Source organism: Spirosoma utsteinense (genome assembly GCF_014282275.1).
In the GTDB taxonomy this organism is placed as follows: domain Bacteria; phylum Bacteroidota; class Bacteroidia; order Cytophagales; family Spirosomataceae; genus Spirosoma; species Spirosoma utsteinense.
In genome coordinates, this window is sequence record NZ_VFIA01000008.1 from 57,672 (window position 1) to 173,014 (window position 115,343).

Annotated in this window: 99 protein-coding genes and 1 tRNA gene (1 of these 100 only partly in view); 35 read left to right on the top strand and 65 right to left on the bottom strand. The window is 53.5% G+C overall.

Annotated features, from left to right (window positions below):
- Positions 1-19: 19 nt before the first annotated feature.
- The gene (locus FH603_RS08140) at positions 20-1,159 is read right to left on the bottom strand and encodes a cystathionine gamma-synthase (protein WP_186736976.1); all 1,140 of its coding nucleotides are present in this window, start codon (positions 1,157-1,159) and stop codon (positions 20-22) included.
- A gap of 88 nt (positions 1,160-1,247) precedes the next feature.
- On the opposite strand from FH603_RS08140, the gene FH603_RS08145 reads away from it, so the two are divergent.
- A complete protein-coding gene (locus tag FH603_RS08145; protein ID WP_186736977.1) occupies positions 1,248-1,928 on the top strand; it encodes a TVP38/TMEM64 family protein in 681 nt (226 codons plus the stop codon).
- 28 nt (positions 1,929-1,956) lie between these two features.
- Here FH603_RS08145 and FH603_RS08150 read toward each other — a convergent pair whose 3' ends face one another.
- Positions 1,957-2,796, bottom strand: a complete 840-nt coding sequence (locus FH603_RS08150; protein WP_235985316.1) for an alpha/beta fold hydrolase — start codon at positions 2,794-2,796, stop codon at positions 1,957-1,959.
- Between FH603_RS08150 and FH603_RS08155 the strand changes: the two genes are divergently transcribed.
- From FH603_RS08155 to FH603_RS08165, 3 genes are all read left to right on the top strand, one after another.
- Entirely contained in the window at positions 2,795-3,295 is a 501-nt protein-coding gene (locus tag FH603_RS08155; RefSeq protein WP_186736978.1) for a MaoC family dehydratase, read from the top strand. The two genes, FH603_RS08150 and FH603_RS08155, sit on opposite strands and share 2 nt — an antisense overlap.
- A gap of 199 nt (positions 3,296-3,494) precedes the next feature.
- On the top strand, positions 3,495-4,634 hold the full coding sequence (locus FH603_RS08160; protein ID WP_186737086.1) for an acyl-CoA dehydrogenase: 1,140 nt from the start codon (positions 3,495-3,497) through the stop codon (positions 4,632-4,634).
- Positions 4,635-4,805: 171 nt separating this feature from the next.
- Complete coding sequence (locus tag FH603_RS08165; RefSeq protein ID WP_186736979.1) at positions 4,806-5,732, top strand: AraC family transcriptional regulator; 927 nt, start codon at positions 4,806-4,808, stop codon at positions 5,730-5,732.
- 109 nt (positions 5,733-5,841) lie between these two features.
- Here FH603_RS08165 and FH603_RS08170 read toward each other — a convergent pair whose 3' ends face one another.
- The 5 genes from FH603_RS08170 to FH603_RS08190 form a co-directional block, all read right to left on the bottom strand.
- Positions 5,842-6,279, bottom strand: a complete 438-nt coding sequence (locus FH603_RS08170) for an energy transducer TonB (protein WP_186736980.1) — start codon at positions 6,277-6,279, stop codon at positions 5,842-5,844.
- A gap of 3 nt (positions 6,280-6,282) precedes the next feature.
- Positions 6,283-6,981, bottom strand: a complete 699-nt coding sequence (locus FH603_RS08175; protein WP_394366366.1) for a phosphoglycerol geranylgeranyltransferase — start codon at positions 6,979-6,981, stop codon at positions 6,283-6,285.
- Positions 6,982-7,009: 28 nt separating this feature from the next.
- Positions 7,010-7,540 carry a hypothetical protein gene (locus FH603_RS08180; protein ID WP_186736982.1) on the bottom strand — a complete coding sequence of 177 codons (531 nt, stop codon included), beginning with the start codon at positions 7,538-7,540 and terminating at the stop codon, positions 7,010-7,012.
- Between the two features lie 58 nt (positions 7,541-7,598).
- A complete protein-coding gene (locus FH603_RS08185; protein WP_186736983.1) occupies positions 7,599-8,051 on the bottom strand; it encodes a phage holin family protein in 453 nt (150 codons plus the stop codon).
- A 434-nt stretch (positions 8,052-8,485) separates the two neighbouring features.
- Positions 8,486-8,872, bottom strand: coding sequence for a TraR/DksA family transcriptional regulator (locus FH603_RS08190; RefSeq protein WP_186736984.1), 387 nt, complete (start codon positions 8,870-8,872; stop codon positions 8,486-8,488).
- Positions 8,873-9,197: 325 nt separating this feature from the next.
- Between FH603_RS08190 and FH603_RS08195 the strand changes: the two genes are divergently transcribed.
- Complete coding sequence (locus FH603_RS08195; RefSeq protein ID WP_186737087.1) at positions 9,198-10,472, top strand: Glu/Leu/Phe/Val family dehydrogenase; 1,275 nt, start codon at positions 9,198-9,200, stop codon at positions 10,470-10,472.
- A gap of 101 nt (positions 10,473-10,573) precedes the next feature.
- Positions 10,574-11,236 carry a phosphatidylserine decarboxylase family protein gene (locus FH603_RS08200; protein WP_186736985.1) on the top strand — a complete coding sequence of 221 codons (663 nt, stop codon included), beginning with the start codon at positions 10,574-10,576 and terminating at the stop codon, positions 11,234-11,236.
- A gap of 29 nt (positions 11,237-11,265) precedes the next feature.
- Here the strand turns inward: FH603_RS08200 and FH603_RS08205 are convergent, their stop codons facing one another.
- Complete coding sequence (locus FH603_RS08205; protein ID WP_186736986.1) at positions 11,266-12,075, bottom strand: SMP-30/gluconolactonase/LRE family protein; 810 nt, start codon at positions 12,073-12,075, stop codon at positions 11,266-11,268.
- A 337-nt stretch (positions 12,076-12,412) separates the two neighbouring features.
- On the opposite strand from FH603_RS08205, the gene FH603_RS08210 reads away from it, so the two are divergent.
- Positions 12,413-14,071, top strand: coding sequence for a GMC family oxidoreductase (locus FH603_RS08210; protein WP_186736987.1), 1,659 nt, complete (start codon positions 12,413-12,415; stop codon positions 14,069-14,071).
- A 12-nt stretch (positions 14,072-14,083) separates the two neighbouring features.
- Here the strand turns inward: FH603_RS08210 and FH603_RS08215 are convergent, their stop codons facing one another.
- Both FH603_RS08215 and FH603_RS08220 read right to left on the bottom strand, forming a co-directional pair.
- Positions 14,084-15,265 (bottom strand): alginate O-acetyltransferase AlgX-related protein, encoded by a 1,182-nt coding sequence (locus FH603_RS08215; protein ID WP_186736988.1) that lies wholly within the window; start codon positions 15,263-15,265, stop codon positions 14,084-14,086.
- A gap of 11 nt (positions 15,266-15,276) precedes the next feature.
- Positions 15,277-16,722 carry an MBOAT family O-acyltransferase gene (locus tag FH603_RS08220; RefSeq protein ID WP_186736989.1) on the bottom strand — a complete coding sequence of 482 codons (1,446 nt, stop codon included), beginning with the start codon at positions 16,720-16,722 and terminating at the stop codon, positions 15,277-15,279.
- A 77-nt stretch (positions 16,723-16,799) separates the two neighbouring features.
- Here FH603_RS08220 and FH603_RS08225 point away from each other — a divergent pair, with 77 nt between their 5' ends.
- Positions 16,800-18,002 (top strand): GDSL-type esterase/lipase family protein, encoded by a 1,203-nt coding sequence (locus FH603_RS08225; protein WP_235985314.1) that lies wholly within the window; start codon positions 16,800-16,802, stop codon positions 18,000-18,002.
- A 153-nt stretch (positions 18,003-18,155) separates the two neighbouring features.
- On the opposite strand, the gene FH603_RS08230 is transcribed toward FH603_RS08225, so the two are convergent.
- A complete protein-coding gene (locus tag FH603_RS08230) occupies positions 18,156-18,770 on the bottom strand; it encodes a hypothetical protein (RefSeq protein WP_186736990.1) in 615 nt (204 codons plus the stop codon).
- Between the two features lie 123 nt (positions 18,771-18,893).
- The gene (locus FH603_RS08235) at positions 18,894-19,523 is read right to left on the bottom strand and encodes an MgtC/SapB family protein (protein ID WP_186736991.1); all 630 of its coding nucleotides are present in this window, start codon (positions 19,521-19,523) and stop codon (positions 18,894-18,896) included.
- Positions 19,524-19,636: 113 nt separating this feature from the next.
- Between FH603_RS08235 and uvrA the strand changes: the two genes are divergently transcribed.
- From uvrA to FH603_RS08260, 5 genes are all read left to right on the top strand, one after another.
- Positions 19,637-22,597 (top strand): excinuclease ABC subunit UvrA, encoded by a 2,961-nt coding sequence (gene uvrA / locus FH603_RS08240; RefSeq protein ID WP_186736992.1) that lies wholly within the window; start codon positions 19,637-19,639, stop codon positions 22,595-22,597.
- Between the two features lie 178 nt (positions 22,598-22,775).
- On the top strand, positions 22,776-25,157 hold the full coding sequence (locus FH603_RS08245; RefSeq protein WP_186736993.1) for a sialate O-acetylesterase: 2,382 nt from the start codon (positions 22,776-22,778) through the stop codon (positions 25,155-25,157).
- 179 nt (positions 25,158-25,336) lie between these two features.
- A complete protein-coding gene (locus tag FH603_RS08250; RefSeq protein ID WP_186736994.1) occupies positions 25,337-28,120 on the top strand; it encodes a DUF1553 domain-containing protein in 2,784 nt (927 codons plus the stop codon).
- Between the two features lie 3 nt (positions 28,121-28,123).
- Positions 28,124-29,629: a DUF1501 domain-containing protein gene (locus FH603_RS08255; RefSeq protein ID WP_186736995.1), complete on the top strand. Its 1,506-nt coding sequence runs from the start codon at positions 28,124-28,126 to the stop codon at positions 29,627-29,629.
- 31 nt (positions 29,630-29,660) lie between these two features.
- Positions 29,661-30,344 carry an alpha/beta fold hydrolase gene (locus FH603_RS08260; protein WP_186736996.1) on the top strand — a complete coding sequence of 228 codons (684 nt, stop codon included), beginning with the start codon at positions 29,661-29,663 and terminating at the stop codon, positions 30,342-30,344.
- Positions 30,345-30,425: 81 nt separating this feature from the next.
- Here FH603_RS08260 and gatC read toward each other — a convergent pair whose 3' ends face one another.
- From gatC to purH, 3 genes are read right to left on the bottom strand one after another with little or no spacing between them, the layout of a single operon-like run.
- Positions 30,426-30,713, bottom strand: coding sequence for an Asp-tRNA(Asn)/Glu-tRNA(Gln) amidotransferase subunit GatC (gatC, locus tag FH603_RS08265; RefSeq protein ID WP_186736997.1), 288 nt, complete (start codon positions 30,711-30,713; stop codon positions 30,426-30,428).
- 7 nt (positions 30,714-30,720) lie between these two features.
- On the bottom strand, positions 30,721-31,452 hold the full coding sequence (locus FH603_RS08270; RefSeq protein WP_186736998.1) for a lysophospholipid acyltransferase family protein: 732 nt from the start codon (positions 31,450-31,452) through the stop codon (positions 30,721-30,723).
- A gap of 29 nt (positions 31,453-31,481) precedes the next feature.
- Positions 31,482-33,047, bottom strand: a complete 1,566-nt coding sequence (gene purH, locus FH603_RS08275) for a bifunctional phosphoribosylaminoimidazolecarboxamide formyltransferase/IMP cyclohydrolase (RefSeq protein WP_186736999.1) — start codon at positions 33,045-33,047, stop codon at positions 31,482-31,484.
- Between the two features lie 270 nt (positions 33,048-33,317).
- Between purH and FH603_RS08280 the strand changes: the two genes are divergently transcribed.
- Together FH603_RS08280 and FH603_RS08285 are read left to right on the top strand one after the other, a co-directional pair.
- A complete protein-coding gene (locus FH603_RS08280) occupies positions 33,318-34,829 on the top strand; it encodes a polysaccharide biosynthesis C-terminal domain-containing protein (RefSeq protein WP_186737000.1) in 1,512 nt (503 codons plus the stop codon).
- A 160-nt stretch (positions 34,830-34,989) separates the two neighbouring features.
- Positions 34,990-38,586: a VCBS repeat-containing protein gene (locus FH603_RS08285; RefSeq protein ID WP_186737001.1), complete on the top strand. Its 3,597-nt coding sequence runs from the start codon at positions 34,990-34,992 to the stop codon at positions 38,584-38,586.
- Between the two features lie 401 nt (positions 38,587-38,987).
- On the opposite strand, the gene FH603_RS08290 is transcribed toward FH603_RS08285, so the two are convergent.
- The 4 genes from FH603_RS08290 to FH603_RS08305 form a co-directional block, all read right to left on the bottom strand.
- Positions 38,988-39,878, bottom strand: a complete 891-nt coding sequence (locus tag FH603_RS08290) for a DUF4249 domain-containing protein (protein WP_186737002.1) — start codon at positions 39,876-39,878, stop codon at positions 38,988-38,990.
- 81 nt (positions 39,879-39,959) lie between these two features.
- A complete protein-coding gene (locus tag FH603_RS08295) occupies positions 39,960-42,404 on the bottom strand; it encodes a TonB-dependent receptor (protein ID WP_186737003.1) in 2,445 nt (814 codons plus the stop codon).
- 170 nt (positions 42,405-42,574) lie between these two features.
- A complete protein-coding gene (locus FH603_RS08300; protein WP_186737004.1) occupies positions 42,575-43,450 on the bottom strand; it encodes a PPK2 family polyphosphate kinase in 876 nt (291 codons plus the stop codon).
- A gap of 55 nt (positions 43,451-43,505) precedes the next feature.
- Positions 43,506-44,387 carry a PPK2 family polyphosphate kinase gene (locus tag FH603_RS08305; RefSeq protein ID WP_186737005.1) on the bottom strand — a complete coding sequence of 294 codons (882 nt, stop codon included), beginning with the start codon at positions 44,385-44,387 and terminating at the stop codon, positions 43,506-43,508.
- A 181-nt stretch (positions 44,388-44,568) separates the two neighbouring features.
- On the opposite strand from FH603_RS08305, the gene msrA reads away from it, so the two are divergent.
- A complete protein-coding gene (gene msrA / locus FH603_RS08310) occupies positions 44,569-45,135 on the top strand; it encodes a peptide-methionine (S)-S-oxide reductase MsrA (protein ID WP_186737089.1) in 567 nt (188 codons plus the stop codon).
- 699 nt (positions 45,136-45,834) lie between these two features.
- On the opposite strand, the gene FH603_RS08315 is transcribed toward msrA, so the two are convergent.
- The 4 genes from FH603_RS08315 to FH603_RS08330 all read right to left on the bottom strand — a co-directional run bounded on the left by FH603_RS08315 (position 45,835) and on the right by FH603_RS08330 (position 49,637).
- The gene (locus tag FH603_RS08315; protein WP_244967996.1) at positions 45,835-46,023 is read right to left on the bottom strand and encodes a DUF2188 domain-containing protein; all 189 of its coding nucleotides are present in this window, start codon (positions 46,021-46,023) and stop codon (positions 45,835-45,837) included.
- An 88-nt stretch (positions 46,024-46,111) separates the two neighbouring features.
- A complete protein-coding gene (locus FH603_RS08320) occupies positions 46,112-48,238 on the bottom strand; it encodes an autotransporter outer membrane beta-barrel domain-containing protein (protein WP_186737006.1) in 2,127 nt (708 codons plus the stop codon).
- Positions 48,239-48,882: 644 nt separating this feature from the next.
- Complete coding sequence (locus FH603_RS08325; RefSeq protein WP_186737007.1) at positions 48,883-49,257, bottom strand: GerW family sporulation protein; 375 nt, start codon at positions 49,255-49,257, stop codon at positions 48,883-48,885.
- Between the two features lie 194 nt (positions 49,258-49,451).
- A complete protein-coding gene (locus tag FH603_RS08330) occupies positions 49,452-49,637 on the bottom strand; it encodes a hypothetical protein (RefSeq protein ID WP_186737008.1) in 186 nt (61 codons plus the stop codon).
- Positions 49,638-50,431: 794 nt separating this feature from the next.
- Between FH603_RS08330 and FH603_RS08335 the strand changes: the two genes are divergently transcribed.
- Positions 50,432-50,695: a hypothetical protein gene (locus FH603_RS08335; protein WP_186737009.1), complete on the top strand. Its 264-nt coding sequence runs from the start codon at positions 50,432-50,434 to the stop codon at positions 50,693-50,695.
- Between the two features lie 84 nt (positions 50,696-50,779).
- Here FH603_RS08335 and FH603_RS08340 read toward each other — a convergent pair whose 3' ends face one another.
- Together FH603_RS08340 and FH603_RS08345 are read right to left on the bottom strand one after the other, a co-directional pair.
- Positions 50,780-50,938, bottom strand: coding sequence for a hypothetical protein (locus tag FH603_RS08340; RefSeq protein ID WP_186737010.1), 159 nt, complete (start codon positions 50,936-50,938; stop codon positions 50,780-50,782).
- Between the two features lie 353 nt (positions 50,939-51,291).
- Positions 51,292-52,905, bottom strand: coding sequence for a sensor histidine kinase (locus FH603_RS08345; RefSeq protein WP_186737011.1), 1,614 nt, complete (start codon positions 52,903-52,905; stop codon positions 51,292-51,294).
- Between the two features lie 301 nt (positions 52,906-53,206).
- Here FH603_RS08345 and FH603_RS08350 point away from each other — a divergent pair, with 301 nt between their 5' ends.
- From FH603_RS08350 to FH603_RS08370, 5 genes are all read left to right on the top strand, one after another.
- Positions 53,207-53,728 carry a hypothetical protein gene (locus tag FH603_RS08350; RefSeq protein ID WP_186737012.1) on the top strand — a complete coding sequence of 174 codons (522 nt, stop codon included), beginning with the start codon at positions 53,207-53,209 and terminating at the stop codon, positions 53,726-53,728.
- 182 nt (positions 53,729-53,910) lie between these two features.
- Positions 53,911-54,603, top strand: a complete 693-nt coding sequence (locus FH603_RS08355; protein WP_186737013.1) for a LolA family protein — start codon at positions 53,911-53,913, stop codon at positions 54,601-54,603.
- A complete protein-coding gene (gene yidD, locus FH603_RS08360; protein WP_186737014.1) occupies positions 54,600-55,058 on the top strand; it encodes a membrane protein insertion efficiency factor YidD in 459 nt (152 codons plus the stop codon). Before FH603_RS08355 ends, yidD begins: the two co-directional genes overlap by 4 nt.
- A complete protein-coding gene (locus FH603_RS08365) occupies positions 55,055-55,927 on the top strand; it encodes a tetratricopeptide repeat protein (RefSeq protein ID WP_186737015.1) in 873 nt (290 codons plus the stop codon). The genes yidD and FH603_RS08365 overlap by 4 nt, the downstream gene beginning before the upstream one ends.
- Complete coding sequence (locus tag FH603_RS08370) at positions 55,869-56,693, top strand: hypothetical protein (protein ID WP_186737016.1); 825 nt, start codon at positions 55,869-55,871, stop codon at positions 56,691-56,693. The genes FH603_RS08365 and FH603_RS08370 overlap by 59 nt, the downstream gene beginning before the upstream one ends.
- 65 nt (positions 56,694-56,758) lie before the next feature.
- On the opposite strand, the gene FH603_RS08375 is transcribed toward FH603_RS08370, so the two are convergent.
- Positions 56,759-57,202, bottom strand: coding sequence for an NINE protein (locus FH603_RS08375; RefSeq protein ID WP_186737017.1), 444 nt, complete (start codon positions 57,200-57,202; stop codon positions 56,759-56,761).
- Between the two features lie 124 nt (positions 57,203-57,326).
- The gene (locus tag FH603_RS08380; RefSeq protein ID WP_186737091.1) at positions 57,327-59,432 is read right to left on the bottom strand and encodes a prolyl oligopeptidase family serine peptidase; all 2,106 of its coding nucleotides are present in this window, start codon (positions 59,430-59,432) and stop codon (positions 57,327-57,329) included.
- A gap of 239 nt (positions 59,433-59,671) precedes the next feature.
- Between FH603_RS08380 and FH603_RS08385 the strand changes: the two genes are divergently transcribed.
- Positions 59,672-62,908, top strand: a complete 3,237-nt coding sequence (locus tag FH603_RS08385; RefSeq protein ID WP_186737018.1) for a sensor histidine kinase — start codon at positions 59,672-59,674, stop codon at positions 62,906-62,908.
- Here FH603_RS08385 and FH603_RS08390 read toward each other — a convergent pair.
- From FH603_RS08390 to FH603_RS08400, 3 genes are all read right to left on the bottom strand, one after another.
- Complete coding sequence (locus FH603_RS08390; RefSeq protein ID WP_186737092.1) at positions 62,897-63,439, bottom strand: 3'-5' exonuclease; 543 nt, start codon at positions 63,437-63,439, stop codon at positions 62,897-62,899. The two genes, FH603_RS08385 and FH603_RS08390, sit on opposite strands and share 12 nt — an antisense overlap.
- A gap of 176 nt (positions 63,440-63,615) precedes the next feature.
- Positions 63,616-65,103, bottom strand: a complete 1,488-nt coding sequence (locus FH603_RS08395) for a S41 family peptidase (protein WP_186737019.1) — start codon at positions 65,101-65,103, stop codon at positions 63,616-63,618.
- 135 nt (positions 65,104-65,238) lie between these two features.
- The gene (locus FH603_RS08400) at positions 65,239-65,694 is read right to left on the bottom strand and encodes an ABA4-like family protein (RefSeq protein ID WP_186737020.1); all 456 of its coding nucleotides are present in this window, start codon (positions 65,692-65,694) and stop codon (positions 65,239-65,241) included.
- Between the two features lie 71 nt (positions 65,695-65,765).
- Between FH603_RS08400 and FH603_RS08405 the strand changes: the two genes are divergently transcribed.
- Positions 65,766-67,451, top strand: a complete 1,686-nt coding sequence (locus FH603_RS08405; RefSeq protein ID WP_186737021.1) for a cryptochrome/deoxyribodipyrimidine photo-lyase family protein — start codon at positions 65,766-65,768, stop codon at positions 67,449-67,451.
- A 19-nt stretch (positions 67,452-67,470) separates the two neighbouring features.
- On the opposite strand, the gene FH603_RS08410 is transcribed toward FH603_RS08405, so the two are convergent.
- The 6 genes from FH603_RS08410 to FH603_RS08435 are packed head-to-tail and all read right to left on the bottom strand — an operon-like array spanning position 67,471 to position 72,215.
- Positions 67,471-68,562, bottom strand: coding sequence for a serine hydrolase (locus FH603_RS08410; RefSeq protein WP_186737022.1), 1,092 nt, complete (start codon positions 68,560-68,562; stop codon positions 67,471-67,473).
- Between the two features lie 23 nt (positions 68,563-68,585).
- Positions 68,586-69,248 carry a hypothetical protein gene (locus FH603_RS08415; protein WP_186737023.1) on the bottom strand — a complete coding sequence of 221 codons (663 nt, stop codon included), beginning with the start codon at positions 69,246-69,248 and terminating at the stop codon, positions 68,586-68,588.
- Between the two features lie 29 nt (positions 69,249-69,277).
- A complete protein-coding gene (locus FH603_RS08420; protein ID WP_186737024.1) occupies positions 69,278-70,045 on the bottom strand; it encodes a hypothetical protein in 768 nt (255 codons plus the stop codon).
- 27 nt (positions 70,046-70,072) lie between these two features.
- On the bottom strand, positions 70,073-71,035 hold the full coding sequence (locus FH603_RS08425) for a DUF4097 family beta strand repeat-containing protein (RefSeq protein WP_186737025.1): 963 nt from the start codon (positions 71,033-71,035) through the stop codon (positions 70,073-70,075).
- On the bottom strand, positions 71,032-71,646 hold the full coding sequence (locus FH603_RS08430; protein ID WP_186737026.1) for a hypothetical protein: 615 nt from the start codon (positions 71,644-71,646) through the stop codon (positions 71,032-71,034). Before FH603_RS08430 ends, FH603_RS08425 begins: the two co-directional genes overlap by 4 nt.
- On the bottom strand, positions 71,643-72,215 hold the full coding sequence (locus tag FH603_RS08435) for an RNA polymerase sigma factor (protein WP_186737027.1): 573 nt from the start codon (positions 72,213-72,215) through the stop codon (positions 71,643-71,645). The genes FH603_RS08430 and FH603_RS08435 overlap by 4 nt, the downstream gene beginning before the upstream one ends.
- Before the next feature lie 227 nt (positions 72,216-72,442).
- On the opposite strand from FH603_RS08435, the gene FH603_RS08440 reads away from it, so the two are divergent.
- From FH603_RS08440 to FH603_RS08450, 3 genes are all read left to right on the top strand, one after another.
- A complete protein-coding gene (locus FH603_RS08440; RefSeq protein WP_186737028.1) occupies positions 72,443-73,795 on the top strand; it encodes a thioredoxin family protein in 1,353 nt (450 codons plus the stop codon).
- Positions 73,796-73,875: 80 nt separating this feature from the next.
- The gene (prmA, locus tag FH603_RS08445; protein WP_186737029.1) at positions 73,876-74,703 is read left to right on the top strand and encodes a 50S ribosomal protein L11 methyltransferase; all 828 of its coding nucleotides are present in this window, start codon (positions 73,876-73,878) and stop codon (positions 74,701-74,703) included.
- A 28-nt stretch (positions 74,704-74,731) separates the two neighbouring features.
- Positions 74,732-79,807 carry a hypothetical protein gene (locus FH603_RS08450; RefSeq protein ID WP_186737030.1) on the top strand — a complete coding sequence of 1,692 codons (5,076 nt, stop codon included), beginning with the start codon at positions 74,732-74,734 and terminating at the stop codon, positions 79,805-79,807.
- Between the two features lie 90 nt (positions 79,808-79,897).
- Here FH603_RS08450 and FH603_RS08455 read toward each other — a convergent pair whose 3' ends face one another.
- From FH603_RS08455 to FH603_RS08540, 20 genes are all read right to left on the bottom strand, one after another.
- The gene (locus FH603_RS08455; RefSeq protein WP_186737031.1) at positions 79,898-80,620 is read right to left on the bottom strand and encodes an SDR family oxidoreductase; all 723 of its coding nucleotides are present in this window, start codon (positions 80,618-80,620) and stop codon (positions 79,898-79,900) included.
- Positions 80,621-80,714: 94 nt separating this feature from the next.
- Entirely contained in the window at positions 80,715-81,611 is an 897-nt protein-coding gene (locus FH603_RS08460; RefSeq protein ID WP_208493002.1) for a helix-turn-helix domain-containing protein, read from the bottom strand.
- Between the two features lie 363 nt (positions 81,612-81,974).
- Positions 81,975-82,370, bottom strand: a complete 396-nt coding sequence (locus FH603_RS08465) for a nitrogen fixation protein (protein ID WP_186737032.1) — start codon at positions 82,368-82,370, stop codon at positions 81,975-81,977.
- A 49-nt stretch (positions 82,371-82,419) separates the two neighbouring features.
- Positions 82,420-82,659, bottom strand: coding sequence for a hypothetical protein (locus FH603_RS08470; protein ID WP_186737033.1), 240 nt, complete (start codon positions 82,657-82,659; stop codon positions 82,420-82,422).
- A gap of 136 nt (positions 82,660-82,795) precedes the next feature.
- Positions 82,796-84,283: a TolC family protein gene (locus FH603_RS08475; protein WP_186737034.1), complete on the bottom strand. Its 1,488-nt coding sequence runs from the start codon at positions 84,281-84,283 to the stop codon at positions 82,796-82,798.
- Complete coding sequence (locus FH603_RS08480) at positions 84,280-86,529, bottom strand: peptidase domain-containing ABC transporter (RefSeq protein WP_186737035.1); 2,250 nt, start codon at positions 86,527-86,529, stop codon at positions 84,280-84,282. The genes FH603_RS08475 and FH603_RS08480 overlap by 4 nt, the downstream gene beginning before the upstream one ends.
- A gap of 41 nt (positions 86,530-86,570) precedes the next feature.
- Positions 86,571-87,764: an HlyD family secretion protein gene (locus FH603_RS08485; protein ID WP_186737036.1), complete on the bottom strand. Its 1,194-nt coding sequence runs from the start codon at positions 87,762-87,764 to the stop codon at positions 86,571-86,573.
- 415 nt (positions 87,765-88,179) lie between these two features.
- Positions 88,180-88,317, bottom strand: coding sequence for a hypothetical protein (locus FH603_RS08490; RefSeq protein WP_186737037.1), 138 nt, complete (start codon positions 88,315-88,317; stop codon positions 88,180-88,182).
- A gap of 27 nt (positions 88,318-88,344) precedes the next feature.
- Positions 88,345-88,509, bottom strand: a complete 165-nt coding sequence (locus FH603_RS08495; RefSeq protein ID WP_186737038.1) for a hypothetical protein — start codon at positions 88,507-88,509, stop codon at positions 88,345-88,347.
- Positions 88,510-88,545: 36 nt separating this feature from the next.
- A complete protein-coding gene (locus tag FH603_RS08500; RefSeq protein WP_186737039.1) occupies positions 88,546-88,707 on the bottom strand; it encodes a hypothetical protein in 162 nt (53 codons plus the stop codon).
- Between the two features lie 280 nt (positions 88,708-88,987).
- Positions 88,988-89,122 (bottom strand): hypothetical protein, encoded by a 135-nt coding sequence (locus FH603_RS28925; RefSeq protein ID WP_262891303.1) that lies wholly within the window; start codon positions 89,120-89,122, stop codon positions 88,988-88,990.
- Between the two features lie 108 nt (positions 89,123-89,230).
- Entirely contained in the window at positions 89,231-89,383 is a 153-nt protein-coding gene (locus FH603_RS08505; RefSeq protein ID WP_186737040.1) for a hypothetical protein, read from the bottom strand.
- Positions 89,384-89,522: 139 nt separating this feature from the next.
- Positions 89,523-89,765: a hypothetical protein gene (locus tag FH603_RS08510; RefSeq protein WP_186737041.1), complete on the bottom strand. Its 243-nt coding sequence runs from the start codon at positions 89,763-89,765 to the stop codon at positions 89,523-89,525.
- A 457-nt stretch (positions 89,766-90,222) separates the two neighbouring features.
- Complete coding sequence (locus FH603_RS08515) at positions 90,223-90,420, bottom strand: hypothetical protein (RefSeq protein WP_186737042.1); 198 nt, start codon at positions 90,418-90,420, stop codon at positions 90,223-90,225.
- Between the two features lie 150 nt (positions 90,421-90,570).
- Positions 90,571-90,780, bottom strand: a complete 210-nt coding sequence (locus FH603_RS08520) for a hypothetical protein (RefSeq protein ID WP_186737043.1) — start codon at positions 90,778-90,780, stop codon at positions 90,571-90,573.
- 259 nt (positions 90,781-91,039) lie between these two features.
- Positions 91,040-94,168 (bottom strand): lantibiotic dehydratase, encoded by a 3,129-nt coding sequence (locus FH603_RS08525; RefSeq protein WP_186737044.1) that lies wholly within the window; start codon positions 94,166-94,168, stop codon positions 91,040-91,042.
- A 156-nt stretch (positions 94,169-94,324) separates the two neighbouring features.
- Positions 94,325-94,684, bottom strand: a complete 360-nt coding sequence (locus FH603_RS08530; protein WP_186737045.1) for a hypothetical protein — start codon at positions 94,682-94,684, stop codon at positions 94,325-94,327.
- A gap of 15 nt (positions 94,685-94,699) precedes the next feature.
- Positions 94,700-94,831, bottom strand: a complete 132-nt coding sequence (locus tag FH603_RS28930; RefSeq protein WP_262891302.1) for a hypothetical protein — start codon at positions 94,829-94,831, stop codon at positions 94,700-94,702.
- A gap of 153 nt (positions 94,832-94,984) precedes the next feature.
- Complete coding sequence (locus tag FH603_RS08535) at positions 94,985-96,184, bottom strand: sensor histidine kinase (RefSeq protein ID WP_186737046.1); 1,200 nt, start codon at positions 96,182-96,184, stop codon at positions 94,985-94,987.
- A 132-nt stretch (positions 96,185-96,316) separates the two neighbouring features.
- A complete protein-coding gene (locus tag FH603_RS08540) occupies positions 96,317-97,090 on the bottom strand; it encodes a LytR/AlgR family response regulator transcription factor (protein ID WP_186737047.1) in 774 nt (257 codons plus the stop codon).
- Between the two features lie 148 nt (positions 97,091-97,238).
- Here FH603_RS08540 and FH603_RS08545 point away from each other — a divergent pair, with 148 nt between their 5' ends.
- The 3 genes from FH603_RS08545 (at position 97,239) to FH603_RS08555 (ending at position 102,187) form a co-directional block, all read left to right on the top strand.
- Positions 97,239-97,481 carry a helix-turn-helix domain-containing protein gene (locus FH603_RS08545; protein ID WP_186737048.1) on the top strand — a complete coding sequence of 81 codons (243 nt, stop codon included), beginning with the start codon at positions 97,239-97,241 and terminating at the stop codon, positions 97,479-97,481.
- A gap of 81 nt (positions 97,482-97,562) precedes the next feature.
- Entirely contained in the window at positions 97,563-98,519 is a 957-nt protein-coding gene (locus FH603_RS08550; RefSeq protein WP_186737049.1) for an ABC transporter ATP-binding protein, read from the top strand.
- A gap of 38 nt (positions 98,520-98,557) precedes the next feature.
- Positions 98,558-102,187: an ABC transporter permease/M1 family aminopeptidase gene (locus FH603_RS08555; RefSeq protein WP_186737050.1), complete on the top strand. Its 3,630-nt coding sequence runs from the start codon at positions 98,558-98,560 to the stop codon at positions 102,185-102,187.
- 85 nt (positions 102,188-102,272) lie between these two features.
- On the opposite strand, the gene FH603_RS08560 is transcribed toward FH603_RS08555, so the two are convergent.
- Positions 102,273-103,190, bottom strand: a complete 918-nt coding sequence (locus FH603_RS08560; protein WP_186737051.1) for a PfkB family carbohydrate kinase — start codon at positions 103,188-103,190, stop codon at positions 102,273-102,275.
- 254 nt (positions 103,191-103,444) lie between these two features.
- Positions 103,445-104,644: a hypothetical protein gene (locus FH603_RS08565; protein ID WP_186737094.1), complete on the bottom strand. Its 1,200-nt coding sequence runs from the start codon at positions 104,642-104,644 to the stop codon at positions 103,445-103,447.
- 229 nt (positions 104,645-104,873) lie between these two features.
- Between FH603_RS08565 and cysS the strand changes: the two genes are divergently transcribed.
- The 3 genes from cysS (at position 104,874) to FH603_RS08580 (ending at position 107,914) form a co-directional block, all read left to right on the top strand.
- On the top strand, positions 104,874-106,364 hold the full coding sequence (gene cysS / locus FH603_RS08570) for a cysteine--tRNA ligase (RefSeq protein ID WP_186737052.1): 1,491 nt from the start codon (positions 104,874-104,876) through the stop codon (positions 106,362-106,364).
- Between the two features lie 90 nt (positions 106,365-106,454).
- On the top strand, positions 106,455-107,486 hold the full coding sequence (locus FH603_RS08575; protein ID WP_186737053.1) for a M28 family peptidase: 1,032 nt from the start codon (positions 106,455-106,457) through the stop codon (positions 107,484-107,486).
- A complete protein-coding gene (locus FH603_RS08580) occupies positions 107,483-107,914 on the top strand; it encodes a hypothetical protein (RefSeq protein ID WP_235985533.1) in 432 nt (143 codons plus the stop codon). Before FH603_RS08575 ends, FH603_RS08580 begins: the two co-directional genes overlap by 4 nt.
- Positions 107,915-107,919: 5 nt before the next feature.
- Here FH603_RS08580 and nadD read toward each other — a convergent pair whose 3' ends face one another.
- The 6 genes from nadD to FH603_RS08610 form a co-directional block, all read right to left on the bottom strand.
- Entirely contained in the window at positions 107,920-108,492 is a 573-nt protein-coding gene (gene nadD, locus FH603_RS08585) for a nicotinate (nicotinamide) nucleotide adenylyltransferase (protein WP_186737054.1), read from the bottom strand.
- 103 nt (positions 108,493-108,595) lie between these two features.
- The gene (gmk, locus tag FH603_RS08590) at positions 108,596-109,195 is read right to left on the bottom strand and encodes a guanylate kinase (protein WP_186737055.1); all 600 of its coding nucleotides are present in this window, start codon (positions 109,193-109,195) and stop codon (positions 108,596-108,598) included.
- 473 nt (positions 109,196-109,668) lie between these two features.
- Positions 109,669-110,331, bottom strand: a complete 663-nt coding sequence (locus FH603_RS08595) for a sigma-70 family RNA polymerase sigma factor (RefSeq protein ID WP_244967997.1) — start codon at positions 110,329-110,331, stop codon at positions 109,669-109,671.
- A gap of 277 nt (positions 110,332-110,608) precedes the next feature.
- Complete coding sequence (locus tag FH603_RS08600) at positions 110,609-111,106, bottom strand: hypothetical protein (RefSeq protein WP_186737057.1); 498 nt, start codon at positions 111,104-111,106, stop codon at positions 110,609-110,611.
- A gap of 75 nt (positions 111,107-111,181) precedes the next feature.
- The gene (locus tag FH603_RS08605; protein WP_186737058.1) at positions 111,182-111,982 is read right to left on the bottom strand and encodes a (Fe-S)-binding protein; all 801 of its coding nucleotides are present in this window, start codon (positions 111,980-111,982) and stop codon (positions 111,182-111,184) included.
- 102 nt (positions 111,983-112,084) lie between these two features.
- Positions 112,085-113,464 (bottom strand): 4Fe-4S dicluster domain-containing protein, encoded by a 1,380-nt coding sequence (locus FH603_RS08610; RefSeq protein ID WP_186737059.1) that lies wholly within the window; start codon positions 113,462-113,464, stop codon positions 112,085-112,087.
- Between the two features lie 124 nt (positions 113,465-113,588).
- Here FH603_RS08610 and FH603_RS08615 point away from each other — a divergent pair.
- Both FH603_RS08615 and FH603_RS08620 read left to right on the top strand, forming a co-directional pair.
- Positions 113,589-113,664, top strand: a tRNA-Phe gene (locus FH603_RS08615).
- Positions 113,665-113,922: 258 nt separating this feature from the next.
- Positions 113,923-114,846, top strand: coding sequence for a DUF2279 domain-containing protein (locus tag FH603_RS08620; protein WP_186737060.1), 924 nt, complete (start codon positions 113,923-113,925; stop codon positions 114,844-114,846).
- A 6-nt stretch (positions 114,847-114,852) separates the two neighbouring features.
- On the opposite strand, the gene FH603_RS08625 is transcribed toward FH603_RS08620, so the two are convergent.
- Positions 114,853-115,343, bottom strand: the end of a protein-coding gene (locus FH603_RS08625; RefSeq protein ID WP_186737061.1) for a MutS-related protein. 1,309 nt of this gene lie beyond the right edge of the window; only the last 491 of its 1,800 coding nucleotides appear in the window; the start codon falls outside the window, past its right edge — the gene reads right to left on this strand; the stop codon is at positions 114,853-114,855.

The window sequence follows — 115,343 nt, forward strand, 5'->3', positions numbered from 1 at the left end:
CTAACCCTTCCCGATACCCTCAACCAATTGCCTGTTTGAGATCCTCGATCAGATCTTCGACATCCTCGATCCCGACGCTGAGCCGGATAAGGGTGTCTTTGAGACCATTTTTTTCGCGTTCTTCTTTTGGGATACTGGCGTGGGTCATGCTGGCCGGATGCGTGCACAACGACTCGACGCCCCCCAGCGACTCAGCCAGTGAAAATACCTCGAAGCTTTCCATCACCCGAACTGCTTCCGGCATCGGATCGCCTTTCAGTTCAAACGAAAGCATACCCCCAAAACCGCGCATCTGCCGTTTCGCCAGTTCATGACCGGGATGCGACGCCAGACCCGGATAATGTACCTGGCTCACCTTTGGATGCTGCTGCAGGAACTGCGCTACGTTCAGCGCATTCTCGCAGTGCCGCTCCATCCGCACATGTAAGGTCTTGATGCCACGCAGCACCAGAAAACAGTCCTGAGGGCCTGGTACAGCGCCACAGGCGTTCTGGATAAAGGCCAGACGCTGGGCGGTTTCATCATCATTCAGAATAATGGCACCCATAACCGTATCGGAATGCCCACCGAGGTACTTCGTAACCGAATGCAGCACCATGTCAGCGCCAAGATCGAGCGGATTTTGCAGGTAGGGCGACGCAAACGTATTGTCTACCACAAGCTGAATACCACGCGGCCGGGTGATCGCCGAAATGGCCGAGATATCTACCAGCCGCAGCAGTGGATTGGTGGGTGTTTCAATCCAGACCATTTTAGTCGCTGGCGTAATGGCCGCTTCCAGCTGGGCCGGGTCCGATAAATTGACGAATGTAAAGGTCAGGCCAAACTCCTGAAAGACACGCACCATAATCCGGTAGGTACCTCCGTAGAGATCATTACTGGCAATGATTTCATCACCGGGACGGAACAGTTTCAGGATAGCGTCCGTTGCGCCTAGACCCGATGAGTAGCAAATGCCGTGTTTACCGTTCTCAAGGGCAGCCAGGTTATTTTGCAGTACCGTCCGCGTAGGATTCTGCGTCCGGGCATATTCATAGCCCTTATGCTTACCCGGCGATTCCTGCACGTAGGTCGACGTTTGATAGATAGGCGTCATGATAGCGCCCGTTGTGGGGTCCGGTTCGATACCGGCATGTATGGCTTTGGTTCCGAATTTCATATACGAAGGTAAGAATTGTCGTCTCGCCGTAACTGTCATGCCTGCAATTGTTACCGAACACAACGCCCATTTACCCGTTACGTAGGTAGTGAAACACCCCCTTCTCCAGAAAATCACCGGTCCGGCACTTGCGGGCGTTGTCCTGTCGGTCCTGCCGATCGTGTTCACGTCGGTGTTGACGTACTATGCGGTCATTCATGAGGATTTTATCCGGAGCCTGACGGGCTGGCAATGGGCAGCCCTTACCGTCTTGTTCTCCATCACATCGGCCGGCCTGACACCACCCACGATCCTGGCCCTTATTTTTGGCTATTTTCTGGGCTGGAACGCCATGCTGCCTATACTGGTCGTCAACTTTGGCGGGATTCTTTTCATCAATCTCATTGTCCGCTGGATCGATCACGAACGGTTTATGCGGTTCCTGCGAAAAAACCCCAAGGCGCAGGCGGTGCTGGATCGCATCCTGGACAAGGAGCTGGAGGTCATTTTTTTTGCCAAGCTCTCCCCTATCCTGCCTTTCGGGTTAACCAATCTGATGTTTGCGCTGTCGGGTGCCAAGCTCAGAAATATTCTGCTTGGTGGCTTTTTAGGTATGACCCCCCGAACGTTACTGGCTATCTGGTCGGGTCGGGAAGCCCGTGAGATCAGAACACTGCTCGACAATCCCAACCAGAGTATATGGGGGCAGGTAATTGTGGTCGCGCTCATTCTGGTCTCCATCGCCGGTCTTTGGCAGGTTCTCCGGCGGGCCCTTAAAAAACAGGATTGACCGGGTTACTGCACCCGAATTACATCGATCAACGGCTTAACCTCTCTGCCGTCAGCCCGATCAGATGATTATGACCCGTATTCAAAACAGTCAGTTCATAGTGTTTCAACCGATTGGTAAGCGGTAAAATAAAAGCACCGGGTATAATCCGGTCGAAGGCACCCATAAAAAACCGAGTCCGTACCGAGTGCTGGTTCAGCAAAGCGGCTACCTGATGTATATCCGGTTTCATGAGCCGAAACTGCGTCCATACCTCGTATACCAGTGCCCGTTGTGCCGGGGTGCTGAGTGATAGTTCAGCAAAGCGCATGACGGTCCGGTTGAGCAGGCCGATACGAACAAGGAAATGGCCCGCCTGCTCAAGCGTCGATAAATGATGTAAACCGTACTGAAACACCCCTCGACCGATACGTGTTGCCGTTGCCAGTTCATACCATTTGCTGCGCGTGATGCCATCGGGTGCAATCAGCAGCACTTGATCGATCCGGTCGGCAAATGCTTCGGCGGTAACCAGCGCAAACCGGCCACCCAGACTGAACCCCGTAACCGAAAACCGACCGATGCGCTTTATAGCAAGAAAAGCGTTGATTAACCTTTGCCAATCACTTTTAGTTACTAGGTGACCACTGGCATAGCGACTACTACCGTGAAAAAAAAGATCGATCGCCAGAATCGTAAATTGATGACCGATCATTTCATCGACCGGGCTGAAAATGTGGCCGTTCTGTCCGAAACCATGAAATGCCAGCAGAGTAACCGGGCCATGTCCGATTGTCCGATAAGCCAGCCGGTTCCCTTCGTAATCAAAAAATAAAAGGTCATCGGCTTCGGTCATGGCCGCAAAATTGCACAAAACCACAGTATTCATGCAAACCTTCGCTAATCTGGCCGACTTTTCGGCTCATGCCGGGCAGTCGCTTGGCGAAACCGAGTACATGACCATCACCCAGGAAATGGTCGATCTATTTGCGCAGGCTACCGGCGACAGCCAGTGGATCCACACCGATCCAGAACGGGCCACCCGTGAGTCGCCGTACAAGACAGCCATCGCACACGGTTTCCTGACACTCTCGCTGGCTCCGAAACTCCTGGCTGAAATATACCAGGTAGAATCGGTCAAACTGGGCGTTAATTACGGTGCCAACAAGATCCGCTTCACGAACGCCGTACCGGTGGGAAGCCGACTGCGCATGAAAGCCTGGCTTCATCATGCCGAACCAGACGGCCGAACGGCTCCCAATACCCCTGACGATGCGAATGAGCAGTCAGCCAGTTCGGTTCGTGCTATTGTCGAGTGTGTATTTGAGGTAGAAGGTGCCACTAAGCCTGCCTGTGTGGCCGAATTGATTACCTTGCTGTATGAGTAGGGTTATTTACCAGGTTTATACGGTGAGGCAGGCGTTTTATAGGGCCAGAGGCCTGTCTTTATGCTGAAACCCTGTCAAAACGGCCTAGACTAACGGTATGCATGCATACTATTAGTCCTATTTTTCCTTACCTTTACACTAGTATCAACAAACTTAACTATACAATCGGATGGCAACGGCAACGCTGGAGTTACAGGGATTGAATTTCAACTTATCGGAAGAACACCTTGCGGTTCAGGAAGCTGCTCGTGACTTTGCGCAGAATGAGTTGATGCCCGGCATTGTTGAGCGCGACAATGAAGCCCGCTTTCCGGCTGAGCAGGTGAAGCGAATGGGCGAATTGGGTTTTCTGGGCATGATGGTCTCACCTGACTATGGCGGTGGCGGCATGGATACCGTTTCCTACGTGCTGGCTATGGAAGAGATATCGAAGGTCGATGCCTCAGCTTCAGTCATTATGTCGGTCAACAATTCGCTTGTCTGCTATGGGCTCGAAGCATTCGGTACCGAAGAGCAAAAACAAACGTATCTGACTCGCCTGGCATCTGGTCAAACCATTGGCGCTTTCTGTCTGTCGGAGCCCGAAGCAGGGTCTGATGCGACCTCGCAGGCCACTACCGCCGACGATAAGGGCGATTATTATTTAGTGAACGGCACAAAGAACTGGATCACTAACGGTAATTCATCAGGTATCTGCTTAGTGATTGCCCAAACCGATCGGGAAAAGAAACATCGGGGCATCAACTGCCTTATTATCGAGAAAGGTTTACCGGGCTTCGTGGTCGGGAAGAAAGAAGATAAAATGGGGATTCGCTCGTCGGATACGCACTCATTGCTGTTTACCGACGTACAGGTACCCAAGGCCAACCGCATTGGCGAAGACGGCTTCGGCTTTAAATTCGCAATGTCGACCCTCAACGGAGGACGGATCGGTATTGCGGCTCAGGCGTTGGGTATCGCAGCGGGTGCTTATGAATTAGCGCTTAAATACAGCCAGGAGCGCAAAGCATTTGGCAAGCAATTGTTTGATCACCAAGCCATTCAATTCAAACTGGCCGAAATGGCCACCAAAATTGAAGCCGCTCGTTTGCTTGTCTACAAAGCAGCGCGTCTCAAAGACGAACACAAGGATTATGTGCAGGCAGCGGCCATGGCTAAGCTCTTTGCGTCGGATGTGGCGATGTGGGCAACAACCGAAGCTGTACAGGTTCATGGTGGCTACGGCTACGTAAAAGAGTTTCACGTTGAGCGTATGATGCGCGACGCCAAAATCACCCAGATTTATGAAGGTACGTCGGAAATACAAAAATTAGTGATCGCCCGTGAACTCATTCGATAAGTATATTCTTCGATAAATAGAATTTTTCTGAGGGTAGAGTGCGTGTTCCTAACGGATACGCACTCTTTTTTTTGTAAAAGGAAACTTTTATACTTGTATTAGTTTTGTACAAATTATTAGTTTTGTGCAACTTTAGGCGCAGATCCATTTTTCAGACATCCCCTTTCAGTTATGGAAGACTACAATAAAATCATCGAATCGCTGGGCGTCAAGTTCATCAAGGCTCGTAACATTCGGATTTTACAGCCGATTACGATCAAAAACTTTTACGATGTTGAGAACACCTTGCTTATTTTATATAACGGCGAGGTATCGATTGGCGACGAAAAAATAAAGGTCGATGTTGGCGACATGCTGTTCATTCCAGGTGGCAAACATGTGACGGTTACCTATGGCGACCCATCGAACGCCAAGGGTGTGTCGAACGAAGAGTTTATGACTCATCGGGAAACCTACTGGGAGGGTAACCATGACCCAAAGCTGATTAGCCATATGCCGAACTCATTCGGATATGTGTCGTTCGAAGCCAAGGTGTTCGATTCGGTCAACTTCTTCAACTCGCTCGATGTTCCGCCGTTTATTATCAAGCGGGAAGACCATCTGGCCAATACCATCGATCAGATTCTGGCCGAAGACATGACCGATCTGGCCGGGAAGGGACGTATCATAAAAATTAAAACCGAAGAGATCGTCATTGAAGTCGTTCGGTATATTCTGAAAAACCGGCTGTTTGTTGAGCAGTTAGTTACCAACAGTACGTACTTCAAGGACCCCCGCCTGATCGATATTTTCGCTTATATCAAGGAAAACCTGGGTGGCGATCTGTCGAACAAGGTACTGGCGAACGTAGCAAATGTGTCGGAGGATTATGTAGGTCAGTACTTCAAAATGCTGACCGGTATCAACCCGCAGGACTACATTGAATACCAACGTATGGAGGCAGCCGTTGGGTTGTTACGAACCAGCAAGAAAAGCATCCGGGCCATTGGTGCCGAAGTTGGGTATAAGGATACGGCCTACTTCTGCCGTCGGTTCAAGATGATGTTTGGTATTCCAGCCGGCAAAATGCGCCGTCGGGAGTCACTGATGAATGTGTAACAATAGTCTGTAAGTCCATAAGTCGAAGAGTCGGTAAGTGGCTGGCGCGTGAGTTTTGCTCGCGCCAGCCACTTACCGACTCTTCGACTTATGGACTTACAGACTATCGTTACTGCATATTTACTTCGATCGGTAGCGTATAAAAAACCGAAACAGATTGCCCGTTGACCTGTCCGGGACGCCAGGGAGGCATTTTCTCAATTGCCGCGATGATGGTCTTCATAAATTCCTGCATCCCTTTCTGCATGTCCTTTTTGATCGGTTTCGTCGTAACCCGAACGTCGCGTACCGTTCCTGCCTTGTCGATGATAAACTTGGCCGCTACCGGCCCCGTATTATAATTCTTCCGCATCAGCGCGCTGGGAAACCGAATATTGTTAGCCAGATATTGACTCAACGCGGCTTTTCCACCGGGGAATTCCGGTTCCTGTTCTACTACGGTAAAAATTGGTTCTGTTCGTGCCTGAGCGGTGGCCTTTGGCTGGCCAAGGAGGAGCGTAGTGGTCAGGCTTAGGAGCCATAACACCACCTTCGGAGTACGTTTCATAGATTATGCCTGAATTACGGATCGGTTGAATTCATGTATAACAGTCGACAGTTGTGGCAACAGATCAGGATCGCGCTCGATACCATTGCCAACGACTATCATATCGGCACCCGCCTTGAGGGCTTCATACGCTTTTTCACCCGTGTCTATGCCTCCGCCAACGACCAGCGGTGTGTCTACCACGTTACGAACTGAAGTAATCATGGCAGGCGATACCGGCCGACGGGCGCCACTACCAGCATCCAGGTACATGAGTTGTAGACCAAGCATTTCGCCAGCCATAGCCGTACAGGCTGCCACATCGGGCTTGTCGTGAGGCAGCGGCATGGTACCGCTAATGTAGGAAACTGTGGTTTGTGTGCCGCTATCGACCAGCATATAGCCAGTAGGCAGAATTTCCAGCCCACTGCTTTTAAGGAGCGGAGCAGCTATGACATGCTGGCCAATAAGAAACTCAGCATTTCGCCCGGAAATCAAGGAGAGGAACAGTACTGCATCGGCCGATGGCTCAATATGGAGCGGATTACCGGGGAAGAGCACGATGGGCGTTGTCGTGTGCCGACGAATGGTGGCAATAACTTCCTGGTGAACATACTGGGTAACTAAACTACCACCTACCAGGAAAAAGTCGACGGGGTATTCAACCGTTCGAGCCAGCAGGGTTATAAGCGCGTCTTGCCCGACCTTATCAGGATCGAGCAAGACGGCAAGCGATTTTTGACCAGTTTCTTTACGACTCCGTAGTGTAGTCAACAGACCGTGTTGGGGCCTTTTCGTGGTATTTTGTTGGATCGGCGGCTGGGTTGATGGCATTATTCTGACGGATACGGCTCAAAAATCCGGTTAGCTGTTGGCGGGCGATATTGGTCAGAATGGACGTTACCAAACCGCCAATCAGTCCACTGGCAGCGGCCGATTTTTGCGTTTCTTTTGCCTGTTTTTTAACAGCCCGATGGGTCGATGGTTGCGCAGGTGCATCCTCGTCATCCTCGTCATACTGACTGTCGAAATCGTCATCGTCCGGCTCACCGTATTTTTCGGCATACCGGTATTCATCGGACTTGGGCAGAATAGCATTGGCAACCAAATATACAGCTAAAGCGGCACCCGCTACAAATGCAGCGGTCTTACCAATTTCGCTGGCATCGCCTTTCATTGAATCTACGCTATCTGTGATCGATGATTTGAAGCGCTCGGTGGCAGCCATCAATTGAGCCCGTCGGGCGGTGGTATCAGCAAAAGGTACTTTAGGATCTTCCATACGAATGGTCTCTACGTAAATGTCGAATAAAAAAAGTTTGAGGGTACTGCATTGTTTATCAGCGACTTCTGGGCGAGGCAGGGTTTTGCTGCGGGTAGTCGCCCGGATTATTCATCGATGCTCTGGTTTGTGCCATCAGTTCCTGAACAGCGTCGGACTTATCTTCTACTTTCTTTTCCTGGCTCTTCTTCAGTGCACTGTAAGCAGCAACACGAATTTTTGATTTAAAGAAATCTTTTGCTGCAATCCAGATGATCGTCAGCAGCAGAAAGAAACCAGCCACAATCAAGAAACCGAGGTACCGGCTCTCTGTTACTTCATTCAAGTAAGCGGCCAGCAGGCTAAAAATGAAGATAGTCGTCATGGTTCCCAGCAAAGCCAGTACGATACCATGAATACCAACCACCACACCTTCTTCTAATTTACCACGTGTTTCGAGCGTAAAAAGCTCGATCCGTGCTTCGAGATAGCGGAATATATTTTCCCGAATTTCCTCCAAACGTTCTAGCATAATCGTGAGCATTTAGTTTCACTGCTCTGCCGTATCTACAAAAAAGCGTCCATTTTGTTCAAAAAACGTCGTCTATTCCCCTACACAGTAGGCACGCGGGCCTAATACCCCTACGTTGAGTCCAATCGCTCATACTTATGGGTAAACCTAAGCTATATAGTTTTGAGTAATTCTGGCAGTTGTTCTTTATCCTTACTCTCTGGTTGCCATTTGGGCACAGCTTTGTAGAAAAAACGCCCGGTTAGAGAACGGTTATGGGGTATGTCAGGACCCAAAAGGCCATAGCTAACCGGCATAGGTATAAAAAAGAAGCTCCGGTAGTTAAACTACCGGAGCTTCGTGATTTAGGAATAGTCGATAAAATGAGTCTCAGAAAGGTACGCTGTCCGTTAGTAAATCAACGACAGAGTGGATAAACGGGAAATAAACCCAGCTTAGTTCGATTGCCGAAGTTTGGCCTCAATCGTTTGCTGCGTGTGTGGAACAGCCCGAAGTCGTTCTTTTGGGATCAGCTTCCCGGTATCTTTGCAAATCCCGTAGGTACCGTTCTTGATGCGTACCATAGCGGCATCGAGCTGCTGGGTAAACTTTTGCAAACGGGCAGCCAATTGGCTCAGGTTTTCGCGCTCGCTGGTATCGGCACCATCTTCAAGGGCTTTTGAGTTCCCCGATGTATTGTCAGTACCGCTGTCGTTGCGTTTGCTGAGCGTTTCTTTGATGTAGTTCAACTCGCTGCGGGTAGCTTCGAGCTTCTGACTAATCAATTCCGCGAACTCCCGAAGGTCGTCTTCTGAATAACGTTTTTTTTCTTCCTGAACCATGACGGTTATCTATAGCAGGTGATAGGCTCAATACAGCTGCAAAATTAAATCATTTTAGAGTGATTTTCAATGTATCCTTCAGTAACTTAATACGCTATGTTTTTTTATTTAATTACAAATAATACAATTGACCAATTAAAATTCGGTATCGAAGCCATCGCCTGATCAGGAATTTTGCGCTTGTACTGGAATAGAAACGATTGTATGGAACGGCGTATTTATACTAATCTTAGAAAAAATAGACCTTTGAGGTTATCATCATTGTTTTATTAAGTTTGTAACACACTTCATCGCTATTTTTAGTTTATCTACGAAAGTTATGGCTATGGCATATATCGAACCAGCCCCAATAAAAGATAAAGAGAACCCGCTTGAGTCAATGATGTCACGTTTCGACGCGGCAGCCCGCATGCTGGGCATTTCAGACGAAATGTACGATATCCTGAAAGTACCGGCCCGGCAAGTAATTGTTGGTTTGCCTGTTACGATGGACAATGGAAGTATTCGGGTTTTTGAAGGGTACCGCGTTATTCACTCCAACATTTTGGGCCCATCTAAAGGCGGCATCCGGCTCGATCCGGGAGTTCACCTCGACGAAGTACGCGCGCTGGCAGCCTGGATGACCTGGAAATGCGCCGTTGTCGACATTCCCTACGGTGGTGCCAAGGGCGGTATCGCCTGTAACCCCCGCGAAATGTCGGCGGGTGAGATCGAGCGGCTTATTCGCCAGTATACGGTAGCCATGCTCGACGTATTTGGCCCTGACCGCGATATTCCGGCACCCGATATGGGCACTGGCCCCCGCGAAATGGCCTGGATCGTGGATGAGTACTCCAAAGCGAAAGGTATGACCGTCAACAACGTCGTAACGGGCAAACCATTGGTGTTGGGCGGCTCGCTTGGCCGTACCGAAGCTACGGGGCGGGGCGTTACGGTGGCCGCCCTGGCCGCTATGGACAAAATGCGTATGAACCCCTACCGGACCACAGCCGCTATTCAGGGCTTCGGAAACGTCGGGTCGTTTGCGGCCGAGCTGCTCCATGAGCGGGGTGTTACAGTGGTGGCCGTGAGTGATATCTCGGGTGGCTACTACAATGCATCCGGTATCGATATCACGGCGGCCGTTACGTACCGTAATGCCAACAAGGGTACGCTCGATGGCTTCAGCGGAGCCGAAAAGATCACGAACGAAGAGCTGCTGTCGCTAGCCGTAGACGTGCTGGTACCTGCTGCTAAAGAAGATGTTATTACCGACGACAATGCTGGTTCTATTCAGGCTAAGATGATCGTCGAAGGCGCGAATGGGCCAACGTCTGCTTCGGCCGATGAGATCATCAACAGCAAAGGTATTCTGGTGGTGCCCGATATCCTGGCTAATGCTGGCGGGGTAACGGTCTCTTACTTTGAGTGGGTGCAAAACAGGATCGGCTATAAATGGACACTGGACCGAATTAACCGCCGGGCCGACCGCGTAATGAAAGACGCTTTTGACCGGGTATTTGAGACCTCTCAGAAGTACCAGGTTCCTATGCGTTTAGCGGCTTATATCGTGGCTATCGATAAAGTTGCCAGTACCTACAAATTCCGTGGAGGCTACTGATTTACCCCTGAGTGTATGATGTGTACCGTATGATGTATAATTTTGCTCATACTTGATGCATTAAAAAATTCATCATTCAGTACACATCATACATTTCTATTATGCGCTTACACCGCGAAGGCAATACTATAATGCTCACCACCGGGCTGGTTCTGTTAACAGTAAACCTGCTCGCCGATATTTATTTATTCTCCGACAACACTACCGCCATTGCCCTGCTGGCCGTAGCCAGTGTTATCTTGTTTGTATTGGTCGTCCAGTTCTTTCGTATTCCCAATCGACTCCTTACAACCGGTGAAAATCAGGTGATTGCGCCCGCTGATGGTACTATCGTTGTTATCGAGGAAACCGAAGAAGGCGAATATTTCAAGGCCCGCCGACGGCAGATTTCTATCTTCATGTCGCCCCTCAACGTTCACGTCAACCGCAATCCAGTGTCAGGCATCGTGCGTTACTTCAAATACTATCCGGGGAAGTATCTGGTAGCGTGGCATCCCAAGTCAAGCACGGAGAACGAACGGACGACCGTCGTCATTGAGTCGGCTAGCGGAGTACAGGTTCTCATGCGTCAGATTGCCGGAGCCGTAGCCCGACGTATTATCTGGTACGTAAAAGAAGGTCAGCCCGTTGAGCAGGGTGACGAAATGGGGTTTATCAAATTTGGGTCACGCGTGGATATTTTCCTGCCCCTGGATTCCGACGTGCTGGTTAAAATCGGTGATCGCACCAAAGGGGGCGTTACTGTACTGGCTGACCTGAAATAGCGATAGACGGGCGCTCACTCACGGCCTTATCAGGACGAAGTGATACTCAATAATTCACCCCGTTCGCTCTCGGTAACGATCAGGCCCAACTCACCCGACAGGTCGAAGGTGCAGTTGGTTGGATTCTTGCCGGGTAACGCGATATCGCGGACCACTGCGCCATCGGGCGATAAAACACGAACGAGACCGGCCCCGAACAAAGTGACATACAGGTTTTTGTCGGGCCCGACTGCCATACCGTTGGGGCTAGGGAAAGGCAGATTTTTGGTGTTCTCACCTAGTTCCGACCAAACCCGAATAGTTTCCCAACTCAACCCGCTGCCATCCCAAAACCCTTGCCAGATTCGTTGCCTGTGTGTTTCGGCTAGTAACAGGGTCTGGTCAGTTGGGAAAAAGGCAAGCCCCTTCGGATACGACAGACCATCGGCAATTATTTCGGCCATGCCATTAGCGCTATAGACACCCATATAACCAGTGTCCTCTCTTTCCGACGGGCCGGGACAGGTGAAGATCAGATTACCCTGCTTATCGAAGAGTAGCTCGTTTGGCCCGTTGAGCGGTTGACCATAGAGGGTGTCGAATACGGTGTCAATCGCTTTGGTTTCTATATTCATCCGCCGGATTGCGTGCTGACCCGAATCGGAAAACCACAGGTAATCGTCGTGAATGACTGTTCCGCCTGGTCGGCCACCCGTATGCACCCGCATAGTACTGCCATCCCGATCGCGGCAGAATAACCCCTCGCCTTCCTGCTCTACGCACCATACACAACCCGTTTTGTCAACGGTGGGTCCTTCAGGAAACCTCAATCCATTTACCAGTACACGTACTTTATCCATACTCTACTACTGTCGACTTATGAGCAGCCTGTATGCACAGAATTGGGTTAGCAGTACGATCAGACAAAGCTGTTTTCTATGACTTATCCGGTACGACCTGATAAAGGTGATCAATGCCGTTGACTGTAGAAAGTGAACGGCATTGATCAAGTTCATGCGTTTATTCTGCTGACCCAATCCACTGTGATTCAGATAGAAGGCCCGGCGGGCAGTTTTGTTTAAAAATTTAGTCTGCGCACTCCGGCACGGATTGACTGCCTTTAAAACGACCCAAAAGCGTCCGGCATTATTCGTTGAATAATTTGTATCTTCACAACATTAATTAAATCGCTCTGTCATGACATTCGATTACATTATTGTGGGTGCCGGATCAGCGGGTTGTGTATTGGCCAACCGACTTTCAGCCGATGCCACCGTGTCGGTTTTGTTGGTAGAGGCAGGCGGGCCGGATACAAAGATGGAACTGCATATCCCGGCTGCTTATTCCAAGCTGAATGGCACGGCCGTAGACTGGGGTTTCTGGACAGAACCGCAAATGGCGCTCAATGGTCGTCGGATGTATCAGCCACGCGGCAAGACACTGGGCGGCTGTAGTTCAACGAACGCTATGGCCTATGTGCGCGGCAATCAGCACGACTACGACGACTGGGCCGCGCTCGGCAATGTCGGCTGGAGCTATGAGGATGTGCTCCCTTACTTTATCCGTTCGGAACACAACGAACAGATCCATCAACTCGACGCCCGCTACCACGGCCAGAACGGACCGCTGAATGTTACGTTCGCCACACGCTTTCGCACTCCGCTGGCCGATGCATTCGTTGAGTCATGTCAGCAAACCGGCATTCGGGCTAACCACGACTATAATGGCGCAGAACAGGAAGGGACAGGGTTCTTTCAGTTTACCATCAAGGACGGGAAACGACATAGTGCAGCCACTGCTTTTCTGAAACCTGCACTGAAGCGCGCGAATCTGACGGTTATTACCCGGGCGATGACTAAGCAGATCATCCTTAAAAACGACCGGGCTACAGGGATTGAATTCGTAACGGGCAAAAACCAGACGCAGGTTGCCACGGCCAGAAGGGAAGTGATTATATCGGCGGGTGCGTTTCAGTCGCCCCAGCTGCTGATGCTATCAGGCATTGGACCAGCCGATGAACTTCGGTCGGCGGGGGTTGCGGTAAAGAAGATGTTAGCGGGTGTAGGGCAGAATTTGCAGGACCACCTGTTTTCGGGCGTTAGCACGCTGTGTTCACAACGAGGTATTTCGTCTAATTTCCACCTGAAGCCCCTGAACCAGCTGAAAGCCCTTGGACAGTACCTGTTGTCGAAGAAAGGGCCTATGACCATTAGCCCGCTCGAAGCGGTAGCGTTCCTGAAAACAGATCCGACCAGAGACCGGGTCGACATGCAGTTTCATTTCGCACCGGTTCACATGGGTGACGATTACAAAGCGGATATGTATGATCTGGGCACCTGGCCAACATCTGACGGCTACATTATCCTCCCCACCTTGCTGAAGCCGAAAAGCGTGGGATATGTTGGGCTTCGCTCGGCGAACCCACTCGACGCGCCCGTCATTCAGCCCAATTACATGGAGCACGAAGACGATCGGCGGGTACTTATCAGCGGCATACGACAGGCGATCGAGGTTATGCGGGCCGATGCGTTCGGGCCTTACCGCAACCGAATTCAGACGCCCCCCGACAGTACCTCCGACGATGGCATCTGGCAGCATATTCTACAACAGCTCGAAACGGTCTACCACCCCGTCGGCACCTGCAAAATGGGCACTGCCGATGACGAGATGGCCGTTGTCGACAGTGACTTACGGGTTCGGGGGCTGGAGGGGCTGCGCGTGGTCGATGCGTCCATAATGCCCACCATCATCTCGGGCAACACCAACGCACCGGTATACATGATTGCCGAGAAAGCGGCCGACCTAATTCTGGGGAATCAGCGTGCGGGCAGCACCAGACAAAGCATCACGTATTGAGTATAGCCCCGGCTAAAGGGCCGTCAGCATATCGATATTCCGCTCTACGATCTCAATCACGAGTACGTCGGGCCGCTCCGTCTTCACCTGCCTGAGATCGAGCCGGGGGCTGCGTACCACATACATTTCGCGGAAATAACTCGGCACAAACTGGTTCATGGTATAGCTGAACGAATCGCCGAGCAGAAACAGCTTGGGCAGGTTTGTGTTGGCCGTTACGAATCGTTCGGTTGGAAGACTTGTCTCCGGATTGGGCGTGCTTTCCAGCTTTTTGATACGCAGGTTAGCCGGTGGCTCGATCTGGTAATTGACAGAGTCCTGGATCTCCCGGTTCAGGGCGAGCAGAAATACCAGGTCGCCAGGAGAACCGGCCTTGGGCCGAATGCTGTAGCCCGCCAGCTGAGGCATGGGCATCTGGGGGAAATCCTGCCGAACCCGTTCTGCTACGCCCATCGACGCAATCAGGGAGCCGAAGTCATTCCAGTGGGTATCGGTCTGGCAATACGTTACGTTGATGGATTTGGCCGCCCGCAGCTTATCCCGAACGTCGATAAAGGGAATGCTTGAGTGCTGAGCCAGGTGTTGCTTCAGCCGGTCGAAGTTCGATGCCGTCTTACGCGTTTTCAGATAGTCAGGTACGTTTTCAGGGTAGATCGTGTACGAGTCGGGGGCAACGAGCACATATAGCTGGGTGCCTTGTTTGGCCAGTTCCTGCTGGTAGTAGGTTAACCGCCGGGTAATGGAGTCGAGCGTAACAGTCGATATGGGTTGTAGGCCGCGGTACTGATTGACAACCATGTTGTGACTGTTGCCGGGGAAAAACCACCCATTTTTACCAAGGACCACTTTTTCGGGCAGGGGCGACACCCCCAGCACGCCAAACTTCCAGTGGCTATACTGGTAGAACAGCGCATTTCGCCAGCCAAAATTCTCCTTGTAATACACGCCAAACCGGTTGATGAAGGTGCGTACGTGTGGAAATTCGAACGTTGGGAAAGGAGCCAGAATGCGCTTTTCGGTACTTTTGAACCCCGCCGATAGCCCAAGCCACTGATCGAGCATAGGCAGCAGCAGCAAGGCGATAAACCCCGCGCCGGTGCAGAAAAAACGGATTCGCTTCGACAAAAAGCCCTGATCAGCACGAGGCCGGGTAGCAGCAGTCGGTTGACCTTGAGCATCGTTCGGTGACGGCATGAGCGTTGGTATTAGAATCGAAAGTAAATGAACGGGTTGTAGGTGTCGGCGGCCAGGTACATGACCGCCATGATGAATAACCCAAACAGGCCAATAGCATACAGCGAATCGAGCGTCGTTTTCAGGAAGCCGGAGGTCAGCCGCGACTGGACCCGATCCCAGCCGCGCTGGAACCAGTGATAGACGGGCATCGACAGGACCACTCCCAGAAGTAGTGCCGCGACGACCTCGGTATTCAGCAGGATTACCGGAGGAAAGGCCACATTTTCGCCCAGTGGCGGAGCGAGGCCAATCAGTTTACGCAGGTAAGCCAGCCCTTCGGTCAGGGTCTCGGCCCGAAAAAATACCCAGCCCGCCATGACCACCAGTAGCGTGTACACATGGGCTACCGGTGCCCAGATACGCTCCAGCCATTTGCCCAGTCCGGCGCGTTCGATGAGCAGAAAAATACCGTGGTAAAGACCCCAGACGATGAAACTCCAGCTGGCTCCGTGCCACAGGCCCGTTACCAGAAAAACGATCAGCAGGTTACGGTAGGTGCGCACGTTGCCGCCCCGGTTGCCGCCCAGCGGGATATAAACGTAATCGCGAAACCAGCTCGACAGCGAGATATGCCAGCGACGCCAGAAGTCCTGGATCGAGCGGGCGATATACGGGTAATTGAAATTTTCTTTGAAGTCGAACCCGACCATTTTTCCCAGGCCAATAGCCATATCGGAATAACCGGAAAAATCGAAGTAGATCTGGAGCGTATACGCGACAATACCCAGCCAGGCTGTAGCCATTGGATAGCTATCCGGGGGGGCGTTAAATACCGTATCGGCCAGTTCGGCAAAGGTGTTAGCCAGCAATATTTTCTTGGCAAGGCCGATAATAAACCGCTCGGCTCCCAACCCGAACTTCTCGAAGGTCGTTGTCCGGTCGGCCAGTTCGGGCGCGATATCGGCGTAGCGCACGATGGGCCCGGCTATCTGGTGGGGAAACATGGCCACATAGGTACCGTAGTCCAGAAAACTGCGGTTGGCCTTAATGCGGCCCCAGTAGATATCGAGCGTGTACGAAATTCCCTGAAAGGTATAGAAACTGATGCCGATCGGTAAGGCGATCTGAGACAGTGTCAGGTTGTCGGACGCGGGCAGGGCAAACGCTTCGGCAAACCCGCGAACCGAGTCGAACAGAAAGTTTGCATATTTGTAATAGAACAGCAGCGACAGACTGCCAACGAGCGAAAGCCAGAGGCCTGCCCGGCGACGGCCCCGCTCAATAAGCTGCCCCGCCACGTAGTTAATCAGGGCCGACCCCAGTAGTACCAGTACCACCGGACCCTCGCCCCAGGCATAAAATAACAGGCTGGCCGCAAACAGAAAGGCGTTATGCCAGTTCTTTGGCAATAAATAATAGACGAAAAGGAATAACGGCAGGTACAGGAATAAAAAGATTGCCGAACTGAATAGCATGTTATTTTTGTCGGGTATTTAGCGCAAAAGTACTTTTTTCAGTCAACAAACCCATTAGAGATCGTGGGCCGGTATGTATGAATTCAGCATTTGATTTTTTGTTCAACATCGATACTGACTGGCTACGGGTTTCTGCTCTTGCTTCCCGCTTACCCGCCGTCTCCCCCGGAAACACGTATGTGTTTGCGGCTGTACTCGTGCTTGTGCTTCTCCCTTTTCTGGAAAAGCGGGCCCGTCAGCGCTACCCATTTGCCCGGACCGGAATTCAGTATGGAGCGATGTGCCTGCTGGCGCTTTGTTTATGGCCCGTTGCCTGTGTTCAGATCGAGCCCGTCGACAAAACTACGGCGGGCCGGGAAGCCGCCGACCCTGGCTGCGATACGCCGGGTTGCGTACCTGCGACGGTCAAGCGTGCGTCCAGAACCATACCCGCCCCTACGCCACAAGGCTTGCCTGTTCCAACGTTCGCCCTACAGGAAGGTACCGTCGCCTTCGGCAGCCCGATCAAGCTATCGGTGTCGAGCCTTCCCGTTGGGGCAGTGATCGAGTATTCGTATGATAATGGAAAAACCTGGATACCGGGCGATCAGGTGCCGGTTTTGAGTACAGGGCCTATTTTGAGCCGTACCCGAATCAATGAACTGACCTCAGGCCCGTCGCAAGCCGCCTTTAAGCCCTACTACCAACGCATGATGGTCATAGGCAACAGCATTATGGACCACGCGCCATTGCCGGAGAAAGGCTGGTTCCTTTCCAATGGTATGGCGGCTTCGGCACCCGATAAAGATTTTGTGCACCTGCTGACAGCCAATTTAGCCGCACAATATCCCAAGGTAGCGGTTCGGCTGGTGTCGGCAGGAAATTTTGAGCGTCAGTTCAGCCGGTCGGAATACAGCATCGATGAGTTCAATGAACCCCTGCAACAGTTCAGGCCCGATCTGATCATTATCCGGATGGGCGAAAATATTGACGAGGGAGAAGTACAGAGTCCGCGCAGCTTCGAGTCACAGTTTCGGCTCCTGCTGGATCGGTTCACCACCTACCTCGGCCAACCCGTTAAGATCGTCTGCACTACCAGCGTGTGGAAACGGCCGCAGGCCGATGCCGTTATCCGCCGGGTATGCCTTGAAAAAGGTATTACACTGGCCGATCTGGGCACCATGGTCGGTCAGGATCAGTATTTTGCCTTTCGGGAATACAAGGATGCTTCTGTTGGCGCTCACCCGAATGATGCCGGGATGAGACGCATCGCCGATCTGATCTGGGCGAAATTACCCTGATAGGAACGAATGAAAGTTATAACCACTACCAGGGGCTTACAGCCCACTGGCAGGGTTATAACTCCGTCAAAAAGGCGACTCCTGTAGCGGGAGTCGCCTTTTTTCGATAAGAAACCTATCCGGAACAAATATTCCGGCAGCAATAAAAACCGATCAGAAGAATGACAGCCGCAATACAAAGGGGCTACCGTAGATAGTCCGTGCCAGCGCATTATCGCTGTAATTGAGATTATACAACGCTGTCAGGTTTACACCAAACCGGCGTGAAATGGGCTGCATGTAGGTTAGACCGATCAAGGGGGCGGTCAAGGATGCCTGCACATTGCCCAGACCATCTACTTTCTCCTGAATGGTGCTGTTTTCAATTTCTCCGTGTAGATACAGGTTCGATATCAGCGACGGAATAAACTCATACATGACGAATGCCCGCGCACCATACTGGTTGTAAGTTGTTGGCACATAATAGGGCTGCTTGTAGCGGGTATATGTATAACTTCCGCCAATTCCGACCAGCAACCGCTCGGTAGCCTGATACGCCACGACCGGCGACGCCCCCAGACTAAACGGATTACCAAACCGAAACCCGTTGATACCACCCCCAAAGCGCAGGCGCTGACCAAAGGGCAGGGGCCGGCCTTCGGGAGTTTGTGTACGCAGTGGGTCCTGACCCTGTCCCCGGCGATCATCGGGGTCTTCGGTAAGTTGACCGAAGGCTACGGTGCTGCTGAGCAGAGCCGCGATTACGACTATTTTGTGTATGTAATTCATGATAGATACGAAAGTGCCATTCAGCACGATTAGTAACGAAATCGGCCCGTTCAATAGTACGCAGGCAGGCCCGGCCTTGTTGCATTCTCTCAGAATGACTCTTTGCAGCGTCAAACCGTTCAGTCAGAACGTAAATTCTTTCACTTCGGGGTCATTGAGCAAGCGTTTAATGCACTTTTCGTGACTCTTCTCCGAACCTTGTACGCGCCACTGACCAATTATGTCGGTTCCGATACGCTGCTGCCGGTTACGCGTTGGCGACAGGCCGCATTCGGTAAAAAAATTTTCATACTGGTAGAGTGTCTTGTGCCGAAACGCCGTTACAATCCTGTAATCACGGGTCTGGTTGGCCCTACCAATCCGCTTCGACAAGCCTGTCAATAACAGTAACGCCCCCATAATTATACCAAAACCGATGAGGGCCAGGTCGTAAAGACCTCCCCCCAGACTCATACCCAGCGCCGACACGGCCCAAACGGTAGCGGCTGTTGTCAGGCCTTTTATGCGGTTCTCTTCCCGGAAAATGATACCCGCCCCCAGGAAGCCGATACCGTTGACAATATTGGCCGCTATCCGGTCGCCGGCCCCGCCAATCCGACCCGATACGATCGTGAACAGGGCCGATCCAACGCAGATCATGATCATGGTACGAAAACCGGCAGCTTTCCCATTGTATTCGCGCTCGGCCCCGATAAGCCCACCCATGAGCAAGGCTACTACCAGCCGAATACTATCTTCCTCTGCGAAAGCCATACACGTATGAATGAAATAAGATGTGCCAGATAGCCGACATCACACCTGGCTCAAGAACCTAACCGAACGTAAAACCGTTAAAACTTAGATAGAGTTTACCCTACTGACTCCGCATGACATCAACTACGGAAACCGAACGCCGGACCGCCGGAACGCTGCGTTCCGTTGACCATCTCGACCCCAAGCAATTTATTATTATCAAAGGGGCGAAAGTACATAATCTGAAAGGAATAGACGTTGCCATACCGCGCAACAAATTAGTGGTGCTGACGGGCCTGTCAGGATCCGGCAAGTCGTCACTGGCGTTTGACACGCTGTTTGCCGAGGGGCAACGCATGTATGTGGAGAGCCTGAGCAGCTACGCCCGCCAGTTTCTGGGCCGGATGGAGAAACCCGAGGTTGAATACATTAAAGGTGTTTCGCCTGCCATCGCCATCGAGCAGAAAGTGTCGACCCGCAATCCGCGCTCAACCGTTGGCACCTCAACCGAAATCTACGATTACCTGAAGTTGCTCTTTGGCCGGGTTGGCATTACCTACTCGCCCCTGTCGGGCCACGAGGTACGTAAAGACACAGTTACCGATGTTGTCAACTTCATGTACAGCTTTGAAGCCGGTCAGCGGATCATGATCATGGCACCGTTACAGATTCGGGAAGGGCGCACACTGGCGCAGGAGTTGAACATCCTGCTTCAGAAAGGCTATACCCGGATCGTAGCCGACGACCAGATGCTTCAAATTGAGGAAGTCCTGGAAGAGGAAGAGCAGAAAATAGCCGCCCGGCAGGAAAGCACCAGCCTGGCCGCCGTTTCGGCCAGGCTGGAAATTCTCGTCGACCGCGGTACCGTCCTGTACGATGACGCGGGCAACCCCGACGAAGATAACCAGTACCGCTTCTCCGACTCTGTCCAGACCGCTTTCAATGAGGGCGATGGCAGTTGCCGGGTCAACGTTGCAGGGCGCGCTGGCGAGGCTGGCGAATCCCGGGTCTTCTCGGACAAGTTCGAGCTGGACGGCATCATATTCGAAGAGCCAAGCGTAAACCTCTTTACGTTCAACAACCCGTACGGTGCCTGCCGTCGGTGCGATGGATTTGGCAAAGTGCTTGGCATCGATCCTGATCTGGTCATTCCCGACAAGAACCTGTCTGTATTTGAAGGTGCCATCATGCCGTGGCGAAGCGAGAAGATGAACCAGGAATTTCTGAAGCCTCTGCTTAAGAATGGCATCCGGTTCAACTTCCCTATTCACCGGCCCTATAAAGATCTGACCCACCAGGAACAGGAACTTCTCTGGACAGGCAATACCTACTTCGACGGGCTGAACGCTTTTTTTGCCTACGTCGAAAGTCAGACGTTCAAGGTACAGTACCGGGTAATGTTATCCCGGTATCGGGGCAAACGGTCTTGCCCCGAATGCCGAGGGTCACGACTGCGGAAAGACGCATCGTACGTAAAAGTAGCGGGCAAAAGCATTACCGATCTGGTATTGATGCCGCTGACGCAGGTGACCACTTTTTTCCGGGAGATCGAGCTGCCACCTCATCAGCAGCAGGTGGCAAACCGGATTCTGGTCGAAATTCGCAACCGGCTCGACTATATGGAGCGCGTTGGCCTGGGCTATCTCACGCTCAACCGGTTGACCAACACCCTGTCGGGTGGCGAATATCAGCGTATTAAGCTGGCTACCTCGCTGGGATCGGCGCTGGTGGGCTCGATGTACATTCTCGATGAACCCAGTATTGGCCTGCATCCGCGCGATACCCAGCGGCTGGTGAGCGTTCTCGAATCCCTGCGCGACATGGGAAACACGGTCATCGTTGTAGAACACGAAGAAGAAGTGATGCGGGCCGCCGACCAGCTCATCGATATCGGTCCCGACGCCGGTTCACTGGGTGGCCACCTCGTTTTTCAGGGAACCTGGAACGACGTAGCCCAGCTGATGAACGAAGAGCAGGGATCGGCTGATGGGTCAATGGATAATGATGGGGTATCGCTCAAGAGCCATACTCTCGACTTCCTGACCGGACGCGAGACGGTACCGGTGCCATCATTCCGGCGTAAATCGACCAATTTTATTGAGTTGAAAGGCGCGCGGGAAAATAACCTCAAGGATGTAGACGTGCGGTTTCCGCTCAATACGCTAACGGTTGTGACGGGCGTGTCGGGATCGGGCAAAAGTACGCTCATCCGCAAGGTACTCTACCCGGCACTGGCGCGTCAGAAAGGCGAATCGGCAGAGGAGTCCGGCAAATACGATTCGCTGACCGGTTCGCTGGACCGCGTGTCGGCCGTAGAGATGATCGACCAGAACCCCATCGGTAAGTCGAGCCGCTCCAACCCGGTCACTTATATCAAAGCCTACGATTACCTCCGGCAGGTCATGGCCGACCAGCCACTGTCCAAATCTCGGGCTTACAAACCGAGCCATTTCTCGTTTAACGTCGACGGGGGGCGGTGTGAGGTTTGCCAGGGCGAAGGTGAGGTAAAAATCGAGATGCAGTTCATGGCCGACATTTACCTCAAGTGCGAAGGCTGCGGGGGTAAGCGTTTCAAGCAGGAAGTACTGGAAGTGGCCCTGCATGACAAAAACGTGTCGGACATTCTGGATATGACTGTCGATGAAGCCATCGCCTTCTTCCGCCCGTTCGAACCCAAAATGGCCGATAAACTTCAGCCCTTGCAGGATGTGGGCTTAGGCTACATTGGTCTCGGTCAGTCGGCCAACACGCTATCAGGCGGTGAAGCGCAGCGGGTGAAACTGGCTTCATTCCTAGGCAAAGGAAATCCGAACAAAGGCAGCACCCTGTTCATCTTCGATGAACCAACGACGGGCCTGCATTTCCACGACATCCGCAAGTTGCTGAAAGCCATCAACGCCCTGGTCGATCAGGGTGATTCGGTGATTATCATCGAACACAATATGGAAGTCATCAAAAATGCCGACCATATCATCGACCTGGGTCCCGAGGGTGGCGACACCGGCGGTTACGTTACGTTTACGGGTACACCGGAAGAAATGGTAAAGCTCACTGACGGAAATTATACCGCCGAGTACCTGAAAGGAAAAGTTTAGCAGATCAATCGAAAATATAGAGAAAGTCGGATGAACACATCCGGCTTTTTTTGTTTGAAGAAACCCTATTGTGCTGCCAATCAGGCAGTATGTAGCCATTTCTACGCGAGCCTTTTACATGTATTCTCATATAGACCAACTTTTCTCCTATTTTCGTACAAGATTATCCTGCCAGTCAATGCCTTTATCCGTTAAGTGGGTCTTACTGTTTATTAGTTGGCCCGTGTTTGCCGTAGCCCAACTTCAGATTTCGTATCCCTTACAGCGCCTTGTGGTACAGCGTGGCGCCGACGGCAACGGGCGGCTTTATGTGTCAGGGCGGCTCACCGGAGCGGCCGACCGGGTAGAGGCCCAACTGACCCCCGCTTCGGCCGGGCAGGGTACTGCTACCGGATGGCAGACGGTACAGACGAATCCCACAAACAGCCTCTTTCTCGGCTTTGTCACGGGGGCAGGCGGCTGGTATGTACTCACCGTACGAACGCTTGTAAACAACGTCGAAACCGCACGGGCAACGGTTCAGCCGGTCGGGATTGGCGAGGTATTCATTACGGCCGGGCAGTCGAATTCGAGGGGGCTCGGCTCGGGCGACAACGACCTCGGAACAGCCACCGACCGGGTCAATGCCATCGACTCCATCAACCACTCCTACCCGCCGGGAGCTAAGGCACTCGTATCGTCCGGCGACCCTTCGCCGGTGCCGGTCTTTAAACCCCTGACAGCGGGCCGACGTGTTTTCCCCATGGCCGAGAGCTCGTGGGGATGGGGCGAGTTAGGCGACTACGTTGTTAACCGCTACAATGTGCCCGTGGCGTTTTATGTCGCTGGCTGGGACGGCTCCACCATCGAGAACTGGATCAACTCCGCCAACGGTATTCCTACCTGCAACCGCTATTACTGCGTAGAAAACTGGCCGAACCTCCAGCCTTATACCAATTTAAAAAACGTGTTGACCTATTATGCGTCGATGGCCGGTGTTCGGGCGGTGCTGTGGCATCAGGGCGAAGCCGAGTATGGCGACGCCGGTTCAGGCAGTATTCCCGATTACCGCAATCGACTGACGGCCCTTATCCAGAAAACGCGACAGGACTTCGGGGGGCGCAATCTGCCGTGGATGGTAGCGCGGGCGTCGTTCGATGGCACTACTTCCCGGTCCGACGTGATCAACGCCCAGCAGCAGGTTATCGACACCCCCGGTCTGAACGTGTTCCAGGGTCCCTACAACGATACGCTCATCAACCGGAATGCAGGCACTACCGACGTACACTTCCGTAATTCACAGCGTCCCTCACCCCACCCCCGCTACTACCTCAACCCGAACAGTATCCCCGTCGATATGGGCCTGTCGCGTTTTGCCCGAAACTGGAACAACAGCCTGAACAATGCCTTTTTCCAGAATGCGCAACCTATTACACCGACTCAGTTTGCGGTGACGGGTATACTGGCAGATTATGTGCGGCCCGGCGATAGCCTGCGCGTTTCCTTTTCAACGATTGGCACGCTGGCCGCTACGCAATGGCAGGTGCAGCTGCTCGACTCACTGGGCCAGTACAAGGCTATCCTGGGCAGCGGCCCCAGTAGCCCCGTGCGCGTAAAACTCCCGGCCGATTACCAAAGCGGCCGGTTTCAGGTACGGGTTGTCTCTGCATCCCTGAGCCTGGCCGCTGTTCCATCGAATCTCTTTCGTATCACCACCAACCCACCCACGGCCGATCTGAGCCTTGGCATGGGCGTTAGCCAGCGAACACCGGATGTGAATACCCCCGTTACCATTACCCTTTTCGTACGTAACGATGGGGTTAATACCGTAACCAACGTTGTGGTCCGGAATCGCCTGCCCACTAACGTAACCGTCGTTTCCACAAATGGACTCACTCTCAATGGCACGGTGCTTACGGGTACCATTGGTAGCCTGAGCGCTGGCGCAACAGCTACACTTAGTTTCGCAGCGCAACCAACCGCAGCGGCTACGTACCGCAATGCGGCCGAGATTATCCAGTCGTCGCTAACGGACCCCGACAGCCAGCCCAATTCAGGTACCGGCGACGGGCAGGACGATGCGGCTTCGCTGGATTTCCGCACGCGCGAGTCCAGTTCGGCCCTATTTGCCTCCCCTAATCCCGATCAGGTGCCTTTGCCCGCAGTTGCCAGCAATCAGCCTGTCCCAGACCCCGCCAAGGCCGACGTTAGCCTTGGCCTGTTGGTAAATAACCGGGCACCAGCCCTGAACAGCACTATTACCTACACCGTAACGCTCTCCAACCGGGGCGGACAAACGGCTACGGGCCTGACTGTTTCAGTGAACCTGCCCGCAGGGCAAACGTTTGTTCCGGGCGATGATTTTTCCTTCAGTAATGGTGTGCTGGTCGGGGGTCTCAGCAGTTTGGCGGTCAGCAGCAGCGGTACACTCCGCTTTCGTACCCAGGTTACCGCGCTGGGCCAGGGAAGCTGCACGGCTCAGGTAGCAGCCGCCAGCCAGCCCGATCCCGATTCGGTGCCGGGGAATGGGATCGACAATGGCGAAGACGATGCCGCGCGTATCGACGTGCGGGTTCGGTAGTACATACAAAATTCCTGCTCCGACCAGACCGTTACGTATTGGTAACGGTCTGGTTCTGGCTTGGTTTCGAACAGATTAGGCCTTATCTTGGTTAAAATTGCACCCACCCATGACGTTCTTAGTACAAAATCAGGTCTTCCTGCTTTTAGCAGGGAGATATAGTCTATTTGTACCCCTCTATGAAAACTCAGTGGATCGTTCTTAGTGCCATAATTGGGTCGATAGGGCTGGCTCTTTCGTCGTTTCTCGGCGTTTTCGAGAACCGGGTCGACTATAATACCCAGATAAAACCACTCCTCAACAAGAACTGCATTGCCTGCCACGGGGGTGTAAAAAAAGCATCGGGCTTCTCCCTGTTATTCAAGCACGAAGCCCTTGCCCCAGCCAAATCGGGCAAACCCGCCATTATTCCCGGTGATGCCGATGGCAGCGAGCTAATCCGGCGGCTTACCCTGACCGATCCCGAGGAACGGATGCCGCTCGATCACCCGCCCCTGACACCCGACGAAATTGACCTGCTGCGCAACTGGATCGATCAGGGCGCTGAATGGGGTGATCACTGGGCGTACCAACCCGTCGAGAAGCCTGAGCTTCCAAAAGTCGGCACCTTCTGGAGCCGGCTGGGCATTTCCATTCCGGGACTGGCCGATGACAAAGAGACCCAGTGGGTAAAGAATGAAATCGATCCGTTTATCCTCGACAAACTGAAGGAGAACGACATGAAGCCCTCGCCCGAAGCCGATCGGGCAACGCTCATCCGGCGGGTGTCGCTCGACTTGACCGGCCTGCCACCAACGGAAAAAGAAGTGGCTGATTTCGTTCGGGACGCGTCGCCTACGGCTTACGAAACGGTAGTTGACCGGCTGCTCAAATCCCCCGCCTATGGCGAACGCTGGACGGGCTGGTGGCTCGATCTGGCGCGCTACGCCGACACGAAGGGATATGAGCGCGACCCCGGCCGGAAAATGTGGCGTTATCGTGACTGGCTGATCAACGCCTTTAATAAAGACAAACCGTTCGACCAGTTTACCGTGGAGCAACTGGCGGGCGACTTACTGCCCAATGCCACCGACGATCAGCTGGTAGCCACGGCCTTCCACCGCAACACCATGAACAACGACGAAGGTGGTACGCAGGACGAAGAGTTTCGCGTGGCCGCTCTCCTCGACCGGGTGGGCACAACCTGGGACGTCTGGCAGGGAACGACATTCGCCTGTGTGCAGTGTCACAGCCATCCATACGACCCGTTTGTTCACGACGAATTTTATAAATACGCAGCTTTTTTCAATAACAGCCGCGACGAAGATGTCACGAGCGATACGCCCACGCTCCGGTTCTACAAACCCGCCGACTCCCTGAAACTGGTTGGTCTCACGCAGTTTATCACGTCGGCGATACCCAACCGGCAGGAGGCAACCCGACAGGTGGCTTCAGTGACCAAACTGGCCCGCACGATTGAGCCGAAGATCAATTCCCATGACTTTGATCAGCTGGTCAGCGCATCGCTGCTGGACGCTAAATATTTTGGCTTTCAGCACACCGGCTCGGCCCGCATCAAAAACGTAACCCTCACCAACCGCCCCCGGCTACTGATTGCCTGGGGAACCAAAGCGCCGGATGCCGTTGTCACCATTCGGCAGGATGGCCTGGCGGGGCCCGTGTTGGCCACAATACCCGTCCCCAAAACCGGTAGCCAGTGGAACGACACCATTCAGATGATTCCTCTGCCTCGTGTTCAGGGACGGCATAGCCTGTATTTATCGCTGAACAGCCCCAAATCGCCAAAAGACTGGGTGATGATCAAGTGGGTTTCGTTCCAGCCATCGTTGCCTGGCCAGCCTGCCGATGCGGTTGGCCCCCAGGATAAACTTTTGCTTGACGTGCTGAATGCCGATGCGGAGCAAGTGCCGATCATGCTCGACGGATCGGGCGATCTGGCCCGGGAAACCCACATTTTCGACCGGGGCAACTGGCTCGTGAAAGGCAAAAAAGTAACGCCCGATGTACCCAAAATTTTCCCTGCCATGGAGCCGGGGTTACCTAAAAACAGGCTGGGATTAGCCCGCTGGATGGTGAACCGAGATAATCCCTTAACGGCGCGCGTCGTTGTCAATCGGCTGTGGGAGCAGCTATTTGGCGCGGGTATCGTTGAAACGGTGGAGGACATGGGTACGCAGGGCATCCCGCCAACGCACCGCGAACTGCTGGATTATTTAGCCGTGGAGCTGATGGATACCGACCAGTGGAGCCTTAAAAAAATGCTCCGGCGTATGGTCCTGTCGGCTACTTACCGGCAGCAGTCCCGGGTGTCGCCCGATGTGCTGGCCAAAGATCCATTCAATAAAATGCTGGCGCGCGGTCCCCGTGTTCGGTTATCGGCCGAGCAGGTTCGCGATCAGGCCTTGGCGGTAAGCGGATTGCTGAGCCCCAAACTATTTGGTCCCAGCGTGATGCCAACCCAGCCCGACGGCATCTGGCAGTCGCCCTACGACGGCGAATCGTGGACGCAAAGCACCGGCGAGGATCTGCACCGGCGGGCGCTGTACACCTACTGGAAACGGACCGCTCCTTACCCTTCGATGGTCACGTTCGACAGTCCCAGCCGGGAGTTCTGTCAGTCACGCCGGATTCGGACAAACACCCCCCTCCAGGCGCTGGTAACGCTCAACGACCCGGTCTACATGGAGGCCGCGCAAACCCTGGCTACGTATATGGAAGGCTGCGGCCCCTTGCCCGAGAGCCAGCTTCAGGCCGGTTTCCGGCGCGTTATGCTCCGCAAGCTGTCTCCCCAAAAGCTGGCCGTGCTCATGCAACTGTACCGAAACACCGAACAGCATTACCGCCAGCAGCCCGAAGCCGCCAAAATACTCCTGGCGCGGGCTACGGCCACTCCCCGGCAGGCAGCGCTGACCGTAGCGGCTAATACGATGCTCAACCTGGACGAAGTGATAACAAAAGAGTAAGCCATGAACAAACTCCATAACGAACTTCGGCAGGCAGCCGCCGAACGCGAAACCCGGCGTCATTTCCTGCATACCTGCTCGACGGGACTGGGAGCCATGGCCCTTAGTTCGGTCCTGGGCAGCTGCGGCTTTTTTGGGAAGGATAACGCAGCATCCAACGTCGTCGGGTCGGCCCCCTCGACCGATGATCCGGCTACGGCCCCGCACCCGGCGCAATATCTGCCCAAAGCCAAACGGGTCATTTATATCCATATGGCGGGCTCACCAAGCCAGCTGGAACTGTTCGACTACAAGCCCGAGCTGGCCAAATACAACGGTAAAGACTGCCCGCAGGCGCTGCTGGAAGGCAAGAAGTTCGCCTTTATCCGGGGAGTCCCAAAGATGCTGGGACCGCAGGGGGTATTTGCGCAACACGGGCAGTCGGGTGCCTGGGTGTCTGATTATATGCCACACCTGCAGGGCGTCGTCGACGATATTTCGTTTCTGAAAGCCATGCATACCGACCAGTTCAACCATGCTCCCGCCCAACTGCTGATGCATACGGGCAGTGCGCGACTGGGCCGACCCAGCATGGGCTCGTGGGTGACCTACGGACTCGGGACCGAAAATGATAACCTGCCGGGCTTCATCGTGCTGGCATCGGGCGGCAAATCGCCCGACGCGGGCAAATCGGTTTGGGGAAGCGGTTTTCTCCCGTCGGTATATCAGGGCGTTCAGTGCCGTACCGATGGCGATCCGGTCCTTTATGCATCCGACCCGGCCGGGATGAGCCGCGATGTCCGAAAAAATACCATCGACGCCATCAACCAGATCAACCAACAACAATATGACGACGTCAAAGACCCTGAAATCCTGACCCGAATTGCGCAGTATGAACTCGCGTTTCGAATGCAGATGTCGGTGCCGGATGCGATGGATATCAAAAGCGAACCGCAGTATATTCTGGACAGCTACGGTGTAGACCCTAACAAGGGATCGTTTGCACGAAACTGCCTGCTGTCGCGTCGGCTGGTGGAGCGGGGGGTTCGGTTCGTGCAATTGTTCGACTGGGGCTGGGATACCCACGGCACCAGCAAAGATACGTCTGTCGATATTGGTCTTCAGGCCAAATGCCGGGAATCCGATCAGGCCGTTGCCGCACTCCTGACCGACCTGAAGCAGCGCGGGTTGTTAGAAGATACACTCGTGGTCTGGGGCGGGGAGTTTGGCCGGACGCCGATGCAGGAAAACCGCGACGGTCAGGTATTGCCGTTCTATGGTCGGGATCATCACCTCGATGCGTTCACCGTCTGGATGGCGGGCGGGGGCGTCAAAAAAGGATTTTCTTACGGGGAAACCGACGATATAGGGTATTATGGGGTGAAAGATCAGGTTCATGTCCACGACCTTCAGGCTACGATCCTGCACCTGCTCGGCTTCGATCATGCCAAGCTGACGTACCAGTTTCAGGGTCGTCCGTTTCGACTAACCGATGTTGCCGGAAAAATTGTAAAACCTATTATTGCTTAACTACCGTAGTCTGGCTGGACTACCGGAAACCATGCCCAACCGCATCTTTTTAATTCACGGTTACGTCGAAGACCCGACGATTTTTGACAAGCTCGTGCCGCTGCTGCCACCAGCCAACTATGTTCGAATCAACCTCGCCGACGAGTTTGGGCGCTGGCAACCAACCGGTTCAGTCAACGTTCAACGACTGGCTCAGTACCTGACAAGCCACTACACAATAACGAAAGACGATGTAGTGATCGGTCATTCAATGGGGGGCTGGACAGCCATTCATATCAAACAGCTAAGTGGGGCACGGGCTATTCAGCTGGCGTCGTGGACAGATCAGAAAAAAATCCGGTTTCCAACCGATAACCTTACAATCCTTAAACTCCTGCTCAACACGGGCATTACACAAAGCCGTACCCTGACTAATTTTTTCAAGAGACAGTACCCATTTGATGAATCCCGCGACCTGTACATCCAGTTACTGGAAGGGACATTACACATGACACGGCTCTACCTCTGGCAGCAGTTACAGACCCTGTTTGCCAAAGTCCCCACACTGACGGTTCAGCCGGACTTACGCATCCATTCACGCGCCGATAGTATTGTTGCGGCCCCTGATGAAGCGTTCAGGGATGTGCCGGGGGACCACTTCTCACTGGTTTTCTACCCTGAACTCGTAGCGGAACCCATCCGGTCACTGCTCAGCAAAACCCTGCCAGTGGCCTGAAAAGGCCCTGGTAGTGGTTAATTTATGCAGCTATTTCAACCACTACCAGGGCCTTTCAGGCCACTGGCAGGGTTAGGTTGTCTACTCCAACACCTTAGGCACTTCAAAAAACTGGTTGTCGTGCTGGGGCGCGTTGACAAACGCCTGCTCACGCGGCAGGTGATTACCAACGACGTCATCGCGCAGCACATTCGTCTCGTCCGATATATGCGTGAGCGGTTCGACGCCGGTTGTGTCGACTTCGTTCAACTGCTCCATCCAGGTCAGTACCCCGTTCAGGCTGCTCAGCAATTCGGTCTCTTCTTCGGGCCGAACTTCCAACTGGGCCAGGTGTGCTATTTTCTGTAAGGCTTCCTGATCTACTTTCATTTTTCCGTTAGGCTACTACTTTCTTGTGGCTCTTCAATTCGGTGTCGATAATCCGGTACGTTTCCTGTTTCAGCTGCTCCACATCATGCTGCGTCATACCAGCGGTATCGACCGGCGGGTGAACAACGGCCTGCATCGGGTACCACTGCATCCGGAAACGCCCATCGTCGGGCAGGATGCGGTAATTGGTAAGCAACGTTATGGGTACGATAGGTACCTGCTGCTGAATGGCCATGGTGAACGCACCATCTTTGAAAGGGGCCATCCGGGGAATAGGGTTGGCAACGATGCCGCCCTCCGGAAAAATCATGATGCTCCGGCCGGCCTGTAACGTCCTGATCGACTTCGCCAGTGAATAAGCCCGGCTATTGGCCACGTTCCGATCGACCTGTACGTGCAGTTTGGCAAACATGTAGCCCAGCAGCGGGATCGTTTTAACGTCACTTTTCCCGACAAAGGCGTAGTCGTTTTTTATGACCACCCCCATTACAGCAATGTCGATATACGAAAAATGGTTGGCGCAGAAAACGTATACCTGCTTCGGATCGGGCCGGTACCGGTACGTCACCCGTACCGGTATACCCACCAGCGCAAAAAATACATGCCCCCAGATAGCGTTGACCCGGTGGGCCATTGGTTTCCAGGCATCCCGCTGCAAAAACACGAACTGAATCGGGAACAGAATCAGGTACAGACCCACCAGGCAGATCGCGCACCAGATGGTGTAGAGTAGTCGCATAGAAGCAGAACCGGCCGCCTGAACCCGGCTTAGTGTTTGAAATGGCGTACGCCCGTCGTGACCATCGCAACCCCGTACTGGTTGCAGGTATCGATCGAATCCTGATCACGCACCGAGCCTCCGGGTTGTACGACGGCCGTAACCCCCGCCTGAGCCGCAATTTCAACGCAGTCGGGGAAGGGGAAAAACGCGTCGGAAGCCATGACCGCTCCGTTCAGATCGAATCCAAATGTACCCGCTTTTTCAATGGCTTGCCGCAGCGCATCCACGCGCGACGTCTGTCCTACCCCACTGGCCAGCAACCTTCCTTCTTTTGCCAGCACGATGGTATTGGACTTGGTATGCTTACACACCTTCAGGGCAAACTCCAGCGCCAGCAACTCGCTCCCGGTAGGCGCTTTCTGGGTAACCGTTTTAAACTGATCGGCGGTTTCGGTCTGGTTGTCTTTGTCCTGCTCCAGCACACCGTTCAGGATCGTTTTGAACATAATCGTTGGCAACGCCACCGGGTTACGTCTCAACAGAATCCGGTTCTTTTTCGATTTCAGCACGTCCAGCGCTTCGGGCGAATAGTCGGGCGCGATCAGGATTTCCATGAACAGCTTGTTCAGCTCTTCGGCCGTTTCACGATCGACGGGTACGTTGGTGATCAGTACTCCCCCAAACGCCGATACCGGATCGCAGGCCAGTGCATTCAGATAGGCTTCTTTACCCGTGGGAGCCGTAGCAATCCCGCAGGCGTTGGTGTGCTTGATGATCGCGAAAGCGGCTGGTGAACTGGCATCCGACGGAAACTCATCGATCAGGCTTACGCAGGCGTCAACGTCGACAAGGTTGTTGTACGACAATTCTTTACCGTGCAGTTTCTCGAACATAGCCTCCAGATCGCCATAGAACGTAGCCTGCTGGTGCGGATTTTCGCCGTAGCGCAGGTGATTGCCGGGCAGGGTCTTGAAATTGGTGAGGTTGCCCATCGATGCGTCGGCACTGGAAGACGTATCTTCCGCCAGATCACTCTCGAAATAGGTCCGGATGGCAGTGTCGTAATGCGACGTAACGGCAAAAGCCTCTTTCGCATACCGCCGACGGTCGGCCAGCTCGGGAGCCCCTTTCCGGTCGGTGAGCAGCGTCAGTACATCCGTGTACTGGCTGCGTGACGACACGATCAGGATATCGTTATAATTTTTGGCGGCTGCCCGAATCAGGGAAATACCACCGATATCGATTTTCTCGATAACGTCGTCATCCGAAGCGCCTGAGGCTACTGTTTCCTCGAAGGGATACAAATCCACGACGACCAGATCGATGGGCGGGATATTGTGCCGTTCGGCCTGGGCCAGGTCTTCGGCATTGTCGCGCCGGTAGAGAATACCCCCCATAACGGCGGGGTGCAGCGTTTTTACCCGACCCCCAAAAATAGATGGGTAACCAGTGAGGTCTTCAACGGCCGTCACGGGTATACCGAGTTGTTCGATGAACGACTGAGTGCCGCCCGTTGAATAAAGCGTTACGTGTTGTTCGTGCAGAAGCCGGACAATTGGTTCGAGGCCGTCTTTATAAAAGACAGAGATCAGCGCAGAAGTTATCTGTTTCATTCACGGATAATGTATCATGGAAATGACTGACGAATACTGACTAATGACCGGATCAAAACAGACCTGTTCGCTGTCTGGTAAGAGGCATGACACCCTGGTGTTTCCATCTCACCTGCCGGATTACTCAATCTACATCACTCATTCAAAAAACAAAGATAGCCAAAGGTCTTAACTTTGTCCTTCCGGAACGCGTAGTTCAGAGCGTGCAGTTCGGTATACGTCGTGGTATATCCTGCGTTCCGGCCCGCGTGTTTCTACACCCCCGCTTCGATGAGCACTTTCAAAAAACTGGCTGGTGACACAGCGCTTTACGGCATCAGTACCATACTAGGGCGAATGCTCAACTTTGTACTCGTTCCGCTACAGACCTACGTTTTTACCCAACCAAGCGAACTGGCTTCCAACGTCGAACTTTACAGTTGGGTCGCTATTCTGCTGGCCCTTTACACCCTTGGCCTGGAAACCGCCTTCTTCCGATTTGCCGCCCGGCAGCCGGAAAAGCGGAAAAAAGTATTCAATGAAACCCTGAGTATCGTAATCACGATCAGCGTGTTTTTTACGGCCCTGATCATCGTGCTGACCCCTCAGCTGGTTGTCTGGATGAATTACCCGGGTCAGGAAAAATTTGTGATCTGGGTGGCCCTGCTGGTAGCTATCGACGCGATCATGGCCATTCCGTTTGCGCGGTTGCGGGTCGAGAATAAAGCGCGTCGGTTCGTGCAGGCCAAAGTCATCAATATCGTGCTGGTGGTGGGCCTGAATCTGTTCTTTCTCATTTTCTGCCGCGATATCTACTATGGCAAGTACCTGACGGCGCTCAAACCCGTTATCGATCTTATCTATTACCCCAGCATTGGCCCCGGCTACATTATCCTGGCCAATCTGCTGGGCAACGCCACCTATTTTGTACTCCTGCGCGATGGTTTTCAGGGGTTCCGGTTTCAGCTCAACCCGCCCGACGTGCGGGTGTTGCTCGCCTACGCATTTCCGATCATGCTGACGAGTCTGGCCGGGCTGGTCAATTCCATGACCGACCGGCTGTTTCTGCAATACTGGTTGCCTGAGGGGTTTTATGCGGGGCTGACAAGCAAGGATGCGCTGGGCATCTATGGCAATTGCCTGAAATTATCGGTGTTTATGGCCCTGGCGATCCAGTCTTTCAAGTTTGCGGCCGATCCCTTTTTCTTTTCACAGGCCGAAGACAAAAACGCACCCGATCTGCTGGCGCGGGTTACCAAATGGTTTCTGATCGTATGCCTTTTTATATGGGTAGGGGTTAGTATCAATCTGGATATTATCGGGCTGCTGGTTTCGAAACGATACCGCAGCGGTCTGGACGTGGTGCCACTGCTGCTGCTGGCGAATCTCTTTCTGGGCGTTTATTATAACATTGCCTTCTGGTTCAAACTGAGCGACAAAACCAGCTTCGGCACGCTGATCACCGTAGTCGGGGCGGTGGTTACGGTAGTCGGGAACATTGTCCTGATCCCCATCCTGGGCTACATGGGCTGTGCGGTAGCGTTTCTGGTATCAAGTTTCGTCATGATGGCGATGTGCTATGTGCTGGGCGAAAAATATTATCCGGTTCCCTACGACCTGAAGTCGGCAGTGGGCTATGTGATGGTTGCCGGACTGCTGATCTACGCAACGCTGCGATTTCCCATACCTAACCTATGGCTGTCCGTTCCGGTCCATCTGATTCTGTTCGGGCTGTTTGCCGCTGTGGTCCTGTTTGTCGAACGCGATACACTGCGGCCAATGCTGGCCCGGTTCCGCCGGTAGTCAGCCCCGTTCGTTACGCTGCTTCACGGGTGAGGGCCAACCGGTAGGCATCGATAGCCTTCTTTTATGTCAGAAAAATACCCTGGTATTTCTACGGGGTATTTTTTATGGATAAATTTGAAGAATATTCATACACTCCCCGTAGCAGCCTGTTTTGCCAATGAAACTCGTTTCTAACTATTGCCTCTGGTTATGGTCAGCCAGCTTAGCCCTGCTGCTTACGGGCTGTAAAGAAAAACCCCTCTTCGAGCGGCTCGACTCGTCCGATACCGGCATCACTTTTTCCAATACCATTACCGACAACGATACGCTCAACATCCTCAACTACCAGTATATCTACAATGGGGGCGGTGTGGGCGTGGGCGACTTCAACGGAGATCAGAAACCCGATCTGTTCTTCGCCGGCAATCAGGTAGCCAACAGGCTTTATGTGAACAAAGGCGACATGGCCTTTCAGGACGCGACGCAATCAGCGGGTGTAGGCGGGGGCGGGCGCTGGTGTTCGGGCGTATCGGTTGTCGATGTCAATGCCGATGGCAGGCTGGACGTTTATGTATCGAATACGCTGCATAAATCGGCGGCCCGACGCGCCAATCTGCTCTACGTAAACCAGGGTAACGACGCCGATGGTATGCCCCGGTTCCGTGAAATGGCAACCGATTTTGGCATTGCCGACACAACCTATACGACGCACTCGGCCTTTTTCGACTACGACAATGACGGTGATCTGGATCTGTACGTACTGGTCGATCAGATCTTCGACGAGAAAACGACGACCAACCTGCGCCAGCAAGTCGACGATGGTAGCTCACCCAATGTCGACCGGCTGTACCGCAACGACTTCGATCCAAAACGGGGCCACGCCTATTTCACCGATGTATCCAAGCAGGCAGGTATACTGCACGAGGGGTTTGGACTGGGTATCAATATATGCGACATCAACCGGGATGGTTGGAAAGATATGTACATCACCAACGACTTTGCCAGCCGGGATCTGCTCTACATCAACAATAAAAACGGCACCTTCACCAACCGCCTTCAGGAGTCGTTCAGGCATACCAGTAACTCGGCTATGGGGAATGACGTAGCCGATATCAACGGCGACGGGCTGGCCGATATCGTGGCGATGGATATGCTGCCGGAAGATAACCTGCGCAAGAAAAGCCTGATGGGCGGTAGCAATTACTTTATCTATCAGGAATGGGACCGTCTGGGTTACGAGTACCAGTACGCCCGCAATACGCTCCAGATCAACCGCGGGGTACGGCCGTCCGGGGTCCGGCCATCCGGGGTACGTCTGGCTGGTGATACGGCTGGCGCTGATGTACCGGTTTTCAGTGAGACGAGCATGCTCTCAGGCGTGGCTGAAACCGAGTGGAGCTGGTCACCGTTGCTGGTCGATATCGATCATGATGGCTACCGCGACCTGCTGGTCACCAACGGCTTCCCGCGCGATGTTACCGACCGCGATTTCACCAACTACTACAGTAGCGTCAACAACCTGCTGACCGATGGCATGCGGAAAGAGCTGACCGAAAAAATGCCCCAGGTGAAAGTCAGTAATTACGCTTTTCGCAACAAAGGCGGTGGCCGGTCAGACACACCCTTGTTCGAGAACATAACCGACCGCTGGGGAATGACCGAACCGAGCTTTTCCAATGGGGCCGCCTATGCTGATTTCGATGGCGATGGCGACCTCGACTATGTGGTCAACAACATTGACGACGAAGCGTTTGTCTACCGGAATACGCTCATCGACCGTAAGCCCGAGAAAGCCCATTACCTCCGTATCCAGTTTGCGGGCGATGCGGCCAACCGAATGGGGCTGGGCGCTCTGGTCGAATATGACCTGCCCGACGGGCGAAAAGAGTTTTATGAGCATACGCCCTACCGGGGATTTCTGTCCAGCGTTGAGCCGGTGGCTCATCTGGGTTTGGGCGCTGTCAGGACCATCAAAAACCTGAAGGTGACCTGGCCCGGTGGCCGGGTACAGATCCTGCCCAGCGTCAACGCCGACCAGACAATTACCGTTAAAGCGACTGATGCGCGGCTGGTTCTGCCAACGCCCGTACAACCGCCCCAACGCCTGCTGCATGACATAACCGACTCGATTGGATTCGTGTATCAGCACAAAGACACGGACTTTATCGATTTCAATCAGCAAAAAACACTGCTTCATAAATTTTCCCAATACGGTCCGGCTCTGGCGGTAGGCGACGTCAACGGCGACGGCCTGGGCGATATGCTGGTAGGCGGCAGTGCGAAAAACACGACCGATGTGCTATTGCAACAGCCTGCAGGCCGGTTTGTACGAACATCGCTGCCCGCTAAAGTAGCGGAAGACGCCGGCTTGCTGCTGTTCGACGCTGACGCCGACGGTGACCTCGACCTCTATGCCGCCAGCGGCAGCACCGAGTTTGCACCGGATCAGCGGGACCGTGCGCTCACCCACCGGCTCTACGTTAATGATGGTAAGGGTCACTTTACCCTTTCCCCCCAGGCGCTGCCTCCTCTTCGTGTGAGCGGCTCCTGCGTGAAAGCCGCCGACATCGACAGCGACGGTGATCTCGACCTGTTTGTAGGCGGGCGGGTAGAACCCAACAAGTACCCAATGCCGGTGTCCAGTTATATCCTGCGGAACGATGGCGGGAAGGGAGGGGGGTCTCCCCGTTTCACGGATGTAACGGCGCAACTGGCCCCCACCCTCGCCAAAGGACTGACCTGCGACGCCCTCTGGACCGACTTCGACAACGATGGTGACGCCGATCTGATGCTGGCCAGCGAATGGGCACCCCTTACGATGCTCCGCAATGACAACGGTAAACTCACGCAACTCGACAAAAGCGGCCTGTCTGACAAACGGGGATTCTGGAACTCACTCACCCCCGGCGACTTCGATAACGACGGCGACACCGATTATATAGCCGGTAACCTCGGCCAGAACAGCCTCTTACGGGCCAGCCCCGAACGACCGGTTCGGATGTATGCGGGGGATTTCGATAACAACGGTTTCTACGATGCCTTCACATCCGTGTACTTCAAAAACCCCCAGGGCCAGTACGATGAGTATCCTTATTTTGGCTGGGACGATATGGTCCGGCAGATGATTGGCATCAAAAAACGCTATGTCAAGTACGCGGCATTCGGGCAGGTGACGATGAACGAAATACTGACTGAGGAGGAGCGCAGCCAGGCGCTGAAACTATCGGTAACCTACTGCCTGAGCAGCTATATCGAAAACAAAGGCAACGGAACGTTCGCCATGCGCCCCTTGCCTGTTGCCGCCCAGACAGCACCCGTTTTCGGCACACTCGCTCAGGACATCGACGGCGACGGAAATATGGACGTCGTCCTGGTGGGGAACGACTATGGCACCGATCTGGTAGCCGGGCGGATGGACGCCTTTGATGGGCTGGTACTCAAAGGCAACGGGAAGGGTGGATTTACCCCGCTGACGATGCAGCAAAGTGGGTTCTACGTGCCGGGCAACGCCAAAGCGCTCGTTAGCTGGCCCGACGGACGGGGCCGCTGCCGACTGGCGGTATCAGAAAACCGGGGTCCCTTGCGGGTATTTGCTGTTCAACAGCCGCAAACGTTCGCGCCGGTCGATAGCCGCACGATGGCAGTGGATGTCCGGCTGAAGAGTGGTCGAATCCGGCGGCAGGAAACGCCCTTCGGTACGTCGTTCTATTCTCAATCGGCGCGGGGGGTCTGGCTCTTACCGGGCGAAACGATCAGCAGGCGGCATGTATTTTGACCGGTCCCACGACTAATAGCCAACATCCTGTTCAGCATAGGTCGTTTTCTTCCTGGCTGACCGTATTTTCTGTATATAACCAATTATTTATCGGCGTTACACGAACAAAAAGTTACTAAATAGTGCCTGAAAATAAATAACTTGTGTGCTGTTGTACGTGATCCCTACGTTTGAATTGATTTGAGTATAATTACTACGTTTTAGATTCAAAAAAGCAGACAAACATGTTCCTCATTCTGTTCATAAGGGATTTAGGTAAGCTTCTTCTGTACACGGTAGCCGCGCTGGTTATGGCGACGGGGTTTGTCACGTTCGTTATCCCAACTGTCATTGTGCGTTATACACTGCACCTTTTAAGTACGGGTAGCCCGGCAGACGTTTCCTGCTGAGCCCAGCCCGCCTTACTGGCGCACATTTTCCGGTACTACCCGGGCCGTACGCGTCCGTATGGCGGTGGCCATAAAGAATCCTACGGCTGCCGGTCCGCCAGGACGCGTATTGGTAACATTCGTCGGCACGTTGGCGGGTGGTGTGGCAAAGAGACCCCCATTTGTGATTTGGGTGCGGAGTTCCTGCCAGAAATTGAACGCTTCGGGTGTCAGTGACATCAGGTCGACGCGAACCACATCATTGAGCGCATACAGACTGTCGGGGTTCGGCGACTGGCGGATAGGCCGGATGAACACCAGTCCATCGGTATCGGCACTACCCTGAAACGAGCCATCCTGCGACACGATAATGTCGCGGGGCTTATTTTGAAACACCTCATTGCGGTAGAACCGTATCCGGTAAAAATCGGTTGCCCCAGCCAGATCCCGGGCATAAAGCTCGGCCTGATAGCCCTCCGTGTCGGACAGCGGGTTTAACTTTTCCTTTCTGAAAATAAGCGAGTCGATGGCCGGAACCCGGTTCATTTTAGAGCTGGCCTGGTAAGTCTCTCCCTGATACGCAATGGTCAGGCTATAGGTCTGCCCGATGCGGCCCAGCGTGTCACCGGTTTTAGGTGTCCACACATAATACCCGTCGTTGTCAGGATCGGTGAACGCAAACGTCCGTCCCCCTTTATCAGACACCTGTACTGTAGCACCAGCAACCACTGGGGGTGGGCTACTGTCGAAATAGGCTGCGGTCTGGGTTAGCCGGATGGTTTGCGGGCCGGGCTGGTCGGTGAGTGTGGCTTCTACCGACAGTAGCGTTGGCCCTGTATCGAGCTTGGCGTCGATCACCGTTTCGCAGCTGTACAGCCCGAAAGAGCAAATGAGCAAAAAGGCTGAACTAAGTATTGATTTCATGATGGTGCTGGCTGGTTCCCTCCTCCTCTACTCTCCCCGGATGTAGTTTACTGTTACGGGGGCAGGGCCGGGGGACTTTTGTTAGAATTTGAAATTATACGTTACCGACGGGATGGCTGTTGCAAAAACAGAATAGCGGATGGCCTGGGTAACGACCGGATTGTCGGCGTTGGGCTGGAAAAATACCGAGAACGGGTTTTTACGGGCGTAGACGTTATAGACTGAGAAGACCCAGTTGTCGTCTTTCCGTTTGCCTGTCCGCTTGCGGCCCTGTAACGTGGCCGCCAGATCGAGCCGGTGGTAAGGGGGTATGCGGTAGTTATTGCGCCCGCCAACAACGGGGGTGGCAAAGTCTTCGTACTGGAACCGATTGGTGGGGAAAGTTGCGGGCGTTCCGCTGGCGAGCGTAAACGTAGCGGAGAAATTCCAGCGGCTGACCCGCCCCTCCCCCCGGGCGGGCGGATCGATCAGCAGCACGGTAGTAAGGTTATGCCGCCGGTCGAAGCGGGCTGCAAACCAGTCGCCGTTATTGATGCCTACTACCTGCCGCTCCGTGCGGGCCAGTGTGTAGCTGACCCAGCCGTTTACTACGCCCCGGTTACGTTTCAGGTAAAATTCGGCCCCGTAAGCACGGCCCTGTCCCGAAAGCAGGTCGCCTTCCAGGTATTTGTTCAGGATCAGGTTGGCCCCGTCGATGTAGTCGATCTGGTTTTGAAGCCATTTGTAATACATCTCCACCGACACTTCGAACTCACTACCCGAGCCGCTCACCGCCCCGAAGTTTTTGAAGTATCCCCCCGCAATCTGGTCGGCGATCTGCGGTTTGATGTTATTAGTCGAGGGTGTCCAGACATCGAGCGGAGTAGAAGCCGTTGTATTCGAGACGAGGTGAATATATTGCGCCAGCCGGTTATAGCTCAGTTTAAGCGAACTGTTGTCGCCCAGTTCATACTTGGCGGCAAAGCGTGGTTCAACATTACCGTAGGTCTTGATGGGCTCTCCCTTTGTATACGTCAGCGTATTGATGGGTGGCCGACGCTGCCCGGGTGGCACATCCTGCGCAAAATCATAAGCTTCGCCGGGGCCTATGTAGGTATAGAGCGAGTAGCGCAGCCCATACTGAAGTTGCAGCCTGCGCGACACCTGCTGTTCGTTGCCCAGGTACAAGGCGTTTTCCAGACCATATTTGCTACCAAGCCCGAACGTCCGGACCGTACCGGCACTGGCGGCTGTGGCCGTACCGGGCTGGAAATCATGCAGAATGCTCTGGCCACCAAACGTGATGGTGCTCTTACCCAGGAACAGGGTAAAATCCGGCTTTATGCTGTAGTCTACAATGCGCGAGTTAGTTCGGAAGTAATCGTCCGCATTCTCGGGCTTGCGCTTCAGGTCGGAGTCGAGCGAGTAGTCGTAGTTGCTATAGTAAGCCGTGGTGTTCAGAAATAATTTATCACTGAATACGTGGTTCCAGCGGGCCGAAGCCGTGGTATTGCCCCAGTTGAAGCCAAAGTCGGCCCCAAACACATCCCGACCGAAATAGCCCGACAGATACACCGTATTTTTATCGTTGATGCGGTAATTTGCTTTGGCCGTCAGGTCGTAGAAATAGAACTTCGAGCCTTTCAGGTCGGCATTCAGAAACGGCTGGGCCAGAATGTCGGCGTAGGACCGGCGAGCGGCCACGATGAAGGAGCCCCGCCCCTTAAACAGCGGACTTTCGAAGGAAAGCCGGCTGAATATCAACCCGATTCCGCCATTGACTTCAGGCTTCTTGGCGTTGCCTTCTTTCAGCCGCACGTCCAGGATCGACGCGATACGGCCCCCATAGTTGGCCGGGATACCGCCTTTGATGAGTTTCACATCTTTAACCGCATCCGGATTGAAGACCGAAAAGAACCCGAACAGGTGCGATGAGTTATAGACGGGTGCTTCGTCGAGCAGTACCAGGTTCTGATCGATACTGCCACCCCGGACATTGAAGCCGGTAGCCCCCTCGCCCACCGTCGACACGCCCGGCAGCAGTTGGATACTCCGCACCACGTCGACCTCACCGAGCAGCGCCGGAATGCGCTGGAGCGTTTTAACGTCGATGCGGTTAACGCTCATCTCGATATTTTTGACGTTATCGTCTTCGCGTTGGGTCGACACGACGACCTCTTGAAGCTGTTTACCCTCTTCCTTCAGTTCGAGATCAAGCCGTACATTCTTATCGGTCAGCTCAACCGTTCTTGTTTGCTTTTCATAGCCTACATACGAGATAACGAGGCTGTAGATGCCCGGGGGAACAGGCACGGCATAGAAGCCGTAGTTGTTTGTGACGGCTCCGGTGCCCGTTTCTTTGACGTAGACCGATACGCCAATCAGTTTCTCGCCGTTGGCTGCGTCTTTGATGTAACCGCTAACCGTGTAGTTGGCCTGGCTGGCCGGACGGGTAGCCGTATTTTGATCCGTCTGCGCCCGAGCGCCAGCCACAGCGGTCAGGGTAGCGAACAGCGCGACTGTCCAGCGAAGTAAGGTATGTTTCATTGTGTTGTCGATGGCGGTGGTGCCTGGTGGTAGGCCACCGCAGTTGTACTAAAATGACAACGCAAAAGTACATCCCTAAGGTTATGACTCAGTCAAAATTTAGATAAAGCCGTGATTTTTAAGGGTGAGCGGCCCAATTTCTAGGACAAAACCGATATAGAAAAAAAGCTTCATTTGTCCTGTTTCTCAATTTTACGGATAAGTGCCTTCGCTTCGCTCTCTTTCGTCGGCGGAAATGAGGTAGGCAACGACTCCAGTAAGTCGGCCAGAATATGGGCAATGATAAGTTGTTGATTGGGCCGGTCGTCGCTCGGGATCACATACCATGGGTTCTGCCGGGTAGCCGTAGCGTTGATGGTATCCTCATAAGCCTGCTGATACTCGGGCCAGAACTCGCGCTCTTCGAGGTCATTCTCGCTGAACTTCCATTGCTTCTCGGGATCGTTCAGGCGGGCGATCAGCCGTTTCCCCTGCTCCTGCTTCGCCACGTGCAGATACAGCTTTACAACCGGAAACCCATTGCGAAACAGGTAATCTTCAAAATGGACGATATCGCTAAACCGCTGTTTCCAAAGCGCCTGTTCATCCTTCGGCAGCAGATTTTCAGGGATATACTGCTGTTTCAACCGCTCAGGATGCACCCGCATAGCCAGCACCTCTTCGTAATAGGTCCGGTTAAACACACCGATGTAACCACGTTCGGGCAATTCCTGCCAGAACCGCCAGAGGAAATCATGCTTCTGATCCTCTTCACTCGGCTTCTTAAAGGCAGACATTTTGAACCGGGATGGGTTAATGCCCTTGAACACATGCCGGATACCGCTGTCTTTCCCGCCCGCATCCATGGCCTGAAACAACACCAGCAATCCGTAATGTTCATCGGCATGCATGCGGTTTTGCGCCTGATCGATCCGGGCAGCCAGCGCATCCAGCTGACGGGTATGATCGGCCGTGTCGGTATACAGCAACCCGGTCATTGTGGGTGTATCGGTAGCGAATTTCTTACGACCGTCGTACCGAAATTGATTGGTGTTGAGTGTTTTCATGAGGTCATACGACGGTGAAGCCGCGTTCGTTTCTGGGGCCTTTCGGCCACCCTGCTCATTGTCCTTCGATAACAGAAATCAGTTTTTGCAGTTCTGCAAAGCGCTCATCGTCCGGTTGGGGCTCGGTAATAGGCAGTTTTTTCAATTCATGGATTAGAATACGGCCCACCAGTAGCCGCATGTTCTTTTTGTCGTCGGCCGGTATCACGTACCAGGGTGCATTCTCTGTAGCGGTTTCGTTGACGGCGGCTTCGTAGGCATCCTGATAAGCATCCCAGTGTTCGCGTTCGTCTACGTCGCCTTCCTCAAACTTCCAGTTTTTCTCTTGGTCTTCGATACGGGAAATGAGCCGCTCGGCCTGTTCTTTTTTAGAGATGTGCAGGAAAAACTTGACCGTTGAGAAGCCATTTCGGTACAGGTATTTCTCCATATCCCGGATGGCGTCGTAGCGATGCTTGAAGAGTTTATCCAGATCGTCGGTTGCTTTCTCGGGCAACCGCTGGCTCTCGGTCAGGATTTCGGGATGAACTTTGGTTACCAGCACCTCTTCGTAGTAGGATCGGTTAAAGACGCCGATCATACCCCGCTCGGGCAGTTCGCGCCAGCTGCGCCAGAGGAAATCGTGTTCAAGCTCTTTTTCCGATGGCCGTTTGAACGAAGACACCCGTACACCCGTAGGGTTGGTCCCCGTAAATACAGCTTTGATGGTACCGTCTTTTCCGGCTGCGTCCAACGCTTGAAACACGGCTACCAACCCGTATCTATTTTGGGAAAACATCCGCTCCTGCCATGAATCGATCTCACTGGCCTGCTGGCGCAGCAGCGCTTCGTAATGCACATCGTCTTCGTAGAGGTCATCTACTTTAGTGGGTGCTTTCTTTATTTTGAATGAATTCTCTCCGTCATAGCGGAAGCGGTCGATGTCGAAATCTTTCACAGGGCAGGGGTGTAAACTTTACACAGATCAGTTACGTTCTCATTGTAATCAACAACCACAAACCCACTTAATGGTTGCGTCTATCCTTCGCCAGCAGGCATCGGCACTAGCCAAAGCGTTACTGTCGGCTGTTGGACTGACGAGCTCGACACGGCCGGTTGTTCAACAGAAACCAACGATTATGACCACGTATCAATCCGAGAACCTTGAGAAAGCTACCTTCGGCACTGGCTGCTTCTGGTGTACCGAAGCCCTTTATGAGTCACTGGACGGCGTTTTCGACGCCGTATCGGGCTACGAAGGCGGGCAGAAGGCTAACCCCACCTACAATGAAGTATGTACCGGTACCACTGGCCACGCCGAGTGTGTGGAGGTGCTTTACGACCCCAAAAAAATAACCTACCAGGAACTGCTGGAGGCCTTCTTCCGGAGTCACGATCCAACGACGCTGAACCGGCAGGGCGCCGACGTAGGCACACAGTATCGCTCGGTGATCTTTTACCACAACGACGAGCAGAAGCGCCTGGCCGAAACGGCTAAAACCGAACTGGACAAAGCCGAAGCATACAGCAGCCCCATCGTGACGGAGATCAGCCCGGCTGAGACGTTCTACACTGCCGAAGCGTATCATCAGAGTTATTTTGCCAAGAACCCGAACCAGGGATACTGCGCTTTCGTGATCGCCCCGAAACTGGACAAGTTTAAAAAAGTATTCAAAGAGAAATTGAAGTCCGTTGAGCAAGTGTAGACTATTACGTACAAATCATCACTGAGCCCCTGAAAAGGGGCTTTTTGTTTGTTAACCAATGGTGGTTTATAAGTGATGATGAGTGCGGTACCCTATTGTACGTAGGCTGGATCGACGGTCATGGCGCAGCGAGCAAATTTCTCCCCGTGATGCTACTGGAACGTTAGTCGACTAAACCTATTCACTACCAGTAAAGTACCACCGAAATAGGCTTCTGGGTTATCATGACGGTTGAACAGAGACCACGAAAACCATGAAAGCAGGCTTTTTTTATTCTGGAGAACGCGGGGCGGTGTCCTACAAACTCAAACGGCAGGTCGTAGCAGACTACCGGTTAGCGCTTGAGCAAGCTACCGGCCTAAATCGATCCTGGATTCGTTGGAAACGAAGTGTTGCGTTGGAAGTTCGGTACAATCAGCGGCTCTTTTCTGAACAACAACCCCACCATTCGTTAACGTGTAGATGATTAGACAACAAAAATAAAGGGCCTTTTGGGTATGAGCTATTGGTAACCACGGGCATTTCCTGTGCTAAGCGCGGTATTCCTTATCAGCGGTTCCGCTTTGCCCAAATATGGGTAAGCCGCAGTTGATACAGCCCTAAAGCATGTTAACGTACTGGACTCTGCGGCTGATTTCGACTATTTATCGATAAATCGAAAGGCTCAGAAGTTCGCGTTAATCTTACTACCAGACCTGTCTAATCAGTAGCACACGGTTTTTTGCTGAACAAATGATCGGTCGCTTCAGCATACTCCCGGCGCGCCTGGGTCCGGGCTTCCCGACTGCTATTGGCAATAGCAGTCTGTTTATCTTGCTCTCCCTGCCGCATCAGATCATTGGCAATTTCAATGGCTTTTGCCCGGGTTTGTGGGTTTAAAGAACGCATAGCCGCCGGAAAATGTGTTGTGTTCCAAATCATCGCTATCAAAATTTTTCGGTAACTACTACTACTGATCGCACGGGCGCAGACCTTATCACTGCGCTAAAATTCTGATTGTCCTGATCTGTTGCCGATCGGTAGTCGACCGCAGATCCAGCAGGAGCAGACCGTGCTCCGCTCCGACGGGCACGCTCACCCGGTCGGCGGCACCCGACAGGTGCATAGCCCGGCGATACAGCACCTGACCCCGCTGGCTGGTCAGCGAGAGTTGTGCCGACTGGCCTGTTTCTCCACTGACCTCCACCTCAATGGCTGTAGACTCGACCGGATTGCCCCATACGCGCATCTGCAAGAGACGGTCGGTTGGGCTGCCACCGGCTGCGCCCAGGCGGCCTCCAACGGGACACACCCCACGAATATTCCAGTCCAGGTTGGCCTCCCGGCCCCGCTGACGGGCCTGCAGGATGATGGGAGGTGCATCAGCTGCAGTGCGGATTTCACGGTCAACATATGCGTTGGGGTTAGTGGTCCAGTCGGTGATACCCGGCACGGCGCGGTACTCAACGGGGGAGCCGTCGCCCCCACGGACGTTGAAGCGAAAAGCCCCCGTTTGGCAGTCATAGGTGGGCAGCAGCAGGCTCAAAGCACCACCGGGAGACGAACAAGCTGCGGCCAGATCAAAAACAAAGGTGCTGGTATGGCCGGCTTGGGTTGCCCAAATAGTGATGGGTTTGGGGTCCGCCCGCAGTTCGGCCTCTACCGTACCGAACGCGTCCGTTGCAGCGGCACGGGTGATACCAGGTGCCTGGTAGGTGACAGGCGAACCGTCGCCCCCGCTGGTGTTGAACGTAATCTGGCCGGAACCACAATCATAGGAAGGAGGAAGAAGCTGGATGCCCCCCCGAATTTTAACGACCCAAAACTCACTGAATCCATGACTACCGGTGACCTCGCCATCGTTGGAATAGGTTTCACCCACTAGTAGGTAGCCACCCTCTTTCGGGAGGATAATTGATGAGACGAATTCATATTGCGAGCCCCCCAATGCTTTTTGCCAGAGCAGATTCCAGGCATTATCAAGTTTGAAAACCCAGAAATCGCCAATTCCGTGATTGCCCGTTACATCCCCGTTAGTAGAACTGGCATCCGCAGCTATGACAAGCCCGCCGTCTGCCGTTGTCAAAACAGACACACCATAATCAGAATCAGAACCACCAAAAGTCTTCTGACGAATGAGACTTCCCGTTTGGTTCAGTTTAACCAGCCAGACATCGTTGTTTCCGTGATTGCCACTTACGTCGCCGTCAGTAGAGGACGTGTTTCCGGTCAGTATGTAGCTACCGTCTGGCTGAGTGAGAATAGCATTGAACGACTCAAATCCAGCACCTCCGTATGTCTTTTGCCAGACAAGATCCCCTGACCCGTTGACGTGGACCACCCAGGCATCGCCACTAGGGTGGCCCCCACTGACATCGCCATCGCTGGAGCTGGTACTGCCCGCTATTGTATATCCACCCTCTATGGCCGAAGTAATTGAGCGGGCATTATCGTGACCCGTCCCTCCCAGCGTTTTTTGCCAAAGTAGTTCACCAACGTTGCTAAGCCTGACCAGCCACAAGTCGGTCTGACCATGATTGCCGCTTACCTGACCATCATTGGAATCGGTAGATCCCGCCAGAATATATCCGCCTTCCGGTGCCTGTTTGATAGCCCAGACCTGTTCGGTACCTGTTCCTCCCAGTGTTTTTTGCCAGAGCAGATTTCCCGCGTCATCAATCTTAATTACCCAAACGTCGGTCCCCCCATGATTTCCACTAACGTCGCCATCGTTGGAGAGTGTATATCCAGCCAACGCGTATCCGCCATCCGGCGCTTCAGTAATAGCCCAAATCCATTCAAAGTTGGTACCCCCGTACGTTTTTTGCCAAACCAGGTTTCCAGATTTATTTATCTTAATGATCCACACATCAACCTGACCATGATTACCACTTACTTGGCCATCGGTTGATTCGGTTGTGCCAGCCACCAGATAGCTTCCGTCCGACGTTTCGATGGTTGCCGTAGCAAATTCAGCCCTTGTGCCACCAAAAGTTTTTTGCCATTCAATAGTTTGGGCCGACAAATTCATCACAGTGCCCAGATACAGAACAGTCGTCAGCAAAAGGCCGCCGAACCAAGGGCTGCGTAACACAAAGCGTTGTAGGTATAGCTGCATTTTCATGATACGTGCCAGTTAGAGTTTACAATAATTTGATGTGGCTTGCGAAACTTCGGCCCAGTGCGTTCCTTACGAGTAGCCCTTTCCTCAGGCATAAGCCTATACCTGAATCAATGGGCAGCGTTACCCGGTTGGTAAGTTGATTGAATGCTCTGCCAAAACACAGAGCAATCAGCCGGAAAATCAGTGGTGGCGGGAAAGGTGATTTTTCATCATTTCACGAGAAATGCCAGTTTGAACAGCTAACTGGCCCGGCGAGAATATACCGGGCAGGGTTTTACGAGCACAGGCGTCACTCGCGTAGTTTTGTCACTTAAATTGGCAATTGACACTGGTAGCCAGGCCCACCCAGGTCAGGCAGAGTTCAGCTGTTGACTATTTCTTCGGCTTGGCCGGGTTGATGTTCTACCGCAGAATTTCGTCGCAGATAGCGTCAATCTTTACTTTCCGCATCGCTCAGGGATTTAACCCTTGTGATTCGTTTTACAGTCACCGGCTCAATGCCGCAGACGCCATCGTTGCTCGTTTCAGGGCATTCAGGTTGGCGTTTTTTAATCCGCCAACCTGTTTATGCTCCTCAAATTTCTGTCAATGGTACTGAAAACCCGATTGCATCGGCAAACGCTTAGCCGATACTAAATTCACAGTCAGGCAGTTACTACCGGATCCGGCTGCTGTTTCCTGTTCATGAATTTCTCCAGCAAATCGGGCATTTTCTCAAAGACTTCGCTTAACCCCCTCGACTGCTTAGTGGCAATGAACTGAATCTGATCGTCTTTACTCACCAGAAAACCAATTGGTTCAATGCCGTAGCCGGCACCGGCACCACTGCCTTCTCCATGGCCCTGCTTCTTGTCTTCACCTTCGCCCCCACCGAACCCGAAACCCATACCGATCCGAATCACTGGAACGCAGGAAAAAATGCCTAATTGAAAGGACTGCCCAATTACAGTATCTGTTTTTGCCTCAGAACGCAGAAACTCCGTTACATTATTTAGTACTTCATTGATGGATGTTGTCATGACTGCTTGATTTTAAATGTATAAATAGATAGATGTAAGCGATCAACAGTCGGTAGGGTCGGTTCTCGATACGGAGTCTAACCGCTACAGTGCCATTAAAATTGATATGCAACCGCCGTCCGGGCCTACTCAGAAGTCCGAAAACGGGATAGAGATAAGCATTAAGCCCAAAGTCGGACGTGTCCAGTTCAACTTCACACGTCCGAACCCGAAAAGTTCTCAGCAGAATCCGGCTGATTCTGATAATTGTCCGGATCGATGGCCGTTGCCTGTGTGGCGGCTGGGGCCGTTTCGGTTTGGATGGCTTCTGCCTTTTCACCGTTGGTTGGCGAAAGGGATCGATTAGTTTCGTCCAGCCCACTACCCACAAGTGAATACATCCATCTGGAACCAAACGGACCCTAACCAGCCCGCGCCATTCCAATGCATACCGTTGCCGGGTTGTATCGATCACCAGCGTTAAGGGAGCAACCATTAACCATCCGACTACACCAGCGAATAATCCAGCAATAATCATGTTCCAGAGTTGCCCCATGATCGTGAGATAGGTTAGTCTTGACGAACCTGTTTAGGCTTACTGGCAGGACGTGGGCGGTAGTAGCCTGGACAGCTACGTCCGGGTAAGCTTATTCCCATTTCACTCCCGGACGTGGCCGTCCAGGCTACTACCGACCCCTGGCTGACTGAAACAAGGGCCATCGTGAAATCCTGAACGGGTTTGACAACTCAAAGATAAAATTGGGGAAAAGAAGCGTTCATGATACGCGTCATTACCCACTCTGATTCTTGTCAAAGCGGCCACCCATCATCAAAGCAGGGTTACCGGCGATCATCATAGATCATGTAAAACACTACCTGTACGCAGCTAAGCATTGATTAGAAAAACCTATTACTCCGGTTAACGGCGACCCCTATACGCGTTAACTTCGTTGGCAAGCCAAATTTGAACGTGCTACATTTAACAAGAGACGCACAAACTGCACGGCACAACTCCTTCGCCCAAACCTGGCCTCGCTGTTTCATCCATGCAGCATATAGCCAGCCCATAGCTAGTAAAAAAACAGCCCGTTAGGTCTACGTTGAGGTAGCGGGCATCACTTTTTTTGCACCAGCCGCAACCCTTCCAGCCACTTTTCGGGTCTAACGTTCACAGACTTTATAAACCGGCAACTACGTGCGTTTTATTTCGATATACCAGCAGTCAAAAAAGGTGCTGGCCAAAGGATTCCCTACTGAAAAACTGGCCCTTGACTTTCTGGGCTGGGGGTATGAGGATAATGACCTTGCTCCCTTTGGCATTTATGATTCACTTTTATCCCAGGCCAGTTTGTACCAGCACGACAACGAGCCAGTGCTGTGTACTGATCCTGACCTGATCGAACAGGTAGCCCTCACCTACCTCGCCAGCAGTGACAGACAGCAAAAAGCCGTTCGTTGAAAAACAGTTGGTCACCCGCCTGATGCTTACGTTATCATCACCAGAAACGGCGATCAAACCCGTATTCAGCACAATATCGAGAAGCTAACCGACCTGATCCATCTGCTGGCTCATACGGCCAATGAACTTCATAAAGCCGAACAGTCGATTGATGCCATCGTTACGGAACTGGGTATCAAACGAATCGGTGACTGACCGGCTTCGGTACGCACGTAGTCGGGGGTTACCAGGCAGATCGTGCAAATCTGGCAGCTATAAGAACGTCCATAGAAAAAATAGTCTTCAATGTGACCCGCCCGCAACTTTATGTCTAAACGTCAACTGTACACAATTTGAACGTGCGGTCAAATTGTTTCGCTGAGGTACCATAAAGGCCCGGACTTATTAGCCGGGCCTTTATTCTGGTGACCATATCGATTCTTCCCGTCTGAAAATAAGCGGTCCCGTCAATCTACCCCATAGATATAAATTGTACCTTAATGCAGTAAGCAAAGCCCGGCCATATCACCATGGTCGGGCTTTTGTATTCGGGCACACCTCCGTGAAACGGTCAGGCCTGAATAGTAGCTGCCAGTATTTGGTACGGCACCCGCTATTCAGGCAGGCAGATATACACTGAAGGTGGTTCCTTCGCCGGGTTTGCTGCTAGCCGTAATGGCTCCACCGTGATTTTCAACCACCTTCTGACAGATAGCCAACCCGATTCCCGTACCCGCATATTGATCCTTTCTGTGGAGCCGCTGAAATACCTGAAAGATCCGGTTCACGTGCTGAGCTTCAAACCCAATACCCTGATCCGATACATCGATCCGGCAATAGGCTTCCGCCAATCGGATGGGTTTTACCCCCGCTGGCAGGTCGGGAGCCGCCAGCCTTTTAGCCGAGATATGTACCTGAGGAGCCATTTTTTTGCCAGCCTCATCGGTCCGGCTGAATTTCAGGGCGTTTGATAACAGATTCTGGAAAAGCTGGCCTATCTGAGTGACATCGCCCTGGATGACAGGGAGGTCGTCTACCTGAACTTTCGCATTCGTTTCCCCGATCAGGACCGACAAGTTTTCCACCGCGTCGTCAACGGCCATAGCCAGGGACACGGCCACGGAAGGAGCCTGATTGAAAGACAGACGGGAGAACGTCAGCAGGTCCTTTATCAACATCGACATGCGGCTGGCGGCCGACTGCATCCGACTCAGGTAATCCAGTTCGTGACCCGACGAGTCCGCAAAATCCATCGCCAGTAAATCGCCAAACTGTTGGATCTTCCGCAGGGGCTCCTGTAAATCATGCGAAGCCACATAGGCAAACTGCTGCAAATTCTCATTGGACCGCCGTAGATCCTGAATAGAAGCCTGTAACTGCCGGGTACGCTGCATGACCTGCTGCTCCAGGGCAATTTGCAGCTGTCGCTGCTGGGTAACGTCCTGCACGGTGCCGCTGATCTTATAAGGCTGGCCCTGTTGGTCAGGATACGCTTTGCCCAGGGATTGCAGGATTCGCTCCGAGCCGGTTGTGGCATCGATTATCCGATACTCTACCTCATAATGCCCATCCGATCCGGCGGTAGTAGCCTGGATCATGGCTTTCCTGACCAGCGCCCCGTCGGCCTCCCGAACGAACCGGAAGGCCTTTTCCGGAGTGGTCACCTCCGCTGGGCCCATACCATGCCAGACCCTGAGCCGGGGGGAGTACTCGATCGTACCGCTAATCAGATCATACTCCCAGGTTCCCAGTTCAGCCAGTTCGATAGCCCGCTGTAACGCTTCCCGCGCTTCCTGCGTTGTTTGCCGGGCCAGTACCTGCTGGGTAATATCCTGAGCAATTCCCGAAAACCGGTAGGCCTGTCCCTGCTCATCGAAGTAGGCTTGCCCTTTCGCGTGCAGCCAGCGTACGTGACTGTCATCCAGCCTGTTAATGCGAAATTCAATGTCATACGCCCCATCCATACGCCTTTCTATGGCACCCTGCATAGCCTGCTGCACCTGTTTTCGATCATCGGGATGGACGTACGCCAACAGTTGATCAATGGAGTTGAAGGCCCGCGTGTCGGTTCCCGAAAAACCATAGAGTTCTTTCGTGCACTGGTCCCACCAGGCCACCCCATTCCGAATATCTATATCCCACGTACCAACTGCGGCCGCCTGAAGGGCAAACCGCAATCGCTCGTTTTCGGCGGTACTATCCTGAAGTGAAGCTATGTTTTTCCCGGTCATACGTTGAGTCTTATGGCTGAACGGCGGTTTACCAGAGTACCCTATAACCCTGGCAACGCCGAACGTCTTTAGATACTTAGAATAGATAGGTTGATGGATTTGTTATAAGTGCTGTGTTAGGTAACAGCTACCTGATGGGAGAAGCTAACCTTAGTTGCCGTACTTTACCCAGGCATGTTTGCCTTTTCGGGCCAGCATACGACAATATATGACCGATAGATAAGAGGTTCGCACACACGCTTGTTGCCTGCCGGTAATCAACTTTATTTGTCCCAAGTTTTACGTTAATCCAGTGTATCACATGAAAAAATTCAACTTTTCAGTCTTGCTGTTCGCCCTTGTACTGATGGCGTCAACACAGTCCTTCGCTCAGCTTGCCGTCGACAAAGGCACTAAATTTGTAAACCTCGGTATCGGCGTTGGCGGATATGGTTATTTCAACGGCAGTGGCCTTGGTTTAAATGCCGCAGCAGATTTTGGCGTCGCAAAGAATATTACGGTAGGTGGTGTACTTGGCTACCGTGGATACGGCAGTGGGGTTAATTCGTTCGATATTGGCGCTCGTGGTTCTTATCACTTCAACGAGATCCTGAACCTCACAACAGATAAAGCTGATTTGTACGCTGGTATAGGAATTTCCTATTACAGACTTTCGTACGGTGACACCTATCTACGGTCTATCGGCATATCAGACACGTATAGCACTACTTACGTACCTATTCACATTGGCGGCCGCTATTTCTTTACGGAGACTTTGGGCGGCTTTGCTGAGTTTGGCTCAAGCTTAGCCACGCTTAAGTTGGGTGTAACCCTAAAACTTTAAAAGACTCTTTCTACCTAAAAAAGGCTCCCGGATATGTTTCAGGGAGCCTTTTTACGTACATGTCTTTCGGAAGACGCTAATCAAACCCAACTATAATCTGTTGTTTGTCATTCAGCACCATCCCGGCTACGAAATGGTCGGGATTGTTTATTTTTGGCCTTTCTTGATGACCCGCCGACTCCATGAAAAGCCTGATTCCTCTTTTCGTTACCAGTTTCTTTTTTCTGTCTCCCCAAACCATCGAGCGTTTGTCGGCGACGATCACAACCCGGCAGGTGCAGCAGGGCAAATCCGTTACCATACGCGGAGAGATGTTCTACCAGCGAAACGGCAACATGGTCACGCACTTCACCTTCCCCCGCGACCTCGTTATCCTGGCGAATAAGCTGGGCGAAACCCGCATCTACGACCCCAGCCGAAACGCCGTAATCCGCTACCAGAGCGAAGCATTCAGCACCCAGACAACGCAACTCGCCTTCTTCCTCAATGGGACTACCACCGACATGGGCCTGAACCAGCTGGGGTTCGTGCAGGATAAAACCAGCCATACCGGCAAACTGCTCATCACCGAGTGGCGCCTGAAAACCCCCAACGCCAAATCTCCGATTCAGCGTGTCCGGATCGTGTATGACCGGGCAAATCCGATTTATATGCACTACGCCAATAGTGCCGGAAAAATCATCCGGAAAGTATTCTACTATGGCTATCAACCTATTGAAGGACGCCTTTTTCCGGCTACAACAACTGAGATCGTGTATCAGGAGCGGGACTCGACCGTATCGAAAACGGTTTACAGCGATTTCCGCTTGAACCAGGTTGCCACCAGCCCCTACTTCGAGTACGCCATTCCGGCCAATGCCAAAACAGAGCAATGAACTACTACCTGACTATAGGGGTCCTAACGCTGGGCGTACTGTCTCGCGTAAGCGCCCAAACTCCCGTCTCAGACCGTCAGTTGCTGGCCGACCGCGATTTCCGGAACAACGCGGCTTTTGCCAACTACCACCGGGCCGGTAACTCCGACCGGCCCATGCAGTTTCGGCGTCAGCGCTGGCTGGCGCAGTATAATCCGGTTTCGCTGGCGCTGAAAGGTGTTTTGCTGGGCTATCAGCGGCTTATGTCCCAGCAACTGGCGCGCAGTTGCCCCTACCAGATTACCTGCTCCAACTTCAGCAAACAGGCTATTGAAGAGTATGGGCTGGTGAAAGGCGTTTTTCTCAGCGCCGCCCGGATCATGCGCTGCAATCGGATTGGCTTGATGGATGTACCATCGGTAGACATTAGCCCGGTCGATGGCACGATTCTGGACTCACCGAGCCGCTACCGATGACCTACGTTCGTTCCTGGTTACTGCTTGTGCTTGGACTTATTGCCGGAGCCGCCCATTGTCAGCCAGCAACCTTCGGCAGCGAATGGCAGTTTGCGCGCTACCTCGCCGATAAAGAAGCCACCGACGAAGCCTTATTCGTTTTGCAGGCGTTCGACAAAAATACCCTGACCGTGCCCCAGCGTGATTCACTGGCTTACCTCAGGGGTTGGCTCACCTACAGTGCCAAATCGCTCGATGAAGCTGGTGAGCAACTGCTGGCCGTATCGCCAGCCTCCCCTTTCTACCTGAAAGCGCACTATTTCGGGGCCTATTGCCTGGCCTTTCAAAACCAACGGGATTCGGCCCGGGCGGTTATGAATCGCCTGCCCGCCCCCGACTCGACCCTGCGCGAACTGCGGGCTTTTGAGCAGGCTGGCCTGGCCCTGTTACAACGGCAGTACGGCCGTTATGACACACTCCGGCAGCAGTTTACCTACTCGTCCTACGCACTGAGCGCCGAGGAAACCCGACTGGATGCCCACCGCCGGGCCCTGCTAGCCCAGAAACGACGGTCTCCGGCGCTGGCAGGCCTGATGAGCGCCGTTGTGCCCGGATCCGGAAAATGGTATGCGGGCAAAGCCCGGCAGGGTATAGCGTCTTTCTTACCCGTGCTGATGCTGGGGTTACTAACCTGGGAGGGCTACCGGAAAGATGGCCCGACGAGTCTGCGTTTCCTGGGCTTCGGCTCGCTCTTCACCGTTTTTTATGTGGGTAATGTCTGGGGGAGTACGCTGGCTGTTAAAGTCCGGCGGGATGAATTTAACCGGGTTTATGACAACAAGATTTTGTTTGATATGCACATTCCTCTGCGGAATCTGCTCAATCGCTAGCGCGCAGACTACCGGCGACTCGCTGTTTGCAGCCGGGCACTACCTGGCGGCCCGGGTGACCTATGAACGGGTACTTTTCATGTCGACCGAACCTGTCGAACAGTTTTCGGCCGCTATGGGTAAAGCGCGTTGTTTGAAACAGCAGGGACTGAACGCACAAGCTGTAACCTTTCTGAACAGCCAGATCCAGGCCATTTATCCAGACAGTTTAACGTACCAGCTCCGGCGGGAACAAATTCTGTGTGCCTACCTCGCCGGGCAGTTCGAGAACACGCTCTCGTTGCTGGATCGATTGCCTTATCTACACCCCGACATACCGGCCCCGCCCCTGCTGATGGCGGTACGGGTGCTGTCCCTGAACGAGCTGAACCGCTGGACCGAGGCCGACACCGCCTACCGGGCGCTGGCCACCTATACGCATGCCGACACGGTTCAAACGCCTTACAAACAACTACCCCGGCTAAAAAGTGAAAAGAAGGCCCAATGGCTCTCGACCTTCATTCCGGGTGCCGGTCAGTTCTATGCCGGGAAACCCGGCGAAGCAGGCCTGAGTATTCTGGTCCAGTCGGCCGGTCTGTATTTCGGCATTACAAGTTTTTTGCGGGGCTATTATCTCTCGGCCTGGGGTGTTGGGGCGGGTTTGTTTGGTTCGTTCCACGCGGGCGGTGTGCGCAGAGCGGAGGTGCTGGTACGGCAGCTAAACCAGCAACGGGCTGCGGCATTCAACAGCCAGCTCCGGCAACAGGTACTGAAACTGATCGAATAGCCGGACATAAAAACAGAACGCCCCGCTCTCGACCGGGAGCGGGGCGTCTGAATGAAGCAGCGAGACTACAGCCTGCCGGACCACATAAAAAACTTCGGGTTATCGACGTAAGGCGAGATGTTATCATTATCGATAATCAGCACGATTAAATCGATCAGCGGGACAACTCCGAAAATACCCCCGCAGGTCAGGATATAGCCGACCCAGGTCAGCGTTTCGGTTCCCAGGTAAAGCCGGTGAATACCCAGACCGCCCAGGAAGAGGTTCAGCAACAGCGCCGGAACAAACTCTTTGGTAGCTTTCACCCGGGCCGTACCGCTCAGGGTTCCATTCATCTGCTGGCTGTTGAGCAGATTGGCACTCACAGTAGCCAAACTAACATCTTCGCTCTGCGCGAAAAGCTGTTCAACCTGCTGATCGTCGATGACGTATTCCGCTGCCGGCAAATCGGCAGCGCGGGCCGTGAGGGTTGCCAGAGAGAGGAGACAGAATAGGAATAGTTGTTTCATGATAGTATAATGAATGATTGGTTAACGGCTAAAATTACGGCTAATCCTATCACTTCAAACAGGTTTTCTCAAAAAAAACCGGACAGTTTCTTTGTCCGGTTTTTTAAGAAAAATACGGGGTAGCCTACTTACTGGCTACTTCTTTCAAACTTTTCACCCCCATGTTCCAGAGAATGAAGGAGTAGATATCGGCGGTTGTTTCGATGTTCTTTTTGGTATTGCTGGCTCCGTGGCCGGAGTTCACATCGACCCGAATCAGAACCGGGTTCGTGCCTTTATATACTTCCTGCAATGTGGCGGCATATTTGAACGAGTGAGCCGGGACCACGCGGTCGTCGTGGTCGGCGGTGGTGATCATGGTGGCAGGGTAGTTGAGACCCGCTTTCAGATTATGCACCGGCGAATAGGCATACAACGCCTTGAACTCGTCGGCCTTATCGCTGCTGCCATAGTCGGCGATCCAGTTCCAGCCGATGGTAAACTTGTGGAACCGGAGCATGTCCATCACGCCCACCTGCGGAATCGCCACCCGGAACAACTCGGGCCGCTGGTTCATGACCGCCCCAACGAGTAGTCCTCCGTTGGAACCACCCTGAATGGCGAGTTTAGCCGGACTGGTGTACTTCTGGGCAATCAGGTATTCGGCCGCCCCGATAAAATCGTCAAAAACATTCTGTTTCTTAAGTTTCATACCCTGCTCGTGCCAGGTTTCGCCATATTCACTGCCCCCGCGCAGGTTGGCCTGTGCATATATGCCACCCTGCTCCAGAAACGGAATCCTGAGCGGACTGAAGGCCGGCGGCAGGCTGATATTGAATCCACCGTAGCCATACAACAGCGTCGGGTTGGTGCCGTCGAGTTTCAGCCCTTTGCGGTAGGTCAGGAACATTGGCACCTTCGTGCCGTCTTTACTGGCATAAAACACCTGCTTCGTTTCGTAATCGCCCGGGTTGAAATCGACTTCGGGTGCCCGAAAAACAGTGCTCTTGCGCGTAGCTATGTCGTAGCGGTAAATGGTAGGCGGGAAGGTGAAGGAGGTAAACGAATAGAACACGAACTTATCGTCTTTTTCGCCCCCAAATCCCCCGGCCGATCCAATAGCGGGCAGTTTGATCTCGCTCTCCGGCTTACCGGCGTAGCTGAACACCTGTACCTGCGAGGTCACGTCTTTCGAATATTCCACGAACAGTTTACCCCCGGCCGCGCTCACGCTGTTTTCGGCAATTGGCTCGGGCCGTTCGGCAATGAGCGTCGAGAAAACGCGTTTTTTCGTGTCGAAGGCGACGACCTTACTGTTGGGGGCTTTCTCATTCGTTATGATCAGCAACCGGTCGCCGTCGTTATCTACCACGCCATAGCTGAAATCCGTCACCTCGGCCACAACCGGCGCAAACGTCTTTTGAGCCGATTGGGCGTCGATGAAGAATAGCGCGTTACCATCTTTTCCCTGGCCCCGGTCGCTAATGGTGAGCAAGACAAACCGCTCGTCGTCGGTGGTGCCGACGGTATGGAACCGCTGCGGACTCTTGGCGTCTTCATACACCAGCCGGTCGGCCGACTGCGGAGTATTCAGCGTATGGAAAAAAACCTGGTGGTTCTCATTTTTAGCCGCCAGTGCCGAGCCTTCGGGTTTGGGATAGCGGCTGTAGTAGAAACCATTGCCCTGCCAGGCGGCTCCCGACACTTTTACCCATTCGATCGTTTCAGCCAGGTATTTTTTGGTCGAGAGGTCCATAATCTGGTATTCCTGCCAGTCAGACCCGCCTTTCGAGAGGCCCACCACGGCGTATTTACCGTCTTTGGACAGCGAGAACGCACCCAGCCGTGTTGTGCCGTCGGCCGAAAGTTTGTTGGGGTCGATAACCAGTTCGGGTTTACCATCGAGGCCCTTCTGGCGGTACAGCACCGACTGATTTTGCAGCCCGTCGTTTTTGGAGAAGTAAAACCACTCGCCCTTACGACTGGGGGCCGAATACTTCGGGTAATTGTAGACCTGCTCCAGCCGCGTCTGAAGCTGTTTCCGATACGGTATCTGCTCCAGGTAACCGAACGTAACCTTATTCTGAGCCTTCACCCAGTCGGCTGTTTCGGCAGAGCGGTCGTCTTCGAGCCACCGGTATGGATCGGCAACTTTCGTGCCGTGGTAGTCGTCGGCCTGGTCGGTCTTCCGGGCCTTGGGATAAGATAGTTGGGAGTCGCCCTGACCTACGGCAACAGATGAACTCAGCATGAGCAACAGGTAAATGGGTTTGAACGAATACATGAGATGGAACTGCGAGAAGGTTATGATGTGCAATCGATCTACGAATAACGCCCCCGGGAGCCGAAAAGGCAAACCCGCCGGGGAACCAGCCATCCAACGCAATAGCCTCTCGTGTTTATTTAAAACTCTTGTTCATTTATAGACTTGGAAATACGACAAATAGGTAGCTCATTTACAGTCCCTTAGTTCTACCTTCCTCTGTTACGATGCGTTTACTTTTACGCGGTATCTGTCTGGCTGTCGGCTGGGGCCTATTGGCCCCGTCTGCCTGGTCACAAATACCCCCGACGCCCGATATGGCGTTTCGGGTCGATCATATCGGCGTCAACAACGGACTGACACAGGGGTCCGTTTACTCGATGCTGAAAGATAGCCGGGGCTTTTTGTGGTTTGGCACCCAGGATGGCCTCAATCGATACGACGGACACCGGTTTCGCACGTTTCAGCCGACCAGCCTGCCCGTGTCTCCCGCAGACTCCGCCCGCTTGCCGTCGGGTGCTATCCGGGGCATTAATATTCTCGGCATCGTTGAAGACCCGGAAGGTAATTTGTGGATCGGCACCGAAGACGGCCTCAACCGCTACGACCGTCGGCGCGACCGGTTCGACTGCTTTCTGGCTACCGGGCCTGCGAAAAAGCAATTGTTCAGCCGGACCGTCCCCTTTCATGCCAGCCAGACCGAACTACTTTACCTGAGCGATGCCGAGGGGCTGGTTCGGTTTAATTACAAGACCCATCGAAAGACGATCATATCGGCCGATATCCGCCTGAACCAGGAGTATGACCTGCCCAACTCGACCGTACTAACGGCCACAGGCGATGTCTGGCTACACGCGCCCAGGGGGCTGATTCGCTATAACCTGCACAACCGGACCCTGTCGCGCTATTTCAGCGATCGGCCCGACAATCGCTTTGGTCCCGCCCGAATCGTCTTTTCCTTCTTTGTCGATGCCCGGGGTATTGCCTGGCTTGGCACCGATACCGGCCTGATCCGGTTCGATTACCACCACCATACGTTTCAGTCATACGACTGGCAGGGTACCCAGCCCGTGAGTGCCGTCTACAGCATTGCGCCCGACCGGCGCGGCCGGCTGTGGCTCGGCACCCAGCGCAATGGTGTTTTGTATTTCGATGAGCGGTCGCACCTGTTCGGTCAGGTCGATGTGTTCACCAACGTAAACCAGCGGCTGAGCGAATTCGAGATCAACAAGGTGTATGTCGACGATCTGGGCATCATCTGGGCCAATGTAGACCCGAACGGGCTGGCGCGCATCATCCCCGATGCTTTCCTGTTCAATGGCCTCACCAAACGGCAGTCGGTGGCGCTGCCGTCTCCTGAGCAGCGGCTCAGCAGTTACACCATCCGGGGGTTTCTGGAAGAACGGTTCGACCGGGTGTGGATTGCTACCTCGAACGGCATCGACGTAATCAACCCGCAAACCAACCAGGTGGTAAAGCGCTACCTTACCGGGCAGAATCAGGGAGCTTTACCCCTGCACAACATCGCCCGGAGTATCTACCGCGATCCGCAACACCGTATCTGGGTTGGCGCACCGGGCGGTGTACTGGCCTTCGATCCTGAAAAGCAGACCTTCAAACCAATTCCGTTCTCCGACAAAACCAGCCACGTAACCGATAATTACGTGCGCAATATGATAAGCATCGACGACTCCACGCTGGTGGCCGCTACCGAGGATGGTTTGTATTCGCTGAATACGGCCCGGCACAGCTGGTCGAAACTGGCGATAATGGAAAACGAGAACGTATTCAGCCTCTGGTATGATGCGCCTGCCCGTCAATTATGGATCGGCACCTACCTGAACGGCTATTGCTGCTATCAGTTGCCGGACCATGCCGGGGGCCCCTGGCGCAAGATCCGGTCGGGCCTGGCGGGGTATATGGTGCTCCACCTGCGCCCCGATCCGGCCCGCCGGCTGCTGTGGCTGGCTACCAACCAGGGGTTGGTGGCGTTGCAGCCCAAAACCGGGAAAACAACCGCCTATACTACCAAACAGGGGCTGGCTAACTCATTCGTTTACGGCTCCCTGGCTGATGGCCGTAACAGCATCTGGCTCAGCACGAACCGCGGCATCGCGCGACTCGATCCGGCCACGGGGACCATCAAGAACTTCGACCTCAACGACGGTCTGCAAGGGTATGAATTCAATGGCAACGCCTACTTGCAAACAGCTTCGGGTGAGTTGTATTTTGGGGGCGTTTGTGGGTTTAACCGGTTCCGGCCCGACCAGTTCCATAGCTCGCCGGTCAGTTCGCCGGTTCATATCTACAGTTTCAATGTCAACGAGGAACCGTTCCGCTCCGATGAATACGTGGGGGAACGCAATCAGATCGACCTGGAGCATGGCCAGAACACGATTTCGATGGAGTTTGCAGCCCTCGACTACCGGAGCAACGGCCGTAACGCCTACCAGTATCAACTTACCCATTACGACCCGCACTGGGTTATGGCCGGCGAAAAGAATTATGTCCGGTACGCTAATCTGCCGCCGGGCAACTATATATTCCAGGTAAAGGCAGCCAACAAGGATGGGCACTGGAGCCACCAGAGCCGCCAGCTCAGCATCCGGATCAGCCCGCCTTTCTGGCAAACGATCCCGTTTGTCCTGTTCTGCATCGTCCTCATCCTGCTGGGCATACTAGCCTGGGTCCGGCAACGCGAAAAAGCCATTCGCCACCACCAGGCCGACCGGCTTCGACTGGCCTACAGCATTCAGGAAAAGGTTAAAAAAGACATTGCCCGCGATTTACACGACGAAATTGGAACCCGGCTGGCAACCATCAAGCTCTACACGACGCAGCTGACCCAGCAGGCGGTTGAAACCCCGGAAATCCTGTCGCTCAAGACTACTATCTTCGGCCTGCTCAACGATACGATCAACGACATCCGGAACCTGCTTCGCAAGCTGAACCCTCAAACACTGGAGCAGCATGGCTACGTCGTTGCCGTAGAAGAGCTTTTCGCCCGCGTCAGTGCCAGCGGTGTCATCAGCACCGCGCTGCATGTGGGCGAGGCAGATGCCGATCAGGCGTCCAGACCAGACGCGCCCCCCCCGGCCCGCCCATCGGCCGATACCGAAGTGATGCTATACCGGATAACGCAGGAACTGCTAAGCAACTCGCTCAAACATGCCAATGCACAGCGTATCGAGCTACATATTCAGCAACAGCCCGACCGGATGCTGCTGGCCTATAGCGACGATGGACAGGGTTTCGACTACGACAAAGCCCGGCGCACGGCATCGGGCCTGGGCCTGGGTGGTATCGACTCGCGGGTGGCGATCCTGAACGGAAAAATAAACTGGCAGACCCAGCCGGGATTCGGGACAAGTGTGCAGATCGAGGTACCAACCGGTCCGGCCAGTCTATACCTGCGGCATAGCTTCCGAAACCGGGTTCCTTCGCCGACCAGCTCAGCGGGATAGCGGAGGGGTCGACAGCACACGCGGGATCAACCCCTTATCGTCGTGCCGCAGCAGCATCTCGAATAACCGGACCGTAGCAGCAGCGTCACCCTGGGCACGGTGGCGACCGTTAAGGGGAATATCGAGCGATTGACAAAGCTTGCCCAGGCTGTAGGACGGATAACCGGGAATGAGCTTGCGGCTCGTTCGGACAGTGCAGAGGGTTTGGCGGAAGTAATCATAGCCAAGCCAGCCCAACTCCTTCTTGATGAAATTGAAATCGAAGCCTACGTTATGCGCCACAAAAACAGCATCCTTTGTAATGTCGAGCACCTCCCGGGCCACATCGGCAAAGACAGGAGCGTCGGCAACCATGGCATCGGAAATACCGGTCAGGTGCCGAATAAACGGAGGGATGGGGCATCCCGGATTGAGCAGGGAGTGAAACGAATCGACCACCTGCTGCCCATCATGGCGGAAGATAGCGATTTCGGTCAGGCGAGTGGGGCCATTTACGCCCCCCGTGGTTTCTACGTCAACGATGCAATACACGAAAGATAGTTTGTGCGGACTTGCCAACATTGGGTTGTTCGCCAGAACGGATCAACACCACCGGCATTCCGGGCAGTTCATAGTCTTTTAGCTCAATCATACAACTAAAAACTAAGTACAAAGGTGCAAAAGTAGCGCTCCACCTGACAATGCGATGCGCTGGTACCGAAAAAACGTTAGCGTGAGGCCTGCAACGGACGGGACCTGACCGGTTGCTTATCCAGACTGGATAGACCCGGCCGGATTACGATGCCCTCCCGGATTAGCCGAAGCGTATAGGCCAGTACGTAATCGCGGTTGGTGAGCACGTCGTCGTAGGTGCGGGTGACCGTAAAATCCGGCTCGACCGTGAATCCATTGGCCCGGTCGGCACCAACCGAATGGATCAGTTTCTTGAGCGGGATACGCACCTGCATCCGCGAGTTAGGGAGTGTAACCGTTTTAAAATGACCCGCAAAATCGCCCCAGTAAGCACTGCCACTGGCTTCGCCAACAAACGTCCCCATACCCGCATCGAGCGTTTTGGCCAGCACCGACGTAGCCGCCGAAAACGAGGCCCCATTCATCATGAAATACAGGTTGCCGGTAAACGCCTTCCGGTGATAGGGCCGGTAGCGGTGGCGCGCCGACCGGCTGACGAAGCCTCCCGACCGGGTGGAACGGTATCGCATGCTGAAATTCAGCGCCGACAGGGGGTTCCAGCGGGTAACGAGTTCGGCGCGGGCCGCGCTCTTCATTTCTTCATGCTCCATGACCGAAAACGAACCGGGCATCCAGTACCGTAACAACCGGGCCGAGTTCATGACAATGCCGCCCCCGTTTCCCTGCATGTCGACCACTAAATTCTGGATATTCTGGCGTTTTATCGCCCGAAACGACTGCTTGAGCCGCCGGTTGAAGGCCCACTGGAACGGGTCCATTTTCTTGACGCCCATGAAAGAAGATACCCGCAGCACGGCCGTTCGGGTCAGCGAATCGACAACGCGGACCGACAGGTTGGGGCGGGTGTCGAGTTCATATTGGTACCGCTTGTGTAATGTGGCCCGGAAACTGTTGAGCGTTGAGCAGCGTACGCGGGTTTGCCGGATAAGCGTATCGGCGGTCGACCGGTAGGTAATGCTGATCGAATCGGCAGAGCCGAACCAGGCCGCGTAATAATCGGCAAACTGCACCAGGCTCCACTGCCGCCGACCGGTGAGGTTGTCGCCGTCGGAGCCGGAATGGTCGTATTCCATCAACTCCCGGTGAAGATCGGCCACCGGGCGGTTATTGATGGTCAGCAGTTCGGCACCCCGCTTCAGGCTGGTGTCGGCCGAAACGTTATGGCTGATAAAATATTCGTCGCCAACGGGACGGATAAAAAACGGAATGAACCGCGTTGACCGGCCAATAAAATTTTTGCGGTGGTTCAGGTTCGTGTGCCCGTCCTTGAGGGCCGTAACGAGCGGACTGACGTGATGAAAGAACGCCAGGTAATCCATAGGGGCCGTCAGCCGATTGTAGAGTGAATCGTACAGCTGCTCCATCCGAAACTGGGGCGTGTAGAAACCCATTCCGGGGTGTAGCAGATCGAGCTTTCGCTTGAGGAAACCAAGGTCCTGACGGGCCTCAACGGGGGTGATGGTCTGGGCAACTGTCAGCGGCTGATGCAGCCCGATAGACATAGCAATCAACAAAAGAATTCGAACGGGAGTCTTCACTATAAGTTACGGTATAAAGCCAATCTATCGGCTTCGTAGTTAATCCGTGAATATAGAAAGGCCCCAAACTATTGTCAAGCAAAATTGTTTAGGATACGATTAAAATTTTGTTTGTTCCTGATTTGGCAGAACCAGCCGCAGCAATCCATACCCAACCAATCCGCTTGGTCCCAGAATAAAACACAGGACCATACACGGAATAAGCCAGCCATGATGGATACTCCTCGACTGCCCGTCGCGCAGGATATAGCTCCCCGCCACCAGATCGAAGGCCAGGTAGTGGATCCATCCGGCCAGGGCGGCTTCTTTCTGGCCACCCCCCATCAGCGACATAACGCCCTGCAAGGTGCTGAACGCCCCGAAATCGAGCGTTGCGCCGTTGCCCGCTACCGGTGCTCCAAACAGCCAGTACAGATACATGACGCCCAAAATCATAGGAACAGGCAGCCGTTGAGTCAGCAGCTGTGTCATACGCCAGCGCGGAGCCACGATCATCATAATCCACTGGGGCAGCACCAGCAGGTTGGCATACTGAAAAGCGGTTTCCGGGGTCATGCGTGCGTTGATTTCGGGTGGGTGAAGCTAAACAAATATATAGTACAGTCGATTGTATCAGACCTGAAACCATGATCCATCGCCCGGCCCTCGACATTCTCTGGTTCAAGCGCGACCTGCGCCTGCGCGACCATGCCCCGCTACAGGCGGCCATAACAGCGGGCACGGGCGTTCGGAAACGGCCGCTGCTGCTGCTCTACTGTTTTGAACCTTCAGTCATCGCCGACCCGAATTACGACCCACGTCACTGGCGGTTCGTGCGGGAATGCCTGGCCGACCTGAACCAGCAACTGGCAACGCTGCCCACGCCACCCGACCACCCGCCGGCTGAAGCGAGTCTGGTCCACGAATGGCTGCCGTTCGAGTTCGACGATGAACCCGACCCAACACCCCCTGAAACAGGCCCGCCAGCCGTTTGGGTTTTTCACCGCGAAGTACTGGACGTGTTGAAGGCGTTGCAGGCCCGGTTCACCATTAACACCCTTTTCTCGTATGAGGAAACCGGTCTGAAAGTGACCTACGACCGCGACAAGGCCGTTGCGCAGTTTTGCCGCGACGAGGGGGTTGCCTGGCAGGAATTTCAAAGTAATGGCGTGATCCGTCGCCTGAGAAACCGCGACACCTGGGCCGACGCCTGGCAGCAAACCATGCGTGCCCCGCAGCAGCATCCCGACCTGAGCCGCTGGTATCCGGCCAACCTGCCCGACAGCTGGTATCAGGCAGCGCGCGGCCCCGACCTGCCCGCCGACTGGCTGGCACCGAACGCCCTGTTCCAGCCCGGTGGCGAACACAACGCCTACCGTTACCTGAACAGCTTTCTGACCGAGCGCATCGCCCTGTATGCTGCCTCCATTTCAAAGCCGCTAGCCAGTCGCCGGGGGTGCAGCCGGGTATCGCCCTACATCGCCTGGGGCTGTCTGAGCATCCGGCAGGTGTACCAGGCGCAGGCACTGGCCGCCAAACAAACGGCCCTACCCGGCTTGGGGAGGCAGTTCAATGCGTTTGCCTCCCGGCTGCGGTGGCATTGCCACTTCATTCAGAAATTCGAAGGGGAAGACCGGATGGAGTTCGAGAATGTAAATCGCGCTTTCGATGGCATCGAAAAGAACGAAAACGCCAGCCAGTATGCGGCCTGGCGGGACGGGAAAACGGGTTACCCGCTCGTCGACGCCTGTATGCGCTGCCTGACCGCCACCGGCTATATCAACTTCAGGATGCGCGCCATGCTGACGTCGTTCCTGACCCATCATCTTCTGCAACACTGGCAGGAGGGCGGCTGGCATCTGGCCCGGATCTACACCGATTTTGAGCCGGGCATCCATTACGCCCAGATTCAGATGCAGGCGGGCATGACGGGGACCAACACCATCCGGATTTACAACCCGGTGAAACAGTCGCAGGACCACGATCCGCAGGGCATTTTCATCCGGCAGTGGGTACCGGAGCTGGCTAAGTGCCCCGTCGCCTACATCCATGAGCCATGGACGATGCCGCCCCTGGAGCAGGCTATGTACCATTTTCAGGTCGGTGTCGACTATCCCGACCCTGTTGTAGACATCATGATCTCGGCCCGCGAAGCGCGCCTGAAACTTCACCAGCCCCGCAAGACCAGGACGGGAGAGGAAGAAAAAGAACGCATTCTGAAGAAACACGCGATACCCCAGTCCGACCGGTCGAAAGACGATGGCGGGCGAAAAAAACCAAAAAAGTCGGCGACGGGGAAGGCGTCAGCAAAAAAGATAGCAGCCAAGGGCTGACCGGCGCTGGATTACCAGCTTACGGGATCAACGCAGCAACCGTCTTCCGGTAGCGGTTGGTTTGCACACAATTGATGAGGAACGTGTTCAGGTTTTGCTGAAGCATACCCGACTCTGCGGGGGTGAGGTTATTGAAAAACACAACCAGCTCCGACCGGTTACCATCTTTCGTGGTCGCATACAAGGCGTTGGTAAGCACGAACGCTGTCGATCCGCCTTTCATCCCAATGTGTTCATAAACCTGCCGATTACCGGAATTGACCGCAAATGGCCATTCCATTATCTGGTCCAGGTACCCCTGAACGGCCGGTTTATAATAGGATCGCTTGCTCAGCTTCTGCATGACCGATGCGTATTCCTGCACGGTTGACGCCGTGAGCCGGTCTGACCATAGTTTTTGCAGATCCATATCTGGAAAGATGAACTCCTTTTTGAACGAACCGTCGACAACCTGCTTCAACCGCTGGTGAATGGCACCTGCCTGCGCTTCATAGGCCTTTGCCGACAACGCGCGAACCTGCTGAAGGGTAGCCTGTTTAGTAGCTGTCGAGTAGATCATCAAACCGGACACCATATAAATCAGTCGTTCGTGTTTACGGAGCCCCAGTTCACGCAGGTTGGCGTTGATCGCATCCAGCCCCAACCGATCCATCAGGTATTCGGTGTTCGCGTTGGAGCTGTACCGGATCATCCCTTTTGCCACTTCCAGCAACGATACACTGTCTTTTTTGATAAGCGACTGAGCTAGCAGGTTTGCTTTCCACTGTGGATGTGCGTCCCCGTCGGTGTTGAGCAGATAGTACCGGTCGGTGTCGGCAATAGGAATCAGTTCATTGGCCTTTATCTTGCCCGTAGCAGCCTGTTTGGCAAATTCGATGGCTACTATTGTCTTGACGGCGCTGGCCAGTGGGAACAGCTGATCGGGCCGAAGGCTCACCAGCGTTGTATCATTACGAACCAGGAAAACCGCCGATCGCGCTGGATTGGCCCGGATGAACGTAACAACCGGGTCGTCGGCGCTGGACACGTCCTGAGCGAGAGCAGCCGTTGAAAAGCTGTTAAGCAGCACGCCCAGCGCGGCAAGGAAGGCAAATGGAATAGTCCGTCTCATGCTGTGCAAGGTAAGAAAAGTGATTACAAACCCAGACCAATGTAGATTGAGGCCGATATAGCGAAGCGATTGGGACGATTAATGGCATAAGCAGGCCCAACGGTCCAGTCGATATACCCAAAGCGGCCCAATCGGCGCTGGACGCCAAAACCAATACCTACCCAATTATCAGCGTCAAGCGACTGAACCTCCCCGGTTTGCTTCATCCTTTTACGACCCAGCAAGTACGGGCTGGCCTGGAGCGTCAGGTATTGATTGGAGAAATTATTGGCGCTTTTACCGGTTCGCCTACGTCGGTTCTGCGCGTAGTACCAGCGCCCGGCCAGCGTACCCCGCAGGGTCACCTCATCAAACTGGTTTCCCACATGCCCGTAACGAGTTCGAAGGAAAGCCAGTACCGATAGCGCCGGAATAAGTTTATGTTCAACACCCAGCTCTGTTTGCAGGCCGTAGGCCGGACCAACATAGCCCGCATAGCCTAGCTCAGGCACAGCACCAAGCTTGAACAGGGTTTTCTCCTCTACCTGCGCCCTGATAAATTGCCGGTAGGCTTTCACAAACCGCTTTGTTGGCGCAGGTTGCAGGCTATCCAGTTCCTGAGAAGTTTCCGTCTTCGCGGAATCGGGCTGCTGCGCCTGAACGCATAAGCCCGTACCGAACAGGGCGATTAATAGTAGCGACTTCATAAGCGTAAGGGGTTGGAAAGTCGGTGAGCCTACCAGCCTAGGCCGATCATGGCATTCAACTGTAGCGATAGCTGATACCTTAAATTCATTCCGTAGAACAACTCAGGCCCGGCGTTGATATCAATGTAGCCTAACCGCCCTATCCGGCGTTGCACCCCGTATTGCATTCCGACGCGAAACAGACTATTGCCCAATAACTTAGAGTTTCTTTTCCGATCAACGACTTCCCCATTTACCCAATTAAAAAGTTGCTCCTGTCTATATTGACTCAAGGCCTGTGAAGTAGTAAAACCAATGTAATTTCCACTAAAATTATTCGCTGACGTTCCCTTTTTTATCCGGTTTGCCATACCATGATAATAACGAAAACCTGCTTTCCACTCTACATCAAGGACGTTTGAGCTTACTACCGTACGTACATTAAAGGGATTTATACCAATGGGAAGGTTACCGGTTGGAAGGCGGTAGTCGGTGTAGCGCCAATAGCTGTTCAGGCCAGCCAAAAAGGAGAATGAAGGACTTATTTTTTGTTCAACAGCCACTTCAGCGTTAATGCCTACCCGGTTCTTCAGTATCTCTAATTGGCCATCGGTACCACGATCCATTCCCGGCCAGATGCCCACTTTGATCAATGTCTTTTCTTCTACATTGGCCCGGGTGATATACCGGATAAATCGCTTGACTTCGCTTTTCGAGATCGACGCATCTTCGGTTTGGTACTCCGTCCGGACCGAGTCGGATTGGGCTTGTGCTACTATGGTAAGCAGCAATATGACAGAAGTATAGAGGTAACGCATGCGGAAGGTTGGTTTAGTTAAGTAGGTTTAGCGATCTACAAGTGGCTTTTCGCCCTGGATGACAACCGGGCTGTAACTGGTCTGAATCTGGATTTCGGGCTTTCGGGCACCGGGCGGCTGGTACGTAAAGGTTTGCTTACTACCGTAGCGGCCCCGTTCGCCCACGACCGATTCGGGCACGCGGATGTCGGCAAAGGTGGCAATGACATCGTACCCAAAATCGGTCAGCCGCCGGGGAGCCAGCAGAATCTCGGTACGGGCGGCTTCAATGTGTAGCGCATCCAGCGTAGCCGCGTTCGGCACGACCGTTAGTTTACCGTAGCGGCTCATGATACGGCTCGACCCACCAAGGTCGCGCAGGCTGATGTCTGCTTTCTCCGCTTTGCAAATCAGGACCGCGTTGACGTTTCGCCCGTCGATGTCGCCATAGTCAGACGTGATGGTCAGCTTGCCCCCCATATCGTCCAACGTCAATCGTCCGAATTCGAACCGGAGCGTTACGTCGCCCGAGAGGTCACTCAGCCGAACGTCGCCAAACGAGTTCGTGAGCTGAACGAGGGCCTTTGCAGGCAGGTTAACATCGTAGACAGCCTTCAATTGAGCCTGTAGTTTGCCTGCCCGTTGCGGAATGACAAAGTGGTTCGATAGCTCCAGGTCGTTGCCCGCTGGCTGTAGTGTATAGTGGTGGTAGCTCACTTCGCGTTCCGCTACGGCCCGGTCAGGATGTTTCGCAACCAGCCGAAGCCGGACCGAAACCGTAGGGCGGTTCCAGCCCTTTAGTGTTACATCGGCCTTCTGCGCGTTCAGCCGGATACGCTGCCCGTCGACATACGGAAACTCCTTCTCTATAACCTTCGTCACGACCTGCACGGGTGTCTGCGCATAGAGGCTGGGGACAAACGACAGGATAAACAATGTTAACTGACAGACGAATGCCCGTTTCTTCCCGTTTCCCGGTGGTCGCTCTGCGTTGAAAAGAGCCGTGTTCATGAGCGCAGGAGGGTAATAAGTTCTTTGGTCACTTCGGCCCGCTGGTTCTCGACTTTCGCCTGAGCCCGTACCAGCGCGGGGTCATCGCCAAACGTTTGCCGTTCGTTTTCCAGGCGTTGCTGTTCGCTGACCAGTTCGGTTAGCTGGTTGCGGAGTTCATGGACCTCGGGACGCTGGCACGCCAGTGTCTGCTCGGCACACTGCCGGCGGATGAACTCCTCGGCCTGCTTTCCGGCATCGGTGCGGTTGCCGGTCGTTGACGAAGCCGCTGGCCAGTCGCCACCCGTTTCTACCGCATACTCGATACGTTCGCTACCCACCGTACTCGGCTGCCAGCATAGCCATACGCCAATTAGGATCACCACTGCGGCCGCTGCCAGCCCCGCCCACAGTGGACGTACGATCGGACCACGGACTTCAGTCCGATTGGTATCAATTACAGACGGACTGAAGTCCGCGGTACGGTCCCACAGACCGGCTTTGGGCTCGTACTGGGGTAGTTCGGTTATTGCCCGGCTCAGAATCTCGTCGCTGTCGAGATCGGCTTCGATCCGTGCCCAGAGGTCAGGATGTGGATCGTACTCGGGCAGTTGCTTGTGGAAGTCCTTCATGATAGACGCTGCCGAAGCAGTTTTTTGGCGTAGCTCGTCTGCGATTTCGACGTACCCTCCGAAATTCCGAGCATGGCGGCAATCTCTTTATGGGCATACCCTTCTACCTCAGCCAGCAGAAAGATCGTTCGGGCACCATCGGGCAGGGTTCGGATGGCGGCATCGAGTTCAGCTCCCGTCAGTGTGTCGCGAAACGGAGCAGGCTGATCGTGGATGGTTTCATCGAGGGTCAGAAAACGCCCTTCCTGCTGCTGCTTGCGAATGGCCTGCCGCACCACGATCGTTTTGATCCAGCTACCCAGCGTGGATCGAAACGCAAACTGACCCAGGTGCCGGAATACCTCGACAAAAGCATCCTGCAAGACATCGTTCGCGTGGTCATAGTCACTGGTGATCCGGTAAGCGGTTGAAAACATCGCCCGTTTGTAGCGTTCATACAAGGCTCGCTGGGCCGATCGCCGGTCGGGCAGATCCGCCGATAGACACCCCCTGACGAGGTCTCGTTCCACCGGGTCGCCCTCGGTCGAATCATGGTCGGATATATCGGGCGGTGTTGCCAAGCGGAGCATGGGGTTTGCAGTTGCTTCCCAACAAAGGGTAACGAGCGAGGCAAAAGGTTGGAAGTGGCGGGAATAAAAAATGATTGATCTGCTTGTTACCCTATTGTTAGGTTGTCAGCCGTAGTGTCGATGCCAAGTACCCTTTACTAAATTTACCTGCCCGCTTTTGGCTACGTTATAGCGTTTCTGGACACAGGACTTTATTTTGGAGCCATCACAAATGCATACACTCACGGATGAAAAACGCCTTTCTACTATTTATCTCCCTATCTCTTTGGTCTAACTCGACTATATCGCTGGCACAAGGCATTGTGTTTGAGACGAGTAGCTGGGCCGATGCCGTAAAAAAAGCCAGGAAGCAGAAGAAACTGTTGTTTCTTCATTTCGACCAGCCCACGTGTGGCACCTGCTCCGAGGTGGCGTCGGTAGCTTTCAACAGCCCGATCATCAAGGAAAAATTCATGTTAAATTTTATCAGCTTCCGTATCGACGGATCAATGGGTATTGGTAAAGAACTGGCCGAAAAAGTTGAAGCGGAGTGTATTCCCTCGTCCGTCTACCTGGATACCGACGAGAATCCACTGACCCGCTTTTGCGGCACGACCAGTCTGGACCGGGCGTATCTGGAGAAAGCAGAAGAAGCGATGACCAAAAACCGGGAGCGGCCCATGAAGGCGCTGGCCGATGCCTACGCCGGGGGAGACCGCTCATCGGGTCTGTTACGGACCTACATCGAACGACGGCGCGAAGCAGGCTTATCCACAACCGATCTGCTCGATACCTATGTTCAGCAACTCCCCGCCGACTCGCTGCGATCGGCGGGCTTGTTACGCTTTATTTTTGAGCAGGCACCCGTAGTGGGCAGCAAAGCCGATTCCATTTTCCGTCGCGATTACCCCCGCGTCGACAGTCTTTACAAAGCGGTTGGCTGGAACAAGGCCGTTGAACTTAACAACCGCATCACCAATAACTCCCTCAAAAAAGCTATCAAGGAGAAAAACAGGGAGCTGGCGTTCAGAACAGCAAGATTCCGGCAGCAAACCTACCAGAACGATTACAAAAATGGAGTGGCCGCCCGAGACTGGGTCATAATGCGGTATTACCGGGGTACGGAGGATACGCTGCAATACCTCACGATGGCTTCCCGCTATTTCGATACGCAGTTCATGACAGCGAAGGTCGACTCGATCCAAAACCTGGACAACCTCGACAACCAGCGCCGGATGCGGGGTACCATGCCTATGTCGGGCACACCGATGAAGCCGGGACAAAGCAGCACGTCGTTCATGCTCAACCCGAATACCCAGCGGTATGTGGGCGCGCTCAATAATGCGGCCTGGGAGTTTTATAACATGACCCGGGATACGGTCTACCTGAAGAAAGCCCTTGAGTGGTCGAAGCGTTCGCTGGAATACCGGGAAGACGGTGCGTCCATGGACACCTACGCCCACCTCCTCTACCGGCTGGGTCGAAAGCCGGAAGCACTGGAGTGGCAGCAAAAAGCCGTCCGGATAGAAGAGGAACGTAAATCACCCATGGTGTCTTCACTGCAGAAATCGCTGGATAAAATGAAAGCCGGCACCCTCTGACCGGCCGGGCCGCACTACGATCTCCGTCACCGAAAAAAGGGTAAGCCGACCGGCTTGCCCTTTTTTCGTTACTTTGAGGTATGAACTACACAGAACTGCAACTAACGGTTTCGCCCGACTTTACTGACATCCTTACGGCCGAACTGGGCGAACTCGGTTTCGAGTCGTTTGTGGAGACCGACGAAGGCCTGAACGCGTATATCGTGGAGCCGGATTTCGATGAGCCGGCCCTACAGGAATTGATTGCCAAATACGCTGACCAAACGGCAATAGCCTACGAAGTCAATTCGTTAGAAAAGAAGAACTGGAACGCTGAGTGGGAGAAAGAGTATGAGCCGATTGAAGTGGCTGACCAGGTCCGGGTCCGGGCGTCTTTCCATCCAGTAGACGCCCGGTTTCGTTATGATATCGTCATTAACCCGAAGATGTCGTTCGGAACCGGTCACCACGAAACAACGGCCATGATGCTGGAACACCAGTTAGGTCTGGATTTTGCCGAAAAGACCGTATTGGACGTAGGCTCCGGAACGGGAATTTTAGCGGTGCTGGCGGCCAAAATGGGGGCGCAGGCAGTCGTGGCGTTCGACATAGAAGAGTGGGCGGTAGCGAATGCCCGCGAAAATGCCGAACTCAACGACTGTCCGCAGATCACTGTGTTCCAGGGAACGATTGACGATGTCGATCCTACTAACCGATACGATATTATCCTGGCCAACATAAACCGAAACGTGCTGCTGGCCGAAATTCCATTGTATACCTCCCTGTTGACGACTCAGGGCCATTTGCTGGTTAGCGGTTTCTACGAAGCCGATGCACCGGATATTGCTCAGAAAGCCATTGACACGGGGTTGACGACAAGTAATACATTGATCCGTAATCAGTGGACTTCTTTAGTATTCGACAAATAAATTGGAACCGCCCCGTCGGTTCGAACTGATGAAACGCTTCTTCTACCTACTTCTGTTAATGACCCCGCTGGTGGGGCGTAGTCAAGCTGTTCGGATATCCGATAAGCCGGATCAGTTCATGGCCGACGTGCAGAAACTGATGGCGACGGGTGGACCGGTCGCCGTGCGGGCTGGCACGAACCTGCAAACGCTCTGGTCGGAGAATCGACTCTCGGCCCAGCAGCAGGAGCGTGTTATGGCGCTGAGCCGTAAAATGAACCAGAAACGGTGGCAGCCCGTAGCGCAGTTCGCCCCGCTCTACAATGCGCTGTACCTGGCGCTGACCGCCCAGCAGCCTGCCCTTACCCCGGCCGACATCGACGGATTGCTGACGGTTACCGAAAAGCTGTTCGAGACGAGCGACACCCGCGCTTTTAGCCGAAGTGTGGAAACGATCCGGCGGTTTCTGGAACGGCGCGAACTCTACGTCAGCAACTATAACAAGCTCTACGCGCTCGGCGGCACGTTTCAGTTCCGCTACCTCGATGGCGCACAGCCAACCACTGCAACAGGCACACAAGCACCCGTCGACTCCGCAACGGCCGCCAAAGCAGCTGCCGAACGGTCCCGATTCGATGGGTGGGATGATCCCATTGCCGCCGATTCGGGCCAGACCCGTACGCTGGGCGCGCAGTTTGTACCCCAGCGACGCCCTATCCCGTCGGTGTCCGGCGCCGTTATTACCCTCAGCGGTACCTCACTGGCCATAGTCGCCAACGGCGATTCGTCGGTGCTGGCCGGTACCGGTGGCGATCTGATGCTCAGCACTGGTCAGTTCGTTGGCAAAGGCGGGAAATTCACCTGGGAATCCGTCGGTCGGCCCGATATTTTCGTAACCCTCAGCGACTACGCCCTGGCCACAGAAAGCCCGCGTCTGGCAGCCGACGACGTAACGCTGACCTACCCGCCGTCGAAACCGATCAAGGGTGTTTTTGAATATGTCAGCAAGAAAAAAGGCGGGCCCGTAACCTACCCGCGCTTTATGTCGTGGCAGAGCGACGTGAAAATTCCCGGTCTCGGCACCGACATCGACTACCAGGGCGGACTGGCCCTGTCGGGTGCGCAGATGGTGGGCGCTTCGGCCAGCGGGCAACTGGCGCAGGTAACGGTTCGCCAGAAGGGCAAGCCAGCTCTCAAAGCCAGCAGCCGCAAATTCGAGTTCCGCGATTCGCTTATCACGGCGCAGTCGGCCGCGTTTGTCGGCTATGTCGATACCGACTCCGTAACGCACCCGGCGGTACAGTTCCGGTTTGACAAAGCGCAGCGCATTGCCTGGCTCAACCGGATCGAACGCACCGAATATGCCCGCGTCCCCTACGCCGATTCGTACCACAAGTTTTTCATTATTCCCGAAGTGACGCGCTGGGACCTGCCCCGCCGGAAAGTCGACTTCTACCAGGTTGGGGCCAAGCGCGAAGTGCCCGTCCGGTTCGAGTCGTTCGACTATTTTCAGCCGCAGCGTTACGCCGACCTGACTGTCGATTACGGTTTCCATCCCTTACAGATCGTAGCCAACTTCGTCTCGACCAAAAAGCAGCAGGCATTTACCGACGATGAAATTACCCAGTCGGTGAAGGTTAGCCCGGTGGCGCTACGGGGTGCGCTGAACCGGATGGTGATCGAAGGCTACCTCACCCGCGACCCCAGTACGGGTGTCATGCGGCTTAGCCGCAAGGGCGTACTGTATGTGCTGGCCTACGCCCACAAAGGCGATTACGACAACTTCGAAGTTCAGTCGCTGTTTGCCTCCAATGACAGTACGAAAAACGCCACCATCAACCTGGACGATAACATCCTGACCATACGGGGGGTCAACCAGTTCACCCTGTCCGATTCGCTGAAGGTGTTCGGGATACCATCCGACAAAACGATGCGGGTCGGTAAGGGGCGGGCGTTCACGATCAACGGCCAGATGAAAGCGGGTACGCTGCGCTACGCCGGCCGGGATATGAAATTCGATTACGACAAGTTCGCGATGAACCTCAACAAGATCGATTCCATCACGTTCTCGTCGCCCAAACTGGCGGCTCAGGGCAAGGAGGGCGAAATTGGGGGCGATATCAAGTATGAGAATCCCGGAACGGTCTATATCGGCGCGGCCGACAATAAATCGGGGCAGATCAAAGGCAAGAAAACGACGCAGCGACTGGTGATGCCGGAAGGGATGACGGTTTATTTCAACCAGCCGGTACGGGGCAATACGACCTACAACGAAAAGGTGTACTTCAAAATCCCGGCCATCGACAACGACAGTCTGGGAAAAGGCGATATCTCCTTTGTGGGTACGTTCTACTCCGACGGTATCTTCCCGCCCTTCAAGGCCGAACTCAAAACCATGCCCGACAACACGCTCGGGTTCGTACACAAAGCCCCGGCGGCTGGCTATCCCGTTTATGGCAAGAAAGGCGGTGGTCCCGCGTCGACGGTGAAACTCACCAGCGAGATCACGATGGACAAGAGCGGCCTGCGGGCCGAAGGGGTGCTGAACCACCTCACCGCCAGCCTCAACACCCAGGGTATTCTGTTCATGACCGACTCGCTGCTGGCGTCGGGCCCAACGGGCGAAATAAAGGAAGGTCTGGTCGGGAAGCCCGGGGGCGCGTCCGCTTATTTCCCGCAAGTCCAGCTAAACAACTACAGCCTGAAATGGTGGCCCAAAGCTGACAGCATGGTCATTACGACCCAGAAGAACAATTTCAATTTCTACAACGCTACCACCAACCTCGACGGTAGTTTGGTGATGCGGTCGTCGGGTTTGTTCGGGAACGGCACCCTGCACCGGAAAGATTCTGAAGCCATCTCGAAACGCATCAAGTTTAACAAAGATGGTTATCTGGCCAATCAGGCCCAGTTCAAGATCGTGTCGGATAAAGAAGCGGCCCGTCCCATCTTTCTGGGCAACGACATCGACGTAGACTTCAACCAGACGAAAGGCATCGTTGGTCTGGCCATTAACAACACTGCCCAGGCGATAGATGACACCCTTCAGAGCAGCATGGAATTTCCGTTTGCGGCCTACAAAACCAGTATCAACCGGGCGCAGTGGAACATCAACGCAAAGACCATCGCCATGAAGGGCGATGTCAAAACCTCGACGTTTACGGCCACGGCCGAAGAACAGGAAGGATTGACATTCAATGGCTCATCGGCGCTGTATGATGTGGACAAGATGATGCTCAATATTGGCGGGGTGCCCTACCTGACTTCGGCCGACGCCCGTATTTTCCCGGATAAAGGCGTCGTTACCATCAAGCGGAACGGTGAGATGCTGGCCTTTAAAAACGCCCGGCTCGAACTCGATACCGTCAGCCTGTTTCACCGGCTTCGCAACGGCAATATTCAGGTGATTTCCCGAACCCGGTTTGCCGGTGATGCCTCCTACCAGTTTGCAACCATGAAGGGCGATACGGCCAATATCAAAATGGGAAGCTTCGAACTGAAAGAAGCACCAACCGTAGCCGCAACGACCCTGACCGCCGACACCAGGAAGCCGCGCCGGGCGGGCCGCGGGTCGGGCGGAAACAGCAGCCCGGCGCTGACGACCTATTTTACCGTTGCCCGCGCTGAAGTCGACGAAGATGACAATCTCCAGCTGGCCCCTAAAATGGTGTATAAAGGAACCATCACCATGCAGGCCCCGGAACAGGACCTGGCGCTGGATGGCTTTATCAAACCGGCGCTCAAAAAACGCCAGGACCTCGTTGGCGGCTGGATTCCCTTCAAAGAGAAAGTAGCCGAACGGCTCGAAATCAAGGTCGATAAAAACCTGAAAAATGAAGGCGGGCAGGCGTTAGTGGCCGGTATTCATACGCGCGGGGGCGGGGGTGGTTTGTATCCTACCTTCCTGTCGCCGAAAGAAGATTCCCGCGACGACGACCTGTTCTCGGCAACGGGCATCATGAGCTATGATGAGAAAGACAATGTCTACCGCATCGTATCGAAAGCGAGTGATCTGCCCACCGGCGAAGCGACCGCCAAACCCGACAGTGTGGAGTCGGACGAGGTCGAAAATGCGTTTACCTTCAACGACATGAAGGGGCTGATGACGTTCAAGGGCAAGATGAACCTCCTGTCGGCCGGCCCGAACGAGTTCCTGCTGTCGGCTGGATCGGCGCGGGTCAACATCGACAGTACGACTTTCCGGCTCAATACGCTGCTGGCGTTCACCTTCCCGGTGCCGGAGCCGATCAACACGGCCATTGCAGGAAAGATGGTGGCAACGAATCAGGAAGAGAAAAACGACGAAGCCGCCGAGGACGACTTGAACCGGCTGTCGGACAAGCTCACGCCCCTGATTGGTCAGGCTGCCGTAGATGCCTACCGGCTCAAGGCTCAGAACCAGCATGTACCGCTCAACCAGGCATCGCCCAAACTGAACGCCATGCTCGTTATTGCCAATGCCAATCTGCGCTGGTCGAGCAAGTATAATTCGTTTTACAGCACCGGCCGGTTGGGCGTATCGAACATGGCAGCTACGGACGTGAACGCCCAGATGGATGGATTCATCGAAATCCGGAAAACAGGGAACGGCGACGAAGCCAGCATTTACCTCGAATCGTCACCGGACGTATGGGCTTTTTACGACTACAAGCCGGGTAATGGCCCCGGATCGATGGGACAGCTAGCCGTTATCACGTCGGAACAGGAAATCAACGACCGGCTATCGGCAGGATCGAAGAACAACGCAAAAGCTACGGTCGAAGTCGTTGCCGCCACCGCCGACGAGAAATCGCTGTTCGTAGATCGGTACCTGGATCAGTACAAGACGAAAGCCCGAACGGCACCGAAACCCAAAGCCAGGCCAGCGGACGCGGCAGCACCGGTTGCTGTCACCCCGGCCAGCGACGACGTTGACGACGAAACCGCAGCAACCGCAGCAACCGACGCGCCCAAAGTAGAGGAGCCTGCCAAAAAACCGGGTGCCAAAGCCAAGGCTAGTAAGAAGCCAGGGAAGACGACCGGCGTAGCCGCAACCACCGCTACCCCAACGGATGCTAAAGTGGTGAAGGAGGAAAAGAAAGTACCTAAAAAGAAAGACAAAGAAGAAGAGAAGGAAGGCTTCTGATGTGTTTTTGCCTGCATACCAACGGTTTCGGCCCCTACCTATAACAAGCTTGTTGTGGATAGGGGCCGAAACCGTTGGTACCGCCACCGATCACCAGGGAATCTCTCCTTCTTCACCGAAGAAACGTCCGGTTGGCCCATCGGCATCCAGCGTAGCGAACGTAGCCACAAACCGGCCGGCCTGATCAACCGGCTTTACGCCCTGGTTGTTGTTGAAATCCGTTGCCGTATACCCCGGATCAACAACATTGACCTTAAAGGGCGTATGCTGAAGTTCCTTCGCCAGCATCAGCGTATAGGCATTCAAAACCGTTTTCGACGGGGTATAAGCGGCTGGACTTAAATAATAGTACTCATTCGTCGTATCCTGAAGATAGGTCAACGAGCCAAGACCGCTGCTTACGTTTACAATGCGCGGTGCGTCTGACTGCCGCAGCAAGGGCATAAAGGCCTGCGTGACCTGAATTACACCGAAGAAATTTGTCTCAAAAACGTACCGGATCGTGTCGATGGGTATTGACGACGCATCCTGGGGAAACGCCCCCGGAATCCCCGCATTATTGATCAGCACATCCAGCGATGGACCATTGGCAGCCACTTGTTCGACCGCTTTCCTGATCGACTCCGGCTGGGTTACGTCGATTTCGAGCAGGGTGGTGTTCGTCAATCCTTGCTGATGCAATCCATCCAGGGCCTGCTGACCGAGCGTCAGGTTCCGGCAACCCAGGTAAATAAAGTACCCCAAACGCGCTAGTTCGGCAGCAGCTTCCAGTCCGATGCCTTTGTTAGCACCGGTAATCAAAACAGTTTTCATACAGTGATGAGCTGATTTTAAAGATGGCTTCGTGTTTATTTTGATCACAAAGCTACGGGGCTCATGCTGCGCGGCGGCTGGCCGTATGTCGGTTTCAATGGTACATTTCGCGGATCGTGGTCCGGAAGTTGGCAGGAGTATTACCCGCCAGACGTTTGAAGAACCGGTGAAAATAGGCGGCATCCTCAAACCCCAGCTGCCAGGCAATCTCCTTGGCCGACAGATTAGTGTGTAACAACCGCCGTTTCGCTTCCAGTACCAGCCGTTCGTGAATATGCTCGATAGCTGTTTTGCCACTCTGCTGCTTGATCCGGTCGTTGAGGTGGCCCGGCGTCAGGTTCAGCAGATCGGCGTAGTCGGCTACCTGGTGCAGCGTATGGTAGCGGCTATCGATATAGGTTCTGAACCGGTTGAGTAATGTCCGATCGGGCGAGGTGGTGTCGGCCTGGTATTGCTCGGTATACAGGCGGCTCAAGTAGATCAGCAGCACGCTCATGTAGGCATGTAGCATGCCCGTTCGCCAGGTCTGCCCGGCGTTGAACTCCACCAGCATCTTACCGAGCAGATCCTCGATAAACAGCACATGGTCGGGCAGCAGCTTCAGTTCATGGCTATTTTCGGGATTCTGAATGATGGGTAATTGCCGGAGCGAGTGGTTTTCATCCAGCTGAAGGTACTCTTCGGTAAACGAGAGTATGATAACATCCATCGGCTCGGTCTCTTCTTTTACCTGCACTTGCTGGGGCGACGTGAAGTATAACCGGTTGGGCTGCGTGGTATAGGGAATAAAATCGACCCAGTGGTGGCTGTTTCCGGCTTTGACCAGACACAGAAAATAGTAGTCTTTCCGGTGCGGCACGAAGACGTTGGACCGAAGCTTTCTGAGGTTGCCCCCCGCTTTCGTGATCTCGAACACAGAGCTACCGAGGCTGCTGCTTTCCTGTAACGAATACTGCCGAATGGCTACGTCTTTCTCCTGATCAACAATCATTACTCAATATCATCATTTACGTTTAAATCAGCCATAGCTTCACGTTAAAATAACGTGAAGCTATGGCTGATTTAAACGTAAACTATGCACGTTTTTGTCATGGCTCCGGCCACCCGGCCCGACGATAGGAGGGATCTTTGGACAAGACGAAGTGCTCCAACTTACCGAAGATCCCTCCTATCGTCGGGCCGGGTGGCCGGAGCCATGACAAAAACAACAAATTGATTTTCAAATGCTTGATTAGGAATCTATTCATTAGTCACGTTAAAAATAAATAGTAGTCAGCAGGGTGCAACAACAGTCGGGGCTGTCCAGTATAAGAATACCAGACAGCCCCGACTGTTGTTGCACCCTGCCTGCCGGTTACGCTTCGGCCAGAGCTTTTACCCGTACGTTCCGCACGACTTCATCGCAATTGGCACAGGCCAAAGCCCCTTCCTGATGATACCACCGGCATTGATTGCGGATGGGGCAGGCTACCAGCGTGGCATCAGCTTTCTGATTCATGGCCTCTACAATTTTGCCAACCAGACTACACCCGGCATGACCCGAATCCCAGTGGCCGCAGCCCGTTTTGGCGCAGTTGCTGGCAAACCGAAACCGTTCTTCCGGTACGCGCCCCTGCCGGGCGGTATCGACAAACGTTTGGTCGACTACGATAGGCTCATCGAGGTATTCGACGTGACCCGATGCATCCTGAACGCCGAACAGGGCGGCTCCGGGCTTGGCAACAGAACTGGGGCAGAGAAGAGAAGCCATGACTTGACAAGGTAAGGTTGATGGGTAATGGTATAGCTGAGCGCCTGGCTTACGATGCCTGATCGAACGTATCGGGGAAGGTAGGTACCCACAGGCCCAGCAACGGCACATCGATAAGGGGTGATTTGACCAGGCCGCCCGTCAAAGATGCCCCGCCGTTGACAGCGATCTGAGCTTCTTCGGTGAGCTGACCCTTCTCGTCGATCTGCGCTAATTTTTTCATGAAATCTTCCTGGCTGGTGGCTGCACCTTGCAGGGCGTTGATTTTGCTGCTGATACGATTTTTCATGGCTACTAGTAGAATTTGATATATGATTTAATTATCGAATCAAAGGTCGGGCTGCGGGCAGCGGGAAGCTATAACAGGCTGTTGTAGTTCAGTCGATTACGTTATAGTTTATTCGGGAGCGGTATCGACGGGGCTTCTACAGCAGTGTCCCGTCCCGGTAGAATTCGGCTACTTTAGCGCGCAGCAGGGTTTCATAGCGCGCCTGGATGAGGTTTACGGCAGCCCGGTCGAGATTACTTTTCGAGAGGTTATAATCGACGGCGTTGAGCAAGCCGGCGGTATAGCGGGCTTCGGCGGCTCGGTAGGATTGCTCCAGCACGGTCACCTGCTGCGCCAGGGCTGCGTATCGCTCATAGGCGTTTTGCCATTGGTTTACAGCCTGGTCAATGGCCTGGCGAAGCCCCCGCCGGACGCCTTCTGCCTGCGACTCGGCCAGCTGCTGCTGCAGGCGGGCGCTGGTTGTCCGGTAGCGCACCTGTAGTCCATTGACGATGGGAATGCGAACGCTGACGCCAACACTCTTGTACTGGTTATTACCCAACTGCCCGAAATACCCGATTCGCTCCGTACCGGATGTAGGCGTCATCACTTTCACCGGATAGGCCTGTCCGGCTACGTCTACGAATCCGGTTGTCGTTTGCTCTACCATCTCAGTGCCATACACGCTCCGGCGGGCCGCGCTGGAATAGGACGTGCCCCAGTTAGCATTGAGCGACACAACGGGATAGCCTAACCCTTTCGCCAGATCCAGCCCTTTCTGGGCGGCTTTCGTTCGCAGGTCGGCAGCTAGCACTTCCGGCATGAACGTCCGGGCCTTCGTATAAAGTTGATACGCATCCGTAGTGCCGGGACCAGGCAGGTCACCGTTGGCCACCCCGCCCGATTCGAGCCGCGTAACCTGCAAGGGCGTCGTAGAAGGCAGGTTCAGCACCTGTAGCAACGTCAGGTTAGCCGTATTCAGATTGGTTCGGGCCTGAACGCGCTGCATTTCGTCGTTGGCCAGCTGGCTCTTGGCATCATACAGGTTGAAGGGGGCCGTTGTCCCGGACTTGACGAGCTTCTCCGTTCGCTCGACCTGCCGGCGCGACACCTCCACCTGCACATCGCTGGCCGACAGCAGGTCCTGTGCCGACAAGACCTGTAAGTAGGCCAGCAGCGTGTTGAGCGACACTGCGTTTTTGGTGGCCGCCACATCATACAGGCCCGCTTTGGCTGCCAGGCCCTGCTGTATGAGCGTGTTCTTCAACTGAAAGCCATTGAAGACGGTCCAGTTCAGCCCCAGCCCGGCACTGTTGGTAGCGATCTGGGCATTGGTAATGCCATTGGTGTAGGGGTCGACGTTACGCCCGAAGTTAATGCCCTGGTTTGACAGGCCCGATACCACCGGCAACTGACTTTTGCGCGTCTGCTCAACAGTGTTGTCGGCGATTTGCTGCTGTAATTCTGACTGCCGTACCGATGGCTGGTTCTGGAGCGCCAGTTCGATGCACTGTTCCAGCGTCAGGGTTGTCGACAGGGGGCGGGCCGGGATGGCTTCCGGCGCAGGCAGGTCGGTGTGGATGGGTTGCGCGCCGGCCTGACCGATCAGGCTGAGCACAAACAGGGTAGCGATAAAGTGTTTCATGCGGCCAGGGGGGTTTCTGAAGACGTAGCTGACTGATCGCCGTTTGCGCTGATCTGATACAGTTCCATGGGGGCCAGTGTGGTCGTGCTGACCGATAGCGGCATCTGCGACGCCCAGAGTTTATAGTAGGCGTTTTCTTTCGCCAGCAACTCAAAATGCGATCCTTCTTCGATCAGTTTACCCTGCTCGATCACCACGATTTTATCGGCGTGCATGACCGTACTGAGCCGGTGTGCAATCAGGATCACCGTTTTTCCGTGCTCGCGCAGGTGCTGGATGGTTTCCTGCACGCAGCGTTCCGAAATAGAATCGAGCGAAGAGGTCGCTTCGTCCAGGATCAACACATCGGGGTTCTGGTACAGGGCCCGCGCAATGGCGATACGCTGTTTCTGGCCACCCGACAGACTGGCTCCGTTTTCGCCGAGGTACGTGTGAAAGCCGTTGGGCAGCTTTTCGATGAAATCGGTGATGCCGAGCCGGGTGCAGATGGCCACGATCCGCTGCATGTTGGGCTGGTATTCGCCAACGGCCACGTTATCGATGACATTGCCGGCGAAGAGGTCGATTTTCTGGGGCACCACGCTCACCCGGCGCCGGATGCTGTCGTTGCTGACGTGCTTGATGTCGTAGTCGCCAATATGAATACTGCCATTCTGGAGCGGATACAGGTTTTGCAGCAGCGACAGCATGGTCGATTTACCCGAACCGCTCTCCCCGACGACAGCCGTAATTTTCCCGCACGGCACGATCAGGCTCAGGTTATCGAACACCTGTGTGCGGGTGCCGTAGCGGAACGACACCTCATTGAACCGGATATCGCCAATCATATCAGATTGTAGTTCGATCTTGTTCTCGGTCGATTCGCGCTCCAGGTCCATGATCTCGAACAGCCGGTCGGCGGCAATCAGCGCATCCTGCACCGTTCGGTTAGCGCCGATCAACTGGCTGGCCGGCCCCGTAAAGTAGCCAATCAGCGCGTAGAACGACAGCAGCTCGCCGGGCGTAATCTGGTTGTCGATCACAAACCCCGCCCCTACCCACAGCAGAACGATCGTGAAAAGCCGCGATACGATCTCGGTGGCGTTGCCCGACCAGACCGAATAGCGGGCTGAGGTAAATATGGTCTTGAGCAGCTTTACGAACCGGGTTTCGGTCTTAACGTTGGCAAACTCTTCCAGCCCAAACCGTTTGATGGTACCCATTGCGTTGAGAGACTCGACCAGCTGCGATTCCAGTTCGGCCGAATCTTCCATCAGCGTCCGCTGGTACTTCTTGTTCAGCTTATTGACAATGAGGTAGATACCGGCATAAAACGGAATCACGGCCAGCATGATCATGGCCAGTTTCCAGTCGTAGGTAAACATCATCCCAAACGAGAACAGGACAATGAACACGTTGACAACCAGTCCTGTTGCGGCATCGTTGATAAACGCCCGGATCTTGACCGCGTCGTTGATGCGGGAAATAATTTCACCGACCCGCATGGTATCGAAAAACTGCTGCGGCAGTTTCATGAGGTGCTTGTAATACCCCAGGATCAGCCGGGCATCGATCTGCTGGCCGGTCTTGAGCGCAAACATGCTTTTCATACTGCCAATGAACAGCTGCATCACCAGGATCAGGATCATGGCAATGCTGAGCATATTGAGCAGGTTGCGGTTGCCCTCCACGATGACATTGTCCACGATCTTCTGGACGTAGATCGATGTCGACAGACCCAGCACGGTATAGATGAGCGCCCCGAACAGGGCCTGCACCATCACGCTCCGGTGCGGCCGAACCAGCTGCCAGAACCGCTGCATGGCCGATACCTTTTCATTACCCGTTTCGAACTGCTCATCGGGTAAGAGCAGGATCAGCACCCCCGTCCAGAGTTTTTTAAACTCCTCGTGCGTATGTTTCACCAGCTTCCCCGGCCCTGGGTCCATCACAACGATATGCGTATCTGTCACGTCGTAGATGACCACAAAATGGTGGAGAACTTCCTTCACGATGATGTGGGCAATGGCTGGCCGCGGTATCTTCGACAGGCTCTCGAACGTGCCCCGAACCCCTTTAGCCTGGAAACCCAGCCGATGGGCGGCTTCGATCATACCCAGCACATTGGTCCCTTTCTGATCGGTCGACGCCATTTGCCGAATGCGGGCAATGGGCATCATCAGCTTGTAGTGTGCCGCTATCGACGCCAGGCAGGCAGCCCCGCAGTCGGTTATATCGTGTTGTTTGATTAATGTATTTTTTGCCATGATTTCTATGGATATATCTCGGTCAGACGTGGCGTAGCAACTTATTTTTGAGCCAGTGCGGGTGTATTCTTCGGGTTGAGCCAGTCGTCGGCGTTGTCGTAGAGGAGATCGAACAGGCTGCGTTCGGTAACCACGAACCGCGCCCGGAGCGTCATGCCCTTTTTCAGGTTGCCCCGGTAGCCTTCCCTGAGTGTCAGGAACGGCTGGTTCAGGCGGCACTTGACCTTGAAAACCGGCTGCCGGGCCGAGGGGCCGTTGTCCATCATGACAATGTCGTTGGATACTTCGGTGACTTTACCTTCGGCCAGCCCCCACTGGTTGTAGTCGAAGGCGTCGACCTGCATACGGGCCACCATGCCGGGCCGCAGCAGGCCAATATCTTTGGGCGATACATAACACTCGACCAGCAGGTTTGAGTCTGGCGAAACGACGCCGAGTACCTCACCCGGCTGCACATAACTGCCCGGATACCGCCCGCCCAGCTGACTGACCGTACCGGCTACGGGTGCTTTTATGGTGTGCAGATTACGCTCATTGTGAAGCTGGCGCTCCTGAGCCCTTAGTTCATCGAGCGAAAGCTGATACTGCGACAGGGCCGATTGCCACTCGCTCACCTGCCGTTCGATCTGCGAAGCGTATTGGGCGACAACGGTATTATAGGCGAATTCTTTGTCTTCAAATTCCTGTTGAGCCAGGACCTTGTCTTCGTAAAGCTGGCGCGTTACGTCCATTTCCCGCTTCCGCTTGGTTTGGGTCTGGGTATTCTCGGTGAGCAGAAACCGGAACTGCTCATATTGCTGCCGCACCAGGGGTGATTGCAGGCCTGCTACAGCCAACAGGTGCTGGCGGTCGACCCGCACGAGTCGGTCAAGGTCACGGATGTTGAGGAGTTTTTCCGTTTGCTGGGAACGGTTGAGCCGGAGCTTCGTGTCCAGGACTTCGGTCTGTAGCCGGATCATGGGTTGACCCTGGCGAACGGGCTGGTTGTCTTGAACCAGGACTTCGGCAACGGTTCCGGCCACGAGCGGGCGGAGTTCGTTGCGTTCAGCTACTGTCCGGACGATACCGCTGCTCTGCACCGACACCTCGGTATGAATGAAGGGCAGCGAAACCAGGGCGGCCACAATAGCCAGCGCAACAGTGCAATAGATAAGCTGGCCCCGAACGGTTACCTGGGGCAGGTAAGCCTCCGTCGTGTGCTCAATGACGGTAGGCGGGTGGAGTTGTCGTTGCATCGGTCTAGCATTTGGAATAAGGAAATTTTCTTATGCCAAAGGTCGACCGGCGCAACACGGTACTCAATAACAGCTGGTTGTACTTTATAACGGGGAGGAATAGCGTAGGCTAATTAATTGTAGTTAACAGCTGCTATACGTCAAAACGGCGGCTACGTCAGTTTATAAAGCCCGCCGATCTTGCCCATTGACAACCAGGCAGACGTTAGCCGAAGTGATCATTGGAGTATGACCGCTACTGAACTACAGCCAGGCCCGTAGCTGGCTTTTCAATTGACAGGCAGCTTACCAAGGCTGACATAAATTGGCAGGGTCTCGCCACCAGAGGTAGGCAAGCTGTAGAAAAAACCGCGTGCCAACAAGATAGAAAGGCTCTATTCCTGTCAGCACGCAGCTATTATATATCACCAGTTACTTAAAACCAGCTTGCAACTTCGTTCCAGGCACTTACTACAGCATCGTGTATAGCTTTACCGGCTTCATGAAAGGCATTGTACGTAGCTTCGCTACCGCCGTTAACTTCACGCGCTTCTTTTTCAGTTAAATTTTGCATGATAAATCGTATGTATTGGTTTATAAATTAATATCCTGCCAGACCAGAGAAAAACCCGCCTACTGCATCTCCAACTTCCGTAATAAGATTACGGACAGCGGCTCCAAGGTTGTGACCTTGATCATAATCCCCGCCGTTCACCTGACTTGCTTCCAGGCCTTTCAATTCCTCTGTTTCGTTATAGTTATTCATTGTTATTTTGTTTAGTATAATTATAGTTTGTTATTTTTATTTACCTAGCAGTCCATCAATGAAACCAGCAAGCGTATCGGCAACTTCTCCAATATTTGAGATTAATTCACCCCATGGAGTTCCTCCACCTTCGGTTCCAGCCAATTCCTGCTCGTTCAATAATGATACTTCTGCCTGGTCTAGATTTAATTTAGCCATTGTTTTTTTTGTTTGATTAGTATAAATATTAATTGATAGTATTCTTTCATTGCTTACTCGGGAGGAGCAAGGATATCACTTTTTTCAAGATCGCTATTACACGAACACCTATCTCGTTAAGTTTATCTGAACATTTAATGGATTTGTATCACAAGAATCAACCCCATCTAGTAAAACTTACCCAGCAAGAGGTGTTATATTGGAATGTGTATAGTTTCACTTGTTAACTTCCTGACATTTTCATCAGTTCACGTGACTAAAAGCGCCCAACTTTAACATTTTACACGGTGGGTTTCATAAAATCTCTAAGCAGTTTTTCTGCCGCATCGATAACCCAGTCGATAATATCCGATCCACCCGTTATTTGCTCTTTTTCGCAACTTGTTAATTCTTGAAGCTTATCATCGATAATCATAGTCGATTTGTCTAATTTTTAAAGTTACAAGCCAAAATTACCAATCTTTCTTTAACACAGCGAGGTGAGCTACTTCACGTTATCTGCCCAATAATAGCACTTTAATGGTTACTCAAATGCTTGGAACGGGCGAAAAGATCCGTCATTTTGACCATTGTCTATAACGTCACAAATGGTGTCTACTGTGCTGGCAATCCATTGAATCAGGTTACCACCGTCTGTCTGAATTTTTTCTTCGTGAGTCAATTCTTTCGTTTCCATAAAATAGTCTTAGTAAGTAAGTGTGTATGTAGAGTAATTTTTTATGAGAGTTTTTACTTGTTGATCAAGTACCAGCCTATCGTTGCCACCTATTATTAATTGAGTAATAAATGTTTGCAGGAAAATGGGTTGTAAGCGATTACATTCCCTGTACATAGATCGGCATCACATCTTTCCTGGTCGTTTTCGCCGATGGCGTAACCTCATCCAAATCACCTTTTCCTTTGGTTGTGTAGGCCGAATCGCGATCGACTTCATTGGCCAACGGTGTCGGGGTGGTTGTGGCAGGCACTACATACGATGGCCTTACCGGATCGTTTTCCTGGCAGGCGCTCGCCAGGATCACCAGGCCAGCCGCAAACAGAAGTTGTTTTGTGTTCATTATAGTTAGTGAGTTCTTAGTATCTATTCTTATGAATCAGTATAGCACCCTATCGATATTTTCTATTCCTGATAGTAGCTTTTTAGTCAGGCAATTGATCGTCCGTTCGTTACCTGATCGGGTGTTACAAAGGTCTGCCGCTTGATTCTTTTTTTCAATAACTCCCCGTTGTATTCTATTCCGGTTGGTTATAGTTTATTCGATTGAATCAAGTGCCCAGAAATTAAGTAAGAAACCCGGTAAAATTCCCCCACACCATGGGTACAGGGGATTTCAGTACCGCTTAACCCTATTCCTGTTTTTGCTTATAATTTACCGGGGGGCCATTTATATATAAACCTATTATTGATTCCGGCCTCCGGCACAAAGGTTTATTCGCTAATGGCTATTTTTGATAATCTACTACTAGCTATTCTACAACAGAATGAGTGCTATATTTATTCCTTCTTTTTCTCTATTAATAGAAAATTATACCGCCGTCTGGTTCAATAATAGGCGACGTACCGCAAATAGGGGGGAAAGGCGTGACGATTATCCCTGGAGGAAACATGCCAGGAATCATGCTGATAAATCCTTTTCCGCCACCTTGAATCTGCTGTAGTTCAGCCGCTGTTAATGACGAACACGCATCCTGTTTGATTGTCTTGGCTTTCATGATTTAGTTGATTTATTTTTAGATTGAATCCGGCTGGCTATCGTACCGGCCGTTGTTATAAAGTATGGTACAAAGGTGTAGGCCAATTCACTGTTAATCAAAAACCTTTTGTTTTACTTTAGTCATTTTGGTTATAGCAATAACATTCGTTCAGGCCGCTTCATCGTGATAATTAACCGGCTCATCGAGCGGTATATCCATATGACCAAAGAGGTCGCCAGCCGATACGATCCAGTTGTCATCGAACGAACTAATATCGTCGTGGTCGTCGATGTGAGACATAAAGTCGAGCTGGTTATTAACCCATACGTCGAAAGTAAAATCAGCCGATTGGCCATTACGGTTGTTGCGCGTTTTCATTGGTTCGTATGTTTAAGATGACATTTATCTGTTTGTGTTTATGTTGCTTTAACCGAGCGATCCGTTGCTGCGGTGCCTGTTTTGTTGAGTCAAAGGTGGACGTCGGATTGTCTGATTTCAATAACCGGACGTTGTATCATAATCTCATCCGGACTAGATTAGTCGGACCCGTTATACAGGCCGAAACAACCAGCAGGGTTGACGAAAAAGACCAGTCTTTTCCATCAACCCTGCTGGTATATCTTGCTGATATAGGCTGCTACTCAGGCACTATACCACTTCGTTCCCGCGCCTGAACAGAATCGTAGTGCTTGGCCAGGCAGTGGTACAGGACCAGTTCGTAGGCCCGTTGCTTGGAGGGGAACAGCCGGTTCACGATCATGTGGATCAGACTGCTGATGATACCCTTTAACAAGCCGGAGCCATTAAAGGCAGCGGCCAATTTCTGGAGAAGGTCGTCCTGCGCGCTGTCCCAGACATCGGGCCTGTCGGCAATCGGAAAATCTGCGGCCAATGCCTGGTTCATCAATGTCCGGTATGTGCGGTACTTTTCGTTGAGTTGATGACGCAGGGCCAAATCACCCCCGAACTCCTGAAAAAAGCTTTCTTTCATCGTTTCCAGGATCGTTCGGCGGGCGCTGGCCGGTAAGCCCGTGCCTGTCAGGAGCCGGTCGATCTTGCGAATGGCGAACGCAAAGCGCAGATTCTCGTCGAACTCATCGCCCGTACGGGCCAGAAAATCCAGCGTCGACAGGCTGTCGTAATGGAACAGCGTTTCACACAAACCAATGTGTTCCATGCCGTAGCGCTCAAATTCACGCTGGTATGTATCTACCTGGACCCGGTGTACGACTCCTGCTTCTACCGACTCGTGGAGCGCCTTTTCTATGGCCCGCACCACATGGTGGTAGAACTCCAGGTGCGGATTTCCCCGAAACCGGAGCCGCAGATGCGGGTCGGTATCTTTGTAGCGGATAAAGAAAAACGCCTGAATCATATGGGTTTTCAGCAGTTGCTGCACCACCGGGTAGATCGTTTTGAGCAGCAGCGCATCGGATGTTTTCTCGCCCGTATACACTTTCAGGTAAAACCACTCGCTGCCGACCGAAAACTTTCGCTGGGGCAAATGCGTGTTCGACTGGCTTAGCCCCGGTAGCACATGCGCGCTTTTATGGCCAAACGGAATGATAAGTTCGTGGGTGAAGTGGCTGCGCTTGCTGGCCAGCGGACACTGGTCGGGCTGGGCCAGGAACTCGACCAGCCGGATCGTGCCGGGTTTACCTGACGACGATGCGCCTGCCAGACGCCGAATCTCGGCCGATAATAACGCCAGCGATTCGGGGACGTGCATGGCAATGAACAGTTCGTTATCGCCCTGCGCCAGCATAAACTGGTCGGGCAGCCCCGCAGCGGTCAACTGAGCGACCAGCCGCAACGGGTTGTCGGGGGTGAGATCGCGCGGCTGTAATTGCCAGGTAGCGCGGCTAAGGATGACCCGGTTGTAACGAACTCGGGGCAGGTAGGTCTGGGTTTGTAGTACGCTCCAGTTCCAGACGACGTTGAGGTGGGCATCCTGGGCCTGAAGGTCACACAGGAACCGATAGATAGGCAGGCCCTGCGTAAAGTTATGGGCGTTGGTCAACCGCGGGATCACACGCTGGTTCAGCCGCTTCGAACGCAGTACGACCTGGTCGTTTCTGACCGACACCATCAGATCGGACAACGCAATCTGAAATTCCGGCGAAACCGACGATTGGCCCATATAAGGAATTTCGTAGGGATGGATGGTTGGCCGGGTCAGGATGTTACCAACGCGGTTTTCGGGCAGGTGAACGATCTCGGCAATGATCACGTCGGGGTGATGCACTTCTTCGGCTGCCGCACAAGCGCGAATACGCTGGGCCAGCGCCGGGTCGCCCTCCCCAAAGCGGCTCATCAGATTGACGGCCGACGGTCCTTTGCAGGCCAGCAGATTGAACCGGAAGTCACCTTCGTCCAGCCCCTTGACCGAACGGGACAGCACCGTTCCGAAGACATAGAAACTGTCGGGAATTGAGGTCGAAACCGCTTGTTTGCTGCCAATATAAGCCAAGTCGTCGTCGGTCAGGACAATTTCGCCTGCGGCATCGGCCGTCCGGCTCATACGCAGCGCTCCCGCATATTTATTCATCACGAAAGTCTGCCACCAGTCCCAGGTCGTTACTGAGGCAGTAGCGGCTGTTACGAACGAGAGGTCGTCGATCAGGGGCGCATACCCCACACCCAGTGTCGAACCGGAGCCGTATCCGATACCGAACTCCTGATCGAGCGCGAGTGCCAGCGGGATCTCCTCGTCTTCGTACCGCATGTAGAACCGGCGTTTGAACTCGTCCATATCAGGGCATACATGCGTCTGATTGAGCACCATCAGCTTCTCCAGGTCACGTTGTAGCAGCTGCATAGCCCGGTCGCTCAGTTGCAGGGCCGGGTTATCGAAATAGGTATCGACCTGCACGATGTCGGCCGCCGGTGGGGTGATGGCACGGTCCAGGAACCACTGCCGGGTTTGGGCGTAGGCGTCCAGCCGGTTGGGCTGTTGTAGATTGGCCTGTAACTGCCGGAGATCGGCAACGATGGCGTCGGTGTTTGCGAGTGTGGCAATCCGCTCTGTCAGCCGGTTCAGGTAGTTTAGTCCCGTAACGGTTGGCTCGATCTCGAACAGCAGCAGTTGCCCGTCGATGAGCTGCTCAACAAATTCGTCGGCCTCGTCTGGCGCGGCCTGTAAATCAATGAGCAGCGCGGTCAATTCGTTGATGGTAGCGCCGTCGCGGGCAGCTTTGAGCACAACCGTCAGGTACCGGTCGGCTTCAACGGCGCTGATGAAGTAGTTGCGCTTTTCATTGTCACGCTGCTGTTCGACATAGCGCAGCGATGATCCAACGGGATAAAGCGACGAATTGGGAAAGAGTTTTACCTGCGTTCGAACGGCTGGCTGGCTGGTGAGCCAGGCACAGATAGCCAGCAGGCAGTCCATATCGACGCGGGTATGGGTACGAAGTGTATCGGCCGTGCCGCCCCGAAGCTGGGATTGTTCGCCGAAGGTACCCATCGTGCAACCCGCAAACAGGCCATAAGGCGTGGGGCGGCTGCACATCCGGATGAAATATTTGTGAAGGGTTACAAGCAGCTTTTCCTGTTCAGGAAGTGTTTCGCCCGACAACCACCGCTGGAAACGCTCGTATAAGGTGGGCGATGCCGCGAAAATAGCCTCCTGCGCCAGCGGGTCCTGATAATGCTGCCGGAGAAGATCGTTGAGCGGTTGGGTATTAAGTTGACTGTAAAACTGGATTAACCTGTCAATTGGATACGTAGGTTGGCGTATAACGAAAAAGTCTTTTACCTGAATCATACGGAGAGCACTTTCGTTGTCGGAGGACTACTAAAGTACTACGTATTTGCCGATGCACCAACCGGTTAGTTACATTTTCGACCAATTAGAAAAATAAATTATTGTTAACTCAGGATAATAACAACTAATGTATAGTCAATATATGTAAATACATACTTATCCAAACAGAGCGACATACCGATCCATGCTCTCGGCAAAGCGTTCGAACGAGTAAGGCTCCGTCAGGAAATCCAGCGGATCGAGGTTCAGATGACCGAACACATGGCGGGGATAGGGCGAGGTGATAATTACGGCCGGGTGGTGCCGCAGAGCCAGCAGAAATGGTTCGGGAATTTCATCGTCGGGACCAGCCAGCCGAAGGAATACCAACCCACAATCGTCCGTTTGTATACAGGCAAACATCTCCTCCGTAAACGCCCCGGTCTGGCCAAACTGGAGCCAGCCGGTGCGTTGGAGGTAATGAGCTAGTTGGTTCTGGCTCGCCCTCGAGAAATTTAGGGTGAGATAGGTTCGCAATGGTTGTGGTGTTGGTTAAAAGGTAATGCCGGTCAGGATAGAGGAGGTTTTACCACCGTTTTTGGTGGTCAGCGAAGACGTCAGGCAAACGATACGTTGTTTTTTCAAGGTCAGACGGGGAGCGGCAGTAGTTGTTTGGTTTTTCATGAGTTGGTCGGTTATACTGTGTTTGATTTGTTTGGTTAAGAAAGAGATCAGTTTGTCTGTCCCGGTGATTCAAAAGTAGTCTGTCAGAGTAGCCTCATCAATTACTTTAGACTAATTGAAGTCGTATTTCGACCAATGAGGGAAATTGATCGACTAATGAGATTTCGTACCGGCGTTGATTTCCTTATTGAGCGCATTCAGTTGTATCGTCAGCGCCACAACATACGTATCTTCAGTCGCTGTTACGGCCAGCGTATGGCGGTTTTCATAGAACGCATTCAGCCGACGGCTTACATTATCCAGGCCTACGCCCCCCGACTTTTTGGCTGAATCCTGCGGCAGTTCGACAACCGGCACATGCCGTTTAATCGGGATGCTGTTCTCGACCCGAAAGACAAACTGGTCGTTGGCGAGGGTAGCGCTAACCTGCACATAGGCGGGTTCGCTGGCCCCTTTCACCCCGTGTTTGAAGGCGTTTTCGACGAAGGCAATCAAAAGCAGGGGTGTGATCTGGTAAGCCTCCGGACGACCACTTTGCTCATATTCTATAACCACATACTGATCCGACAACCGGTTACGCTCCAGATTGAGGTAGTTCTGGATGTAAGCCAGTTCCTTGTCGAGCGCTATTTTGTCAACGTCCGTTTCGTACAGGTTGTAGCGCATCAGCTCCGACAGGCGCAGGATCAGATCAGCCGCCTGCTCATCAGAATCGAAAACACGGGCGTAAACGCTGTTGAGCGTGTTGAACAGAAAGTGCGGATTGACCTGTGCTTTTAAAAAATCGAGTTCCAGGGAGAGTTTATCTTTTTCGAGTTTATAATTCTCCAGCCTTAGCTTTATGATATCGCCAAATGCCCGTACGATCAGGATCATAATGGCAAACGGGAAACTCCAGAAAAAGCTATAAAAGGCCGCCGACCAGTCGGTTACAAACCCCAGCAGGCCGGCTTCGCGAAAGATACCCCAATCTCTTTCCAGCCTTACAACCGTTGTTAAGCGCTGCAAGATGTTGAACTGGATATAATTTACTTCATACAAAACCAAGTGGCTGATGGCAAACCATAGCCCGAACGTCCCTATCTTTTTGACATAGATCGTACGGGGGAAGATGTAATTACTGAATACATAGTAGAGGGCTGCCGTTTGTAAGACCACCCCGAGCGAGAGCCAGTTTAGCGTAAAGTCATTCGCCTGATAAAACTTCCCAAGATAAACGTGCCGGATAAACAGCCCGAACACCCCCCACAGCAAAACCTGGACTATCACCTGCTGGTGCGTATCCTGTATCCAGCTTTCGGCTAGTGGGCGTCTGATTACCGGCTCTTCTGATTTAATGTGAACCTGACTCATACCATGGAGAGGACAATGCCTGTGGATTAAGTACTCTTTTGACAGGGGGCGTCCCGGCTAACTTGTCGACCAGCGCTGCTTGTACCCTATAAGCATGACCACCTGCCCATCGGTGGCCATTTGGCCACGCCCTCACATCATATTCTTCTTCAACTCGTTCATTACCGCTTCCCGGTAGGTGACGCCGATGGTCACTTTTTTGCCGTCGAGGGTGGTGATCTGGTTTCCGTCAATTTCTTTGATCGACTGTCGCCGAACGATGAACGACCGGTTGACGCGCAGAAACTGCGACGGAGGCAGCATCTCCTCCAGCCGGCTCATGGTCATGTGGGTCACAATCGTTCGGGTGATCAGGTGTATCTTGAGGTAGTCTTTCATCCCTTCGGCAAAGACGATCTCCTCGGGTGCCACCCGCACTAGTTTTTTATCTTCTTTGATCAGAAAATACGGTATCCGCTCGCGGGGGTCGGCCGGGGCCTGTGTCTGGTTGCGGGCCGGCGGGCGCGTGGGCGTGGGCGCGCTGGGGTCTGGCTCAAAGCCAAGCCGCCGGGTGACGCGGTTGATGGCGTCCAGAAATTTATCGAAACCGGCGGGTTTAAGCAGGTAGTGCGTCACCGACTCGAACTGGTAGGTGTCGGCAGCAAACTGGGGCGAAGCCGTTACCATGATGACCATTGGATGCGGCAGTGGCAGCGACTTCAGAAACTCCACACCCGTCATGTAGGGCATCTCTACGTCCAGAAACAGGATATCGGGGTTGAGCTGCTGAACACGTTCCAGCCCCTCGAAGGGGTCGAGGCTCTGCCCCAGCAGCTGTAGATACGGAACACGCTCAATGTACTTCGACATGATGTGATGCGCAGGCGGTTCGTCATCTACCAGATAACAGGTAAGCGTTTCGTTCATAGGAATGCAATATATTCATTTACCCGTTTTAGTGCCGCATTAGTCGAAGAAGTGGCGGTATTGGTCGAAAAAAGTTTATTTACCTCGTCCACAGTGGTTGTTTTGATCCAGTCATTTAACACAGGTAGACCTCAAATAAGCTTTAACCATGAACCCGATTGCTACTAAACTCCGTAAGCTCCGCGAAATTCACGGATACCCTCAGGAATATGTTGCCTTCCAGTTAGGCGTTAGTCAGGCAGCCTACAGCAAGAAAGAAACAGGCCGCACCGAACTATCGCTGACGGTACTTCAGCAGATTTCGTCACTCTACAACATCAGTTTGATGGATCTGATCAGCCTTACTATGCAGGATCTGCTCATTATAGCCGTTCGTCAGCAACCGCAGTAGCCGGAAGGCTTTCCAGACCGCCCCGCCCGACCTGTTTATTTACCTAAACAGAAGTCATTTACCCTCTTACCCACTTAGCTCATGAATCTGCTGATCGAAAACCTAACGAAGACCTACAGCAACGGGGTCAAAGCCCTCAACGGCGTATCATTAACCATTGAGCCAGGCTTATTTGGTTTACTGGGCCCGAATGGCGCAGGCAAATCGTCGCTCATGCGCACGATTGCTACGCTCCAGTCGCCCGATGCAGGACGTATTGTTCTTCAGACTATTGGCAAGCGAGACATTGACGCCATTCGTCAACCCGACGATCTGCGTAAACTGCTGGGTTACTTACCCCAGGACTTCGGCGTTTACCCGCGTATCGACGCCATCACGCTGCTCGATCACCTGGCCGTTCTCAAAGGCATCCACAACCGCGCCGAGCGGAAGGAAAGTGTTGAAACGCTGCTCCATCGTACCAATCTCTGGGACGTCCGCAAAAAGAACCTGAGTGGCTTTTCGGGAGGCATGCGCCAGCGGTTCGGCATTGCACAGGCGTTGCTGGGTAATCCCAAGCTGATCATTGTCGACGAACCAACATCCGGGCTGGACCCCGCCGAACGGAACCGCTTCCTGAATCTGCTGGCGGGACTGGGCGAAGAAGCCATCGTAATCCTGTCGACACACATTGTCGAAGACGTACAGGAACTATGCCGGCAGATGGCCATCATCAACAAGGGTGAAGTGCTGCTGACAGGCCACCCACTCGATGCGATCGAAATGCTGAAAGGGCAGATCTGGAAAAAACGGGTAAGAGCCGCCGATGTGGAGTCGATGCACCAGTCGCACGTCATTATCAACGAGCGGATGGTAGCCGGAGAGCCCGTCGTCTACGCCTACGGCACGTCGAGTCCGGCACCGGGTTTCGTGCCGGTAGAAGCAGGTCTGGAAGAAGTCTACTTCTCGGAGATCACCAGCGCCAAAACGCGTTACCACGATCACCAGCGCGTCGGTGCTACCTCCACCACACGCCAAGAATCCTGTGTCCGTAACTGATGTCGGCTAACGAATCCGGCATCACAATCGATGTATCTATGAACTGGTTATCCATTTTTCGATTCGAGTTCCGGTATCGCCGGAACCGTCCGGCAACCTATATTTTCTTTGTCCTGCTGCTGGGTATGAGCTTTGCCCTCGTCACAACAGACATGCTTAAGGGGCTGACAGGCGGGGCTATCAAAGACAATGCAACCGTTGTTATCAGCCGAATCAGCTTGATACTGTTTCTGATGATGGGCGTTCTGATCAGTTCGGCCATTATGGGTGTGGCTGTCGTGCGCGACTTTGAACACCGTACCGATGCCCTGTTCTTTACCAAGCCCATCCAGCGGTGGGAGTACCTCACAGGCCGTTACCTGGGCGCCATGCTGCTGCTGCTGCTCACCCTGACGGCCATACCGTTGGGGCTGATGATGGGTGAGGCTGCCCCCTGGCGCGACGCCGACCGGCTGTTGCCATTCCGGCTATCTACTTACTGGCAACCTTATCTGGTCACTATTATCCCGAACGCACTCATCGTTGGCAGCATTTTCTTTACCGTTGGCGCGCTGAGCCGAAAAATGCTGGTCGTGTTCACGCAGGGCATGATTTTACTGATGCTCTACCTGATTTCCGGTTCACTCCTGAGCCAGATCGACCGGCGCGAAACGGCCGCACTGCTCGACCCATTCGGTATGCGGGCCATGGGCTACATTACGCAGTACTGGTCTATTGCGCAACAAAACCAGGCACTGCTCCCCCTGGCTGGCCTATTCCTCTGGAACCGGCTGCTCTGGCTGGGCGTGGCAGCACTGGCAATGGCCGCTACCTATGTTTTCTTCTCCTACCAGCAGGCCCCCGGCTCATACGGCCGGAAGAAGACCGCAAAACAGGCCGAACGGGAGCTGGTGAACCTTCGTCCCGGTCAGGCGCTGCACCTTCCGCGTGTTAAGCGCAGTTATGGCGGCTGGACCTGGGTAGGCGATATGGGCCGACTGACCGTGTTTTACGCGAAGGTTGTAATGAACGATCTGCCGTTTCTGGCCCTCAGTATTGGCGGGCTGGGTATGTTTCTGTTCTCGGCCATCGACAATGCGGGTGGCTGGTACGGCTCCCGGACCCTGCCAACGACCTACGTCATGCTCAGCAAGATGAGCCTTTTCACGGGACTGTTCCTGTTCATTCTGATGGTCCTGTATGTAGGGGACCTGGTCTGGAAGGAGCGCGACGTGCGTATCAATCTCATTGAAGATGCCCTCCCGGTACCGAACTGGGTGCCCTTGCTGAGTAAATACCTTGGCCTGGGACTGGCTTTTGGGGCCATGCTCACGGTAGCTATAGGACTGGGAGCGCTCATCCAGACTTTTCGGGGTGGCGCGTCGCTCATCGACTGGCGGGTCTACGCCACGAGCCTTTACGGCGAAACCCTGATGGGGCTGCTGATTTATATGCTGCTGGGCTTTTTCATCCACGTTATGGTGAACAACAAGTTTGCCGGTCATGGGCTCATGATCCTGTTCTTTGTGGCAACGGGTGTGCTGGCTTACCTGGGTGTAGAACATCGGTTGTTGCAGTTCAACTCCGCGTCGCTTGGGACGTATTCCGAAATGAACGGCTTCGGGCACTACGTTTCGCCCTTCTCCTGGATGAACCTGTACTGGCTGGCCTTTGCGGTGCTGTTGTTTGCGGCTGCGGTCGTACTGTCGGTGCGGGGATCGGAGGAGCTGTTCAAGCTGCGGCTGCGTATCGGACGGCACCAGCTAACGCGGCCCATTCTCACGTTCGGGCTGGCGGCATTGATCGTATTCGTGTCGAGTGGGTCGTATATCTATTACAACACCAATATTGAAAACCGGTATCAGAACAGCAAAGAGAGCGAAGCCGAAAGTGCAACGTATGAGAAGACGCTGAAAAAATACGCGGCCCTGCCTCAACCCCGTATCACCGACGTGCGGGTTCAGGTCGACATATTCCCCGAAACGCGCGACTTCACCGCAACGGGCCGCTATGTGATGAAGAACAAAACGACGCAGCCCATTCGCCAGATTCACCTGCAAACCTACGGGGCCGATGAGATGCAGGTGAAGCAGCTGACGCTGTCGATGCCCAACCGGCTCGATGACCGTTACGCCAACGACTTCGACTACCGGATGTTCCACCTCGACAAGCCACTAATGCCCGGCGACAGCCTGACACTCGATTTTAAACTGGCTTACCGCACCAAGGGATTCAGGAACGGGAATGATAATGTCGATATCGTTGAGAATGGCACGTTTTTCACCAACCAGTATTTCCCCGGCATTGGATACGACGACCGATACGAACTCGGCAGCGACGATACCCGCAAGAAAAACGGCCTCAAACCGAAGGAGCGCATGCGGAGCATGACCGACCCGACTGGACTGCGCGAAGGCGTTTTTGGCGACGATGCCGACCAGATCCGGTTCGCGACGACCATTAGTACGTCTCCCGACCAGATTGCCATAGCACCGGGGTATTTACAAAAGGAGTGGACAAAAGGAGGACGGCGGTATTTCAGCTACACGATGGATGCCCCCATCACCAATTTCTATTCCATTGTATCGGCGCGGTATGCCGTCCGGAAGGAGTTATACAAAGGAAAAGGCGGTAATCCCGTCAACCTGGAAATATACTACCATCCCGGCCACGCCCGGAATCTGGACCGGATGATGCGCGGAATGAAAGCATCGCTGGACTACTACCAGACCAACTACGGCCCCTATCAGCATCGGCAACTGCGGATCATGGAGTTTCCACGCTACCGCAGCTATGCCCAGTCTTTTGCCAATACCATTCCCTTTGGCGAGAGTATGGGATTCGTGGCCGACATCGACGACAAAAAGGACATCGACATGCCGTTCTTCGTAACAGCGCACGAGGTAGCCCACCAGTGGTGGGGCCATCAGGTTACCGAAGCCAACGTGAAGGGAAGCGCCATGCTCTCGGAGTCGCTGGCCGAATACAGCGCACTGATGGTGATGAAACACCAGTCGACACCGGAGAAAATGCAGCAATTCCTGGAGCATGAGCTTGACTATTACCTCAGTGGCCGACATGGCGAAAGCAAGAAAGAGCAGCCCCTGACGATGTGCGAAAACCAGTCATATATCCATTACAACAAGGGATCGCATGTGCTGTATGCGCTACAGGATCAGATTGGCGAAGACCGGCTTAACCAGGCGTTACAGACCTATCGTAACCGATGGAATATGGCAGAGGTCAGCAAAACCGGCATTTACCCCACGGCCCGTGACCTGACCGCCGAACTCCGGGCCGTAACGCCCGACAGCCTGCGCGGCCTGCTCGACGACTGGGTGAACGCCATTACGCTCTACGAACTAAAGACCGAAAAAGTAACGGTGAAGCCTGCCGGTAAGCAGTTTGTGGTAACGCTCGATGTATCGGCCGCGAAGGTACGGGCCGACAGCCTCGGTAACGAGCAGGCCCGGCCGCTGAACGAGTGGATGTGGGTAGGGGTTTATGCCCCCAAACCAAAAGACAGCGCCGGAACCGATAAACTGCTGTACTACCAGCGGCACCGGATCACCAGGGCAAAACAACAGATTACCGTACGCGTCGATCAGAAACCCGACCGCGCCGGTATCGATCCACTCAATCTGCTCATCGACCGCCACCCGGGTGATAATGTGAAAGCGATAGAATAGCCGATCTGGTCAGCTAAAACGAGGGGGTCCGATAAATGAAGATATTATTCATTTATCGGACCCCCTTATTCTGAGTCGTTTGGATCTATTCCAGTCCAAACGCCGATAGTTTCACGAATTCGCTCACCCGCGCCTGAATCTCGTCCTTTGTCAGATTCATGATCCGCTCGGCACCGAACTTCTCGACGCAGAACGACGCCATAGCCGACCCGTAAATGATAGCCCGCTTCATATTCTCGAACGACACGTCGTCGGTTTTAGCCAGGTGTCCGATGAAACCACCGGCAAACGTATCGCCCGCACCAGTTGGATCGAATACTTCGGCCAGGGGCAGCGCCGGGGCAAAGAAAATCTGGCCCTCATGGAACAGCAGCGCCCCGTGCTCGCCCTTCTTGATAATAACCGTTTTGGGCCCCATCTCACGAATTTTGGCGGCTGCCGTTACCAGCGCATACTGGCCGGTTAGCTGGCGCGCTTCTTCGTCATTCACGACCAGCACATCGACCAGGGGCAGGAGCCCCATCAGATCGGGCCGGGCTATCTCGATCCAGAGGTTCATCGTATCCAGCACGATCAGCTTAGGCCGGGTGTGAAGCCGCTCGATCACCATCCGCTGAATGGCGGGGGCGGTATTTCCCAACATCAGGTACTGGCAGTTCTGGTACGATTCGGGAATGACCGGGTCGAAGTTTTCCATCACATTCAACTGCACCTCTACCGTATCGCGGGTGTTCATATCGTTATGGTACTTCCCCGACCAGAAGAACGTTTTCTCGCCCTGCCGAATCTCCAGTCCCTCGGTGTTGACGCCGTGCTGGTTCAGGTCATCGATCATCGATTGCGGAAAATCATCGCCCACAACGGCTACCAGGTTGTTGCCTTCGGTGAAATACGATGCCGACAGCGTAATGTAGGTGGCGGCACCGCCAATGATCTTGTCGGTCTTGCCGAAGGGGGTCTCCAGCGCGTCGAACGCCACGGAACCAATAGTTAATAAGCTCATTTTCAGTAAGTAAGCAGAATTAAATTACATTGTTTTCAATCGGTGATTTGTCATTCCGAGGAACGAGGAATCTTCGGATAAGTGTGGTTTTACTGGCCATTTCCGAAGATTCCTCGTTCCTCGGACCGGGTGGCCGGAGCCATGACAAACTACTCATCAAAAATATCTCGATCTAACTCTGCGTGACTACTTAATCTGTAGTTTGCAAAATTTGTGACTGGCACACCTAATCTGTGGCTATTCACCAAACCCATTTATTTCTTCCGCCCAATGACCGGGCAGCGCTTGAACGGCTTCGTCCGGTCAAATAGATAACGATAGGTAACGTGGGTTTTAACGATGGTTGACCCCAGCTGGCTCACAAATCGCACCATGATCGGATTGAAATCGCCCACCCAGTTCATTTCCAGCTCGTCATACTGGAACGCCGGATTCGTGGCCGCTTCGTGGGGCATCCGCAGCGCAATAGCGGCTTCCAGCCCTTTACCCTGATGGGCCGGGGCTACACCAAATACCACCCCAAAGGCTTTATGGTTGGTTTTCCGGATCACCATATGCCAAAGGAACTTCAGCTTGCCAACGAGGTCGAGCTTGCCGTTCACGTGCTTGAAAACCTGGTTCAGCTCAGGCAGGCAAACGAAGAATGCCACGGGCTCTTCGCCATGATAGGCAAAGTAAATGATCTTTTCGTCGATGACCGGTTTGAGCTTTTTCATCAGCAGCTGCGCCTGGTCGGCCGACATTTCCATGACGCCACTGTGTCCACCCCAGGCCGCATTGTAAATATGACGCAGTTCCTGGGCCGCTTCGGGCAGCCGTTTCTTATCGAGCGTCCGGAAGCTGTATTCCGGGTTTTCGTACACGCGCTTCGCCCGGTCTTTCACCGTCTGCGACATACTGGTCAGCTTATCCCAGGTGGTCGGAATCCCGAACGTAAATTGCTTGAAGTAGTCCTGAAAGCCGTAGTTCTCGAAAAGCGGAATGTAATATGGCTTCGTGTAGGGCATACAATAGTTAGGCTCCCGGTCGAAACCTTCGAACAGTAATCCCCACCAGCGATCGCGGTCGCCGAAGTTGACGGGGCCATCCATTGCTTCCATACCCCGGCTCTGGAGCCAGGCTTTGCCCGCATCGAAGAGGGCGGCAGCGGCTAACGGATCATCGATACACTCGAAAAAGCCCAGTCCACCCGTTGGCTGGTCGTTGTCGAGGGTAGCAATTTCACGATCTACGAAAGCGGCTATCCGCCCGATAGTCTCTTTCTTGTCGTTCAGTAATAAATACTGTACGCATTCCCCGTTGGAAAACCGTTTGTTACGGGCCGGGTCGAAAACCTCCTCTACATCCGTATCCAACGGCCGGATCCAATACGTATCGTTCCGGTAAAGCCGAACGGGAAACTGAATAAATTCGCTCTGATATGTGGCGTTTGTGCCAACCTCAACTACCTGCATCCGGACATTACATAAATTGGGTGCGAATATAGCCAAAACCAGTGGGGTGTTTGACCGTTGACGTTTGGAGTTTGTACTTTGCCAGCGTTCCAAACGCTGGCAAAGTACAAACTCCAAACACCAGCCTGCGGTAAACATCGCCGTTTTCCGTCATACAATCCGTAACTTGCGGCCTGTAGATTTCACGAATTCCTGCCGATTCAGTTCGGCGCTTTGTCTGCCACCTGTAATGACACAACCGCTTAAGTTATACAACACCCTTTCCCGCAAAAAAGAACTGTTCGAACCGCTCAGCCCGCCCTATGTAGGCATGTATGTATGCGGACCAACGGTTTATAACTACGTTCACCTCGGCAACGTACGTACGTTCCTGACCTTCGACACGCTGTACCGCTATCTGACGTTCATTGGCTACAAAGTCCGCTACGTGCGTAACCTCACCGATGTGGGCCACCTCGTTGGTGACGGTGACGAAGGCGAAGACAAGATCGGGCGAATGGCCAAACTCGAAAAAGTAGAGCCTATGGAAATTGTTCAGCGGTTTACCAACGATTTCCACACCGTAATGGCGCAGTTCAACGCCATCCCGCCGAGCATAGAGCCTACTGCCACCGGGCATATGGTCGAACAGATCGAAGCGGTACAGACCCTGCTCGACAAAGGTCTGGCCTATGAATCCAATGGGTCTGTTTATTTCGATATCGATACCTATAACAAACGGGGAGGCAACTACGGCAAACTCTCGGGCCGTATTCTTGACGATCTGCTGAACGAAACCCGGGACCTCGACGGCCAGTCGGAGAAGCGCAGTCCGCTCGATTTTGCGCTCTGGAAACGGGCCGCCCCCGAACACCTCATGCGCTGGAACTCGCCCTGGAGCCCGGGCTTCCCCGGCTGGCACTTGGAGTGTACCTGCATGAGTACCAAATACCTGGGTAAGCAGTTCGATATTCACGGGGGCGGCATGGACCTGAAATTTCCGCACCACGAATGCGAAATTGCCCAGGGCGACGGCCTCACGGGCCACGACCCGGTCCGGTACTGGATGCACTCGAACATGCTGACCGTAAATGGCCAGAAAATGTCGAAGTCGCTAGGCAACTCGTTCCTGCCGTCGGAGCTGTTTGCGGGTAGCCACTACCTGCTGGAGCAGCCCTACAGCCCCATGACCGTGCGCTTCTTTATGTTGCAGTCGCACTACCGCAGCACGCTCGATTTTTCCAACGATGCGCTGAAGGCGGCTCAGAAAGGATACCGGCGTTTGGCTAACGGACTCCGGGTCATTAAGCAGATGACCTACCAGGCCGACGAGACTGTAACGGCCGATACGAGTAAGCAGGAAGACGTCCGCAAGGCGGTCCAGCAGTTTTACGAAGCGCTGAACGACGACCTGAATACAGCAGTAGGCATCGCTCAGCTGTTTACCCTGTTAAAATACGTTAATATGCTGTATCTGAACCAGATCCAGCCTGCGTCGCTGGGGGAAGACGTATTTACTTTGCTGAAAGATTCGTTCATTACCTACATGCAGGACGTGCTGGGGCTAACCGAAGAAGGTAACGACAACCAGCCTGTGCTCGAAGGTTTACTGACCCTCTATCGCGAGTATAAGGAGCAACGCCAATATGACAAAGTCGACCAGATCCGTTCCTACTTCAAAGCGCAGGGCCTGGCCATCAAAGACATGAAGCACCAGATCGACTGGGCATACGAAGAATAAAAACCGGGGCTCTCTCCATTCGGTTGTCAACAAGTTGGTTCGCCCGGCGGTGATGGCCTTAAACGAACCAAGTCAACAACTTATCACCCAATGACCAAGTATTTCGTCTCCTTAATTGTGCTGGCCCTGACCGCTGGTTCCTGTAAAGAAAAGTCGAGCCAGAGCGACACGACCCAAACAACCAACCAGCCGCCCATGGTCACAGCCCCGGCGTTCAATGCCGACTCCGCCTACGCGTTCATTGACCGGCAGGTTGCGTTCGGACCGCGCGTTCCCAACACGCCCGCCCATGTTCAGACAGGCAATTATTTGGCCGCAAAATTGAAAGAATTCGGCTGTACAGTAACAGAGCAGACGTTTGTGGCTACCACGTGGGATGGCAAAAAACTGAACGCCCGCAATATAATCGGCAGTATCAACCCCCAAGCTACCAAGCGAATATTATTGGCGTCGCACTGGGATTCGCGCCCGGTAGCCGATAATGATACCGACAAGGCTGATCAGAAAAAACCAGTTACCGCGGCTAACGATGGTGCTAGTGGCGTTGGGGTTCTTCTCGAACTAGCTCGTACTATTCAACAGGCACAGAAAAAACCATCGGTTGGCATCGACCTTGTTTTTTTCGATGCTGAAGACTGGGGTAATGGCGAAAAGGCAGCGGGGGATACGAAAGATGGTCTTACCGTAGGCGGTCAACCTATTGACTTTATTGGGTTCTGCCTGGGGTCACGCTACTGGTCAAAAAATCCCCACAAACCGGGCTATTCGGCTTATTACGGTATTTTACTGGACATGGTAGGTGCTAAAGGAGCAACATTTGCCAAAGAAGGGTACTCACAGCAGTTAGCGCCCAGTGTGGTCAACACCGTTTGGCAAACTGCCAGCCGGGCAGGTTACAGCCAGTTCTTCGTGGACCAGCCAGGTGGTCCTATTACAGACGATCACCTGGCCCCTAATCTGATTGCTAAAGTGCCGATGATCGACATTATTCATACAAATATCAACTCAGGTGGCTTTTTCGAAGCCTGGCACACGGCCGATGATAACATGAGCTATATCGACCGAACTACGCTCAAAGCCGTTGGCCAAACACTGACCCAGGTACTTTATAACGAAGAATGAAAACCAACCGCGTGAAGGTTTATAGCAAGTATACGGCCTGCCTGAAACAAGTTGTGCTAGCAGGGTCTCTTTTGACGCTGAACCTACTGTCGTGCAGCCCGCCACCTGATACGTTCGGTAAACTCGACCTGAAAAAATGGCGGGGCGACCGGGGCGGCTGCAATGGCGTTCGGACTACCCTTATTCCTGCCTTCAAAGCTGAGATCCAGAACTTGAAAGGGAATTCAGCCAATACCATCGGCGAACTACTCGGTCGGCCCGATATCAACCAGATTGCCGATCGGAACCAGAAATTTTATATCTACTTTCTGGAAAAAGGCACCCACTGCGACAAACCCAGCGAGAAATCGAATAGCCCGTCGGTCGCCATCCGCATGAGTGCTATCGGCCTGGCTACCGAAATTACGTTCCAGGACGGTACTCCGTGACATGGTTACACGTAAAATTTTTTTCGTTCGATCATTTCCTCGACCACATCCGGCACCATATAGCGGATGGACCGGTTAGACCGGATGCAGTCACGGATGAACGTAGCTGATATATCGAGCAGGGGCGCTTCGACCAGGCGCACGTTTGGGTGAGTTCTGAAGGGGCTCGCTTCGGCTTTCGGGCGCGGGTAAACCTCCAGCCCATAGTATTCCAGGATCTTTTCGTGATTTTTCCAATTGGCAAACTGCGTCAGATTGTCTTCGCCCATTATAAGCCGGAACAGATGCTGCGGGTATTTTTCACCCAGCCGGGCCAGCGTGTCGATCGTGTAACTTGGCTTGGGCATCGAGAACTCAATATTCGTCGCTTTCAGCCGACTATTATCGGCAATGGCCCGTTCAACCATATCGAACCGATCGAACTCGTGCAGGAGGCTTTTCGTCTTCTTGAATGGATTTTGGGGCGACACCACAAACCATACCTGATCCAGTTCACCGGAGGTTGCCATAGTATTGGCAATGATCAAATGACCGATGTGGATGGGATTGAACGAGCCGAAGAAGAGACCGATGCGCATCAGACGGGTATAACGGTTTAACAAAACAAAAGGCAACGCTGCCATAATCTGGCAACTGGCCAACCAGTGGAGACAGGCAACGCCAGGTCTATACGACCGACGCCTAGATAACCGTGGCTTTAGGTGGTACAACGCCGTCTTTCACAAAATCGTCGACAAGTTTCTGGGCTTTCTGCAACGACGTTTCCAGATCGTCATTGACAAGCACCACGTCAAACCGATCCTGAAAGCTCATCTCGAAATGCACCTTGAATAAGCGTTTGGACAGGCTTTCCTCCGTTTCGGAACCCCGGCCAATCAGGCGTTGCCGCAGCGTTTCCTCATCGGGCACTTTCACAAAAACGGCTAACGCTTTGTCGCCGTAATAGTCCTTCAGCTTCAACCCGCCCTGTACATCTACGTCAAACAGGACATGTTTCCCATTATCCCATAACCGTTGGATCTCGGTTTTGAGCGTACCGTAGAAGGCGCCCACATATACTTCTTCCCACTCGACAAACTCATTATTATCGATTTTCTGCTTGAATGCTTCGGGCGTAAGAAAGTAGTAATCCTGGCCGTTCTGTTCGCTTCGGCCCCGGCGGTCGCGGGTGCAGGCCGAAATAGAAAAGCCGAGATTTGCATTCTCGGCCAGTAAATGCTTGACAATGGTGGTTTTGCCGGAACCGGAGGGGGCTGAAAAAATTATAAGTTTACCGTCCAAGGTAGATCCTGATTTGGTGATGGGCTATTAAACTAATTGGGGTAACTAAGGATCGGCAAGTGCCGGTTCCTTGGTTACCCCAATTATAGTTGTTGATGCGGTTAACTAAAACTTAGAATTCGGGATTTGATTGTTGCTACCAGCTCGTCCGGGCAACACCGTTTCTCCATTCGTTTCGTCAATAACTCTTTAACTTCCTTCTCCAGATGATACATCCGGATACAGGGTTGACAACTTTCAAGATTGATTTGCAACTTGGCAAGTTGTTGTTCGGTGGCCTCCCCGTCCAGGATCAGCTGAATCATCTTCAGGCAATCTACCTGGTGACTGCAATTTTCTTTCATCGCAGGGTGCGGGCTAGAGGGAGATGACGATGGCAACGACGTTTGCATTGGAAAAGTTTTATTTATTCCAAGAATAATAATACCGTTAAGTTATAAGCAGAACCAAAGTGTGCTGTAGAAAAGTTCGGTTTATTCGTCAGTTTCTTCTTTATATCCCATTGAAGATGCGTAATCGCGTAATTTTTCTTTCAACAGGTTCCGAGCACGGTGTAAACGGGAGCGCACTGTTCCGATGGGAATGTCCAGGATTTTGGCCATCTCTTCGTAGGTAAATCCTTCAATGTCGCACAGAATAATAACTGTTCTAAAATCTACCGGTAGTGAGTTTAAGGCGGTTGCTACTTCGTCACCGATCAGGTCAGAAACGGACTCAGCCCGTAGGTCTACCGTATGCTCAGTCTCGGCATCTTCCGAATTATAGGTCGTTTCCACGTCCTGATAGTCGACTTTTGCCGGTTCTTTACTTTTCTTCCGATAATCGTTAATGAAGCTGTTCTTCAGTATTCGAAACAGCCACGCTTTTGCGTTAGTTCCTTGCTCAAACGACGAAATAAACCGGAAAGCCTTTAGATACGTATCCTGAACGAGATCATTGGCGTCGTCCTCGTCAGTCGTTAATCGAAAGGCAAAGTTGTACATGGAGTCAATGTGGGGCATGAACTCCTTGTTAAAGATCCGATACTTCTGCTCATCGGTATAACCGCGGGCGGGGGCATCAGACGGAGACTGCTCAACGGAACTTCCGTCGGTAGGCAGTGTTTGGTCGTCGTCGCGAGTTGGCGTATCTGACATAACTTGGGGTATGGTCGCCATAAAAGTAATAGGTATTTGCCGTTTACCATCGGCAGCATCCAACGAATTAACGAAGTAGGTAGCGCCGAATCGCTGGGATGCGTTTTAGGTTGACTGCAAAAACCAATCCTTTGTTCAAAAAAAAGGTTTAAAATCAGGCAAATATGACGTTTTGGCAGTGAACGTTTTATATATCATACATGTTAAAGCCGGTCGATAACTGCCATTCAAGGTAGAAATCGACCGGCTTTCCCGTATATCGCCCAAAATCAAGGGTTTAAACCAATGTTGTTTTGAAGTAGCGTTTCAGCCAGGTATCACCCGCCCGCAGGTGCCAGTTCGTCAGAAATTCGGCTTTCGTCTTTACCAATGTATTGAAAACCATCGTTTCCGGTGTCACAATGCCAGTTGAAACAGCCGTTTTAAGCACAGGTAATTCAATCGTCTGCACCATCTCCTCCGGCGTCATGATTGCTGCCGAGCGGTCGAAGAAGTCGATGGACAACGACTCGCCAAGCTGGCGCAGCGTACGAACCGACGAATCGATGGAACAACCGCTTGGCAGATTGTAGCCTTCATCGACGCCCACGATCACAAACCGGTTTTCAATGACCTTTGCCGACGCCAGCAAGGCCTGGCCGTGGGCTGCCCACTGGCTGAGCGCCGGTTGCAGGGCCTCATTGATTGCGTTTATGTCACTGTCCAGCAGTGGCCGGTTGGCCTGATATACCCAAACACGGGCATTATCCGGCAATTTGTCAAAGTCGATCCACATGGTTTTACGGATAAGTTGTGAACGATAAACGACAAAAGTCGTGACAACATTCATCGTTTATCATTGCTCATTCGGTCAAAGTCCTTCGCCCTGCGCGATAAGCTCCGAGATATCATAAACCCGAACGGAATCTTCCCGGTTCTTATTTTTGACACCATCAGACATCATTGTCATACAAAAAGGGCATGACACCGCAATGGTATCGGCCCCGGTCTGCAACGCTTCTTCAACGCGCTCTACGTTAACATCTTTCTTTCCGGGTTCAGGCTCTTTGAAGTACTGCCCCCCTCCTGCCCCGCAACAAAGCCCATTGGCTTTTACGCGCTTCATCTCAACGAGATCGGCATCCAGGGCAGCCAGTACCTCCCGGGGGGCTTCGTATATTTTGTTTGCCCGACCCAGGTAACACGAATCGTGGAAAGTAATCTTACGGCCCTTGAACGACTCACCGTCTTTTACCTTGATGCGGCCCTCGTTGATAAGACCCTGCAAGAACTGCGAATGGTGAATCACTTCGTAATCGCCACCCAGTTCGGGATACTCGTTTTTGATCGTATTGAAGCAGTGTGGACAAGCCGTCACGATCTTCTTGACGTTGTAGCCATTCATTAACTGGATGTTGGACATGGCCTGCATCTGGAACAAAAACTCGTTCCCCGCCCGGCGCGCCGGATCGCCGGTGCAGCCTTCTTCCGGCCCCAATACGGCAAACTTGATCCCCACATGGTTCAGTATCCGGACAAAAGCGATTGTTACGCGCTTGTAACGGTCATCGAAGGAACCAGCGCAGCCTACCCAAAACAGGATTTCGGGTTGCTCACCCGACGCAGCCATATCGGCCATGGTGGGTACGGTGTATGTTTTTTCAGTTGTCATTACTGGATCTATAAAATTGTCTGGCCACGGCTACCACGATAAAATACGTTATCGATCGTCGATTGCCAGTTTATACGCTGACAATGGCCTAACATGGTGCTTTTATTTAACGGGTTCATTTACCTGATCGGCCCAGTTGAAACGGTCGCCTGGCGAGAATTTCCACGGAGCCATGTTGTTCTCGATGTTGCTGAACATAGCATTCCAGGAAGCAGGTGCCTGCGACTCTTCCATAACCCGGTACCGACGCAGTTGCAAAATGATGTCCAGTGGGTTGATATTTATTGGGCAGGCCATTACGCAGGCCTGGCAGGTGGTACAGGCGTTCAGCTCTTCAGCCGTGATATAATCGTTGAGCAGTGACTTTTCGTCGCGGTAGTCAGGCCCGTTGGTTTTCCACCCCTGCTGAATTTCTTCGAGCCGGTCGCGGGTGTCCATCATGATCTTACGGGGCGATAGTTTTTTGCCGGTAATATTGGCCGGGCAAGCCGCCGTACAGCGTCCACACTCCGTGCAGCTGTAGGCATTCATGAGATTGATCCACTTCAGATCCTCCACATCTTTGGCCCCGAACCGACCTACTTCTGCCGGTTGATCACCATTGTCATTGGCCTGAGATCCGTCCGGATCCGTTGTCAGCGGCAAACCGAGCGCCAGCTGAACCTCCTTTGTAATTTCGGGCATATTCTGCATCTCGCCTTTTGGCTGTAGATCAGAGAAGTAAACATTAGGGAAGCCAAGCGCAATATGCAGGTGCTTGGAGTAAGTCACATAAACCGCAAAGGCCAGAATTCCGAGGATGTGCAGCCACCAGGACAGACGTTCGTAAGCTACCAGTGCCGTGTCGCTGAAACCGCTAAAGAGTGGTTTCAGGAACTGGCTGATGATAAAATCAGGGACTAAGCCCTGTAACTCGCCATAGTGGCCGATACCCCGATCCCGCAGCACACTGTCTGATGCGTTCCAGGTCAGGAAGGCAATCATCAGCACGATTTCGGCGACCAGAATGATCGTAGCATCAGGAATAGACCAGCCAAGCAGTTCGCGGTGCCGTTCGGCCTGTAAACGCTCTACCCTGGCTACATACCGACGCGTTAAAAACACCACACAAACGGCCAGCACGCCAAAGGCCAGTACCTCGAACACATCGATCAGAATAGGGTAAACAGGCGTGATGTAGGGCGCAAAGAGCCGGTGTGTTCCTAAAACACCGTCAAGTATAATCTCCAGTATCTCCAGATTGATGATGATAAAGCCCGCATAAATGACGAAGTGCATGACGCCTACCAGAAGATTGGTAAACATCTTTTTCTGACCAAAAGCGACGAGCAACATCGTTTTCATGCGCTCACCCGCATGGTCGGTTCGGTCTTCGGGACGACCCAGATTTATGGCCCGGCTAATGAGCCGAACCCGTTTTGTGATATACCAGGCGGTAAAGGCCAGGGCTGCTACAAATAAAATTTGCTGTACAATCTCCATTTTTTTGAGGTTGTTTTGCCTGATTATCAATACACTACTAGTTTGATTGATGCAGTCAGGAAAATTAATTCTTAAAAGCTGTTGTAAGGTGTCTAAACTAAATCTACTTTTGCACCCACGTTTAGGTGATGTAGCTCAGTTGGTAGAGCAAAGGACTGAAAATCCTTGTGTCGGCGGTTCGATTCCGTCCATCACCACCACCTTTACGTCGGCCTTCCCAATCGGGAAGGCTTTTTTTTGTTGTGTCATTTCCATTGGTCGTTCATTAATAGTATGCGTGCATACTATTTTCGCATTAGCAAATATACGACCTCCCGCGATTCTAACAAGCGTAACGACGGGTTGTTTTGGACTCAGCGTAGATAAAAAAGCATATTTTTACCGCTATCTATTTCGGCCTCAACGTAGTTCTATTATTAACTGCTGTCGCTACCCGTAACACTCTGAATCGTTTATTCTTGAAAACGCTACTCCTTATCGGGTTGCTTGCCGCGACTGCTTTGCCCGATTCCCTACGGGCACAGGTCTATCCAGAACCTATACACCCCATAGCCGACGCCGACAGCCTTCCTCAAGCGAAGCAAGCAAAGGCGGCCCGCTTATGGGCTGTTGGCAGTTCATCGCTGCTCACGCTGGGGGCTACCTATGTTTACCTGGAAAGAACATGGTGGAATGGCCGGGGAATACCGTTTCATGTTGATGGTGGACGAGACCGGACATATGCCAGTGGCCTCGACAAGGTAGCTCACTTTGCCGGTGGCGTCTTTATTTCCGACACGTACTACAACGCCTTCCGCTGGGCAGGTATGACCCAGCACAAAGCCGCGTGGCTGGCGTTGGGTTCAGCCGCCTTTGTTCAATGGAGCATCGAACTGAAAGATGCTTACTCCCCTACCTACGGCTTCAGCTGGCGCGATGTGGCAGCGGGTACGATCGGTGGATTCTGGCCAATGGTCCGGAACCAGTCACGCTTCCTGAACGACGCTCAGTGGAAGGCTGGTTACTGGCAGCGAACGCCCAAATATTTTATGGAACGTGGTATTCCGGTACAACGCCTGTCTATCGACGATTACCTGAACCAGACCTACTGGCTTTCATTTTCGCCCGAACATTTCGGTAGCACCCGCTGGCAGCGAGCCTGGCCCGACTGGCTACAGATTTCGGTAGGTATGGGCCTGGAGGCCGAGACGTGGAGTCTACAGCACGATGGCCTCGGAGGCCGACATGAGTGGTATCTTGCTCCAGATGTTAACCTGGTGAAGCTATTTAAACCACGCAGTGCTGCGGCTAAACTAGTCGTCGGCTTATTGAAATACGTAAAGATTCCAGCTCCAACCCTGCAAATCGGCCCGAAGGTGCGGTGGCACTGGCTGTTTTTTTAACGACGCTTAGTGCTCTCCTACCTCGATTCCGATAGCCCGCATCAACTGGCTGGCATTAAAGCTTTTGCAGATACCCGTCCGCAGTTTGTAATCGAACACCAGTTCGCCATTGACCAGGTCCGACTGGAAATGAAAATTGCGGACGAAATCGCTGGCATCGGTCAGCTGACCCAGTTCGAGATCGTGGGTAGAAACAAAACCCGACGCAGAGGTTCTGTGGAGTTGCCGGATGAGGGCCTCTGCGCCCCGGTGCCGGTCGGCCGAATTAGTCCCTTTCAGGATCTCATCCAGAAAATACAGAACGGGTACCGTATTGGTCTGTTTCGAGAGGCCAATGAGCGTTTGCAGGCGTTTCAATTCAGCGTAGAACGAGGATGTACTCTCTTCCAGCGAATCCTGCGTACGCATGCTGGTGAAGACCCGTACCGGCGAACACCGAAACTGTTTCGCACTTACTACGCCACCCGCCAGCGCCAGCACTATATTGGCACCTACTG

Excerpts from the sequence above, each read along its gene's own strand:
- FH603_RS08230 (WP_186736990.1), bottom strand. The coding sequence starts at position 18,770 with ATGAATTACATACACAAAATAGTCGTAATCGCGGCTCTGCTCAGCAGC.
- FH603_RS08455 (WP_186737031.1), bottom strand. The coding sequence starts at position 80,620 with ATGAAAACTGTTTTGATTACCGGTGCTAACAAAGGCATCGGACTGGAA.
- FH603_RS28930 (WP_262891302.1), bottom strand. The coding sequence starts at position 94,831 with ATGAAAAACCAAACAACTACTGCCGCTCCCCGTCTGACCTTGAAAAAA.
- FH603_RS08415 (WP_186737023.1), bottom strand. The coding sequence starts at position 69,248 with ATGAAGTCGCTACTATTAATCGCCCTGTTCGGTACGGGCTTATGCGTT.
- FH603_RS08270 (WP_186736998.1), bottom strand. The coding sequence starts at position 31,452 with ATGCGACTACTCTACACCATCTGGTGCGCGATCTGCCTGGTGGGTCTG.
- FH603_RS08395 (WP_186737019.1), bottom strand. The coding sequence starts at position 65,103 with ATGTCTATCGGGCTGCATCAGCCGCTGACAGTTGCCCAGACCATCACC.
- FH603_RS08475 (WP_186737034.1), bottom strand. The coding sequence starts at position 84,283 with ATGAAACACTTTATCGCTACCCTGTTTGTGCTCAGCCTGATCGGTCAG.
- FH603_RS08380 (WP_186737091.1), bottom strand. The coding sequence starts at position 59,432 with ATGCTGAGTTCATCTGTTGCCGTAGGTCAGGGCGACTCCCAACTATCT.
- FH603_RS08190 (WP_186736984.1), bottom strand. The coding sequence starts at position 8,872 with ATGGTTCAGGAAGAAAAAAAACGTTATTCAGAAGACGACCTTCGGGAG.
- FH603_RS08155 (WP_186736978.1), top strand. The coding sequence starts at position 2,795 with ATGCAAACCTTCGCTAATCTGGCCGACTTTTCGGCTCATGCCGGGCAG.
- FH603_RS08330 (WP_186737008.1), bottom strand. The coding sequence starts at position 49,637 with ATGTATTCACTTGTGGGTAGTGGGCTGGACGAAACTAATCGATCCCTT.
- FH603_RS08350 (WP_186737012.1), top strand. The coding sequence starts at position 53,207 with ATGAAAAAATTCAACTTTTCAGTCTTGCTGTTCGCCCTTGTACTGATG.
- FH603_RS08210 (WP_186736987.1), top strand. The coding sequence starts at position 12,413 with ATGACATTCGATTACATTATTGTGGGTGCCGGATCAGCGGGTTGTGTA.
- FH603_RS08515 (WP_186737042.1), bottom strand. The coding sequence starts at position 90,420 with ATGAAAGCCAAGACAATCAAACAGGATGCGTGTTCGTCATTAACAGCG.
- FH603_RS08535 (WP_186737046.1), bottom strand. The coding sequence starts at position 96,184 with ATGAGTCAGGTTCACATTAAATCAGAAGAGCCGGTAATCAGACGCCCA.
- FH603_RS08320 (WP_186737006.1), bottom strand. The coding sequence starts at position 48,238 with ATGAAAATGCAGCTATACCTACAACGCTTTGTGTTACGCAGCCCTTGG.
- FH603_RS08235 (WP_186736991.1), bottom strand. The coding sequence starts at position 19,523 with ATGGCTTTCGCAGAGGAAGATAGTATTCGGCTGGTAGTAGCCTTGCTC.
- FH603_RS08440 (WP_186737028.1), top strand. The coding sequence starts at position 72,443 with ATGAAAAACGCCTTTCTACTATTTATCTCCCTATCTCTTTGGTCTAAC.
- FH603_RS08500 (WP_186737039.1), bottom strand. The coding sequence starts at position 88,707 with ATGGCTAAATTAAATCTAGACCAGGCAGAAGTATCATTATTGAACGAG.
- FH603_RS08610 (WP_186737059.1), bottom strand. The coding sequence starts at position 113,464 with ATGGAGATTGTACAGCAAATTTTATTTGTAGCAGCCCTGGCCTTTACC.
- FH603_RS08495 (WP_186737038.1), bottom strand. The coding sequence starts at position 88,509 with ATGAATAACTATAACGAAACAGAGGAATTGAAAGGCCTGGAAGCAAGT.
- FH603_RS08560 (WP_186737051.1), bottom strand. The coding sequence starts at position 103,190 with ATGAGCTTATTAACTATTGGTTCCGTGGCGTTCGACGCGCTGGAGACC.
- FH603_RS08290 (WP_186737002.1), bottom strand. The coding sequence starts at position 39,878 with ATGAAATCAATACTTAGTTCAGCCTTTTTGCTCATTTGCTCTTTCGGG.
- FH603_RS08300 (WP_186737004.1), bottom strand. The coding sequence starts at position 43,450 with ATGAAAACACTCAACACCAATCAATTTCGGTACGACGGTCGTAAGAAA.
- FH603_RS08260 (WP_186736996.1), top strand. The coding sequence starts at position 29,661 with ATGCCCAACCGCATCTTTTTAATTCACGGTTACGTCGAAGACCCGACG.
- FH603_RS08215 (WP_186736988.1), bottom strand. The coding sequence starts at position 15,265 with ATGCCGTCACCGAACGATGCTCAAGGTCAACCGACTGCTGCTACCCGG.
- FH603_RS08510 (WP_186737041.1), bottom strand. The coding sequence starts at position 89,765 with ATGAACACAAAACAACTTCTGTTTGCGGCTGGCCTGGTGATCCTGGCG.
- FH603_RS08385 (WP_186737018.1), top strand. The coding sequence starts at position 59,672 with ATGCGTTTACTTTTACGCGGTATCTGTCTGGCTGTCGGCTGGGGCCTA.
- FH603_RS08420 (WP_186737024.1), bottom strand. The coding sequence starts at position 70,045 with ATGCGTTACCTCTATACTTCTGTCATATTGCTGCTTACCATAGTAGCA.
- nadD (WP_186737054.1), bottom strand. The coding sequence starts at position 108,492 with ATGCGCATCGGTCTCTTCTTCGGCTCGTTCAATCCCATCCACATCGGT.
- FH603_RS08280 (WP_186737000.1), top strand. The coding sequence starts at position 33,318 with ATGAGCACTTTCAAAAAACTGGCTGGTGACACAGCGCTTTACGGCATC.
- FH603_RS08410 (WP_186737022.1), bottom strand. The coding sequence starts at position 68,562 with ATGAGACGGACTATTCCATTTGCCTTCCTTGCCGCGCTGGGCGTGCTG.
- FH603_RS08245 (WP_186736993.1), top strand. The coding sequence starts at position 22,776 with ATGCCTTTATCCGTTAAGTGGGTCTTACTGTTTATTAGTTGGCCCGTG.
- FH603_RS08435 (WP_186737027.1), bottom strand. The coding sequence starts at position 72,215 with ATGCTCCGCTTGGCAACACCGCCCGATATATCCGACCATGATTCGACC.
- FH603_RS08545 (WP_186737048.1), top strand. The coding sequence starts at position 97,239 with ATGAACCCGATTGCTACTAAACTCCGTAAGCTCCGCGAAATTCACGGA.
- FH603_RS08365 (WP_186737015.1), top strand. The coding sequence starts at position 55,055 with ATGACCTACGTTCGTTCCTGGTTACTGCTTGTGCTTGGACTTATTGCC.
- FH603_RS08465 (WP_186737032.1), bottom strand. The coding sequence starts at position 82,370 with ATGGCTTCTCTTCTCTGCCCCAGTTCTGTTGCCAAGCCCGGAGCCGCC.
- FH603_RS08370 (WP_186737016.1), top strand. The coding sequence starts at position 55,869 with ATGACAACAAGATTTTGTTTGATATGCACATTCCTCTGCGGAATCTGC.
- FH603_RS08170 (WP_186736980.1), bottom strand. The coding sequence starts at position 6,279 with ATGAAACGTACTCCGAAGGTGGTGTTATGGCTCCTAAGCCTGACCACT.
- FH603_RS08575 (WP_186737053.1), top strand. The coding sequence starts at position 106,455 with ATGACCAAGTATTTCGTCTCCTTAATTGTGCTGGCCCTGACCGCTGGT.
- FH603_RS08550 (WP_186737049.1), top strand. The coding sequence starts at position 97,563 with ATGAATCTGCTGATCGAAAACCTAACGAAGACCTACAGCAACGGGGTC.
- gatC (WP_186736997.1), bottom strand. The coding sequence starts at position 30,713 with ATGAAAGTAGATCAGGAAGCCTTACAGAAAATAGCACACCTGGCCCAG.
- FH603_RS08180 (WP_186736982.1), bottom strand. The coding sequence starts at position 7,540 with ATGGAAGATCCTAAAGTACCTTTTGCTGATACCACCGCCCGACGGGCT.
- FH603_RS08460 (WP_208493002.1), bottom strand. The coding sequence starts at position 81,611 with ATGATTGTTGATCAGGAGAAAGACGTAGCCATTCGGCAGTATTCGTTA.
- msrA (WP_186737089.1), top strand. The coding sequence starts at position 44,569 with ATGACCACGTATCAATCCGAGAACCTTGAGAAAGCTACCTTCGGCACT.
- FH603_RS08605 (WP_186737058.1), bottom strand. The coding sequence starts at position 111,982 with ATGACAACTGAAAAAACATACACCGTACCCACCATGGCCGATATGGCT.
- FH603_RS08485 (WP_186737036.1), bottom strand. The coding sequence starts at position 87,764 with ATGCAACGACAACTCCACCCGCCTACCGTCATTGAGCACACGACGGAG.
- purH (WP_186736999.1), bottom strand. The coding sequence starts at position 33,047 with ATGAAACAGATAACTTCTGCGCTGATCTCTGTCTTTTATAAAGACGGC.
- FH603_RS08285 (WP_186737001.1), top strand. The coding sequence starts at position 34,990 with ATGAAACTCGTTTCTAACTATTGCCTCTGGTTATGGTCAGCCAGCTTA.
- FH603_RS08220 (WP_186736989.1), bottom strand. The coding sequence starts at position 16,722 with ATGCTATTCAGTTCGGCAATCTTTTTATTCCTGTACCTGCCGTTATTC.
- FH603_RS08595 (WP_244967997.1), bottom strand. The coding sequence starts at position 110,331 with ATGTCAGATACGCCAACTCGCGACGACGACCAAACACTGCCTACCGAC.
- FH603_RS08355 (WP_186737013.1), top strand. The coding sequence starts at position 53,911 with ATGAAAAGCCTGATTCCTCTTTTCGTTACCAGTTTCTTTTTTCTGTCT.
- FH603_RS08315 (WP_244967996.1), bottom strand. The coding sequence starts at position 46,023 with ATGCGTTCTTTAAACCCACAAACCCGGGCAAAAGCCATTGAAATTGCC.
- FH603_RS08580 (WP_235985533.1), top strand. The coding sequence starts at position 107,483 with ATGAAAACCAACCGCGTGAAGGTTTATAGCAAGTATACGGCCTGCCTG.
- FH603_RS08405 (WP_186737021.1), top strand. The coding sequence starts at position 65,766 with ATGATCCATCGCCCGGCCCTCGACATTCTCTGGTTCAAGCGCGACCTG.
- FH603_RS08185 (WP_186736983.1), bottom strand. The coding sequence starts at position 8,051 with ATGCTAGAACGTTTGGAGGAAATTCGGGAAAATATATTCCGCTATCTC.
- FH603_RS08195 (WP_186737087.1), top strand. The coding sequence starts at position 9,198 with ATGGCATATATCGAACCAGCCCCAATAAAAGATAAAGAGAACCCGCTT.
- FH603_RS08430 (WP_186737026.1), bottom strand. The coding sequence starts at position 71,646 with ATGAAGGACTTCCACAAGCAACTGCCCGAGTACGATCCACATCCTGAC.
- FH603_RS08525 (WP_186737044.1), bottom strand. The coding sequence starts at position 94,168 with ATGATTCAGGTAAAAGACTTTTTCGTTATACGCCAACCTACGTATCCA.
- FH603_RS08345 (WP_186737011.1), bottom strand. The coding sequence starts at position 52,905 with ATGACCGGGAAAAACATAGCTTCACTTCAGGATAGTACCGCCGAAAAC.
- FH603_RS08140 (WP_186736976.1), bottom strand. The coding sequence starts at position 1,159 with ATGAAATTCGGAACCAAAGCCATACATGCCGGTATCGAACCGGACCCC.
- FH603_RS08375 (WP_186737017.1), bottom strand. The coding sequence starts at position 57,202 with ATGAAACAACTATTCCTATTCTGTCTCCTCTCTCTGGCAACCCTCACG.
- FH603_RS08200 (WP_186736985.1), top strand. The coding sequence starts at position 10,574 with ATGCGCTTACACCGCGAAGGCAATACTATAATGCTCACCACCGGGCTG.
- FH603_RS08225 (WP_235985314.1), top strand. The coding sequence starts at position 16,800 with ATGAATTCAGCATTTGATTTTTTGTTCAACATCGATACTGACTGGCTA.
- FH603_RS08165 (WP_186736979.1), top strand. The coding sequence starts at position 4,806 with ATGGAAGACTACAATAAAATCATCGAATCGCTGGGCGTCAAGTTCATC.
- FH603_RS08480 (WP_186737035.1), bottom strand. The coding sequence starts at position 86,529 with ATGGCAAAAAATACATTAATCAAACAACACGATATAACCGACTGCGGG.
- FH603_RS08425 (WP_186737025.1), bottom strand. The coding sequence starts at position 71,035 with ATGAACACGGCTCTTTTCAACGCAGAGCGACCACCGGGAAACGGGAAG.
- FH603_RS08325 (WP_186737007.1), bottom strand. The coding sequence starts at position 49,257 with ATGACAACATCCATCAATGAAGTACTAAATAATGTAACGGAGTTTCTG.
- FH603_RS08505 (WP_186737040.1), bottom strand. The coding sequence starts at position 89,383 with ATGGAAACGAAAGAATTGACTCACGAAGAAAAAATTCAGACAGACGGT.
- FH603_RS08255 (WP_186736995.1), top strand. The coding sequence starts at position 28,124 with ATGAACAAACTCCATAACGAACTTCGGCAGGCAGCCGCCGAACGCGAA.
- FH603_RS08470 (WP_186737033.1), bottom strand. The coding sequence starts at position 82,659 with ATGAAAAATCGTATCAGCAGCAAAATCAACGCCCTGCAAGGTGCAGCC.
- FH603_RS08555 (WP_186737050.1), top strand. The coding sequence starts at position 98,558 with ATGAACTGGTTATCCATTTTTCGATTCGAGTTCCGGTATCGCCGGAAC.
- FH603_RS08600 (WP_186737057.1), bottom strand. The coding sequence starts at position 111,106 with ATGTGGATCGACTTTGACAAATTGCCGGATAATGCCCGTGTTTGGGTA.
- FH603_RS08540 (WP_186737047.1), bottom strand. The coding sequence starts at position 97,090 with ATGAACGAAACGCTTACCTGTTATCTGGTAGATGACGAACCGCCTGCG.
- FH603_RS08400 (WP_186737020.1), bottom strand. The coding sequence starts at position 65,694 with ATGACCCCGGAAACCGCTTTTCAGTATGCCAACCTGCTGGTGCTGCCC.
- FH603_RS08490 (WP_186737037.1), bottom strand. The coding sequence starts at position 88,317 with ATGCAAAATTTAACTGAAAAAGAAGCGCGTGAAGTTAACGGCGGTAGC.
- FH603_RS08205 (WP_186736986.1), bottom strand. The coding sequence starts at position 12,075 with ATGGATAAAGTACGTGTACTGGTAAATGGATTGAGGTTTCCTGAAGGA.
- cysS (WP_186737052.1), top strand. The coding sequence starts at position 104,874 with ATGACACAACCGCTTAAGTTATACAACACCCTTTCCCGCAAAAAAGAA.
- FH603_RS08150 (WP_235985316.1), bottom strand. The coding sequence starts at position 2,796 with ATGAATACTGTGGTTTTGTGCAATTTTGCGGCCATGACCGAAGCCGAT.
- FH603_RS08250 (WP_186736994.1), top strand. The coding sequence starts at position 25,337 with ATGAAAACTCAGTGGATCGTTCTTAGTGCCATAATTGGGTCGATAGGG.
- FH603_RS08520 (WP_186737043.1), bottom strand. The coding sequence starts at position 90,780 with ATGAAAACGCGCAACAACCGTAATGGCCAATCGGCTGATTTTACTTTC.
- FH603_RS28925 (WP_262891303.1), bottom strand. The coding sequence starts at position 89,122 with ATGATTATCGATGATAAGCTTCAAGAATTAACAAGTTGCGAAAAAGAG.
- FH603_RS08295 (WP_186737003.1), bottom strand. The coding sequence starts at position 42,404 with ATGAAACATACCTTACTTCGCTGGACAGTCGCGCTGTTCGCTACCCTG.
- uvrA (WP_186736992.1), top strand. The coding sequence starts at position 19,637 with ATGACATCAACTACGGAAACCGAACGCCGGACCGCCGGAACGCTGCGT.
- prmA (WP_186737029.1), top strand. The coding sequence starts at position 73,876 with ATGAACTACACAGAACTGCAACTAACGGTTTCGCCCGACTTTACTGAC.
- FH603_RS08565 (WP_186737094.1), bottom strand. The coding sequence starts at position 104,644 with ATGCAGGTAGTTGAGGTTGGCACAAACGCCACATATCAGAGCGAATTT.
- yidD (WP_186737014.1), top strand. The coding sequence starts at position 54,600 with ATGAACTACTACCTGACTATAGGGGTCCTAACGCTGGGCGTACTGTCT.
- FH603_RS08450 (WP_186737030.1), top strand. The coding sequence starts at position 74,732 with ATGAAACGCTTCTTCTACCTACTTCTGTTAATGACCCCGCTGGTGGGG.